The following is a 113,998-nucleotide window of genomic DNA, read 5'->3' as shown; positions in this document are numbered from 1 at the left end:
TCTCGGGGTCGACGACCCAGATGACCGCGTCGACGAGTCCGAGGATCCGGTCCACGTGCTCGCGGTGCTCACCGACCGCCGAGTCGTGGTCCGGCAGGTCGATCAGGACGAGCCCCTGCAGCGTCTTCGTGTCGGGACCCTGGAGCGGGCGCCTGCGCAGCCGCCCCGGGATGCCGAGCCGGTCGAGGAGCGCCGCAGCACCGTCGGTCCAGCTGCAGCCGATGGGCGCCGCGGTGGTCGGCCTGCGCACCCCTGCCTCCGAGATCGTCACCCCGGCAAGGGCGTTGAACAGCGTCGACTTGCCGCTGCCGGTGGCTCCCGCGACGGCGACGACGGTGTGCCGGTCGGAGAGCCTGCGCCGGGCCACCGCCTCGTCGAGCACCCGGCCCGCCTCGGCGAGGGTGGCGCTGTCGAGGCGGGTGCGGGAGAGCCCGACGAGTTCCCGCAGGGCGTCGAGCCGGGCGCGCAAATGCCCGTCGTACGCGGTCGAGGTGCCGGGGGCAGCCTGAGCCGCGGACGAGCCGGTTCCGGACCCCGTGTCCGTAGGGACGTACCCCTCGGTGGAACTGTCCGCCCCCCGCTCGGGGCCGCGGCGGGCGATGAGCCCGTCGTCCCACACGCCTTCGGAGCCGCGTCCCGCGTCCCCGGAAGTCGTCCCGGAAGCCCCCGAAGTCTCCGAAGCCCCCGGAGTCCCCGAATCCTCCGGCCCCTTTTCGGAACGCCCATCGTGCTCGGTGTGATCCGTGACGGCAGTCACCGCGGTCACCTCTCCTTCTGCAGTACGGACAGCGCGGCGATCAGGTCGGCCTGGGGTTCGGGGTTCACGTCGAGGGCGTCGAGCGGGGCGAGGCGTCGCTCCCGTTCCGCGCCGAGGACGGTGTCGAGGTAGCTGGTGAGCAGGCGCCCGCCCCGGTCCCGCAGCCGGAGCGCGCCATGGGCGCCGATCCGCTCGGCGAGCGTCTCGCCCGCCGGACGGGCGCGGCGCCCGCCGAGCAGGGCGATGGCGAGCAGGGCGGCCACCGACTCGGGGTCGGGGACAAGGTTCTTCTCCAGCCTGTCGAGCCCGCGGACCTCTTCCTCGGCGTACTCCTCAAGGACGCGCCGCCAGCGCCGCACCGCCATGCCGATGCGGTCCTCCGCGCTCTCGGGGACACGGACGCGGTCCATGAGCCCGGGGGCGGCGGCGGCAGGCTCGCGCCGCCACGCGTCGTCGATCCGCTCGTCGGCGGCGGTCACCGCGCACAGCAGCAGCGTCTCCAGGCTCTCGCCGACGGCGTCGAGGAGCTCGCCGGCACCGCAGTCCAGGGGGTAGCTGCGCCACCGCTTCAGTGCGTCCCCGGCGAGCACGGCCCCGTCCTGCAACCGCCCCCGCACGCGTGCGTGCTCGCTCTCGTACGCCTCGTCGACGGCGGAGGTGAGCCGCAGGGCGGCCGCGTACTGCGCGGCAACGGCTCCGGCGAGCTCGGGCAGCCGTACGTCGAGGGACTGGATGACGCCGCGCGCGGTCCGTGCGATCGCCTGCACACGGGCCCTGGGCTCCTGCGACCGGTGGGTGAGCCAGGCGCGCAGGGACGCGACGGCGGTGACCGGAAGGAGCCCGCCGCCGCCGGTGGACTCGGGCAGCTCGGGCACGGTGAACAGCGGCAGGTCGCCCAGTCCCGCCTTGGTGAGCAGCGCCGCGTACCGGCGCGACACCTCGGTCACCAACTGGTGCGGCACCCGGTCGAGGACGGTGACGAGCGTCGCGTCATGCTCCTTGGCGGTACGCAGCAGATGCCAGGGCACTGCGTCGGCGTACCGGGCCGCGGTCGTCACCATGACCCAGACGTCGGCCGCGGAGATCAGCTCGGCGGCGAGGATGCGGTTCTCGGAGATGAGCGAGTCGACGTCGGGCGCGTCGAGGAGCGCGAGCCCCTTGGGCAGGGTCTCCACGGTCTCGATGCGCAGCGCGCGCTCGCCGTCCGCCCCGAGCGGCGCGAGGAGATCGTCGCCGTCACCGTCCGCCTCGTCCTCCCCGTCGGCTCCGTCGGCGGGTTCCGGCCGGGGCACCCACACGCGCGTGAGGTCGGGCAGTACGCGCATCCCCGCGAACCAGTGATGGTCCTCCGGATGGCATACGAGGACGGGCGTGCGGGTGGTCGGCCGCAGCACCCCGGCCCGGCTGACCTGCCGCCCGACCAGAGAGTTCAGGAGGGTCGATTTCCCCGCCCCGGTGGACCCCCCGATCACCGCGAGCAGCGGTGCTTCGGGGGCCCGCAACCGGGGCACCAAGTAGTCGTCGAGCTGCGCGAGTAGCTCGTCGCGGTTGGCACGCGCGCGTGGCGCCCCCGCGAGGGGGAGCGGAAAGCGTGCGGCGGCGACACGCTCGCGCAGGGCGGAGAGTGCGTCGAGCAGTTGAGGCCGTACGTCCAAGGTCACCACATGCGAAGAATGCCCAATTTTGGCAGCTTTCTGAAGCATATGGATGTCTCTGCGCGCCGATCGGACACACGGGACGGAAGGGGCGACTGGGGCGCAGGCATAACGAGTGCACAACACCCGGGGCGTGAGACGCCAAAAGCGATGCAGGATTCGTACCTGCCTGCGATTATCAGGACCGCTTCACCGAACCTCCACATAGTGCCGCGGAGGCGAAGCGCCAGGGACAAGGACCCCGGAGCCCTATCCTTGTCCCCGGCAAGGTCACGGCTCGTCCCACCCGGGCTCCAGGCCACCGGCCACCACCCGGCCCCCGTAGCTCAGTGGATAGAGCAGGCGCCTTCTAAGCGCTTGGCCGCAGGTTCGAGTCCTGCCGGGGGCGCACATACATCGTGGTTGCAGTTCGAGCCGACCGATGTCGGCTACCGCTCCTCGTCCAGCACTTGGGCAGCCGCACGTGGGTCCATGAGGTTGGACCACGCCTGTTCGGCCGGGAGCAAGTCCCGCTCGGGCAGGGCGTACTCCGGATACCAGCCCTCAGCCTCGCAACCGGGGACGTTGCGCAGGATCAGCACGGTCAGGTTCGGCGGTACGGAGCCGGTGATCCGGACGGCGAGGTAGGTCTCGTGGCCGTCGTCCGCACGCACCTGGAGGCCAAGGGTGAAGGTGTCGAACTCGCGTGTGTGCTCACGGCCGTCGCGCAGCGTGGCGTGCGCCAGGTCAAGCAGAGTTGCCCGCAGGCGGCGCACGAAGCGGACACCGGCCTCGGCGCGGTACCGGACGTGGTCCTCGCGTGCAGGCAGGAGGTGAGCGGTGTGCGTCGCGGTCTTCAGCCCGTCGGAATGTTCCGCGTTGTACCGAGCGCGGACGGCGCGGCCGTCGGCCTCCAGGGCTGCGTAGAAGTCATCGCCCGAGCCGTCTTCGCGCCGACCCGCCGCGACCAACCACGGCAGGTCGGCGTCCAGCCATACCGCGCCGCGCCATCGCTGCACCTTGACCTTGAACAGCACCTGGTCGTCCACGGACCGGATGCGTTCGTGCTTGCCGTCCTCGTCCGCGAACTGCTCGGACGCCTTGGCCAGCACCGGGTGGTCGATCTCGTCCAGCGGCACCGTGACCGGCGGCACCTCAAGGCACAAATCCTCGCGTAAGCAGCGCAGCGTCGGGCGGGCCGGGCGCAGCGGGCCGGGTCCGCTCATTCCTCGATTCCCCCGACCGCGTCGATCTCCTCCGCGGTCAGCCCGGTCAGCAGCATCACATCCGATTTCAGCGAGCCATCCAGCACACTGAGCGCCTCCACCATGCCGGACCGCAGATCCTCGCGGCGCTGCTCCAGATACACCCGGACCGCCTCGGCCACCAGGTCCTTCTTCGTCAGTCCCAGGAAATGAGCGCCCTGGCTGATCAATTTGTCCGTCGCCGGGTCCACCTTCAGCGGGGACTGGCGTACCGACTTCGCCGCCGTCGTCATCGTCAACACCTCCGTAGCCATAGTACCTAAATACCTCACGGCGTGGTTTTCCGGTGACACCGCAGTCGAACGCCCTGGCCCCGGCCGACGGCAGCCTTGGCCGCAGGTTCGAGTCCTGCCGGGGGCGCTTTTGCGCGAAGGCGCCCGGACAGTTCTCGATGCCGCCGCCGGGTCAGGCCTCGGTGCCCCCCCGGTCAGCCCACGAAGGACTCGGGGCCGAAGCGGCCCCAGGCCACGAACGCGGCCAGGGCCACATAGATCAGGTCCACCGCCACCAGCTTGTTCTCGTGGCGTCGGATGCGGACTGTCGCCGCCCCGATCATCAGCAGCACCAGGCCGAGGGCGGCCAGCGGCACCAGGATCGGGGCGATGTCGAGCACCGCGGGCAGGATCAGGCCGACTGCGGCCAGGACCTCTACGGCCCCGATGGCCTTGACGCCGCCGTCGCTGAAATCTTCGACCCACCTCGCGCTGGCCCCACTGGCGGCTATCTTCTCCTTCGGCGTGATCATCTTGAAGCCGCCGCCGAGCAGGTAGGCGACGGCGAGCAGTCCGGTAACGATCCACAGGGCGAGGTTCATGGCTTTGTCCTTGCAGGGTTGTCGGGCCAGTTGTTCGCTGTTGCTCCTCTAAGACAGGGCACCCCGGCAAGCTGTGACGACAGAGGGTGTGACGTGTATCTCGCCGAGGAGGGGTTGGGGGCCGTGCCGGGATCAACGGATGTGGTGGATGGGGCCGACGCGGGTGCGGGTGGCTATCGGGCGTTGATGTTCTCCATCGCCTACGGGATGACCGGGTCGGTGGGCGACGCCGAGGACATCGTGCAGGACGCCTTCCTCGGGCTGACCCGGGCGCACCAGGCAGGTACCTCGATCACCGCCCCGAAGGCGTACTTGACCACCGCGGTGACGCGGCTCGGGATCAACTACCTGAGTTCGGCGCGGGTGCGGCGCGAGACCTACGTGGGGAACTGGCTGCCCGAGCCTGTCGTCGTGACCGCCGAGCAGCCCGGGCCTGCCGAGCACGCCGAGCTCGCCGACTCGTTGTCGATGGCGTTTCTCGTGCTTCTTGAGACCCTCTCCCCCGTGGAGCGCGCGGTGTTCATGCTGCGCGAGGTGTTCGGGTACGGCTATCCGGACGTCGCGCGGAGTACCGGCAAGTCCGAGGCGAACTGCCGGCAGATCTTCGCCCGGGCCAGGCGGCGCATCGCCGCCGGGGAGCAGGACGTCGACAGCGCGCCGTCCCCGGCGCGGCGGGCGGAGGGTGAGGAGCTCGCCCGTAGGTTCTTCGCGGCCGCCGAGGGCGGTGACCTGGACGCGCTGCTCGGCATGCTCGCGCCCGAGGTGGTGTTCCACGGGGACGGCGGCGGCAAGGCGCGGGCGACCAGGAACCCGGTGACCGAGCCGCGGCGCGTCGGACAGCTGTTCGTCGGCGGGGTCCGCCGGGTCAGGAAGCTCGGCGCCGCCCTCCGGCCGGCCCGGGTCAACGGGCGACCGGGCGCGGTGACGTACGACGCCGAAGGGCTCGTCGCCGGTGTGGTCGAACTCGATATCTCCGACGGTGTGGTCCGGGCGATCCACTCCGTGTCGAACCCCGACAAGATCGGCCATCTCGGGCCGGTGTCCAGGATCGGGCGACTGCCGGTGGAATCCCCCCTCCCCACGGACTGAGCGTCGTCAGCCGGCGGTCACCCCTTGACGTACCCGGCCAGCAGGTCCGCCAGTTCCTTCGGCCTGCTGAGCGCGACGCAGTGACCGCCGCCGATCTCGTCGGGCGTGATGCCGAGGCGCGCTCGTGCGAGGTCGCGGAAGAACTCGGGCGGGAAGAAATGGTCGTCCTTGCAGATGATGAACTTCGTGGGTACGTTCGGCCAGGCCGGGAGCGGCCAGGGCTCGTTGCCCGCCCGGGAGGATTCCTCCCGCTCCCTGCGCATGGACTCCTCGGCCAGGCCGCGCGGAACGTCGTGGTAGAAGCTCTCGAAGGGGTCCTCGATGGCCGCCAGGCCCGCCGTTTCACGGGCTTCGTTGCAGCCTGTCGTCTCCCACCAGTCGTCCGGCCGTTCGCCCGGCGCCGGGATCATTCCGGCCAGCAGGACCAGCACGCCGGCCCGGAGCCGCTCGGCCACCAGCGGCGCGGTGAAGGCTCCGTAGGAATGTCCGACGACGACCAGGGGATTCTGCCTCTCGCCGACGGCCTCGACGACCGCATCGGCGTAGTCGCCGAGCCCCGCTGACGGCTGGTCCGACGGCAGGTCCGGGGCGACGGTCTCGTGGCCCCGGGCGCGCAGCTCGGCTTCGAGGAGATGCCAGGCCCAGCCGCTGTCGCCGCCGCCGTGGATGAGTACGAAGGTTGCCATTCCCCATGTATAGCTCGGGAGTTGGGCCGTTTCGACCCGTACGTCAGGACGCCTCGCCGAACGCCGCCAGCTGGGTCTTCTGGAGCCAGCCGCGGAACAGCAGGGCCACCGGTGCGGCGGGGACTCCGCCCCTGTCTTCGGGGCCCGCCACCGACGCCAGCCAGGCCGGCATGAAGCGCAGGGTCCAGCCCGGTGCCGTCTTGCGCATGTGTGTTCCGTACTGCTTCCAGAGGCGGTCGCCCAGGGCCGGGGCCAGGCGGCCGAGGAGTTCCTCCTCCTCGTCCGTTGTGTGGCGGGCGAGGTGATCGCGTACCTCCACCGTGCGTTTCGCCACCTCCGCGGCCGCCTCGGAGTCCGTTCCCAGGCGTTCGCAGGCCTGGTGCCAGGCGTGCAGCAGGTCCGTCAGCTCCTCGTGCTCGGTGACCATCAGGGCCAGCGCCGAATCGTCCGCGCCGAGTTCGCGCAGGCGGGGCCAGAGGAACGTGTCCTCGCCCTCGTGGTGGTGCTCGATCACTTGGTAGATCTTGTCGCTGTAGTCCCGCAGGGCCGCGGCGCGCGCGGGGTCCGCCGACCGGGTCAGGCTGTCCGCCGAGCTCGCGATGCGGTCCAGGTCCCGCACCATGGCCCGGTGCGCAAGCACCATGGTCTGGTGTCCCTTGGGCAGAGAGGCGATGGGCTGGTTCCGGTTCATCATTCGAATCCTTGGGGGAAGGGGTGGACGGGGTAGAACACGAGGCGGCGAGAGCAGCGCAGTCGTGGCCATCCTGCCTTGGTATGGGGCGACTTGGGACGGAATCGGCAGATCTCGGTGGCCCGCGGCTTGGCGGCTCGCGGCTTGGTGGCCCACGGCTTGGCGGCTCGCGGCTTGGTGGTCAGCGCCGTCGCAGCTCTTCCGTCAGCGCCGTCGTCAGCCGTTCGACGTCCGCCGCCGTCCCCACCGAGATGCGCAGCTTCCCCGGCAGGCCGAACGCCGTCAGGTCCCTGACCAGGATCCGGTGTTCCGTCGCCAGGCGGGCCGCCAGGTCGGGGTGGCCGTCCGGGGTCGTCAGGAAGACGAAGTTGGTGACCGAGGGGACGTAATCCACGCCCAGGGCCTCCAGGGATGTGCAGAGCAGGTCGCGTGCCTCGCGGTTCGCCTCGCGGACCCGGTCTACGTACTCGGGGCGTGCCAGGGCGCTCAGCACCGCCCGCTGCGCCGACCGCGTGACGTTGAACGGCAGTGCCGATCCTGTTTGCTTGATGCGGGCCACCAAGTCGCTCGGGCCCATCACCACGCCCACCCGTACCGACGCCAGGCCCCATGCCTTGGAGAACGTCCGGGTCACCAGGATCCGGCGGCCCGACCGGACCGCGGCCAGGGCGATGTCGTGCTCGGGGCCCGCGAAGTCCATGTATGCCTCGTCCAGGACGAGTACCGAGCCCGTCTCCTCGGCCGTGTCGATCAGGTGGGTGATGTCGGCCCCCGAGAGGGCCGTGCCCGTCGGATTGAGCGGGTTGCAGACCCAGGCCAGGTCCACGCCGTCGCGCAGTGCGGCGGCGATCCCCTCGGCCGGCACCGACGCGTCCCGCAGGGGCACGGTGCGCGGCTCGGCGCCCACCGACCTCGCCGAGAGGAGATACCCGGGGAAGGTCGTTTCGGTGACGGCCACCGAGGACCCGGGCGAGCGCAGGAACGTCATGGAGGTGAGGAGGACCAGTTCGTCGGTGCCGTTGCCGACAGCGACGTTGTCGACGGGTACGTCGAAGTGGGCCGCCAGTGCCGCGAGCAGCTCTCGGCACTCGCTGTCGGGGTAGCAGTTGAGGTGGTTGTCCGCCTCGTTGTGCACCGCGGCTATCGCGCCCGGCGGCGGGCCGTACGGGTTCTCGTTGAGGTGCAGCCGCAGATGGTCCTCGCGGCCGATGACCTCCGTGTCGGAGAAGTAGTCCGTGGGCAGTAACTGGCTCTGGCTCATGGTGTGTTCTTTCCTTTCCCGGCCCGCGTCAGCCCAGCCGCACACGGGAGATGATCTTTAGGCGTGACATGTCCCCCGTGAGCATCGAGCGGCAGCGGAACCGCTGGATCTTTCCGCTCGGCGTCCTGGGCAGGCAGCCGCGCTCGACGAAGACGCATTCGGACAGCGCGATCCCGGATTTCTCCCTGGCCAGTTCGGCGGCGCGGTCCGCGATCAGTTCGAAGTCGTCGCTCTTGCGGGCGGGTTCGAGGAGGAGGACCAGCTCGGAGGGGCCCGCACCAGCCACGCCGGCGCCCGTACCCGCCACGTCCACCAGTGCCGAGCAGCCCTTGCGCACAGGGCCCAGCGCCTCGACCGCCGCCTCGATCTCGCTCGTATAGACATTGCGGCCGCCGACGGAGACCAGATCGTCGGCGCGGCCCACGAAGTACACCTCTCCGTCGCGGACGAAACCGTGGTCCCCGGTGCGCAGCACTCCGTCACGGAAGCGCTCGGCGGTCCGCTCCGGGTCCGCGTGGTAGCCGGTGGCCAGGCTGGGCGATGTGACCAGGAGCTGCGAGACCTCTTCGGGGTGCTCCATCGTCACGCCGACGCCGGGCAGCGGCGCCCCGTTGGAGACGAGGCGGACCGCTCCTGGGTCGTCGTCGGCGAGGTCGACGATCTTGCCCTCGATGAGGGCGGACGCGTCGAAGCCGCGTACGCGGGGTGCGTCGGCCCACCCCGTCGCGCTGACGGCGAGCGTCGCCTCCGCCATGCCGTAGGCGGGCATGAAGGCGGACGGTGAGAGGCCGGATGCGGCGAAGGTGTCGCTCACACCGGCAAGCACCTCCGCGTCCACGCGCTCCGCGCCCACCACGCAGACCCGCAGGGCGAGTTCGCGGGGCAGGGCCGAGCGCCCCTGTGCCCGGGACGCGAGGTACAGCGCCGTGGTGGTGCCCCCGGTCATGGTCGCCCCGAACTCCGCCATGTCCCGGAACCACGAGCGGGGGGCCATGCCGAAGCGCTCGGGGGTGGAGAGTACGAAGTCGTAGTCGAAGGCCCAGGAGTAGAGCATCAGGCCGAAGACGCCCATGTCGTGCGAGAGCGGCATCCAGGAGGCGATGACCTCGGCGCCCGGCCTGCCGCCCGTCATGTCGAGGATCAGGCCCAACTGGGCGGCGATGGCGCGAGGAGTGAGGGTGCAGCCTTTCGCCCCGCCGGTGCTGCCCGACGAGTACTGGATGTACGCGACGTCGTCGAGGCCCGGCGGGCTCGGGTCGATGCGGCCCGGGCCGTGCAGCGCGGACCAGCTCAGTACGGGCAGGTCGGCGCGGAGCCCTTCGGGGACGAGGGGCTCGAGCTGCGCGTCCACCAGGACCAGCGTCGGGTCGAGGCGTGCGGTGAGGGATTCGAGCATGCGGCCGTACTCGCCCAGGGTCTGGCCCCGGGACGGCAGCGGCAGTGAGGCGACGGCGCCGCCCGCGAGCCAGACGGCGAGCAATCCTCGTACGCAGTCGGCGGAGTTGGTCAGGACGGTGGCGACGCGGGTGCCGGGGCGTACGCCGGCCGCCCGCAGTGTCGCGGCCATGCCGTGCGCGTCGGCGACGACCTCGCGCCAGGTGGTGCGGGCGTAGCGGTCGCCGTCCCAGTGGTGCAGCGCGCCGTGCGTCGATCCGTGGATCAGGGAGTCCCAGAGGCGTATGTGAGTGCGTATCTCAGTGTGCGTGTTGCCCATGGCCGTGATCACTCCACATCCACGAGAGAGAGGTCGCCGGTGCCTCCCGAGCGTTCCGCAAGGGGCACGATCTTCTGTTGTCCTGCCAGGAGTTCCTGTTCGCCGACGGCGCTGCCGCTGACCCGGCTGATCCCTGCCTCCCGCATCGTCATCCGCTCGGGGTCGATGCGGATGACCTTCCAGGCCAGGCCGGTCTTCTCCAGGCCCCAGATGAAGACGGCGCTGAGGTCGGCCTCGTACCACTTCATGCCGTGCCGTGCGGAACGGGGGAAGGCGTGGTGGTTGTTGTGCCAGGCCTCACCGAAGGACGGCAGGGCGAGCCAGGCGACGTTGCGGGACTCGTCGGTCGTGGAGAAGCGGCGGCGGCCGAAGTAGTGGCCGATCGAATTGACCGCGTACGTCACGTGGTTGATGAGGAAGATGCGGACGAGTCCGCCCCAGAGCATGCCGGTCAGAAATGCCTGGAGGGAGCCGCCGGACAGGGCGAAGGAGAGCAGGCCCGCCAGGACCACGCCCGCCGCGACGACAGCGGCGAAGTGCTCGCTCAGCCAGCGCAGGGGCTTCTCGCGCACCAGGTCCGGGCAGTAGCGCATGGGGTCGGACGCGAGGTTCTCGTCGAAGAGCCAGCCGAGGTGCGCGTGCCACATGCCGGCGATCGCGCCCTTGAAGCCCGGTTCGAAGTCCAGGTGCGGGCTGTGCGGGTCGCCCTCCTTGTCGGCGACCCGGTGGTGCTTGCGGTGGTGCGATGCCCAGATGATCGGCGGGCCCTGCCCGGCGAGGACTCCGGCCGTGGCAAGGGCGACCCGGATCGGCCCGCGCGTCTCGAACGCGCGGTGGGTGAGCAGCCGGTGGTAGCCGACGGATATCCCCAGGCCCGAGATGGCGTACATGACCACGAGGACCACCAGGTCGGTCCAGGCGAAGACGCTGTTCCACAGCAGGACCATGGCGGCGGGCAGCGCGATCAGCGGAATGACGGATGCCGCGAGCACGAACCAACGGTGTTCTTTGCCGTTCATTTCTCCTCTTCCCTTCTTCCCGCGGCGACACTTCCCGCGGCGACGGCCCGGTTGAGCCGGTCCATCCGGGTGGCGAGCGTCATCCGCCCTTCGAGACGGAAGGCAGGAGGCTGCCGCCCGTCGATGTCGCTGAAGCCGTACTCGGCGGCGAGGTCACCGGTGGAGACGACCTGCCCGGAGCGCTCCAACACCTTTGGATCGGCGGCCAGTTCGACGACCGCTCGGCCCACGTACTCGGGCGAGTGGACCACCGCCGCGGGCCCGGATCCGAGTGCCTCCCAGGCGGCCTCGACGCGCTCGGTGCGGACGAAGCCGGGGTGCAGGGAGAGCGCCGCGACGGCGTGCTTGCGCAGGTCGGCGGCGAAGGCCCGGCTGAGCCTGTCGGACGCCGACTTGAAGACGTCGTACGCCGCCTGGCCCAGGTAGATGTCACCGTCGGTGAATCCGATGCCGACGATCAGTCCCGCACGCTGCGGCAGCATCAGTCCGGCCAGGACCCGCGTGACGTCGTACTGGGCGCGCAGGGAGCCGTCGCACAGGTCGTAGCGCCACATGGGCTGGTCCCAGAACGGGGCGTCGAAGCGGACCTCGCCGGACCGTTCGTAGCCGCCCCAGGCGTTGTTCACAAGGAGGTCGAGGCGGCCGTGGCGCTCCCGGATCAGGTCCGCGAGTGCCTGGTTGTCCGACGGCGACGTGTGGTCGCAGCGCACGGCGATGCCGGTGCCCGAGCGGGCGGTGACCTCGTCGGCGGTGTCGTCGACGGTGCCGGGCAGGTCTTCGGTGCGGCCTTCGGAGCGGGTGCTGCGGCCGGTGACGTAGACCGTCGCGCCCGCGCTGCCCAGGGCGAGCGCGATGCCGCGGCCCACTCCCCTGCTTGCGCCGGTGACCACCGCGATCTTCCCGTCGAGCCGGGGCGGCTTCCAGTCCTGGTTCACGTCCTGGTTCACGCTGCTGTCCTTTCGGGACTACGGGACTACGGGACTACGGGACTAACCGAGGTGGGTGGATGCGTACTCGAGCGTCCGCCGGTACGCGTCGGTGTCGGCGACGGGGGCGAGGCCGTGGCGTTCGCTCAGCTCGGGCAGCGAAGTCGGCAGCACGCCGCCGCTGCACCGCGTCGTCTCGCTGACGTCGCGCAGGACCGTCAGGTACGACCGGGCAAGCGGCGGCAGTTCGCGCAGCCGGTCCGGGTCGATGCCGTCCGGGTCGACGACCGGCGGCGGGGTCAGGGCCCGTCCGAGGTTCGCGGCGTGCTTGGCGCACACCTCGAGCGCCGCCGTCATGTCCATGGCCCGATCGCCGTACGTGACCCAGAACTCGCCCTGGTCATCCCCTAGTTGGACGGCTCCGAGCACCGCCTTGGCGAGCAGGTCCTGCGGTACGACGTCGATGCGGTTGCCTTCGTGGACGGGGATGAAGGGCGCGCGCCCGCGGCAGATCCAGTCCGACATCAGCTGCACGATCTGGCCGCGCGACGTCCAGCCGGTCAGCGAGTCGCCGATGAGGTTCGTGGGGCGGAACACGGTGTGCGGGAGACCGCTGTCGCGCAGGAGTTGTTCCGCGCGCAGCTTGGAGCGGACATAGTTCGCCGTTACGTTGTCTGCGCCGAGCCGGTGCGGGGCGTTCACCGCGAGTGCCGCGACGAACGCCGTGCTCATGAAGTGGACGGTCGCCCCGGCGCGCAGGGCGAAGTCGGCCACCTGCCGGGTGCCTTCGACGTTGACCGGCAGATAGCGGTCGGCCGGCAGGCCCCATTCGGTGAGCCCCGCCGAGTGGATGACGGTGTCCACCTCGCGGGCCAGCGCCGCGTGGCTCTCCTCGTCGAGGCCGAAGCGGTCCCGGGAGAGGTCGCCGTGCACCACGGCGTCGCCTCCTTCGGGCACCCCGGCGGACGCGTCCCGGCAGAGGGCGATGATCCGGACGTCGCCGCTCCGCGCCTCGCGCAGAACGGCCTGGCCCACCACCCCGGAGGCTCCGGTCAGCAGGACGGTTCGGCGCACGCTCATGCTCTCGACTCCTTCCACTGCAAAAGGCGGGTGGTGGCGCGGGCGCCCGCGTAGAGCAGCGGCTCGGGCGGGTAGGTGCGCTGCCCGCGCCGTGCGTCGTCCACGTACAGGAGCCGGGTCCAGTCGGTGTCCTTGCCGAGCACCAGGTCCCGCAGGACCTTGCCGCCGGTGTGCGTTGCGGCGATGCCGTTGCCACAGAAGCCGTATCCGTAAAGGATGTTGCCGCCGGGCAGCGAGCCGAAGTGCGGGGCGTAGTCGCGGGTCATGTCGATGACGCCGCCATAGGCGTAGCGGAACGCGACGTCGTGCCACATCGGGAAGAACCGGTGGAACTCGCGGAGCAGTTCGCGGTAGACGCGCGGCTCGTACATACGGTGCTCGCTCATGTCGCGGCCGTAGAAGTAGAGCGGGGTGCCGCCCGCCCACAGCAGCCGGTTGTCGGCGGTGAACCGGGCGCAGGTGAGCATGGTCTTCGCCTCGACCAGGCCCTCGCGTCCCGCCCAGTCGATACGGCCCAGCTGCGCGTCGGTGAGGGGATCGCTCACCATCGCGTAACTCCACACGGGCACGGTCCTGCCGCGGAACTGCCGGAAGGTGAACTGCCGTGCGTTGGCGGCGACCACCACCTTGTCCGCGGTGATCCTGCCGCCCGGGGTGACGACGGTGGGGCGGACACCGGGCTCGACCCGCAGGGCCGGGGTGCCGTCGTGGATCGTGATGCCCCGCTCCTTGGCCACGCGTGCCAGACCGCGGGCCAGCTTGAAGGGGTTGACCTGGGCGCCACCGGTCCGCAGGGCGCCCAGGATCGCGGGTGAGCCGATGAACTCCCGCGCCTGGGCCGCGGTCAGGATCTCGGGTTGTGCGCGCCCCGCGATCTCGGCGGCCAACTCCCGGTCCTCGCACAGTCGTTTGAGCTGGCCGGGGTCGGTGGCGACCATCAGGTAGTCGTTGGCCTCGTACTCGGCGTCGATCTTGTTGCGCCGGGTGAAGCGGCCGATCTCCAGGATCGACCTGCCGACGGCCTGGGACGCCTCCAGGGTGCGCCGGGTGCCGAACTCCTTGACCAGGGCCCGGATGTCCTTGCCGACGGTCGGCGTGACGAAGCCGTCCGCACGGCCCGACGCCCCGTGGCCTGAGTGCTCGGCCTCGACGATACGGATGTCGAGCGCGGGCTCGGCCTCCTGGAGGAAGAGCGCGGTCCACAGGCCCGTGTAACCGCCGCCGATGATGCAGACGTCGCATTCGGCGTCCTGCCGCAATGGCGGTTCGGGCGTGACGTGTTCGGTCTCGTGCCAGTAGACGACGTGTTTCGGGGAGCTGGGCAGCTGTGTCGGAGGGGCGCTCATCTAACGCCCCTTTTCGAGAATGATCCGTGCGAGGCCCAGGTGGCGATTGCGGAAGTGCCTGACGCTCGCGCCCAGATACCGCTCGTAGTTCGCGACGTTCTCCTCGCCCGCGCTCCGCACGGCCTGTTCCCGGTTCTCGGTGAGCCGACGCAGCCATTCCGCGCACGTACGGCTGTAGTGGTCCGGGTCGTTGCGCAGGGAGACGACGTCGAAGAGTTTCTCGCCGGCCTCGATCACCTCGGAGAGCGCCGGTATCTCGGACTCCGGGAAAATCGTCTCGATGATGAACATCAGCTCACGCACGGTGGCCTTGTCCATCACGGTGTTGTTGCCCTTGATGTTGGTCTGCAGCGCGATCCGGCCCCGGGGCGGCAGCCAGGCATAGCAGCGTTCGAAGAATTCGCGGTACGCCGCGATGCGGGCGGCACGGGAAAGCCCGGTCTTCGCGAAGTGCTCGAACGCGCCGATGGAGATGATCGCGTCGTAGCCGCCGTCCGGCTGGTGGTCCAGCCAGTTCTCCACCCGCAGCTCGGTGTTGGGCAGTCCGGCCGCGCGGATCAGATCGGCCTGGCTGTCGCTGAGGGTGAGACCCACGGCATGCTCCACGCCGTAGATCTGCACAAGACGCTTCAGCAGGCTTCCCCAGCCGCAGCCCACGTCGAGCACGCGGCGTGCGCCGACGGCACGCGCCCCTTCGATGAGGTGGTCGAGCTTGCGGGCCTGGGCGCCTTCCAGGGTCTCGCGCACGCCGCCTGACCCATCGGTGTCGGCGTCCTCCCACAGCGCACAGGTGTACGTGAGGGAGTCGTCGAGCCACAGACCGTAGAAGTCGTTCGAGATGTCGTAGTGATGCCTGATGGCCTCGGCGGTGGCCCCTGGATTCATGGCGATCAGGCCCCGGCGCGGGCGGCCCTGGCAGCCGTGACGAGTTCCACGAGGTCCCCGACGGTCTTCACATTGGCGGCGTCGGCGGAGTCGAGTTCGATGCCCGCGTCGTCCTCGATCGTGTAGACGATGTCGGCGATCTGCAGGCTCGAGAGACCCACGGAGTCGAAGACCGTGTCCGCGTCGAGCGTCACCGCCGCGGCCTTGCTTCCCAGCTTCTTCTCGATGAGCCGGCACACCGTGTCAACTGTGATCACGGGAATTCCCCTTCTCTGGTGGGCTTCCTGGGCCTCGTGACTGAGACACCTCCTCATCCAAGGCACCGGCCGTGCGGAGCGCATGACAGCCCGCCTGGCACATTCCTGCCACGGCTCCCGGCAGGCCCTCTGGCAGAGACATGTCTCTGGCCCGCCCGCTCCGTACGCCCTTCAAATAGCGCCATGGCGGCATTACTTAAGGAGGGGCGACCATGAACGGCACTTACCGCGTGGTCGACTTCATCGTGGACTTCCTGGTCCATCACGAAGTCCGGCACGTCTTCGGGGTCGATGGCGCCAACATCGAGGATCTGTACGACGCGATCAACGACTCGGGTACCGCAGTGCGGGGCGTGGTCGCCAAGCACGAGTTCTCCGCGGCGACCATGGCCGACGGCTACCACCGCTCATCGCAGCGGATCGCCGCGGTCGCCACCACGTCCGGCGCGGGCGCCATGAACCTGGTGCCCGGCCTTGCCGAGCTGAGGGCGTCGTACGTACCGGCTCTCGTGCTCGTCGGGCAGCCGCCGGCCGCGCTCGACGGGCACGGGTCGTTCCAGGAGACCAGCGGCCGGGCCTCGACGATCGACGCGGTACGTCTCTTCTCCGAGCTCGGCGTCTTCTGTGCCCGGGTCGACGACCCGCGGGCCATCACCGAGCTGCTGCCCCGCGCCCTGGCGGCGGCGACCGACGCCGCGGCCCCCGGGCCCGCGGTACTGCTGCTCCCCAAGGATGTGCAGCAGGCCGCGCTGTCCCGTGCGGATCTTTCGGCACCGGCCGCCGCGACGCACGGGCGGTCGGCGGCCTCCGGCACTGAACTCACGCGGGCCGCCGAGGTGTTGCGTTCGGCGGCCGAGCGGGACGGGGTCGTGATCGTCGCGGGTGAGGGCGTGGCCCGTGCCGACGCCCGGGACGGCCTGGCGCGGCTCGCCGAGGTGCTGGGCGCGCCGGTCGCGGTGGCCCCGGACGCCAGGGACGTGTTCGACGAGACCGGCCCGCTGAGCCTGGGGGTGGTCGGACCGCTGGGCCGCCCCGAGGTCAGGGAGCGGGTGGAGCGGGCATCGGCGGTCGTCCTGGCCGGCACCCGGCTGCCGCAGATGGCGGGGGGCGGCCTTCGGGACCATCTGAAGAGCGTCCCGGTGATCGTCATCGACGGCCGCGAGCCGTTCCTGCACGAGAGCGGCGAGCTGCTCCGGCTCACTGGGCCGCTGAGCGCCGAACTGGCCGCGCTCACCGCACTGTTGGAGGCTGCCGGCTCGACACCGCCACCGCTCACCGGGGTGGGCCGCGCCCCCGCACCATCCCCCAGTGACGGCCCCCTGACCATGCAGGACGTCTCACTGACCGTCGCCTCCGTGCTGCCCGAAGGCGCCACCGTGGTGTCCGACGCGGGCAACACCGGAACCTCCGTCCTGAACACCATCGGCACCCCTGCCGGCGGCCGGTACATCCTGGCGCTCGGCATGGGAGGCATGGGGCACAGCTTCGGTGCCGGGATCGGGGCGGCGTTCGCCACCGGGCGGCGCAGCTACGTCCTGGCCGGTGACGGGGCGTTCCTGATGCACGGCATGGAGGTCCACACGGCGGTCGAGCACGATCTGCCCGTCACCTTCGTGATCTACAACAACAACGCCCACGGCGCCTGCTATGTGCGCGAACTCCTCTTCTACTCCGGCGAGTACACGTACAACGCCTTCCGTCCCGCGTGGATCGCCGAGGGCATCGCCGCGATGTTCCCCGGCCTCGACGCGGTGAGCGCGGGCACCACACAAGAGCTGCGCGCGGCACTGCTGCGCGCCCGTGACACCGGGTCGCCGTCGCTGATCTGCGTCGACGTCCCGCTCTCCGAAATACCTCAGTACCAGCCCTTCCAGGACCGCATCCGGGCCCGCGCGAAGGAACTCAACCCCAACGAGAACCCCAACGAAGGAGTCGCATCATGACCACGTCCGCCTATGTCCCGCCGCCCGCCATCCCGCCGGCCATCGCGGACGTCCCCGGCCTGCTGCGCTGGGAGACGAACTCCCGCGAGGAGGCCTTCGCGCTCGCCGAGGAGATCACCAAGGAGTCGTACACGTACGACGAGGTGTACGGCGACTACTGCACGGTGCACCAGTACATCGACGCCCCGCCCCGCGCCGTCTACGACTACCTCACCGATGTGCGCAGCCTCAACGAATACACGTACAGCACACGGGACTTCGCCCCCACGGACACCCCCGGCCTCTACGTCGGCCGGGACACCCTCCTGGACGACGAGACCAAGATCTATCTGCGGATCGACGGCGACCCCAAGGCGCTCACCGTCGACATGCGCGCCGCCTGGGACCAGGGCCAGGAGCTGTGGATGAACTATCTGCACCGCATCGTTCCCGCGGAGCCCGTCCTCGGGAAGTCCGGCACGGTCCTGATCTGGACCAACTGCCGTCACCCGTACTACGACAAGAACCCGAACCCGGAGCTTGCCTCCACCCCGGAGCGCCCCTGGGTGGGCGACCTGTGGGGGCTCTTCTACGCCGGGCACAAGCTGGAGGCGGACAACCTGAAGAAGATTCTGGAGCACCGATACGGGGGTTCCGCGTGAGGACGGTCAGCCTGCTCGACCTCGCCTCCTATCTGCCCGGAGAGCCGGTGGATGCGGACTACTTCCTGGAGGTCCAGGACGGTACGTCGCACCAGTGGGGCCACCCGATGTTCAAGGCCCCGCGCCACCGGCACCACGTCTCGCGGGACGAGACGCCCGCGGACATGATCGAGAAGGCGGGGCGCACCCTGCTCGACCGCATCGGACCCGACGAAGCCCGCGGCATCGACGTAGTGATCACGAATGTGCTGCTTCCCGAGGTGTTCTTCAGCGGCGCGGGCGCGGAGGTCGCCCACCGGCTCGGGATCAAGGCCGACTGGGTGATCGACGCGCACAACGGAGGCTGCGCGTCGTTCGTCCACATGCTGCGCATCGCCCGGGCCCTGATCGGGTCCGGGCAGGCACGCTCGGCGCTGCTGTGCAATGTGCAGAACTGTGCGGGCACCATCATGACCCAGCCCGACGTGCGCAGGCTCCCGGAGTCGGTGGTGCCGGGCGACGGCTGCGCCGTGGCCTATGTGGCCGCGTCCGACGAGTCGCCGATCCTCGGCGTCGAGACCCTCAACAACGGGCAGTACACCGCCGATTGCACGCTGACGCTCGACGACGGGCGCAAGTACTGGGAGCCGGGTACGAGCCAGGTGCACACCGGGTTCACCCCCGGCCGGATCGCCGACATCCTGGAGCGCGGCAACCGCCTCGTCCCCGAGGCGGTCGGCAAGGTCTGCGACAGCCTCGGGCTCAAGACCTCCGAGCTGGATCTGCTGATCACCAATCAGCCGAACCGGGTGTTCCTCAAGCAGTGGCAGGAGCGGCTCTCCATCGACGCGGAGCGGCACCTGGACACCTTCGACCGGTTCGGCAACCTCTTCGGTGCCGCCGTGCCGATCACGCTCGACCACGCGGTCCGTGAGGGCCGCGTCAAGGACGGCAGCCTGCTGATCCTTGCGGGCTTCGCGCACGCCGGCGACTTCGCGGGTGCGGCGGCAGTCAGGTGGCGCGCCAAGGCCGCGTCGTTGAACTAGCCGTCCCGTCACCAAAGCCCTCCGCCCCGGCTCTATGAGCCGGGGCGGAGGGCTTTGGTGCGGTCGACGGGTCAATCCCACTCGACGGGCAGCTGCAGCGGGCCGTGGAACGAGGCGTTGGGCGGGTACGTGAAGGTGGTACCCGGGGCCAGCCGGAGACCTGGGAGGCGCCGGGTCAGCTCCTCCAGGATGATCCGCATCTCCAGGCGAGCAAGCGGTGCGCCGAGGCACGCGTGGCTGCCGATGCCGAAGCTCAAGTGCCGCTTGGCATTGGGGCGGTGGATGTCGAAGCGCTCCGGGTCCGGGAAGACGTCCGCGTCGTGGTTGCCGGATCCGATCATGAGCAGGACCGGGCTCTGTGCGGGGATGTCGACGCCGCCGAGCGTGACGGCGGTGTTCGTGCGCCGGCGCCAGCACAGGACCGAGGTCGAGTGGCGCAGGGACTCCTCGACCGCGTTGGGCACGGCCGACGGGTCGGCGCACAGCGCGGCCCACGCGTCCCGCTGTGTCAGCAGGCACTTGAGGGCGTTGGCGGTGGCGTTGGTGGTGGTCTCGTGCGCGGCGACGAGACCGCTCATCATCATGTTCTGCAGCTGGTTGTCGCTGATGACGTCGGGGTGTTCGCGCTGCATCTCGATGGCGTGCGGGATCCATCCCGTGCCCTTCTCGCGCCGCAGCAGGTCCACGAGTTCACCGGCGAGGGTCCACCAGCGGCCCACCTGGTCGGCGATCTCCATCTGGTGCTCGCCGGTCGGGCGGCCCCAGGTGAACAGGCCCATCTTCACGGCATAGCCGCGGGCCTGTGCCACGTACTCGTCGGGGACACCGGCGACCAGCAGGCCGACGACCGCGGGGACCTCCCACACCAGGTCCTGGATCAGATCAGCGCGCCCGCGGTCGGCGAACGCGTCGATGTATCCGGTGACCAGGGCCCGGATCCGGCCTTCGAGCGGCTCGATCTCGGGGGCGGCGAGGGGCGGGGCGAGCAGCTTCCTTCGTGGCAGGTGCCGGGGCGGGTCCTCGTTGACGAGGACGGGCCCCGGGGCGAAGCCGTAGCCGTTCAGGAGTTCGCGGGCCTCGGTGCCGAGCGGGGTGATCGGGTCGAGCGCGTTGGCCGCGGAGAAGCGGCGGCTGTCGTGCAGCGCCGCCTTGATGTCGTGATAACGGGTCACCACCCACATGTCCAACAGCGGGGAGTGGAAGACGGGTTGGTGGCGGCGGGCCTCGGCGAGCGCGGCCGGCGGGTCCTGCTGGTAGGCGTCGCCGAACGGGTCGAACCGCTCGGCGACGCCCGCCCCCGTCCCTCCTGCCATGCCCGTAACAGGGCAGCGGCCGCCGCTCACAGGACCACGGGCAGCGCCGTGCGGCCCGCCCGGCGTGCGGGCACGGTCGCGGCGACCGGGTCACGCTCGATCGGCGAGTAGTCGTAGCGGTCCAGCGGATCACGCTTGACGTCCACAATGCGGGAGTTGGCCTCCCGGATACGTCCGCGTACGTCGTCGCTGACCAGGTGGAGCGCGATGCTGTCGACGAACGGGGCCCCGCGGTCGGTCGCCCGGATCACCCGGCCGTCGAGCTCCAGGAGTCCGCGGTCGATGAAGGGGGCGAGGTCGGCCCGGAAGCGTTCGAGGGGGTCGGCGCCGAAGCGCGCGGCGTAGGCGTCGCGATCCACGCCGCCGGAGCGCAGCGAGAACATCAGGGTGCGGCGCATCCGCTCCTCCTCCGGCAGCCGCGAACCGCGCCAGACGGGCAGCTTCCCGCTCTCGACGGACGCCATGTAGCCGTCGAGCGAGCAGTCGTTGTAGTACTGCACCTGGTCGACATATCCGAAGCCCGAAACACCGAAGGGCAGCAGGTTGATGTCCTCGATGGAGTCGTACTTGTCCTCCTGCTGCTGGGAATGCGTGTCGGCCCGCGCGTAGTAGAAGAGGGGCCCGCGCCGGAATCCGAGACGCTTCATGATCGCCTCGGTCGCGAAGTGCATGAGGAGCCGCCCGCGGGCGTCGGGGAAGATCTCGGGGTTCTTGCGGTAGTGCGCGGAAATGGGGTCGGCCTGCTTGAACATGAGGGGGAAGATGTTGAACTTCTCCACGCCGCATTCCACCAACGACCGTATGGAGGAGTACCAGTTCTCCATCGTCTGGTAGGGAAGGCCGAAGATCAGGTCCACGGACACGTTCGTCGCGTCGCGGTCGTCCAGCATCTTCAACAGGCGCTGGACGTCGGCCGCGGTGTGGCCGCGGTTGAGCTTGGCGAGGATGCGGTCGTCCATCGACTGGACGCCGAAGACCCAGCGGTTCACGCCGGCGGCCGCGAGGGCGTCGAGGCGCTCCTCGTAGTCGGGGGCGTCGATGACCGAAGGGTGCAGCTCATAGGTGATCTCGGCGTCCGGCGCGATGTCGATCGTCTCGTGGAGTGCGCCGAAGACCCGGCGGATCTGGTCCGCGGAGAGGTAGGAGGGCGTGCCGCCGCCGAAGTACACGGTGCGCGCGGTCGGGCGCCCGATGTGCCCGCGGGCGATCTCCATCTCCTTGACGAGGGCCTGCAGATAGCGCTCGACGCGGGTCTGCTGCGGCAGGATCTCCTTCGCGAAGTGGCAGAAGGTGCAGCGCTGTTCGCAGAACGGGATGTGGAGGTAGACGCTGCAGTTCCGGCCGACCCCGGAGAGGAAGTCCTCGCCGCGTATTTCTTCCATCGCCTTGAGCGGAGGGTACGTTCCGATGAGGTAGTAGTTCTCGACGGGCTGGAGAATTCCGGCGGCGGAGAGATCGGCCAGATCCAGTTCCCGCAGGGCCGCCTCCGCTTCCGCGGCCACCTCTTGGAATTCCGGGAAGGGTATGTTTTCGTGCATGCCCGCGTGGCTCCTTTCGGGTGTACGCGCAGAACAGATTGCGCGCGAACGAGGACTTCTGGAAATCTGCCAGCCGGCCGTTGCGGGGGATATAGCAGCCGGTCTGGCAATTGCCTGTCAGTCGCCGGACGAGCCCGGACACGTGCGGCCCACACGCAGGGGGATGCTCAGCCCGCGAGCAGCTCCGCCGAGAGATGCACCGTCACCGGGCCCACGGCGCCGACGGGCCTGGCCAGTGCCGCCAGGCATCCCCGGGGCGCCGCCACGTCCCGCACGACCCAGTACGTCCGCTCCTCCGGGGCCCGGTGGGCCACCACCGCGAGTTCACGGTCCGGGCGTACGTCCACGCGCGCGAGGTCGGTCCCCAGGCCGAGGCCCCAGGACTTGACCACGGCCTCCTTGCGCACCCAGCAGCGCATCAGGGCCTCCTGGCGTGCCTCGCTGTCCTCTCCGTACGAGGCCACATGCGCCTGTTCCGCCTCGGTGAGGCAGCGGCGGAACACGGCTTCGGCCTCATGGCCCTGGCGGCGTTCGATGTCGACTCCGACCGGGTCGCCCTTGGAGAGGGCGAGCATCCACCACTCCTCGCAGCGCGACATGCTCACCTCCCAGTCGGCGTCGGGCCGCCGCACGTAGGGCGGGCCGTGCTGGTCGCTGCCGCAGCCGGGGCAGCGCCGGGTCCCCCAGCCGACGTCGCCGGGCTCGACCCCGAGGCTGGCGCCGACGATCCGCCGGAACGCGGCGTGCGCGCCCGCGTACCAGGCGCGGCGGCACGCATCGGTGAAGCGTTCCATGCGGCGCCGCTCGCCCGGGTCGAGCAGCGCGAGGTCGCCGGGGGCCGCTTCGTCGCCTGTCCTGCCGATCCAGATGTGCGCGCCCGAAGGTCCGGGACCAGCCACGACGGCACCGCCTAAGGAGGGCATGGCGGCCTACCCCATGGCTCGCGCGACGTGGACCCGGGATGTGCAGTCGAGTTTCTGCATCACCACGCGCAGGTGGTTGATCACCGTCCACTCCGATATCTGGAGCCTGCGCGCTATTTGACGGTTGGTCAGTCCCTCCGCGACGAGGAGGGCGATCTGGTGCTGCCGGGCGGTGAGACCGGCCGGTGCGGCTGCCGGTGCGGGCCCGGCGTCCGGCCGTTCCGACGGGTCACCGCACTCGGGCCGCGGCGCGAACAGGCCGGCGATCAGGGCGTCCCGCAGCGATATCTGGTGGGCGCTCAGGCGGAGTTGGTGCAGCTCGGCCGCGTCAAGGGCCTCGCGAAGGCGGCCGCCGACAGCATCCAGGGCGGCCTCGTCGTCCGGGACGAGACCATGGCGCCTGCGCAGGTCCTGCGCGTCGGCGAGCACCCGGGCGACGGCATGGCGCTCCTCCGCGGTGGCAACGCCCGCCACGGTGGCCACCGTCTCCAGGACCTCGGCCACCTCGCCGGGGCCGCCCGCGCCGAGCAGCAGCCGCATCGCGTCGCGGCTCGCCTCGTACGCCTGTGGCGCTCGGCCGATGACGCGGCGGACCCGGGCGAGGGCGGTGAGCAGCGAGGCCTGGACGACGCTCACGGATTCGGGGACCGCCCAGGGCGACGACACCGCTTCCGGCACCGTGCGCAGGTCTTCCAGGGCGGTGAGGATGGGCGCTTCGGCGTCCGGGTCGCCCTGTGCGGCACGGAGCAGGGACTGGGTGCGGCGGGCCGTCGCGGCGCCGTACAGGTCACCCGTGGCGTCGAGCTCCTGGAGAGCGGAGTCGATGAGCGCCACCGCCGCGGTCGACTCGCCGCGTCGGCGCAGGAGTTCACCGGTGAGGCTCTTCACCCGCGCCCGGATTCCGGGGAGTCCGGCGGCGGCAGAGCCGGCCCGCCGGAGCACCGCGTCGGCGCGCCCCATGTCGCCGCGGCCGAGCGCCCAGCGGGCGACGGACAGGAGCGCCTCGGTGACCAGGAAGGGGTCGTCGTCCGCGGCCCACGACTGTCCTGCGCACTCCTCGATGTCGTCGGCGGCGTCCGGCGCGAGCCCGTGCACGAGCAGCGGCTCCTCCAGGTGCACAAGCAGGCCGAGTACGCGGGTGTGATCGCCGCGCGAGCGGAGCCGGGCTACGGCCGCGCGCAGGTCGGGAAGGCGCTCGCCGGCCTCCGCCACCAGCTGGGCCCTGCCCTCGCCGGCCCGCAGCCGGGCGGCCGTCGTCGCGGCGAAGTCGAGGCAGCTGCGGATCAGTCCGTCGTACGCCTGCTCGTACTCCCCCGCGTCCCGCGCCAGTTCGGCGCGGTAGTGGGCCCGCGCGATGTGCGGCAGCCGGAACCTGGGGGTGCCGTCGTCGCCGACGACGCTCATCAACAGGCTTTTGTGGACGAGCGATTCGACGCCGCTGACGGCTTCCTGCGGGCCGAGTCCGCCCGCGCACCGCACGGCGGCCATGTCGAAGACGCTCTCGAAGACGGAGAGGCCGCACAGCAGCCTGCGGTCCTCGGCGGTCAGCGTCTCCTCGGCCCAGGACAGGGCGCTCTCGACGCTGCGGTGCCGGGCGGGCGCGTCCCGCAGCCGGTGGGTCCCGCTGTGCCGGCCGCGGCGAAGCCCGTCGAGTATGGCGTCGGGGCTCTGTGTGCCGACGGCCTCTGCGGCGATGGCGATGGACAGCGGGATCCCGTCGAGCTCCGCGCAGATCTCGGCGACGGTGCGCCGGCCGTGGGCGCCGGTGAGACCGGCGAGGTAGTAGGGGCGTACGAGGTCGCTGAAGAGCTGCACGGCCGGGGAGCCCGCTCCGGTGGGCAGGGGCGCCACCGGGACGATCCGCTCGGCCCGGATGTCGAGGGACATCCGGCTGGTGACCAGGACCTTCAGGCGGGGGCAGGTGCGCAGCAGCGAGGAGATGCCGAGGGCGATGTGCTCGGCGACGCGGTCGCAGTTGTCCAGGACGAGCAGCAGGTCGCGGTCCCCGATGCCGTCGTGGCCCGGCTCGGTGCCCGCGGCGGCCCACACGCTCGCCTCGTCACGGGCGTCGGCGAGGTCGATGACCACGGTCGCTTCGGCGGGGCGCGCGGCGGCGTTCAGCGCCGCGTGCGCGAGGTGGCTCTTGCCGACGCCGACGGGCCCTGTCAGGGTGACGAGCCGCTCCTCCGGGTCGGCCAGAAGCCGGGCAAGGAGGGCCAGTTCACCCTCCCTGCCGCGGAGCCGCCCGTAGCAGGCGGGGCGCGCCGCTCCGGGCGGCGGCGCCGATGGTTCTGCCGATGTCGCGCCGGGCAGGGCGACGGCCTCTTCCACTCGTGCTGTCATCTCTTTCCCCCATGTCTTTCGGCGCTCGTACGCGCCGCAACGAAGCCAGGCGTCAGGCTGCCCCAGCGCGCTGCAATACCGCTGCACTCCCCTCTGAGCCCGGCCGCAGTCCGCCTTGACCGGGGTGTCGCACAGTGCCGTACGGGCGCGCGAGGACGCCCGTACGGCACTGTGGTCGGCTGTCCTGCTCACACCCGCGACGGCTCCTCGGGCACGCGCGGCGTGACAGGCCGGGGCTCGGCCGCGGTCTCGTCCGCCTCCATGCGGTCGAGCCGCAGCGCGTGGTGCAGCTTCCGCAGCGGGCCCGGGGCCCACCAGTTGGCCTTGCCGAGCAGCGCCATCAGCGCGGGCACCAGGAGCGCCCGGACGATGGTGGCGTCCGCGAGGACGGCGAAGGCGGTGCCGAGGCCGAGTTCCTGGACGAAGACGAGCCGGGTGAAGGCGAGCGCTCCGACCGCGACGCAGAACAGGAGCGCGGCCGAGGTGACGGTGCGGCCGGTGAGGGCCAGGCCTTCGGCGATCGCCGTGCGGTCGTCGGCTCCCTTGGCGCGGACCTCCTTGATCCGGCCGAGCAGGAAGACGTTGTAGTCCGTGGAGAGCCCGAAGGCCAGCGCGAAGACGAGGACGGGAGTGGTGGTCTCGATCCCGCTGTGCGCCGCGTAGCCCAGGTTGCCGTCCTGGAAGACCCACACCAGGAAGCCGAGGGCGGCCGCGGTGGACAGGGTGTTCAGGAGCAGGGCCTTGAACGGCAGGATCAGCGAGCCGGTGAAGGCGAAGAGCAGCAGCAGGGTCACGATCGCGAGCACACCGATCGCCAGCGGCAGCCGGTCGCGGATCCCGTCCTTCTGGGAGAGGAAGTCCGCGGTGACGCCGGTGAAGCGGGCGTGTGCGGGCGCGTCCAACTGCCGTACGCGGTCCGCGGTGTCCTTGGCGGCGGTGTCCATGGGCGCTCCGCCGAGCACCGCGTCGATCTCCCAGTGGGCGCTGTCGAGCCGGACGGGTTCGGCGACGGCCTTGACGCCCTCGACGTCCTTGAGCCGGCCCACGTACCCCTCCAGGGCGGCGCCGCCCTCGGCGGTGTCGAGCACGATGCGCATCGGGGCGGTGGTGGGCTTCTCGAAGTCCTTCTCCAGGCTCTCCGCGACCTTGCCCGCGCTGATGCTGGTGGGCAGTGTCGACGCGTCGGCTCCGGTGAAGCGGATGCCGAGGATCGGCGAGGCGATCACAAGGAGGACGGCGACGGCCCCGACGGCGACCACGACGGGCCTGCGCATCACTCCGTCGGCGATCTTGCGCCAACGGCGCACGGCGGAGTCGCCGGCCGCGGCGTCGCGCTGCCAGCGGCGCGGGGCGAGCGCGTTGATGCGGTGGCCGAGCAGGGCGAGCAGCACCGGCAGGCCGAGCAGCGCGAAGACGACGGCGGAGATCGCGGTGATCACGCCCGCGTAGCCCATGGAGCGTACGTACGGCTGCGGGAACACCAGGAGCGCGGCCAGCGCGGCGGCGACGGTGAGCCCGCTGAACAGCACGGTCCGGCCCGCGGTCGCCATGGTGCGGCGCAGGGCGACGGCGCCTTCCGGGTGGGCGTCCAGCTCGTCCCGGTAGCGGGAGACAATCAGCAGACCGAAGTCGACTGCCAGGCCCAGGGCGAGGGCGAAGGCCAGGTTGAGGGCGCCGGTCGACACGTCGTCGAAGAACATGACGCTCCGCAGTCCCGCCATGGTGAACAGCAGCGTGAAGACGGCACCGACGACCGGCACAAGCGCGGCGACGCCGCCGCGGAAGATGAAGAACAGCAGGACGAGGATGACCGGCAGGGCGAGCCCCTCGGCCAGCGAGAGGTCCTTGGTGGTCACCTCGCCGACCTGGACCATGCTGATCGTGGAGCCGCCGAGGTCGGCCCGGCCGCGCAGCGCCGGATCGGCCGCGATGGCGTCCTGGAGGTCCTTCTCCGCGGTCTTCGACTCGGCCTCCGTCATGGGGCGCAGGGCGCCCACGAGCACGGTCGACCGGGAGTCCTTGGAGATCAGCGCGGGGTCGCCCGCGCTCTTGTAGTCGACGACCTGCTTGACCTCGGGGCGGTCGTCGAGCAGTTCGACCGCCGCGGCGACCGCGCGAGGCCGCTCCCCCTCGGGGGCGATCCGGCCGTCCGTCCGCACCACGAGGGCATAGCCCTGCTGCGGATCGATCCCGGTGGCCTTCTCGATCACTTCGCGGGCGGCGGCGTGCTGCCCGGTGGGGTCGTCGTAGTCGGAGAGGCCGTTGGTCAGCTTGCTCTGGACGGTGCCGCCGAGCACCGCCGCGAGTACGGCGGCGAGTACGGCCAGGAGAAGGCCGACCCGGCGCCGGGCATGGAGAACGGAGCCGAGAGCGGAGAACATGGATCGTCACCTTCCGTCGGAGCAAGGAGTGTCGTCGTCCCCGCTTGAGCCGCACTACGGCGGCGGTCGAGTCGCGGCGCGCGCGAGGGCGGAGGCCGGGGCGGGGGGACGCCCGGCCTCCGCCGGTCCAGGGGGTAGCGGCAAGGCTCCGTTCGCGGGTCTCGCGGGTCGTCAGGTCAGCTGACGTATCGCGGTGGCGTGGTCGTAGTAGATCGTCTCGTCGAGCAGGACGTCGCCGTCGAAGTGGAAGAAGACCGCCACGGGCAGCGACATCCGCTTGCCCTTGTTGGGGATGCCGCGCCAGTCGGCGACCTGGGTGCCGTTGATCTGGGCCTCCATGACGATCGCGTCGGCCGTGTGGGAGACCGAGAAGACGTCGTGGTCCAGGTCGGGGAACGAGGTGCGCATGTCGGCGAAGTAGCCCTTGATCGCCTCTTCGCCGACGAGGGGCGCCTCCTCGAAGGGGATGATCTTGTAGACGCCGCCCCGCGGGAACGTGGCGAGGACGCCGTCGATGTCCCAGGCCACCTCGGCGATGGTGTGCTCGATCACGACGGCCTCGCGCTTCTTGCGCAGGTCCTCGTCGGGCAACGGGCGGGACGTGCCGGGCAGTTCGAATCCGCCGTGCTGGTCGTTGCTCATGCCACTGTCCTCCAGATCCGGCCGGCGATCCGGCCTGCGCAAGGACGGTAGGGAGCACGCCTCGCGCCCAACTCAAGGGCGGACACACTTCCGGTCAAGGGGGTTATGGGACAGATGGCGGTCCAGCGCGCCCCTTGCGCCCGTCCGTCGCGGCCCGAGCCCAGCTCGATGTCCCTCTGTTCGACTGACGGGTGCCGCACGCGTGTACGGCGACCGTCAGTCGAGAGGTTCTGTCCATGGAGTTCCGCATCATCGGACCGATAGAGCTGTGGGCCGACGGCGTACGCATCGACATCGGTCCCCCGCGCCAACGCGGCGTCCTGGGCGCCCTGTTGATCGAACCCGAACGCCCGGTGTCGCTGGAGTCCCTGGTCAACAGGGTCTGGGGGGACGCTCCGCCGACGGGCGTACGCAATGTCGTGCACACCTACATCACCCGCCTCCGCAGGGCCCTGGCGCAGCAGCAGGGCAGCCGATCCGAGCCGGTCCGGCTGATCCGGCTGCCCGGCGGCTATCGCGTGGAGACCGACCCCGGGCAGGTGGACCTGGTGCGGTTCCGCAGGCTGCTCGCCGAGGCGCGCCATCCGACGCTCAGCGCGTCGCGCCGCAGCGCGCTGCTCCGGCAGGCGCTCGCCGCCTGGCACGGCGACCCGCTGTCCGATCTGCACAGCGAGTGGGCCACCGGCGTACGGCAGAACCTCCGCCAGCTCCACCACGAGGCACTGGCCCAACTCGCCGACACCGAGATGTACTTGGGCCGCCCCGCGGGGGTCCTGCCGGACCTGCGCACGGCGCTGCTCGCCGACCCGCTTGCGGAACAGCTCGGCGAGCGGCTGATGCGCGCGCTGCACCTGGACGGCCGCAGCGTGGGAGCCCTGGAGTACTACCAGGAGCTGCGCCGGCTGATCGCCGAAGAGCTGGGCGCCGATCCCTCCCAGCGCGTCCAGGATCTGTACGAGGCGATCCTGCGGGGCGAGCCGGTGAAGGCGCCGCGGACGGCGGGGGGACAGCCGCTGCTCGCCGTGTCCGAGGACAGGGGCGGCACGACCCCCCGGATGCTGCCCATGGACATCCCCGACTTCACCGGCCGCAGACGCGAACTCGCCCTCGCCCAACGCCTGTTGAGCGCCGACTCCGCTCCGCTGCCGCACTCCCTCCTCATCGTCGGCGGTGGCGGTACGGGCAAGACCACACTGGCCGTGCATGTGGCGCACCGCCTCTCGGCGGCCTTCCCCGGCGGGCAGCTCTTCGCCGGGCTGCGGGGCAGCGGCCTGCATCCCGCCGACCCGTTCGCCGTGCTCGGGCGGCTGCTGCGGGCACTCGGCCTGGAGCGCGAGCGGATTCCGGACGACCTGGACGAGCGGGTCGAGCTCTACCGCTCCCGTCTCGCCGGGCGGCGCGCCCTGGTCATCCTGGACGACGCGGCCGACGACGCACAGGCCCAGCCGCTGCTGCCCGGCGCACCGGACTGTGCGGTCCTCGTGACCAGCAGACAGCGGCTCGGCCAGCCGCTGGGAGCCACGGTGGTGCCGCTGCGGGAGCTGTCCATGGCGGAGGGTGGACAGCTCCTCGAGAAAATCATCGGGGCCGAACGGACCGGGGCCGAGCCGGAGTACGCCAAGGAACTGGTCCGGCTCTGCGGCAGGCTGCCGCTGGCGATCCGGGCCGCCGCCGCCCGCCTCACGTCCCGCCCGCACTGGACCCTTGCCGGGTTCGTGGAACGGATGCGAGACGAGTCACGGCGCCTCGACGAGCTGGCCCACGGCTCGCTCGACGTGCGGGCCAGCCTCACCACGTCGTACAACTCGCTGCCCAGCGACACCCGTGAAGTGCTGCGGAGCCTGGCCGAGCTTCCGGTGGCGGAGTTCGACGCGTCGGTGGCCTGCCCGGTCCTCGGCAGGGACTTCGCCGTGGTGGAGGAGGCCTGCGAGCAGCTGGTCGAGGCGAACCTGCTGCATGTCGCCGAGGGCGGCTTGGCGGGGGTCCGCACCAGGTACCGGCTGCAGGACCTGCAACGGATCTATGCCCTGAGCTTGCGGGCCGACCCTGCTGCGCACTAGGGCGCCCCTTCGGGGCGCTCACCAGGCAGTCCAGCGTTCCTCAAGAACGGTTCCAGCTTTCCGACCACTCGGGTGTCCGAGAGTCGACGTCGAGAGAAGAACCGACGGAGAGGGACCACGATGGCTCCATCACCTGCGCGCCAGGACGTGCTGCCCGACCTGGCGGAATTGGCCGCGGAGACGGCGGTCGATGTTCCGCCGGTGGCCGCGACCATGGCCTCGCTCACGGAGGAACTGCACGCCCGCCGTGCCGCCGCCCACTTCGGCAGCGACCCGGACGCGGAACGGCGGCACCTGGCCAAGGGCAAGCTCCTCGCCCGGCAGCGCATCGAACAGCTCCTGGACCCGGGGACCTTCACCGAACTGGGAGTCTTCGCGGAGCACCGCGCGTCCGGCTTCGGCATGGAGGACTCGCACCCGGCAGGCGACGGCGTGGTCACCGGCTGGGGCGAGATCGAGGGCCGCAAGGTCTTCGTCTTCGCCCATGACGCCCGGGTCCGCGGCGGCGCGCTCGGCGCGGCCTTCGCCGGCAAGATCCACCAGCTCCTCGACTTCGCGGACTCCGTGGGCGCCCCGGTCGTCGGCCTCAACGACGGCGGCGGCGCGCGCATCCAGGAGGGCATCGACGCCCTCGCGGGATTCGGCAGGCTCTTCGCCCGCAACGTCCGCTCCTCCGGCGTCGTCCCGCAGATCAGCGTGATCCTCGGCTCCTGCGCGGGCGGCGCGGTCTACTCGCCGGCGCTGACCGACTTCACGTTCATGGTCGAGGGCATGGCCAACATGTTCATCACCGGGCCCGACGTGGTGCAGGCGGTGACCGGCGAGAAGGTGAGCCACGAGGAGCTCGGCGGCAGCCGGACGCACGGCGGGCGCACCGGTGTGGCCAGCTTCGTCTCCCCCGACGAGGAGACCTGCTTCGAGTCGGTACGGGAACTCCTCTCGTACCTCCCCGCGAACAACCATGAACTGCCGCCGTCCACCGAGCCGTTCGACGACCCCGACCGCAGCTGCGAGGAGCTCCTCAAGCTGGTCCCGGTGGACGACCGCACGCCCTACGACATCCGCTCGGTGATCGGCGAGATCGTGGACGACGGCGACTTCCTGGAGATCCAGGAGAGCTGGGCGCCCAACATCGTCTGCGCCCTTGCCCGCCTCGACGGCAACCCCGTCGGCATCGTCGGCAATCAGCCCGCGGTCCTGGCCGGGGTGCTCGACATCGACTCGTCCGAGAAGGCCGCCCGCTTCGTCCGCACCTGCGACGCGTTCGGCATCCCCCTGGTCACCCTGGTGGACGTGCCGGGGTTCATGCCGGGCACCGAGCAGGAGCACAACGCGATCATCCGGCGCGGCGCCAAGCTCCTCTACGCGTACTGCGAGGCGACGGTGCCGCGGGTGCAGATCATCATGCGCAAGGCGTTCGGCGGGGCGTACATCGTGATGGACTCCAAGTCGATCGGCGCGGACCTGTCCTTCGCCTGGCCCTCCAACCAGACCGCCGTGATGGGCGCCGACGGCGCCGCCAACATCATCTTCCGCAAGCAGCTCAAGGCGTCGCCGGAGCCTCAGGCGCTGCGCGAGACGCTGGTCGCCGACTACACCAACCAGCTCCTGAACCCCTATGTCGCGGCCCGGCGCGGCCATGTCGACGACGTCATCGACCCCGCCGACACCCGCCGCGTGCTCATCAAGTCCCTGGAGATGCTGCGTTCCAAGCGGCCCGTCCAGCCCGTACGCAAACACGGGAACGAGCCGCTGTGAGCGCCCCGACGACCGGGTTCTCGGTGGTGCGCGGCACCCCGACGCCCGAGGAACTCGCCGCCGTCCTCACCGTGCTCGCCGCGGTCCGGCGCGCCCAGTGCTCCGCCCAGGAGTCCGACCCCGCACCGCGCCGCCCGGACGGCGGCCGCTGGTCGGGCCGCACGCCCTGGCACCGTCCGGCGTCCGCGTCCGTGATGGCGTACGCGGCCGGCTGGGAGTCCGCGTCCCGTCCCGCACCTCCGAACGGACCGAACGGATCGAACGGAAAGGACCGCCGATGACCGGCGAGAGCAGCCGGAACGCGCTGACCGGATGCCTGGGCATGTTCCCCGGCCAGGGCTCCCAGCGTCCGGGAATGGCGCAGTACCTCCTGGATGAGTACCCGGTGGCCCGGGATCTCTTCGACCGGGCCGACGACGTCCTGGGGATCCCGCTCTCCCGTATCTGCACGGACGGCGACCGCTCCCAGCTCGCCGCCACCGAGGTCGCACAGCCCGCGATCACCGCGACCAGCCTCGCCGTGTGGCAGATCCTGCGCGACGCCGGCTACCAGCCGGGAGCGGTCGCCGGGCACAGCCTCGGCGAGTATCCGGCGCTTGTCGCGGCCGGTGTGCTCAGCTACGAATCCGCCCTCGTCCTGGTGCAGTTGCGCGGGCAGCTGATGGCCGAGGCGGCCGCCCAGGTGCCCGGCGCGATGGCCGCGGTCATGGGCATCCCCGCCGACGACGTCGGCGCGGCCTGCCAGGCGGCATCGGTCGTCGGGGTCGTCGAGGTCGCCAACTGGAACGAGCCGCTGCAGACGGTCCTCTCGGGCGAGACCGACGCCGTGGACGAGGCGGGACGGGTCGCGCTCGCGGCCGGCGCGGAGCGCGTGGTGCGGCTCGATGTCAGCGCGCCCTTCCACTGCTCCCTGATGAGCGACGTACAGGAGGAGTTCACCGCGGAACTCGCGCTGCACGCCTTCGCCGATCCGCGGCTTCCGCTGATCAGTTCCGTCACCGGTGACTACGTACACAGCGGCGAGCAGGCGCGCGAGCTCCTTTCGCTGCAGATCACCCGGCCCGTGCGGTGGGTCGAGGTGCTGCGGCGCGCCGCGGAGCACCCCGTGACCGCGTTCACCGAGATCGGTCCGGGCCGGGTCCTCAGCGGGCTCGCCCGGCGCACCCTCACCGAGGCCTCCACCCGCTCCACCGGAGACCCCCGGCGGCTGACAGCCCTGCACTCCGCTCTGCAGCCGGCCTGACCCCCACAGAAAAAGCCACACCGCGAAATCCACACCGAGAAATCCACACCTGAAATCCGAGAGCACACGACAAAGGGAAGGCACCACACATGCCGTACAACGGACAGGATCTGAGCATCATCGTGCGCGATGCCGTCGCCGAAGCGCTGGGCCTCGACGTCGAGGAGGTCGTCCCGGAAGCCACTCTGCTTGGCGACCTCGACGCCGAATCGATAGACCTGCTCGACATCCTCTTCCGCATCGAGCGCGCGTCCGACGTCAAGATCAAGGTCGCGGACATCTCCGAGCTGCTCCAGGGCGGCATCCCCGACGAGGAGTTCGCCGACGAGGACGACATCATCAACGAGACCGGCCTGGCCCAGCTGAAGCGGTCCCTGCCGCAGATCGACGTCGAGGAGCTGCGGGGGAAGCTCACCGCCGACGAGGTGCTCACCCTTTTCACCGTGGGCAACCTGACGGATCTGGTGAGCGAGCGTGCCTCCCTCGCCGTCTCCGCTGCCTGAGCAGCGGGCGGGGCGGTCCATGGGCCGCCCCGCCCTGCCGAGGGTCCGGATCGGTACGGACCTTGCCGAGGTGGAGCGCGTCGAGGAACTGATGCTCTCCCAACCCGGCCTCAAAGAAACCGTGTTCACCGCCCGGGAGCTGGCGTACTGCCACCGCCGACGGCGGGCCGGCGAGCATCTGGCGGCCCGCTGGGCCGCCAAGGAAGCCGTGCTCAAGTCGCTCGGCACCGGGATGGGTCCACGGATGGAGTGGACCGACATCGAGATCCTCAACGAGCGCGGCGGACGGCCGCGAGTGCGCCTCTACGGCGAGGTGGATGCCGTGGCACAGCAGCTCGGCCTCCACCACATCGAGGTCTCGCTCACCCACAACGCCGGGCTCGCCGTCGCACACGCCGTCCTGGTGTGCCACGCGGAACCAACGGACCAGGCGGACCAGCCAGACCAGGCAGACCAGGCAGAAGGGGAAGAGGAGAGATGACGTTTGAGGGCCGGACCGCCCTGGTCACCGGGGGCTCCCGGGGCATCGGACGGTCCATCGCGATCCGGCTTGCCGCCGAGGGGGCCGCCGTCGCGGTCAACTACCGCGCCCGGGAGGCGGAGGCGGCCGAGGTGGTCGACGAGATCACGGCCGCTGGAGGGCGCGCCGTCGCCGTCCAGGCGGACGTCTCGGACCCCAAGGAGGCCGAGCAGCTCGTCGCCCGGACGCTGGAGGAACTCGGCGGGCTGCACGTCCTGATCAACAACGCGGGTGTGGCGGGCGACGGTCTCGTCTACGACCAGGACCCCGACGCCTGGTGGCGGGTGCTCAACGTCAATGTGGGCAGCGTCTACCACTGCACCCGGGCGGTGGCCGGGCACTTCATGGCCCAGCGCGACGGCAGCATCGTCAGCCTGTCGTCCATCGCCGGGGTGCGGGGCTGGATGGGCCAGTCCGCGTACGCCGCGTCCAAGGGCGCGGTCAACTCCTTCACCCGGGCCGCGTCCGTGGAGTTCGCCCGCTTCGGCGTACGCGTCAACGCGGTGCTCGCCGGGTTCGCGCCCACCGAACTGCTCGGCGGGCTGCTCGACAAGGACAACGGGCGCGGCATCAAGCGGCAGGTGCCGCTGCGCGATCTGGCCACCGTGGAGCAGATATCCGCCGCGGTCGCCTTCCTGGCCGGCGAGGAGTCCTCGTACATCACCGGCGAGCTGCTCCACGTAGACGGCGGCTGGTCGGCCCAGCTCGGCCTCGGCCGGGCGTGAGCGCGGGCCCAGGCGCCGACCCCTGACTAGGAGAGCGACGATGCGATTCCATTTGATCGACCGGATCAGCGAATGGGAGCCGGATGTCCGGCTGACCGGCCGCAAGGTCACCTCGCCCGACGAGACGTACTGGAAGCAGACGCCTGACGGCCCTGTGATGCCGGGCAATCTCGTCCTTGAAGCGCTGGCGCAGGCCGGCACCTGGCTGTTCCTGCTCAGCTCCGGCTACCGCAAGCGGGCCGCCCTTGCGACCGTGACCGAGGCCACCTGGCACGGCGACGCCGTGCCGGGCGACGCGCTCGACCTGGAGGTACGGATCCGGTCGACGTCCGACACCGCGGCCGTGCTCGACGGCACCGTGCGGGTCGAAGGGCGCACCGTCCTCGAGGTCGAAGGGCTGATGTGCGCGCTGATCGACGCCGACCGGCTCGAGGACCCGGCGGACACCGAGCGCATGGGCCGCCAGCTCCTCGGATCGGAGGCCCTGCGGTGAAGCGCGTGGTGATCACCGGTGTCGGTGCGGTCACTCCGCTCGGCAACGACGCCCCCACCACCTGGGAGGGTCTTGCGACCGGGCGCAGCGGCGTCGGCGAGCTGACCACCTTCGACGCCACCGGCTTCCCGGTGCGCATCGCGGGCCAGGTCAAAGACTTCCGGCTGAAGGACCGCGTCCCGCGGAAGGTGGGACTGCGGCATCTGTCCCGGCCGGGCGAGTTCGGTCTCGCGGCCGCGTACGAGGCGCTTGCCGACGCGGGCCTGGAGAAGGGGAGTTACGACGGCGGCGACGTCGGCGTGGCGATGGGCGCCAGCGTGGGCCGTCCCGATCTGCAGTGGATGCTGGACATCGGCGAGCTGCGCCGCACCACAGGACGCGACGACGCGTTCATCCCCTACGCGCCCGGCGACACCCTGGCGTACAACCAGAACATCCCGGCGGCCGCGATGGCCCGCCTGATGGACGCGACCGGCCCCATGTACGGCATCAGCACGGCGTGTTCGGGCTCCGCCCACGCGATCGGCGAGGCGTTCCGTGCCGTGCAGGAGGGCGACGCCATGCTGATGCTCGCGGGCGGCTACGACTCGCTGACGACCTGGATGGACGTCCTCGGCTTCAGCCTGCTCGGCGCGCTCACCCGGGAGTTCAACGACGACCCGCAGCGGGCCAGCCGGCCCTTCGACGCCGACCGTTCGGGCTTTGTGCTCGGCGAGGGCGCCGTGGTGTTCGCCCTGGAGGAGCTTGAGGCCGCCCGCGAGCGCGGGGCGACGATCCTCGCGGAGGTGCTCGGGTACGGATCGACGCTCAACGCCTGGCGTGTGACGGACTCCCCGCCGGACGGCACCGGTGCCATCCAGGCGATGGAGGCGGCGATCAGCGACGCGTCGATTCCTCCGGAGTCGGTCGACTACGTCGTCGCCCACGGCACGAGCACCGAAGGCAACGACCAGTCGGAGACGGTGGCCCTGAAGAAGGTGTTCGGCGACCACGCCGAGCGGCTGATGATCAGTTCGCCCAAGTCGATGGCGGGCCATCTCACCTCCGCGGGCGCGGCGTTGAGCCTGCTCGCCGCGGTCGGCGCGATCCGCAACTCGCTGGTGCCGCCGACGCTCAACCTGGACACGCCGGACCGCCGGCTCGGCCTCGACTACGTACCGAACACCGCCCGCAGCGCCGATGTGTCGCACGCCGTGATCAACGCCTTCGCCTTCGGGGGCACCAACGTCGCCCTGGTCGTGGGGAGTTACGAGGAGCAGCCGTCATGACGCCGACCACCGCGGCCCCGGCCGCCCCCGCCCTTGACCGGTACGCTCCGGCGCCGCCCGCCCATCTCCTCGACATCGACGCGGTGACGGGCGTGCACGCGGCGGCGACCCGGAACATCCCGGGCACCCTGCCGTTCTTCGCCACGCACTTCCCGCGTCAGCCCATCCTGCCGGGCGTGATGCTCCTCGGCACCGCCGAGGAGGTCGCCGCCCTCGCCTGCCCGCCCACCGCCGGCGGCTGGCGGCTGCGGTCGGCCGTGCGGGCGCGCTGGAAGCATCCGGTGCTCCCCGGCGACCAGGTGCGCGTCCGGGCCGAGGTCACGGGCGCGGACGACGACGCCCTGCAGTTCAAGGTCGCCATCACCGTCAAGGATCAACTCGTCGCCGACATAGGGAAGTTGATCCTCGTCCCGCGCGCGCCGTTCACGGCCGCAGTCCATCCGGAGGAGGACCGATGACCGGCACCGAACGCCAGGTCGTGGTGAGCGGCATCGGGCTGCTCACGGCGCTGGGCGAGGGCCCGGACGCCAACTGGAAGGCGCTGGTGGAGGGCCGCTCCGGGGTGGGGCCGATCAGCGCGTACGACCCATCGCCGCTGCAGACCCGCATCGGCGCGGAGATCGCCGACTTCGACGTCTCGCGCTTCGCGACCCGCCGACAGCAGCGCACCCTGAACCGGGGCGACGCACTGGCCCTCGCGGCGGCGCGGCTCGCCCTCGCCGATGCCGGCGTGGACACATCGGACGGTGAACTCGGCGGCACGACCGGCCTGTTCCTCGGCAGCAACAAGGAGATCGGGCGCCTCGAAGACCTCATCGGCGCGCTGCGCTCCGTACGCCGCGAGGACGGCACCGGGGACATGCGCAAGCTCGGCGAGCACGGGGACACCGTCATGGCGCCCCTCTTCTTCGTCGAGGGCCTTCAGCCGGGCGCCGTCTTCCACATCTCGCAGACCTTCGGCATCCGCGGCGCCAACGCCTTCTTCGCCGGTACGGCCGACTCGGGCGCCGTCGCCATCGGAGCGGCGATGCGCGCGATCCGGCGCGGGGACGCCCGGATGGCCGTCGCGGGCGGATACGAGGACGCCACCAGCTGGTGGCAGATGTCGAAGCTGGACCGGGTCGGCGTCCTGACCACCCGCAACGACCTCGGCGACACGGCATTCCGCCCCTACGACCGCAGCCGCAGCGGTGCCGTGCTCGGCGAGGGCGCGGCGCTCCTCGTCCTGGAGGAGAAGGAGTCCGCGCTGCGCCGCGGCGCCCGCATCTACGCCGAGGTGAGCGGCTTCGGCTCAGGGCACGAGGCCGGCACCCCGCCGACCCCGCACCCCGAGGGCCGCGGCCTGGCCCGCGCGGTGCGGCGCGCCCTCGACGACGCCCGCATCAACCCGTCCGAGCTCGGCTATGTGGCATCGCACGGCTCGGCAACGCGCAGCGGGGACGTCAGCGAGACCGCCGCGCTGCACACCGCTCTCGGCGATGCGGCGCGTTCCGTACCGATCAGCACCGTGAAGCCCCAGACAGGCCATCTGATCGGCGGTGCGGGGGCGTTGAACGCCACCGTCGCCGCCCTGTCCCTGCACCATGGCGCCGTCCCCGCGACGGTGAACCTCACCGACCTCGACCCCGCGTGCGACCTGGACTTCGTCCACGGCAGCGCCCGCGACCTGGCACCCGCCCATGCGCTGGCGCTCGCCCGTGGCCTTGAGGGCCAGGCAGTGGCGCTCGCCTTCACACAGCCCGGCCGGTGAGCCGGTGATCCCCGGGCCCGACCCTCGCACTGCCCCAGCACCTCGGAAAGGACAGATACATGAATGACGTTCCTGAAGACGTCGTTCCCGTGATGGTCGTCGGTGTAGGTGCCATCACGTCGCAGGGCGGCACCGCGCAGGCGCTGTGGGAGGGCGTACGCGCCGGACATGTCGCGATCGGGCCCGTGCGCGCACTGCCCATGGACGGCTACCAGACCCGGATCGGCGGTGAGGTGACCGACGCCCCCGAACCCGCCCACCGCTACACACCCGAGTCCGCCGACAGCAAGGACCGTGAGCCCTCGATCGACTTCGCCCTGGTCGCGGCCGCCGAGGCGATGGCCGCATCCGGCCTCGTGGTCGGCAGGGACGTCCCCGCCGAGCGCTGGGGCGTCGCGTACGGCACCTGCAACGGCGGCTGGCGCAGCGCCGAACTGATCCTGCGCGACGAGGAGTCGGGGCGGACTCCCGACTGGCACCGCTACACCCTCGTACCGCCGCAGGCCGCGGCGGAGACGCTGAGCGCGGCGCACGGGCTTCGCGGCCCTGTGCTCTCGGTGAACACCGCCTGCGCGTCCAGCGCGCACGCACTCGGGCACGCCCTGGAGATCCTGCGGGCAGGCCGTGCGGACGCGATGCTGGTGGGCGGCAGCGACGCGTTCACGGAGACGGCGTTCGCCGGGTTCAGCAGCCTGGAGTCGCTGTCGCCCGAACCTGCGGCGCCCTACTCCAAGGACCGCTCAGGGCTCTCGCTCGGCGAGGGCAGCGGAATGTTCGTCCTGGTGACCGACGAGGTGGCGCGCCGCGCCGGTGTCCCGGTCATCGCCGAGGTGCTCGGCTATGGACTCTCGGCGGACGGCTACCACGTGACGGCTCCGCATCCCGAGGGCGCCGGCGCGGCCCGTGCCATCCGGCAGGCGCTCACCACGTCCGCCCTGGCGCCGGACGACGTGAGGTACATCAACGGGCACGGCACCGGCACCCCGAAGAACGACTCGGCCGAGAGCAACGCGGTCCGCGCCGCCCTGGGCGAGGCCGCCGAGAAGACCGCGCTGAGCAGTACGAAGTCGATGGTCGGCCATCTCCTGGGCGCCGCGGGCGCGGTGGAGGGCATCGTCACGATCATGGCGCTGCGGGACCAGATCGCCCCGCCCACCGCCTCGTTCGGCGAGGTCGACCCGCAGTGCGGGCTCGACGCCGTGCCGGACAGCGGACGGGTGATGGCCCTGGACGCGGCCCTGTCCAACAACTTCGCCTTCGCGGGCGCCAATGCGTCGGTCGCCTTCCGGCGTCCTGGCGCCACGGCAGGCACTCCGGTCCTTCCGCTCGCCGACGACGTGGTGGTCACCGGCTTCAGCGCCCTCTCTGCGGCGGGCGAAGGGGTCGAGGCCCTCTGGGAGGCGTTCCGTGCGGGGGCCCGCCCGGGCGCCGTCGAGGACGGACTGCGGGTGGCGCGCGCCGAGTTCGACCGGTCGGCGGCCGGCACGCCCAAGCAGCGGCGCCGGATGGACCGGCTCTCGCAACTGGCCGTGGCCGCCTGCCGGGCGGCACTTGAGGACGCGGGTCTGAGCGGCGAGGAGGAGCTCGACGCGACGGGAGTGGTCCTCGGCACCGGCGTCGGCCCGGTGGCGAGCAACGAGGACTTCACCGTGCCAGTGCTCACCGAAGGCCCCAAGGTCGCCAACCCCGGGATCTTCCCCAACACGGTCTACAACAGCGCGGCGGGGCAGGTGTCGATGGCCCTGGGCACCAGGGGGCCGACGTCCACCCTGACCTCGGCGCACGCCGCGGGCGCCGCGGCGCTCGGCGTCGCGTTCGACCTGCTGCGCAGCGGCCGTGCGGAGCGGATCGTGGTTCCGGCGGTGGAGGTGCTCTCGCCGCGCACCCTTGACGCCTACCGCCGCATCCCGCTGTTCGGCCCGGCGGCCGGGCGCCGCTACACCCTCGCGGAGGGCGGCTTCGCGCTCGTCCTGGAGCGTGGGCGTTCGGCGCGTGAGCGCGGTGCCCGGATCCACGCGACACTCTCCGGTCACGCCACCGCGTCCGACAGCCTCGGCATCGGCCGCTGGGACCCGTCAGGTGACGGTGTGGAGCGGGCCATGCGCGGCGCCCTGGAGTCCGCCGGTGTCGCCCCCGCCGCGCTGTCCGCGGTGTGGGCCAACGCCGCGGGAATCGGCTCGGCCGACCGGCCCGAACTCAGCGCCATCGACCGGGTGTCGGAGGGCTCCGGGCTCCGGGTCGAGACGCCGAAGCGGCAGCTGGGCGAGCCCGTGGGAGCGGGCGCCCATCTGTCGGCGGTGCTCGCCCTGAGCGGGTGGCGCGACGCCCCGGCGGACGGGCCCGTACTGATCAACAGCTCCTCCCTCGGAGGCACGCACACCTCCCTCGTCCTCACTCCCGCCCCGACCGCTTCCGCCCCGACCCTGGATTCGGAGTCCGCACGATGAGCGACACCCACCTCGTCAAGATCCTCTCCACCGGGGCGTACCTGCCCGGTGATCCGCTGGACAACGCCGCCCTGGAGAAGCTGGGCGGGCCGCTGCCCGACGACGTACTCGCGGGCATCCAGGTCAAGACGCGGCACTGGATGGTCGATCCGGCCACCGGCGAGCATCTGACCACCACGAGCCGGATGGCGGAGAGCGCCGCCCGGCAGGCCCTGGACCGGGCCGGTCTTGAGCCCGGCGATGTCGACCTGCTTGTCGTCTCGACGGCGAGCCCGGAGCATCTGCTGCCGAACGTGGCGACCACGGTGCAGCACTACCTGGGGCTCGAACGCTGCGCGGCCATCGAGGTACGTGCGGGCTGCGCGGGGGCGGTGCAGGCCCTGGACATCGCCCGCAGGCAGCTCGCCGACGGCACCGCGCGCACGGCCCTGGTGATCGGCAGCGAGTCGATCTCGCCGCTGCTCGCGCCCATCTATCTGGGCAAGAACCCGCAGAGCGTACGGATGCGCGACCGGCTCACGCTGTACACGTTCGGCGACGGCGCGGGCGCGGTACTCCTTCGCGCCGAGCCGGCCGGTGAAGCGGCGGGCGCCCAGGGCGAGTTCGCCTTCGTCAACGACTGCATGGGCGGTCTGCGCAAGCCCGGCATGCAGATCATCGGTGGCGGTACGGACGTCGCGCAGGCCGAACAGCAGCGCCGCAAGCGGCTGTTGGAGATGAAGATCGACGTGCCCGGCACATCGACCTTCGGCCCGAAGGTCTTCGTCACGGCCATCCACGACCTGCTGCGGCGCTCCGGCTTGTCGCTCGACGAGGTGGACGCACTCGTCCTGCCGGAGGGCAACGCGGAGTACTTCTCCAGCGAGTTCGAGGAAGCCGGACTCTCGGCCGCGGACTACGAGACGCTGCAGGGCAGGATCGTGGAGAACCTCACCGAGGTGGGCGCGACCGGCTCCGCGGCCGTGCCGCTCTCGCTGGACGCGGGCTGGGTGTCGGGCCGGATCCAGCCCGGGCAGCGCCTGTTCCTGCTCGGCATCGAGGCGAGCCGCTACGTCTACACGGGGCTCTCGGTGACCTGGCACGCACAGACTCCGCGGGCGGCCTGACGTTGCCCGCGGTCACCGGGGAGCGTCCCCCGCGCCCCGTCGTCTCAGACGTGGGGGACGCTCCTGGCCACGAAACTGTCCACGAGGGCGGCGAGGCGCTCGTCCGCGAGGCCGGGCCGCAGCCGCTCGCCCCAGGTGAGGCTGGCAAGGCCGTGGCAGGCGCACCACAGGACCTCGGTCTGCAGCTCGGCGTCGCCGTCCCCCACCAGGGGCCGGACCGCCGACATGATCTCCGCGAAGGCGTCGATCATCTGCTGCGGAGTCTCTTCCTGGGCGAACTCGAGACCTACGGAGAGCGTGAACATCGCCTGGTAGAGCATCGGGTTGGCGGCCGCGAAGTCCAGATAGGCGCGGGCGGCGCGACGCAGGGCCTCCTCGGGGTCCTCGACCGCGAGACGGGCTTCGCGCAGTCCTGCGGCGAGTTCGCCGAAGCCGTCGAGGGCCACCGCGTGAACGATCGCGTCCTTGTTCTTGAAGTGCTGGTAGAGGACCGGCTGGCTGTATTCGATGTGATCGGCCAGACGCCGGGTGGTCACCGCGTCCCACCCCTCGGCCTCGGCGAGTTCCCGAGCCGTGGTCAGGATCAGCTGCCGGCGTTCCGCCTGTTCACGCAGTCGACGCTCTCTGGGAGTCATGCGATCGACGTTAGCATATATAGCGTCGATAGATTAGTTATCAATGCTAGAGTCCAAGCCACCGATCCACGCCAGACGCTCTGGAGGCGCAGCAATGGAACAGCGGACACTCGGCAAGACCGGCCTGCGGGTCCCCGCCCAAGGCCTCGGCTGCATGGGCATGACCTTCGGATACGGCACTTCGGACGAGGCGGAGGCGGTCAGGACCGTCTACCGGGCGCTCGACCTCGGCGTGAACCTCCTCGACACCGCGGACATGTACGGCCCGCACACCAATGAGCAGCTGCTCGGCCGCGCCCTTGAGGGACGCCGCGACGAGGTGGTGCTCTCCTCCAAGGTCGGCAACGAGATCGACGTACTGGGCCAGTTGACCGGTCGGCTCAACGGCCGCCCGGAGTACATCCGCAAGGCCGTCGACGCCAGCCTCAGCCGGCTGGGCACCGACCGCCTCGACCTCTACTACCTGCACCGGGTCGATCCCGAAGTGCCGGTCGAGGAGAGCTTCGGCGCACTCGGCGAGCTGGTCGAGGCAGGCAAGGTACGCCACTTGGGGATCTCCGAGGCCTCCGCCGACACCATCCGGCGTGCGCACGCGGTGCACCCGTTGACCGCGGTCCAGACCGAGTACTCGCTCTTCACTCGCGACGTCGAGGTCAACGGCGTCCTTGCCGCGTGCAGGGAGCTCGGCATCGGCTTCGTCGCCTACAGCCCGCTCGGCCGCGGCTTCCTGACCGGCGCGATCCGCAGCGCCGGTGACCTGCCGTCCGGGCCTGACTTCCGGCGGATCGCCCCGCGGTTCGAGGAGGACAACCTGCGCGCGAACCTGACCGTCGTCGACGCGCTCGCCGAGGTGGCGGCCGCCGAGGACACCTCGGTCACCCGCCTCGCCCTGGCCTGGGTGCTCCACCAGGGCAAGGACGTCGTCCCCATCCCCGGCACCCGGCGCGTGAAGAACCTCCAGGAGAACGTCGCCGCGGCCTCCGTGCGGCTTTCCGACGACGCCCTGAAGCGGATCGACGCCATCGCCCCGTACGGCATCACGGCCGGCGAACGCTACCCGGCGCCCGCCATGGCACAGCTCAACGGCTGACACACCCAGGCTGCCCCACCCACCGGACTTCGGACCTCAGACGTCAGACTTCGGACCTCTAGGAGCGGAACGTGTCCTCACCCCATATACGCCGGGTCCTCATCGCCGGCGGCGGCATCGGCGGCATCGCGGCCGCCGTGGCTCTGCAACAGAGGGGCATCGAATCCCTTGTCTTCGAGCGGGCACCCCAACTGCGGGACGGCGGCGCGGGACTGCACCTCTGGACCAACGGCATGCTCGCCCTCGACCACATGGGTCTCGCCGACCGGGTGCGCGAGATCGCGCCGGCCCAGGAGACCTGCCACTTCGCCACCTCCAGCGGGCGGCTCATCGGCGACTGGCCCGTCGGCCGGTTCACCACCCGCTACGGCCAGCCCACCGTGGCCATCGGGCGGTCCGATCTGCACGCCGTCCTGCGCGACTGCCTCGAAACGCCCGTCAGGACCGGTGCCGAGGTCAGCGGCTACACCGAGCACGAGGACGGGGTCACCGTCCGGTTCGCCGACGGAACCGAGGAGACCGGCGATCTGCTGATCGGCGCCGACGGCGTGCACTCCGCCGTCCGGCGCGGACTGCTCGGCCCCGAACCTCCCGACTACACCGGCTACATCGCCTGGCGCGGCCATGGCCGCGTCGACCCCGCCGTCGTCGCACCGGGCACCTTCCGCGCCCTGTTCGGCCCCGGCACCCGCTTCACGTACTACGACATCGCACCCGGCGTCGTGCACTGGATGAGCGTCGCCAACGGGCCCGCGGGCGGCCGCGATCAGGGCACCCCCGAGCAGACACTCGCCATGCTCCGCGACCGGCACCGCGGCTGGACGGGACCCGTCGACGAGGTGCTCGCGGCCACCGACCCCGAGTCGGTGATCCGCAGCGACGTGGTGGACCGCAGCCCCGACCCCGTGTGGGGCCGCGGCCGGGTCACGCTGCTCGGCGACGCCGCGCACGCCATCAGCTTCAACATCGGGCAGGGCGCCTGCCAGGCCATCGAGGACGCCCTCGTCCTCGCGCAGCGGCTCGCCGCGGTGGACTGCGCGTCCGCCGGTGAACTCCAGGCCGCGCTGCGGGCGTACGAGAGCGAGCGGCAGCAGCGCACCGCGCCGATGCAGAAGCTCGCCCGGCGCATCGGACGCATGGGCGCCATGGAGAACCGGATGGGCGTCTGGGCCCGCGACCGGCTCCTTCGGTACGCGTGGCCGCAGGCCTTCCGCGCGGCCGAGCGGGACCACGTCGCGTACGGGACCCGGTGGGCCGCGTCCGTCAGCGCCTGACCGGATTCAACAGAACGGAACGTCCGAAGAGCACCAGAACAACACCGGAGCACCACGAGAGGAGCGGGACCATCGTGCCCACCCAACTGACCGCGCCCGCACAACCGTCCGCAGAGCCGGAGACCCTCCCGTCCGTCGCCCACAACAGGGCCGTCATCCGGCGGGTCTTCGAGGAGTTCGTCAACCGGGGCGACTTCTCCGTCGTGGACGAGGTCTACCGCGAGGACATGATCGACCACGAGCCGATGCCCGGCGCTCCCGAGGGCCGGATCGGCGTGAAGTACACCATCGCCGGACTCCGCGAGGCCTTCCCCGATCTCGAGGTCACCATCGAGGACATGAGCGCGGAGGGCGACTTCGTCGTCATCCACAACACCTGGCGCGGCACGCATCTGGGGACGCTGCTCGGCCTGGAGGCGACCGGCCGCGCCATCGAGTCACGGGGCATCGTGATCTGGCGGTTCCAGGACGGTCTGATCGCCGAGCGCTGGGCGCACGGAGTGGCCTCCAACATGCTCGCCGAACTGGGCATGAAGATGCCGGGCGCCCGCAAGAAGGGGCGTCAGCGGCAGGGCGCGGAGCCGGTCGTGCGCACCGTACCGATCAGGAACGGCAAGCCGTGGGCCTGGCACCGGCTGACCGCGGAGCTCCAGGGGCCGCGGCTGCGGGAGTACGAGGCATCGCGGCACCGCCTCGGCATCAGCCACGAGACGTTCCGGCTCGACCCGCGCCCCGACCGGGACCACGTCATCGTCACCTTCGAGACGGCCGACGCGGACCGCACCGCCAAGCGCTGGGCGTCCTCCGAGGATCCGTTCGACCTGTGGCTGCGCGACCAGGTGCTCGACATCCACGGCGAGGACCCCTGGGCGGCACCGGGCTCGGCACCGGGCTCATCGCCCGGGCTGACCTGGACGGCTCCCCCGCCGGCGGCTCCGAGGAGCACCTCGTAGGTCCTGTCGAAGTACCGAGAACTTGAGGGAGCGGCCGCCACCCCGGCATGTGTCAGCTCGTCCGCGAGCGTGAGCCGGGGGTCGGAGAGCATCGGGTGGGGCAGGTGCAGGCGGTCCACGAGCGCCTGTTGGTAGTCGGCCCGGTCCGAGGACAGGGCGAGCACACGGTCGACGCCTTCCGCCCGCAGTGCGTCGAGGTGGTCGCGGTAGCCGTTGGCCGCCCGGCCGGGGCTGAGCAGCCCGCAGTCCTCGTAGTGGCGCAGCGCCTTGATCGTCAGGTGAGGTCACGTCGCGCCCCTTGATGCCGGGATGCCCTCCGGGCAAGCCGGGTTCGAGCATCATTCGAGTCCCTTTCGGCACGATGCAGAAGTCATCGCCCAAAGAGAGGGCTCCACAGATGCAGCGGCGGACTCCCACGGAGGAACTACTCGACCTCGCGGCGGACGTGCTCGCCGACGACCGTCACGCGATTCGGACCGCGGCCAAGGGCGCGCCGTTCATCTCGCTGGGCGGCGGTCTGTCCGAGGCCGTGCGGCTGCTCGCGACGGCCGACGACCAGTTCGGCATGCTGGTGGACCTGGCCGGGCTGCTCGGTCCCGCACCCCTGGAGGAAGTGCTCTCCCTCGCGGTGCCGGCGCCCGCGCCCGCCCGGCGCGGCGGTCCAGGACGCTCCGTGCGCGAGCCGCTGCCCGAGCAGGGCGCGCTCCTCGCCACCGAGGAATTCACGGGCAGCGGGACCGTGTACCAGATGTCCAGCGCGGAGCTGACAGGGCCGCTCGACCGGTCGGCGCTGCGCACCGCGCTGCGGGCGCTTGTCGCCCGGCACGAGGGGCTGCGTACGGTCTTCTCGTGGTCCCCCAAGGGGCCGGTGCGCCGCGTACCGGTGCACGGCGAGGCGCAGTTGGTGGTGCGGGACGCGGATATCCCCGCGCCGGGCCAGGACGCGGTCGAGTCCGTGCACGCCGCGATCCGTGCGACCGCCGGCCTGCTCGGCGGCAACGCGGACCGGCCGCCCGCCGTGTTCACGCTCACCCGGTACTCCGACGAGCACCACGTCCTGACCTTCGTGCACCATCTGGCGGTGGCGGACACCTGGTCGGTCGGTCTGATCTGGCGGGAGCTGTTCGAGGACTACGAACGGGCGGCGGACGGGAAGCCGGTTCCGCAGAGCCCCGCGCCGAGCCCGGACGCCGCGCTGGAACGCGCCGGCGAACTGGCCGCGTCCGGTGTCGTGCACTCCTTGACGTCCCGCCGCCTTGCCCAGCTGGCGGACTTCCCGACCACGGTCGAGCTGCCGGGCACCGGCGGCAGACCCCCTACCTTCGACTTCGTGGGCGACCAACTCCTGTTCTCCGTACCGCCGGAGGTCCGCGACCGCTGCGACCTCGTCGTACGTCGTGCAGGCGTCAGCCGCACCGCAGTGCTGCTCGGCGCGTGGGCCCTGACCGTCGGCCGCCTCGCGGGAACCGACCGGCTCCTGATCGGCACCCGGATCCCCCGGCGCCCGACGAGCGGCCTGATGCGCACGGTGGCTCCCTGCACTCCCACGGTGCCCGTGCGCTGTGAACTCCAGGGCACGGTCGACTACTTCCTGCGGGGCATCGCCTGCGCGTTCAGCGAGGGGATCGAGTTCGCCGACGTACCGCTGAAGTCGCTCTCGCGGGGCCTGGGCGTGCCACCCGACCGCAGCCGCACACCTCTCGTGCAGATCGGCTTCTCCTCGCAGGAGGACCTGCTACCCGCCCTGACGGACGTCGCCGGGCTCGGGGTGCGGCTGAGTTCGGGCCACTTCGGCGGCGCGTCGGCCGACGCCGAACTGACGGTGTCACGCTGGGGAGTTGACCCCCTCCTCGCCCTCTCGTACGCCACATCCGTGCTCGCCGAGGATGAAGCCGCCGCCCTGGCGGAAGCCGTCTCCGAGACGCTGCGGCAGCTGGTGACCCAGCCGGAGGACGCCCCTCTGGACCGCGTGACCGTACCCGAACCGGTCCAGCACGCCGGCTGACCACCCCCCAGACCGACGCCCGCTCCGGCCTTCCCCCGACGGAGCGGGCGTCGCCCTACCTGCCGCCGCCAATCACGGGCAACGCGCGACTGACGCGGCGGCGTCGACCTGCCCGCCCGTGCGGAGCCGTCGTCGAGAAGCCCGCTCTCGTCAATCGCGAGCGGCGCCCGCCAAGGCTTCGAGCCGGGGCACCAGGCTCTGTGCGCGGGCGAGTTCGGAGATCGACCGGCTCAGCCGGGACGCGGCGGGCAGGGCTCGGCCGCCGTGTACCAGTTCCGCGATGTGGAAGCGCAGGCGCAGGCCGCTGGTCTGGCGGTCCGGTTCGGCTGCGTACAGGCAGCGGCCGATGCCCGACTCTTCGAGGAGTGCACCTGCCCGGCGCTCCTCGGGGTAGCCCGAGTTGAGGGACAGCTGCGGCACGCCGTGCAGGGCGGCCGCGTACACCGCGCCCGCGTCACCCTGGTGTACGACGGCCGCGCAGCCGGGCAGCAGCCGGGACCAGGGCTGGTCGTGGCCGTAGCGGATCAGGACGTCCAGATCGAGGGCGCTCGCCCCCTCCACCGAGCGGTGGAAGAGATCCGACTGGCGGCCTCCGTAGCCGCCGGGTTCCGGGCTGCCGCCGACGATCAGGACCCGGGGGCGTGAGGACCGCGCCGCCGGCCAGAGCGGGTCGTCGCCGGCCGGTTCGTACGCCTCGCAGCACACGGACCAGGCGCCCGGCACGCCGTCGGCGCGCAGGGAAGGAGGGCAGGGGTCCACCCACACGTCGGGGGTCAGGTCCGTTCCGGGCGGCGGATACGCGGGCCGGTAGGGGAGGTAGGGGAGGTAGCAGACCATCGGAACGGCGGACATGGCCCCGGCGTCCATGCCGCCGAGGCCTGTCGGTTCGCCGACCAGGAGGTCGGGCCGCCAGAGCGTGGCCGTCGCGGTGGGGTCTCCCAGTACGGGGACGAGCCCCGCACGGGCCACCGCGTCACAGCTCTGCGCCCGGCACCACACGCGTACCCGATGCCCGCTGTGCACCAGCGCTCGGGCCAGCGGCAGCATGTGCAGCAGACCGGACGGCGAACGGCCTGCTACGAACAGGACACGCACCACTCCTCCTTCCAGGTCCTTCCAGGTCCTTCCAGGCGCAATCTCCGCCCGGCCCCCTTGTGCTCGTTCCCCCTCGTGCGGCCTACCCGGCGAACAGGTCGAGCACCCGGCCGGTGTCGCCGTCGGTCTGCAGGCTGGGGTCGCCCGAGAGCACCGCGCTCTGCAGCCGCTTGAGCCGGTCCGACGGTTCGATGCCCAGTTCCGAGACCAGGTTCGTGCGCAGGGTCTGGTAGACGTCAAGCGCGGAGGACGGGCGTCCCGCGCGGTAGAAGGCCACCATCGACTGGGCGTGCAGCCCTTCGTTCAGGGGCTGTCGTGCGGTGAGCGCGGTCAGCTCGGTCAGCAGCTCGGTGTGCCGGCCGAGACGGAGCTCGACGTCGATCCGCCGCTCGAGCAGACCCAGGCGGCTCTCCTCGAGACGCATCATCTCGATGGAGAGGAGAGGACCGGTGCGTACGTCCACCAGTGCAGGACCCCGCCACAGGGCGAGCGCCTGGCCGAACTTCCGGGACGCCACCAGGTCGTCGCGCCGCTCCGCGGCCTGCTGACCCTCCGCCATCAGCAGGTCGTACTGGTGCAGATCGATGCTGCCCGGCTCGGCCTGGAGCAGATAGCCGCCGTGCCGGGTGAGCAGCATGTCCTTCGAACCGCCGGGGGACGAACCCGCGAGCGCGGTCTCCATGCAGCGCCTGAGCTGCAGGATGTAGGTCTGCAGGGTGGTGAGCGCACTGCGCGGTGGCTCCGCTGTCCAGATCTCCTCCATGAGCGCGGAGACCGGGAGGACCTGATTGCTGTAAAGAGCAAGCAGCGCGAGGATCTGCCGCGGCTTGCTGGCGGTCGGGAGCATCGAGACACCGTTCAGCTCCGCCTCGAACGACCCCAGGACACGAATCTCCATTCGAACCCTCCAGTCTTTCTGTAGGTATCGGAGCGTCTCACTCGAGTCCCGGCTTGAAACAGTGCTCAAGTACCGTCCCGGATGTGGGTTCTTATGGGGGCTGACCATGACGAATTCACACCCGCCGACACGCACGACGGCTCGTGGGCCCAGGCAGCGGTGCCTGGACCCACGAGCCGTCGGAGCGATCAATTCCGGTCAGCCGGCGTAGGTGGAAAGACCGGCGGCGACGTCCTCGGGGGAGGGCATGGCGGCGATCTCGTCGGCGACGCGGCGCGCCGCCTGCCGGTAGGAGTCGTCGGACAGCAGGGCCTTCACCTTCAACGTGACGGCCTCCGCGGCGAGTTCACCGTGACCGAGGACCTCGCCCGCACCGAGCGCGCGGACCGCCTCGGCGTTGGTGGGCTGGTCGGAGCCCTGCGGCAGGAACAGCTGGGGCAGCCCGGCGGCCAGCGCCGCGAGCATGCTGCCGCTGCCGCCGTGCTGGACGACGACCGAGGCGTGGCGCAGCACTTCGGCCTGCGACACCCACGGCACGGCGACCGTGTGGGCGGGCAGCTCGCCGAGCTCCTCGACACCGACCGTCGGGCCCGTCGCCACCAGGACGCGTACGTCGAGGGGTGCGAGGCCCTCGATCGCGGTGCGCAGCACGGCGGCAGAACCGAGGGCCGTGCCGAGGCTGAGGTAGACCAGCGGGCGGTCGCTGCCGGCCAGGTCGGCGGGCAGCTCGCCCGGCTCGTCGAAGGGCACCGGGCGCTGCGCGATACGGGGGTAGCCCGAGGTGAGGAAGGCGGGGTCCTGCAGCGATGGCGGGCAGACGTCGACGTACGGGTGGCCGAGCAGCCGCACCTGGTCGTCGGCGACCAGGACGCCCAACTCGGCGGCGGTGACGCGCAGTTCCTCCTGGATCAGCGCCTCCTCACCCACCGAGACAAGGCGCCCCACGCCGTGCGACAGGGCCGGGATCCCGGCGAGCCTGGCCGCGAACCCGGCGCCCGGGTTCATCACTTCGTGGATGACGAGGTCGGGCCGGAAGCTCTCGAAGACGGCGACGAGGTCCGCGGCGATGGAGCGGGGCAGGACCGAGCCGAACGCCTTCACGCCCAGGGCGGTGAGCACCTCGGGGGGCAGCTCGCTCGGGTGTACGTCGCCGCCCTGCGACTCAAGGAAGGCTTGACCGCCGGCTGCTTCGATGAACGCGTCGGGGACGGAGCGACCTGCCGTCACCGGCTCCAGGCCCACGGCGCTCAGGATCGGATGGAACTGCTCGCCCGTGGCGAACCGGACCTCGTGTCCGGCCGACCGCGCGGCCAGTGCCAGGGGAAGGAGGGGGTGCACGTGACCGAAGTTGCCGACGCTGGCGAAGAGGATTCTCATACCGGTCGACCATAGGGCTATCGCCGACCCAATGTCTAGTACTGCTAGAAAATCTAGTATCGATAAGCATGGTCGCTAGCATGGCAGTCAGCGGCCACGGCGGCCGGACGGACCGATCACTTGGAGTGAATACGGCATGGGAACCGTGGAACTGGCGCGCCTTCAGTTCGCGTTAACGGTCGGCGTGCACTACCTGCTCGTCGCGCTGACGCTCGGGCTCGTGGTCATGGTCGCGATCAGCCACACCCGCTGGGTGCGCACCGGCGACCCGGCACTGAAACAGGCGACCAAGTACTGGGGCACGCTCTACGTCATCAACTACGCCGTCGGCATCGCCGCGGGCATCGCCATGGAGTACCAGCTCAGCGCCAACTGGTCCGGGCTCGAGAACATGGCGGCCAGCGTCTTCGGCGCCCCGCTCGCCGTGGAGACCGTGGTCGCCTTCTTCGTCGAGTCGACCTTCCTCGCCCTGTGGATCTTCGGCTGGCAGCGGCTTCCCGCCAAGGCCCATCTGGCCTGCATCTGGATCGTCGCGGCGGCCGCCTACATGTCGGCGATCTGGGCGCTCCTCGCCAACGGCTTCATGCAGCACCCGGTCGCGTACGAGATGCGGGGCGGCGAGCTCCATCTGGACGACCCGCTGGCCCTGTTCACCAACGCCAACGCCTGGATCGCCGTACTGCACGTCATCGGCGGAGCCATCGGTGTCGGCGGTTTCTTCATGCTCGGCGTCTCGGTGCTGCTTCGCCGCCGCGGCCGGGCCTCCGACGCATTCCTGCGGCACTCGATGCGCATGGGCGCGCACGCCGCGCTCTGGGGAACGGTCCTGGTCGGCGGCAGCGGTGCGCTCCAGCTGGAGCGCGTCACGGTGGAACAGCCCATCAAGCAGGCCCTCGTCGACGGCAAGGACGCCGAACTCGCCGACTTCCAGCAGGCCTTGGTGAAGCGCTTCGGCGACGGCGTCGAGCTGCCGTCCGGGCCGCTGGTCCAGATCAGCGCCTTCTCGATGATCATCATCGGGATCATCCTGCTGGTCGTCGCCATCTGGACGCTGATCTCCCTGCGCGGCGACCGGATGCTGACCAGGCCGGGCCTGCAGCGGACCCTGGTGTTCGTGATGGCGCTGCCCTTCGTCGCGAACATCGCGGGCTGGGTGCTGCGTGAGTACGGCAGGCAGCCGTTCGTCATCGACGACATCCTCACCACCCAGCAGGCCCTGACCCCGTCGCTGACGACGACCCAGCTGACCGTCTCCCTGGTGGTGCTCGGCCTGCTTGTCACCGTGCTGCTGGCCCTCGACTGGTGGCTGCTCGGCAAGACAGCCATGCGCGGCCCGCAGCAGGCCGACCTCTGGGAGCAGGCGCCGGAAGAGGCCGGGCACGACGACGGCGGGTCCGGCGGCGACAGCGGGTCCGACGACGAGAAGCGCGACGGCGTACTGATCTAGTGTCCGGACCCGGACCCGGACATCTCTTCACCCAGACAAGGAGCACCCTGGCCATGAGTTACCCGACCCTGTGGACGATCGGGTTCATCGCCCTGTTCACCGGCTATCTGATGCTCGCCGGCGCCAATTACGGAGTGGGGTCGACGCTCCTGGTCACCGCCCGCACCGACCGGGAGCGCAGGACGGTGCTCGGCGGGCTCGGCCCCTTCTTACTCGGCAACGAGGCCTGGCTGCTGGTCTCCGTCGGCATCCTGGTGGGCACGTTACCCGGCCTCAAGACTCAACTCCTGGTCGGCGCCGCCCCGTTCGCGCTGACCGCGCTGAGCGGCGCGCTGGCCCTCACCAGCGCCGTCATGCTGCGCAGCAGGCACCCCGACCTGGCGGTGCGACGCCGCTGGGACCTGGCGATCTGCGTCGCGGGCAGCGCGGCGGCCTTCGGCTGGGGAGGGTTCCTGACCGCGGTCGCGGGCGGACTCGACATCGACGGCGATGGCCATGTGACGGGCAGCGGCGCCTCGTTGACCCTGGTGTCCCAGCTCGGCGGGCTCGCGGCGGTCGCCTTGTTCGCCGCGCACGGCGCGGCCTTCACCGCCGCCCGCACCACCGGCGAGAGCGCGGCCCGCGCGGCGCGGATCACCGGGCCACTGGGGGCCGCCGGCGGAGCGCTGGCTCTGGTCACCGTCCTCGCGGGCCTTGCGGCCGGGCACTTCGACGGCGACGCACTGCGCAGGCCCTGGATCGCCGTGCTCCTGATCGCCGCCGCCGGGGTGGCCCTGTTCGCCGCCTACCGCCGGATGTCCGGGGGCAGCCCGTGGCAGTCGTTCGCGGCCACCGCCACGGCCGTGGGTCTCCTTCCGGTGGCGGTGTTCGCCGCCAAGTACCCCTATCTGGTGACCCCTTCGGACTCCGGGACAGCGGCCACCGCGGTCCAGGACCTCGCCGCGGACACCACGTCCCTCGCCCTGATCACCTGGACCGCCGGTCCGGTACTCCTCCTTGTGATCGCCGTACAGATCCGAATGTGGTGGCTGTTCCGCACCACCGAGGACCGGGCGGCCGCGCCCGCATTCCACTGAGGCGGGGGGGCGGTCGCGTGAAAGGCGGTACGCAGGGGGGACGGGGCGGCGGGCGCGGTGGCGGGCCGCTTGACCCGGAGTTGCTCCGTGTACACCCCGGCATCAAGCGGTATCTGGCCGTGTGCACGCTCTCCGCGGTCCTTGCCACGCTCCTGACCGTCGCTCAGGCGCTGCTCCTGGCCCAGCTGCTCGCGGACCTCTTCGCCGTCGGCGCCCGCCGGGCGCTCGCCTCGTTCCCGCTGCCACTGGCCGCCTGCGTGGTCGTCGGCCGGTGCGCGCTCGCCTGGTGGGACCGCTGGTATCCGGCGACGGTGGCCGCCGAGGTGAAGCGAACCCTGCGCGCCGGCCTCACCGAGGCCGCGGGCCGCGGCCGGATCCGCGGCACCGGGCCGCCCACGGCCGACGTGGTGGCCCTGCTGACCCGCGGCGGCGACGCGCTCGACGGCTATGTCGCCAGCACGGTTTCCGTGCTGCCGCACGCCCTGGTGGTGCCGCCCGCCATCGTGGGCACCCTGCTGTTCCTTGACGTGCCGTCCGGGCTCACCGTCCTCGCCACCCTGCCCTTCGTGCCGCTGCTCCTCGCCCTGGTCGGTATGCACACCAAGGCGCGTACGGAACGGCAGTGGGCCCTGCTGATCCGGCTCGGCGGGCACTTCCTGCAGGCGGTCTCCGGTCTCGCCACCCTGCGCGTCTTCGGACGGCAGGACGACGCGGCCCGCCGGATCCGCTCGGTCTCCGCCGAGCACCGGGTGGTCACCATGGCGACCCTGCGCCAGGCGTTCCTGTCCTCGTTCGTCCTGGAGACGATGACCACCCTGGCGGTGGCGCTGATCGCGGTGCCGGTCGGATTCCGGCTCCTGTCCGGGAGCATGGAGCTTTCGGCAGGGCTCGCGATCCTCCTCCTCACCCCGGAGGCGTACCGGCCGCTGCGCACGCTCTCCACCCGCTTCCACGCGAGCCAGGACGGCAAGTCCGTGCTCGCGCAGGCCCGCCGGATCCGGGAGGCATCACCTGCCCCCGCCGAGCCGTCGTCCCCGCGCCACCCCGGCGCACCCGACCCGGTCGGCGTTCCGATCGTCCTCGACCGGCTGACGGTGGGATTCTCCGCCGCGACCCCGGCGCTCACCGGGCTCTCCCTGGTGCTCGAACCGGGGCGCTGCCACGCGCTGACCGGGCCGAGCGGCGCGGGCAAGACGACGCTGCTCCGCACCCTCGCCGGGCTGCTCCCGCCGCTCGGCGGTCAGATCCGGGTCGGGGGAACGCCCCTGTCCCCCGTGCCGGGCGACGCGTGGACGGCGCACCTCGGGGTGGTGCCGCAGCGCCCGCACCTCTTCGCCGCATCGCTCGCCGACAACGTACGGCTGGGGCGCCCCGACGCGACCGACGCCGAGGTGGAGCGGGCGCTGGAGGAGGCCGGCGCGACCGCTTTCGTCCACGCGCTCCCGGACGGAACGGCGACCAGGCTCGGTGACGGTGGACTCCAGCTCTCCGCGGGCGAACGCCAACGCGTGGCGCTGGCCCGGGCGTTGCTGCGCCGCCCGGCGCTGCTGCTGCTCGACGAACCGACGGCACGCCTGGACGGCGAGACGGAACACCAGATCCTCGCCGCCCTGCGCGCCCTGCCGGGCACGACGTCGCTGGTGGTCACCCACCGCCCCCGCGTCATGGAGTACGCCGACACCGTGATCCGCGTAGGAGACGACCCGCCTGGACAGCGGACCGACGGACCGACCGCCCGCCTCCACGGTGCGGCAGAACACCAGACCCTCACCGCCACCACGGAAGGACGGTTCGTACGGTGACAGCCTCCGCTCCCGGGCACCGCCTGGCGGGGCCCCTGCTGCGGCTCTCCCTCGCCGCCGTCGCCACCGCGCTGTGCGAGGCCGCCGCGGTCGCGCTGACCGCCACCGCCGCCTGGCTCATCTGCCGTGCGTCGGAACAACCCCCGCTCGCCACCCTCTCGTTGGCGGTGGTCGCGGTGCGCGCGCTCGCCATCGCCCGGGGCGCGCTGCGCTACACCGAGCGGCTCGCCGGGCATGACGCCGCCCTGCGGATCATGGACAGGGTGCGCGGCCGCTTCTTCGACGTCCTGGAGCCGCTGGCCCCCGCCGGTCTTCCCGCGTTCCGCAGGGGCGATCTGCTGACCCGGCTGATCGCGGACGTGGATGCGGTGCAGGACGCCACGGTACGGGTGGTGCTACCGGCGCTCGCCGCGCTCGTGGTCGGCGGCGGCGTCACCGCATGGGCGTCGGTCCAGCTTCCCGAGGCCGGACTCGCCCTGGGCGGCGGCCTGTTCGTGGGTGTGCTGGTGCTTCCCTTCCTCACGGCCCTGGCCCTCGACCGGGTGCGGACCCGGCTCGTGGCCGCCCGCGCGGAACTCGCCGTGCGCGGCGTGGACGCCATCGAGGGGCGGGAGGACCTCGCGGCGTGCGGGGCGGCTGCGGCCGCCGCTGCCGAGCGGCGGGAACAGGACGCCGCCCGCGACGTCGCCCGCCTCGAACGCTCCGCGGCACGCCGCGGGGCCACGGTCACCGCGGCGGGGCTGCTGACCCAGCTGGCGACCACGGCCGCGGTCGCGGTGCTCGCGGCGCGGGCCCAGGCCGAAGGACGCCTCGGTCCCGTCGCCGCCGCCGTCCTCACCCTGGCCACGCTCACGGCGCTTGAGACGGCCGTGCCCGTACAGGCGGCCGCCGAGAAGTTCGGCGAACTCGGCAGTGCGCTGAGGCGGTTGAAGGCGGTTCTGCGGGCCAGGCCGGCCGTGCCCGAGCCGGACGATCCGCTGCCGGTGCCGGGCGGCCCCGTCACGCTGGAATTCACCGGCGTCACCGTGGTCCACCCGGGCGCGGGCAGGCCCGCCCTGAGCGACTTCGAGCTCTCGCTGCCCGCAGGGCACCGGGTCGCGCTGGTCGGGCCGAGCGGTTCGGGCAAGAGCACGGCGCTCGCCGTCGCGCTGGGCTTCGTCCCGGCGTCGGCCGGACACGTACGCCTCAACGGGGTCCCGGTGGAGCGGATCCCCGGTCGCGAACTGCGGCCGCGCTTCATCTCCGGACTTACCCAGGACCATTACGTCTTCACCGGCACCGTCCGCGCGCATCTGCTGCTCGGCAGCCCGGACGCGGACGAGGCGCGGCTGTGGGACGCCCTTGAGCGGGCGGGCGCGGCAGCGTGGGTCCGGGCGCTGCCCGCCGGGCTCGACACCGAAGTACGGGACGACGCCGCCCAGTTGGCGGGCGGCCAGCGCCAGCGCCTCGCCCTGGCCGCCGCGTTGCTCGCCGACCCGGCCGTGCTGGTCCTCGACGAGCCCACGGAGTCGCTCGACCCCGCGGCCGCAGGCGCCGTCCTCACCGACGCCCTTGCCGCGACCGCTGACCGCTCGCTGCTCCTGGTGAGCCACCGCATCCTGGGCCTCGAGGAAGCGGACGAGATCGTGGTGCTCCGCGACGGCCGGATCACCCAACGCGGCACCCACCACGAGCTGCTCCAGCGGCCGGGCTACTACCGTGAGCAGTACGCGGCCGAGTGCGCCGCCGCCCAGAACGGGCCCCACACGACGGACCTCACCGAGGCCTCTGCGTCGGCAGGTTGAGCGCGTACCCCGGAAACGGCCATGGGCCACGGCCGACCCCACCCGAGTCGGTGAGGCCGGCCGTGGCACAGGGGCGGCGGACGAGGTGTCAGCCGTCCGCCAGGATCGCGTCGCCCTGTGTCTTCGTCGCCGGGCCCCCGGCCGCCGCCTGCGCGGTGGGCTGTGGTGCGGTGGCGGTGCCCTTCGGGGTGAACAGCATGGCCACCGCGGCCAGGGCGAGTGACGCCGATGCCACCCACAGGGCGGGCACGAGGCCGTCCACGAAGTGCCGGCGGGAGGCGTAGCCGCCATTGGCGCTGAACACCGAGGCGAGGAGCGCCACGCCCAGGGCCGCGCCCACCTCGCGGGTCGCCGCCGTGGCGCCGGAGGCTATGCCGTGTTCCTCGGTCCGGACTGAACTCATGGTGAGGTTCATCAGTGGGGCGTAGAAGCAGGCCATCCCGGCGCCGCAGAGCATGAACGCGGGGAGTTGGGCTGCGAAGGCCGTGTCCGGTTCGAGGAGCAAGGCGAACCAGGCCAGGCCGATCGTCATCAGGATCAGGCCGAGCACGACCACCGGCCTGCCGCCCGTGCGGTCGGAGACGATGCCCGCGAAGGGCGCCACCAGGACCGGCATGGCGGTCCAGGCGAGCATCCGCACGCCCGCCTCCAGCGGCCCGAAGCCCTGCACGTTCTGCATGAACTGGGTGACCAGGAAGATCGTGCCGAACATGCCGACGGCCATCAGGATGCCGCCCGCGTTGATCGCGCTGAACGCACGGTTGCGGAACATGCCCATCGGCAGCATCGGTTCGCGCGAGCGCAGTTCCCAGACGGTGAAGGCGACAAGGACCGCCGCGCCGCCTACGAGACCGCCGAGCACCAGCGGTGACGTCCAGCCGGACGAGTTGCCCTCGACCAGGCCGAGGACGATGCCGAACAGGGCGACGCTCACCAGGACCGTGCCCGTCACGTCGAGCCGCGCCGTCGGGCCCCTGCTCTCGGCGAGCTTGCGCAGCGCGAACGGGGCGAGGATCAGGCCGACCGGCACATTGACCCAGAAGATCCATTGCCAGGAGAGGTGCTCGACGATGAGGCCGCCCGCCAATGGCCCGCCGGCGATGGAGAGTCCGTTGATCGCGCCGTAGATGCCGAGCATGGCGCCACGCTTGGCGGCAGGAACGGCGGCCGTCAGGAGCGTGAGGGAAAGGGGCATGATCAGTGCGGCGCCCGCGCCCTGGACGGCGCGGGCGGCGACGAGTTCGCTGATGCCGGGCGCGACGGCCGCGGCGGCCGACGCCCCGGTGAAGAGCAGCAGCCCCACGACGAAGATCTTGCGCCGCCCGAACCGGTCACCGACGGCGGCACCCAGCATCATCAGGACGGCGAAGGAGAGCGTGTAGGCGTTGACCGTCCACTCCAGGTCCTGGAGGCTGCCGCCCAACTCCTCCCGGATGGTGGGCAGGGCGGTGACGATCACCAGGTTGTCGAGTCCGGCCATGAAGGAGGCGACGCCGGTGACAAGAACGGCCCACCCGACTGTCCCCTTTGTTCCCTTCTCGGCGGAACGGTCCTCGGGCGGTGCGTTGTCGTCGGGTGTCATCCTGGCTTCCTTTCAGATGCGTTCGCGGAGGTGGCCGAGCGGGTCGCGGCTTCCGCACCGCGTCCGTAGAGGCCCAGGCAGTACTCGTACGTCGGGAGGATGTCCTTGGCCGCCGCTTCCTCCGCGGTCGGAGCGGCCAGGTCGGTCCCGGACATCACGGGGTCCCCGGTGACGCCCCAGGGCAGGGCGAGCGCCGGGTCGAGCGCGTGGACGGTGTAGACGGCGTCGGCGACGTACGGCTTCGAGCAGTGGTAGTTCATGACCGTGCCTTCCTCCAGGGCGAGGAAGGAGTGGCCGAGCCCTTCGGAGATGAACAGGCTCGTGGCCGAGTTCTGCTCGAGGTGGAACACCTGGTGCCGGCCGAACGTCGGTGAGCCGACGCGGAGATCGACCACGATGTCGATCGCCGAGCCCCGTGCGCAGCTGACGAGCTTCGCCTGGCTCATCGGGCCGACGACGCCGTGGATGCCGCGCAGCACCCCCTTGTGCGACACCGACAGGTTGCTCTGCTCGATGACGAACGGCCTGCCGATCGCCTCCTCCAGGTAGTCCTTGCGGAACGACTCGTGGAAGACACCCCTGTTGTCGGGGAACGCCTTGGGCGTCACCACGTACACGTCGGGAAGGTCCTGTTCGCGGATTTCCAAGCTTCGGGTGGCCATGCGCGCACGCTAGGGAAGGCCGCTCGAGCCCGCCTCGACCCGGGAGCGATCGGCATGGGGCACTGTCGGGGCCGTTGTGAACCCGAGAAGGAGCGAGCCGGTGACTTTGACCTCCGTTGCCCCAGGCGGCAACGTAACGGGCGTCGAAGGACGCTTCGCGCACTCGGCCCGGACCACCGACAGCCCGGTGACGCCGAACGCGGCGTTCCGGGAGTGGTTCGCGGGCCAGCGCCGCACCAACCGCTACGAGGTGAACCGCATCCCCTTCCGGGAGTTGGTCGGCTGGGAGTTCCAGGAGCGGACCGGGAATCTGGTCCACCACAGCGGGCGGTTCTTCGCGGTGGAGGGCCTGCGGGTCCGCACCGGCTGGGACGGCCACGAGTCCGAGTGGTCCCAGCCCATCCTCAACCAGCCGGAAGTCGGCGTACTCGGCCTCGTCGTCAAGGAGTTCGACGGCATCCTGCACTTCCTGATGCAGGCAAAGATGGAGCCGGGAAACCTGGACACGGTGCAGCTCTCGCCGACCGTGCAGGCCACCCGGAGCAACTACACGGGCGTGCACCGGGGTTCGCGGGTGCGGTACATCGACTACTTCACCCCGCCGCGCCGCAGCATCGTGCTCTTCGACTCCCTGCAGTCCGAACAGGGCTCCTGGTTCCTGCGCAAGCGCAACCGGAACATGGTGGTCGAGGCGATCGGCGACGTTCCCGCGCACGACGACTTCCGGTGGCTGACCCTCGGGCAGATCAACCGGCTGCTCCTGGAAGACAACGTGATCAACATGGATGCGCGGACCGTGCTTTCCGCCATCCCCTACCTCGGCGGACCCGACCGCGCGCAGCTCACCATGGACGGGATCCTGGGCAGGCTGACCGAGATCAAGGCGCGCCGCGACCTGGTGCAGCGCTCCATACCGCTGAACGACGTGACGCAGTGGCACCGCGACGAGCACACCATCCGGCACGAGTCGGGACGGCACTTCACCGTGATCGCCGCCGAGGTGAGCGCCGTGGGGCGCGAAGTGACCGCCTGGACACAGCCGTTGATCGCCCCGGCCGAGCAGGGGGTCTCCGCCTTCCTGCTGCGCGAGATCGACGGCGTACCCCATGTCCTGGCCCATGCGAGGAGCGAGGCGGGCGTCCTCGACGTGGCCGAGCTCGGCCCGACGGTGCAGTGCCAGCCGCAGCGGGTCCTCGGGCTTCCCGATGAGCTGCGGCCGCGCTATCTCGATCTGGTGCTCTCGGCGGACCCTGCCCGGGTGCTGTACGACACCGTGCAGTCGGAGGAGGGCGGCCGCTTCCACCACGCGGACAACCGCTATCTCATCGTCAAGGCACCCGACGGCTTCCCCGTCGACGTGCCCGACGACTACCTCTGGCTGACGGTCCGGCAGCTCGGCGCGCTGTTGCGCCACAGCAACTACGTGAACATCGAGGCGCGAACGCTGCTCACCGGGCTGCGCGGCATCTGGGCGGCGGACGGTACGTACGACAGTGGGGAGGTCTGAGATGTCCGTCGTCAAGTCGACGCACTACGACACGGATCGCGTCCTGCGCATCGGCGTCCTCGGCTGCGCGGGCATCGCGGAACGCCGGATGCTGCCCTCGCTCGCGGCCCAGCCGCTGGTGCGGGTCACGGCGGTGGCCAGCCGCAGGGAGGACCGGGCGCGGTCCTTCGCGCAGCGGTTCGGCGGGGTTCCCGTCTTCGACGGTGCGGACGCGGCACAGGACCCGGCCGCCGCACAGGACCCGGCCGCCGCGCCGGCCGCCTACCAACGCCTGCTCGAACGCGACGACGTCGACGCGGTCTACATCCCGCTGCCGCCCGCCCTGCACAGCGAGTGGACGCTGCGGGCCCTGCGCGCGGGCAAGCACGTGCTGTGCGAGAAGCCCTTCGCACAGACCCTGGAGCAGGCGCGGCAGGCCGTGGCCGTGGCGCGGGAGCGCGGTCTGGTGGTGATGGAGAGCTTCATGTTCCTGCACCACTCCCAGCACACGAGCGTACGCAAGCTGGTTGCCGACGGCCGGATCGGCGAACTCCGCCTGTTCGAGAGCGAGTTCGGGATCCCGGCAACCCCGGACGCCACCGCTCCCCGGGGCGTGCGGCACGCCAGCACGCTGCCGGAGGTGGCGGTGTACCCGATCCGTGCCGCGCAGTTCTTCCTCGGCTCGCGGCTGAGCGTGCTCGGCGCCATCCGGCGGGCGTCGTGCGACGGCGAGCCGGACTCGTCGGGCGCCGCACTCCTCGCCTCGTCCTCCGGCGTGCCTGCGGAGCTCGCCTACGGCCTGGAGCACGGCTACCGCAGCGGCTACACGCTCTGGGGCAGCGAGGGTTCGCTCCGCCTCGACCGGGCGTTCAGCACTCCGGACGACCACGTCCCGGTGGCCCGCGTCGAACGCGGCGGCACCGTGACGGATGTGCCGCTCGCCCCCGACCGCCAGTTCACCAACATCGCCGGCGTCTTCGCCCGCACGGTTCTGGACGGCCAGGACCCGACCCCGCACGCGGACGACATCCTGCACCACGCAGAACTCCTCGCCGAGCTCGACGCTGCGGCGGCGGGCCGCTGATCGCCGGTGGGGGGGCGCGGGCCTGGGCGGGCGGCATCGGCGGGCGTCGCCGACGCCACGGCAGTCCGCGCGGTCGGCCCCTTGCTCACGGGGCGGCTCCTCGCTCAGCACAACGCCCAGGAAGGCACCCGCGCCCACGGGCACCGACAGGCCGGTGGGCGTCCGTCGGCGGGCGGCCTCAGCGCCCCGCCGGGCCGCGCGCCACACCGCCGTGAGGTCGGCCCCATGCTCACGGGGCGGCCGACCTCATGGTTCGCGGCCCAGTGTCCTGGACCTCACGATCGTCCGCGGCGGCCCACCCCCGAGCCGCCGCGGATCCCGGTGCCCGCAAACACCGGGAGGCCCCGGACCTCCGTCCGGCGAAGCCATCACGCTTCGTCGGCCGGAGGTCCGGGGCCATAGCCATTGTCGGAAACCAAGAACGCTTCGTATGTCATTGGTGCTTCGTACGCCGCAAACGCTCCGTACCCTCAGCCGATCTCCACCACGATCTTGCCCCGTGCGTGTCCCGCCTGGCTCAGCTCATGGGCCAGGGCCGCCTTCTCCAGGGGGAACACCTCCGCGATCGGTACCGTCAGGGCGCCGCTCTCCACCAGTTCCGTCAGCGCGGCGAAGTCCGCGGCGTCGGGGCGGGCGAAGACGTAGGAGCCGCCGCGTGCGACGACCGTGTGGTCGACCACCGATACCAGGCGTCCGCCGTCCTTCAGCAGGCCCTTGGACGTGCGCAGCGCCTGCTTGCCCACCGGGTCGATGATCACGTCGACGCCGTCCGGGGCCAGCGCGCGGACCCGCTCGTCAAGGCCCTTGCCGTACACCACCGGATCGGCGCCGAGCTCCCGCAGGAACGCGTGGTTCGGCTCGGACGCCGTGCCGATCACCCGCGCGCCGAGCGCCTTGGCGATCTGCACCGCGAGCGAGCCCACGCCGCCGGCCGCCGCGTGCACGAGCACCGTCTCGCCGTGTGCGGTGTGAGCTGCCCGCACCAGCGACTGGTATGCGGCGAGCCCGGCCAGCGGCAGGCCCGCGGCCTGCGCCCAGGAGAGTCCCGCCGGCTTGCGGGCGAGGCAGCGCACCGGCGCCGCGACCAGCTCGGCGAAGGTGCCACGGGAGAGCATGTCCTCGCGTACGTAGCCGATGACCTCGTCGCCGGGTGCGTACTCCGTGACCGCGACGCCCGCCTGCTCGACGACCCCGGCCATGTCCCAGCCGGGGACGACCGGGAAGACCGGGTCGAGCAGGGTGCCGAGATAGCCCTCCCTGGCCTTCCAGTCCACCGGGTTGACCGCGGCGGCCTTCACCCGCACCAGGACGGAGTCGGGGCCGAGTCTCGGGTCGGGCAGCTCCCCGTACTCCAGGACGTCGGCCCCGCCGAAGGTTCGGTACGAGACCGCTTTCACTGGGCCATCGCCGCCATGTCCACGCCGAGCTGCCGGAAGATGTCACCCATGTCGAGCTGGTCCCAGTGCTCGGCGAGCAGGCCGTCCTGCACCCGCCAGATGTCGATGGACTGGAAGGAGACGGGCTTGCCGGTCGCCGGTATGCCGAGGAACTCGCCCTGATGGGTGCCCGAGTAGATGATGCGGGCGGCCACCCGGTCGCCCTCCGCGACCTGGTCCTGGACGTCGGCCGTCATGTCGGGGAAGCCGGTGAACACCGCGGCCCAGAAAGCCCGGTTGGGCTCAATGCCGTCGTCGACCACCGGGTTGTGATCGATGTGGTCGGGGTGGGTGTGCTGCTCCATGGTGCTCACGTCATGGGTGTTGATCATGTCCACGAAGTGCTGCAGGAGTTCATTGTGGTGCTGCGACAAGTTCTTCGACAGGTTCTGCGACATCCAGGGCCTCTCTCTCGCGAAAGCCGGATGCGCGGCAGCGGACGCGCCGCGCCCGACCGAAGATGGCAGCGTCCGGTAGAGCCGCGATGGAGAACGGGCCTCGCCCCGGCGCGGCCCGTCCAGGCCCCCACCGGCGCTTGAGCCCAAGACCCTAGCGTCCGGGCCATGAAGGCTCTCGTACTCTCCGGCGGGGCCGGCACCCGCCTGCGGCCCATCACCCACACCTACGCCAAGCAACTCGTCCCCGTCGCCAACAAACCCGTGCTGTTCTACGGGTTGGAGGCGATCGCGGAGGCGGGCATCACCGAGGTCGGCATCATCGTCGGCGACACCGCCGCCGAGATCGAGGAGGCCGTCGGCGACGGCTCCAAGTTCGGCCTCGACATCACCTACCTCCCCCAGTCGGCACCGCTGGGCCTTGCTCATGCCGTCCTGATCGCGCGGGAGTTCCTCGGCGACGAGGACTTCGTGATGTATCTCGGCGACAACTTCATCGTCGGCGGCATCGCGGACCTGGTCGGTTCGTTCCGCGAAAGCCGGCCCGACGCACAGATCCTGCTCACCAAGGTCTCCGATCCGACCGCCTTCGGCGTCGCCGAACTCGACGCCTCCGGCAAGGTGGTGGGTCTGGAGGAGAAGCCCGCGCAGCCGCGCAGCGATCTGGCGCTCGTGGGGGTCTATCTCTTCACTTCCGCCATCCACGAAGCCGTACGCTCCATCAAGCCGTCCTGGCGCGGCGAGCTGGAGATCACCCATGCCATCCAGTGGCTCATCGACAACCGCGGCGGTGTCCGCTCGACGACGATCTCCGGTTACTGGAAGGACACCGGGAACGTCGTCGACATGCTGGAGGTCAACCGCTCCGTACTTGAGGCCGCCGACGGCGGCATCGACGGTTCGGTGGACGAGGCCTCCGAGATCGTGGGCAAGGTCAGGGTCGAGGCGGGCGCGAAGATCGTCGGCTCGCGGATCGTGGGTCCTGCCGTGATCGGCGCCGGATCGGTGATCACCGACTCGTACATCGGCCCTTCCACCTCCATCGCGGAGAGCTGCCGGATCACCGACAGTGAGATCGAGTTCTCCATCATGCTCAGCGGTTCGTCGGTCGACGGCGTCCGCCGCATCGAGAGCTCTCTCATCGGCCGAAGCGTGGAGGTCACCCCCGCGTCGCGGGTTCCCGCGGCCCACCGGCTCGTACTCGGCGACCACAGCAAGGTGCAGATCGCGTCATGACCCCACCACAGACACCGCAGACACCGCAGACGCCCCAGACGCCCCAGACGCCCGAGACACCGGCCAAGAGCCCCACGAAGATCCTGGTCACCGGCGGCGCCGGCTTCATCGGCTCGCACTACGTCCGCACCCTGCTCGGCCCCGAAGGACCGGGCGGCGTGCACATCACCGTCCTCGACAAGCTCACCTACGCGGGCAATCCCGCCAACCTCGACCCGGTGCGCGAGCACCCCGGATTCTTCTTCGTCCAGGGCGACATCTGCGACGCCGAACTGGTGGACACGCTGGTCGCAGGGCACGACCAGATCGTGCACTTCGCCGCGGAGTCGCACGTCGACCGCTCGATCCTGGGCGCGACCGAGTTCGTACGGACGAACGTCGCGGGGACACAGACGCTGCTCGACGCGGCGCTGCGCCACCACGGCGGGGACGAGGGCGTGTTCGTCCACGTCTCGACCGACGAGGTGTACGGGTCGATCGAGTACGGCTCCTGGCCCGAGTCCCATCCGCTGGCGCCCAACTCCCCCTACTCCGCGTCCAAGGCGTCCAGCGACCTGCTCGCCCTCTCCTACCACCACACCCACGTCCTCGACGTCCGCGTGACGCGCTGCTCCAACAACTACGGGCACCACCACTTCCCGGAGAAGCTCATCCCGCTGTTCATCACCCGGCTGATGCAGGGACAGGACGTACCGCTGTACGGCGACGGGCTCAACGTCCGGGACTGGCTGCACATCGACGACCACGTCCAGGGCATCGATCTGGTCCGCACCCAGGGCCGTGCCGGCAACGTCTACAACATCGGCGGCGGCACCGAGCTGACCAACAAGGAGCTGGTCTCCCTGCTCCTTGAAGCATGCGGGGCGGGCTGGGATTCGGTGACGTACGTCGAGGACCGCAAGGGCCACGACCGGCGCTACTCCGTCGACTGCACCAAGATCTCGGAGGAGTTGGGCTACCGGCCCCGCAAGGACTTCAGCACCGGGCTCGCCGAGACGGTCGCGTGGTACCGCGAGAACCGCGACTGGTGGGAACCGCTCCAGCAGCGGGCGGCCCTGTGAGCGGCGGCTGGGTGGTGACCGGAGCGGGCGGGATGCTGGGCCAGGACGTCGTGGCCCGGCTCTCGGCCGCCGGGGAGAAGACGACCGCCCTGGACCGCCGCGCCCTCGACATCCGCGACGGCGGGGCCGTACGGGACGCGATCGCCGGGCTCGAGCCGTCGGTCGTGGTGAACTGCGCGGCCTGGACCGCCGTCGACGACGCGGAGGCCCAGGAGGCCGAAGCGCTGCGGCTCAACGGCGACGGGCCCCGCCAACTGGCCCTGGCGTGCCGGGAGTCGGGCTCTCGGCTGCTCCATGTCTCCACGGACTACGTCTTCGCCGGGGACGCCTCTTCCCCGTACGCGGAGGACGCGGCGCCCGCGCCCCGCACGGCGTACGGCAGGACGAAGCTGGCGGGCGAGCGGGCGGTGCTCGACGTCCTGCCCGCGGCCGGTCACGTGGTGCGCACGGCCTGGCTCTACGGCGTCGGCGGGCCGAGTTTCGTGGCGACCATGATCCGTCTGGAGCGGGAGCGGGACACCCTGGACGTCGTCAACGACCAGCGTGGCCAGCCGACTTGGACCGTGGATCTCGCGGACCGGCTCGTACGCCTGGGCAGGGCGGCCGTCGACGGATCGGCGCCGCCCGGCATCTACCACGGCACGAGCGGCGGGGACTGCACCTGGTTCGAGCTGGCCAGGGAGACCTTCCGGCTCCTCGGCGCGGATCCGGAGCGGGTACGTCCGACCACCAGCGCCGCGTACGTACGCCCCGCCCCCAGGCCCGCCTACAGCGTCCTCGGCCACGAGCGCTGGGCCGGGGCCGGGATCGAGCCGATCCAGGACTGGCGCGCCGCGCTCGCCGGGGCATTTCCCGCATTGCGCGCGGCCGTTGCCTCAGGACCATGAAAAGCTCACCCGCGACAAGTGACTCGGCCACTGCCCTATCCCCCGTGGCGGAACAAATATAGGGAGCGCACAGAGGAATCCACTCCGTAGCGCTGAAGAAGGGCAATCAAGCCATGGACAAGATCATCGCATCGGCTGCTCACGTTCCCGCCACGACTCCGAGTGCCGTCCTGCCGAACCTCGTCGTGGAGCGGCTCGACGCCGACGGGGGCTCTTCGGACACCTCGTTCACCTTCACGAACGCGGCTTTCACCTTCACCAATGCGGCGTTCACGTTCACCAACTCCTCCCAGCAGCACACCGTGGGAGCTCAGCGCACAGCCGGTCTTTCCCGGGCATGACGGTGGCCGGGGGGCACGAGAGAACCACGACGATCACGGACACGACCGTGCGGGTGGAGTTCAAGAGCCATCTCCACCCCGCGGTCGTCCCCGGTGAAGCGGCCTACTTGGTGTCTCACCTCGGGATCACGGCACTGCACGGTCCCCACGCCGAGATCCTTGTCCCGCTTCTCGACGGCACCAGGACACCGGACGCCATCGCCCGTGCGGCCCACCCGGCGCTGACCGGCGACGAGGTCTCCCAGGCACTGCGGCTGCTCACCGATGCGGGCCTGCTGCGTTTCAGGCCGTCGGACCGCCGCACCAGCACCTCCGAGCGGGTCAGCGAGGCGTACTGGGACCTCGCGGGCCTCGACGGAGCCCGTGCCGCCGACGAGGTGGCGCGGGCGACCGTGCGGATCAGCGCGCTGGACGCGACGGCGCTGCGGCCCGTGCGGCAGGCGTGCTTGGACACGGGCCTGCACGTCACGGAGGTGGAGAGCGCCGCCGACTTCACCATCGTCCTGGTGGACGACTACCTCGATCCGGCGCTGCGCGAGGTGGACGCCCTCCACCGTGCCGCGCGGCGCCCCTGGATGCCGGCCCGGCTGCGCGGTCCTGAACCCTGGATCGGCCCGATCTTCCGCCCGGCGGAAGGACCTTGCTGGTCCTGTGTGGCCACGAGACTGCGCGGCCACCGCACGACGGAGCTGCCGCTCCAGCGCGCCCTCGGCCTGGACCGTCCGCTCTCCAGGCCGGACGCCTCGCTGGCCGCGGGGCGGGCGCTCGCCGCGCATACGGCCGTACTGGAGACGGTCAAGTGGCTCGCCGGGGCGCGGCGTCCCGAGCAGAGCTCCATCCTGGCGCTCGACACCCTGACGTTCCAGAGCACTTGGCACCCGACGACGCGGCAGCCCCAGTGCGCCGTGTGCGGAAACCCGCGGATGGTCGGCGAGCGGGGCTGGTCCCCTTTCGTGCCGCAGAGCCGCCCCAAGGCGGCCGACGGCACCGGCGGCGGCCATCGGGCGCTCACCGCACGGCAGATGCTGGAGCGGCACGGCGGTCTGATCGGTCCGGTCACCGGAATCGTCAAGGAGGTCAGGCGCGCGGAGGGCACCCCCGCGTTCGCCGAGGCGTACGTGTCGGGCCAGAACCTCGCCATGGAGTCGGGGAGCCTCGCCCAGATGCGGGCCGGGCTTCGTTCGCTCAGCGGCGGCAAGGGTCTTACCGCGACCGAGGCCAAGGTGAGCGCCCTGTGCGAGGCGGTCGAGCGGTACAGCGGGACCCGGCGGGGTGACGAGCCGGTGGTGCGCGACAGCTACCGCTCGCTCGGCCCTCAGGCGCTGCACCCCAACGCCTGCCAGCTGTACCACGACCGGCAGTTCGCGGACCGCGACCGCTGGAACGCGGAGTGCTCGCCGTTCAGTTACGTACCGGAGCGGTTCGACGAGACGTGTCCGGTGGGCTGGACACCGGTGTGGTCCCTCGCATCGGGAACCCACCGGCTGCTGCCGACGAGCATGCTCTACTTCTCCCCGGACCAGCTCCCCGCCCATGAGCCCACCGCCGACTCCAACGGCAACGCCGCCGGATCCAGCACCGAGGACGCCTTGCTCCAGGGCTTCCTCGAACTGGTGGAGCGGGACGCGGTGGCCCTGTGGTGGTACAACCGCACCCGTCAGCCCGCCGTCGACCTGGACTCCTTCGACGAGCCGTACATCGAGCGGCTCCGCGCGGGATATCGCAGGATCGGCCGCGAGATCTGGGCGCTCGACCTGACCACGGATCTCGGCATCCCGGCGATCGTTGCCCTCTCGCGGCGCACCGACGGGCCGACCGAGGACATCGTCTTCGGCTTCGGGGCCCACTTCGACCCGGGCGTCGCGCTGCGCAGGGCGCTCACGGAGATGGGCCAGCTGCTGCCATCGGTCCACGGGGCGCATGCGGGGCCCGGCGTGTACGGGACCGACCATCCCGGAGCGGTGGCGTGGTGGCGCACCGCGACGGTCGGGAACCAGGCCTATCTGCGGGGTGCCGACGACATCACGCCGTGCACGCCACGCTCCTGGGTCTACACCCACCGCACGGATCTGCGCGACGACCTCACCGCCGTCACCGAACTCCTCACCGGGCGCGGACTCGACCTCCTGGTGCTCGACCAGACCCAGCCGGACATCGGACTCCCGGTGGTCAAGGTGCTGGTCCCGGGCCTTCGGCACTTCTGGGCGCGCTATGCGCCGGGACGGCTCTTCGATGTCCCCGTCTCGCTGGGAAGGCTCGCGGAACCGACGCCGTACGACGAACTCAACCCCGTCCCGCTCTTCGTCTGATTGCCTCCCCGAATTACATCTCCCTTTCAAGTACCGGCCAGGACCTGACAGTTACGGCATCGGAATTGAATGTGCCTATCACCTCGCCTGCTTAGGATGAGCGGCTCAGGGCCACTCCCCCCAGGTTGCTTAGGAGCACTGCGAGGATGCGCGAGACCCGTCCCGACCAGTCCGATCCGCCAAAGATACGAATCAACAGTGGTCCTGCCCCGCAACTGGCACGGACCATCTTGCTGGCGACGCTGACGTGTTACTTGATCATCACGGTGATCAACCTCTTGAGTGCGAACCCGACACCGGCCACCCTGGTGACGGGACTGATCACCATCTCGGCGGCGTTCGCGCTGCAGTTGACCCACTCCAGGCGAGGGGCGGACCGCGCTCCCTTACGGCGCAGGATGCTGACGCTCGGCGCACAGTCCGTCGTCACCTATCTGCCCCTCGTCTACTTCGGGGTCGCCTGGGGCGGCATGGCGGGATTCTTTGCAGGATCGCTTCTCCTCCTGCTGCCCACCCGGGTGGCCTGGCCGCTCTTCGCGGCGACAGGACTGAGCCTGCTCATCCCCGGAATCCTCAATGATCTCTCGGTCATCGACATCGTCTACATGTGCCAGAGCACGCTGCTCTCCGGGCTCGTGGTGTACGGCCTCTCCCGGCTCTCGGCGATCGTGGAGGAGGTGCACGCCGCCCGCGCCGAGATCGCCAGAATGGCCGTGGTCAACGAACGACTGCGCCTCTCCCAGGACTTGCACGACCTGCTCGGCTACAGCCTCTCCGCCATCGTGCTCAAGAGCGAGCTGATCCACCGTCTCCTCGGCGTCCAGCACGAGCGTACGGAGCAGGAGGTGACGGAGGTCCTTTCCATCTCCCGGCAGGCGCTCGCCGATGTCCGCAGGGTGGCCAGCGGATACCGGGAGATGTCGCTGCTCACGGAGGTGTCGTCCGCGCAGTCGGTGCTCGTCTCGGCGGAGGTGGACTGCACCGTCGACATCGCGCCCGCCCTCAAGGACGTCAACGCGCTGGCCGGAACGGTCCTCGCGACCGTCCTGCGGGAGGCGGTCACCAATCTGCTGCGGCACAGCAAGGCCGGCCGGTGCGCCATCAGCGCCTCGATCGACGGCGGAACGGCCCGGCTGACGATCGTCAACGACGGCCTGGTGCGCGACCACCGCCCGCCGGCCCCCCACAGCGGCAACGGCCTGGGCAACCTGGAGCAGCGGCTGTGCGCGATCGGCGGAACGCTGACCATCGACCGGCCGCCGGGCGATCCGGACGACGGGGCTTCCACGGGCCTGTTCCGCCTGATCGCCGAAGCTCCGGTCAACGCAGTCACCGTTACGGCGGTGACCGCGGAGCCGCAGCTGAAGGAAATGGCGAACCCCGAACCGTAACTGACCAACTACGCGAGTGGAGTTGGCTGATATTGTCACCCCGGATTCTCTGGCAGTGCCTGCACAGATCGACATCATGGGGGGACTGTGCTCCGCGTACTTTTGGCCGAGGACATGCACATGGTGAGAGGCGCGCTGGTGGCCTTACTGAGTCTCGAGAGGGATCTGGATGTCGTGGCGAGCGTGGAACGCGGGGACGAAATCCTGCCCGCGGCGCTCGCGGAGAAGCCGGACGTGGCGATCATCGACATCGATCTTCCGGGGCTCGACGGGCTGAGCGCGGCGTCCCTGCTGCACGAGCGGCTGCCCGACTGCAAGACCCTGATCCTCACCAGCCTGGACCGCCCCGGCACGCTCAGGCGCGCGATGGCCGCCCAGGTCTCCGGGTATCTCCTGAAGGACGCCCCGCCGCAGAAGCTCGCGCAGGCGGTACGGAAAGTCGCCGGCGGCCAGCGTGTGATCGACTCCGAGCTTGCCCTTGCCGCCTGGGGAGGCGCGGACAGTCCGCTGACGGCCCGCGAGACCGAGGTGCTCCAACTGGCCGCGGGGGGCTACGAGGTCGTCGAGATAGCGACGCAGCTGCGGCTCTCGGTCGGCACCGTACGGAACTATCTGACGACGGTCGTGACCAAGCTCAACGCACGCAACCGGGTCGACGCCATCCGTATCGCCCGTGAGGCGGGCTGGCTGCTGTGAGCGGGACGGAGCGCGGCCGTCAGTCCGTGGGATCCCCGTCCGGGACGACCATCCCCGCGACCGCGAGATAGTCCAGGATGGCGTCCGTGACCTCGGCGGGCAGCGGCAGCGCGTCGCTCACCACGGCGGGCGTGACCGGCCAGCCGAGCAGCCCCACCACCCAGATCGGCTCGGGCCGGTGGATGAGCACATGGTGCGGCGACGACGCGGTCTGCAGCCTGACCGAGGACTCGCCGAAGGCCATGGAGAGGCCGACGGCCGTGCGCAGCGCTCGGCCGTCCCGCCGCCCCGCGAGGACCAGTTGGGCACCCTCCGCGACCGGGACCACCGACAGGAGTGGCCCTCTCAGGTCGTCGACCCCGAGGGTGCGGACGATCAGATGGGAGAGCCGCTCGAAGACCGGCAGGAGGACCTCATAGGGGTCCGGGTCCTCAGGACCCGTCGGCGCGGGCCACGCGTTGTCGAGCACGACGGGACCGAGTTCCATCCGGCTGAGCACGTTGCGGACCAGCGGTGTCGGATCGCCGATCCACTCGGTGCCGGAGTTCCACTTGAGGGACAGGTGCTCGGCGCCGTCACCGGCCGCGACTTCCACGTCCTCCCGGAGCGACCACAGCTGGATGAGCTGACCGGCGAACGGCTCCGCCGACTCCGGAGACTGCGCCATGGAACCTCCTCGTGCCATTGGAAGCCACCCTGGGCGAACGGCCGTCGCTACGGCAGTCCTGGAATCACGTCGGGCATATGAATCGCTCATACCCGGGGGCGTGAGCGCCGACGGGCACCGAAGCTCAGCGGTTCACATAGCCGTCCGCGGTGGCCTCGCTGCGGTCGGGGGTCACAGCGGGGCCGCCCTTGGCGACCGTCACGTCCTTCTTCTTCTCGGACAGCATCACGTAGATCGCCACCGAGAGAAGCGCGCAGATCACGGCGCTCGCCCACAGGACCGCCTGCCAGGCGCCCGTGAAGCCTTCGCTCACGAAGTCGAAGAAGCTGGGCTGCACCTTCTCCGGCAGCTTCTCCAACGGCCCGGCGAGATCACCCGAGTTGACGCTGTTGGCAAGCTCGGCGGGATCGCCCTTGTACGCGGGGAACTTGTCGAGGCCGTCGTTCAGCCAGTTCTGTACGAGGTTGACGAGCGCGGAGCCCACCGCGGCGATGACCACGGCCTCGCTGCCCAGGCGCAGGGTGTTGAGGAACCCGGCCGCCGTGCCGGTGGCCTCGGGGGCGACCACCGTGAGGACCGCGCCGTCGACCAGGCCGAAGTTCAGGCCGAGGCCGATGCCCAGCAGGATCAGCGGGCCCGCGAGCGCCCCGAGGCCGATGCCGGGCTCCAGGACGACGGCGAGCCAGGCGACGCCCAGGGTCAGGCAGGCCAGGCTCAGCGCGAAGACCGTACGCGGCGACCAGCCCCACTTGACCAGACGTCCCGCGAGCAGCGGCGTGGACAGGATGCGCAGCGTCAGCGGCAGCAGGATCACGAAGGCGAACGTGACCACGACGGGGATCAGGCAGAGCGCCATAAACTTGGCGTTGCGCAGCAGCGACAAATCGAAACATCGGGTGCGGCTGGCGCTTCTCCACCAGGACGAAGACCGCCATAAGGAGCACCGCGCCCGCCAGGCAGCCGAGCACTCCCGGGCTCGCCCAGCCCCACTGCGGGCCCTCGACCATGCCGAGCATGAGCAGGAAGAGGCTGCCGACGAAGGTGGCCGTGCCCGGCCAGTCGACCTTGGCGGCGGACTCGCTGCGGGACTCCTGCATGAACGGCACCGCGAAGAGCACGAGCAGCATGAGGAGCGCGTGCGCGCCGTAGAAGGAGCGCCAGCCGAGGGTGTCCGCGAGGACGCCCGCCACCATGGCGCCGAGCGCGAGGCCCGCGCCCGTCGCGATGCCGACGGCGGCGAACACCCGGGTGCGGGCGGCGCCGTCGAAGCTGGTGGCGAGGATGGAGCTGCCGCTCGTCAGCAGCCCCGCGGCGCCCACACCGGCCACGGCGCGCGCCAGGTCGAGTACGTAGATGTCGCTGACCACCGCGCTGACCAGCGAGGCCACCGTGAACAGCACCGCACCGACGGCGAACACTCGGCGCCGCCCGAGCAGGTCGGCCAGCGCGCCGCACGCCAGCATGAAGCTCGCGAAGGTCAAGTTGTAGGCGTGCACCACCCATTGCAGGGCATCAAGGGACGCGTCCGTGTCCAGGCCGATGTGTGGCAGGGCCACGCCCGACCCGGTGACCGAAGTCGGCAGGATCAGCAGGGTCAACAGGACCGCGATCAATGTGACTTGGGGGTTCGATCCCGGGGTTCGCCCACCTGAACGGGAAGACAACTCTTGCGCTCCTTAGTGCGAGTGCGAGTGCGCGTGCGTTACGCGATGGATTCCGCGCGCACCTTGAGTGCCGCGTTCATGAGCAGGAGCGGGTGTCGGTCACGCGGGGATGGAGTTGGCGACGCCGCCGTCGACGAGGAGGTCGACTCCGTTGACGTACGACGCGTCGTGCGACGCGAGGAAGGCGACAGCGGACGCGACCTCCTCCGGGGTGCCGATGCGCTTAAGGACCACGTCCTGGCGGCTCGCCTCGCGGGCCTCGTCGGTCGGCACCGACTCACGGAACATGTCGGTGTCGATGTAGCCGGGGCTGATGGCGTTGACCCGGATGCCGCGGTCGGAGAGGTCGCTGGCGAGGGTCTTGGTGAGGTTGGCCGCGGCCGCCTTGCTCGCGGCGTACAGGGAGCCGATGACCAGGCCCTTGTGGTGGGTCCACGAGGCGTTGATCACGATCGAGCTGCCGTCCTTGAGCAGCGGGAGCGCGTGCTTGACGGTGAAGAAGACGCCCTTGAAGTTGGCGTCCACCACGCCGTCGAAGTCCTCCTCGGTGAACTCCTCGATCCGCTTGAAGACGCCGACACCGGCGTTGGCGAACACCACGTCCAGGTGGCCGAAGCGCTCCCGCACCTCTCCCATCAGCCGGTCGAGGTCGGCCGGCTTGGAGACGTCGGCGGGCACCGCGATCAGCCGGTCGCACGCGTCGAGGCGCTCGGCGGCGCGCTTGAGGCGGTCCTCGCTGCGGCCGGTGATCACGACCTTGGCGCCCTCGTCGAGCAGGCGCCGCGCGGTCGCCAGACCCATTCCGGTCGCGCCGCCGGTGATCAGGGCGACCTTGCCGTCGAAACGGGCACCGTAGGACGTGCTCTGCATGATGAAATCCCCAGCCTTCGTGCTCACGCATGGCATCCTCGCCGCTATTGGCGAGACATGAGTAGAGCCCACTTATGGTGGTGTTACGACCACCACCCACACCACAGCCGTCCGCGCGGTTCAGGCCCGGCCGAGGACGCCGCCGAACGCCCCTACTTCTACCGCCTGGTGGGCTCAGTCACCGTAAAGCGCCTCGATCTCACCCACGTACGCCGTCGCCACCGCGTGCCGTTTGATCTTCAGGGAGGGCGTGAGCAGCCCGTTGTCCTCGGTGAACTCGCCCTCGACGATGACGAATTTACGGATGGACTCCGCCCGTGAGACCGCCGAGTTGGCGTAATCCACGGCCTTCTGGACCTCGGCGATCACCTTCGGGTCCCGGCAGAGTTCGGCGAGCGGGATGTCCTTGGGGCGTTTGCGCACGGAGAGCCAGTGCTCGACGGCCTCCGGGTCCAGGGTGATGACCGCGGCGACGTACGAACGGTTGTCGCCGACGACGATGCACTGGCCGACCGGCGCCCGGCTGCGCAGCCGGTCCTCCAGGATCGCCGGGGAGACGTTCTTGCCGCCGGAGGTGACGATGAGGTCCTTCTTGCGCCCGGTGATCGTGAGGTAGCCGTCGTCGTCGAGCGCCCCGAGGTCACCGGTCGCGAACCACTCGTCCCGCAGCACGGCGTCCGTGGCGGCCGGGTTGTTCCAGTACGAGCCGAAGACGATGCCGCCCTTGATGAGCACCTCCCCGTCGTCCGCGATGCGTATCGCGGTGCCGGGCACCGGCAGGCCCACCGTGCCGGGGCGGGGCTTCAGCGGCGGGGTGATGGTCGCGGCGGCGGTGGTCTCCGTCAGGCCGTACCCCTCGTAGATGACGATTCCTGCGGCGTAGAAGAAGAGGTTGAGACGCCGGTCGAGGGGTGAGCCGCCGCTGATCGCGTAGCGCAGCCTGCCGCCGACCTCCTTGCGTACGCGCCGGTAGACGAGCAGCTCGTACAGCGCCCAGCCCAGGTAGAGCCCGATCGAGGGTCCGGGCCCGCGCTTGTCCAGGAACTTGTTCAGATACGCATCCCCGAACCGCACCGCGATCCCCTCGGCCCGGTCGAAGGACGCGGCGCGCCCGATCTTCTCGGCGGTCGCGCGCCCCGTGTCGTGGATCTTCTCGAAGAGATACGGGACGCCGACGACGAAAGTCGGCCTGAAGGACCGAAGTTCGGGGCGGAGCTCGTCCGGTTTGATGCTCGGGCAGTGGCCGAGTTCGATGCGGGCGAGCATGCAGGCGATCTGGATGGTGCGGCCCAGGATGTGGGCGAGCGGCAGGAAGAGGAGCGTCGATGCGACCTGGCCGGTGATCTCCTTGAAGACGGGGTGAAGCAGGTCGACGGTGTTCGCGGCCTCGGCGTGCAGATTGCCGTGGGTGAGGACGCAGCCCTTGGGCTTGCCGGTGGTGCCCGAGGTGTAGCAGATGGTGGCGATGGAGTCCGGGGTGAGGGCGGCCCGCCGCTTGACCACCTCCTCATCGGACAACTCCCGCCCGCCTTGGACGAGTTGAGACACAGCCCCATCATCGATCGACAGGACACGCGGCGGTTCGGCGAGGCCCGCGACCGCCGCCTCGGCCGTCGCCACGTTCTCCGGGGTCTCAGCGATGAGGAACCCCGCACCCGAGTCCCGCACGATCCACTCGATCTGCTCGGCCGCCGATGTCGCGTACACGGGTATGCTCTGCCCGCCCGCCGCCCAGATCGCGAAGTCGAGGACGGCCCACTCGTACCGGGTACGGGACATCAGCGCGACGCGGCCGCCCGGTTCGAGCCCCGCGGCGATCAACCCCTTGGCCACGGCGGTGACTTCGCGCGCAAAGGCCGCGGCGCTGACCGGTCGCCACTGGTCGCCCTGCTTGCGGCGCAGGACGACGGCGTCGGGCGCCTCGGTGGCGTTGGTGAAGGGGATGTCGGCGGTACTGCCCGCGGTGGCCGTGGCCGCGAGCGGGGCGACGCTCGCCTCGCGCACGACTCCGTACTCGTCCCTGACAATCTCGACGGTGGTGCGCTCCGCCAGCTCGCTGTGGCGTTGTGCCCGTTTCAGATCCTTGCGTACGCCCATGACGGCTCCCGGCTCCGGCTACCAGCTGACGTGCAGAGGTGATGCGGTGCATGCGTACTTACTGGGAGGTCAACTTACTCAAGCGTAGGGAAAGTTCAATGGCGCGGACAGCGAGAACTCGCCGGGCGGCGCGCGACGGGCGACAAAGGCCGGGCGGCGATGACACCGGAGGCAACACCCCGGCCACACGACGACGACACCAGAAGCACGGACAGCCGCGGCCGGCAGTGCAACCCGTGCGCGGGCGACACCGGCCTCGCGACCGCCGACACTCGCAGGGGCGCACAGCAGCGTGGCACAGGGCGACACCGGGCAGCCGCGAGGCCGACGGCACGCGGGCTGCGCCCCGGAGGCCGAGGCGGATGCGCAGCTGCCCTCACCGAGGCGACGGCACGCGGGCTGCGCCCGGAAAGGCCGAGGCGGGCGCGCAGCCGCCCTCACTCCCTCTCCGGCACCCAGACCTCCCCCTCCAGAACCCGCCCCATCCCGACCCACACCATGTTCATCAGCCGCAGTGTGACCCCCTCCGGGGACTGGTCCGGGTGGCTGCCCATCCAGTCGGTCAGCGAGTCCGCCGCGCCGACCAGCGCGTGGGCCACGAAATCCGCGTCCTCGTCGGAGAGTCGGGCCGCCGGTGAGCCGCCGCCGCTCTCCGTGATGCCGTCCCAGACCAGGCCCGCGACCTGCGCCATCACCGCGCGGCGGGCGTCGGCGACGGCGGCCGCGATCGTCTCGCTCAGCTCCGACGCCTGGCGGTGCAGCACGACCCAGCTGTCGCGGTGCTCGGCGACAAAGGCGAAGAACGCCGAAAGGCCCGCGTGCAGGCGCAGTTCGGGCGCCGCGCCCCCGGCCCGCGCGGCCCCCTGGAAGGCGGCGACGAGCCGGTCGGCCTCACGGCTCAGGCAGGCGAGGAAGAGGCCTTCCTTGGAGTCGAGGTAGAGATACACCATCGGCTTGGAGATTCCGGCGAGTTCGGCGATCTCGTCCACGGACGCGGCGTGATAGCCACGCTTGGCGAAGACCTGCACCGCCACATCGATGATCTGCTGCTCGCGCTCCTTGCGCGGCACGCGCCGCCGACGCCCCTCGGAATCCCTGTTCACCGTCACCCTTGCCAGCCTCTCAGGTCGGGCTTATCTTACCCAACAGTAAGTTTACTAGAGAGTAAGGAGATTGCCATGGCGGACAGCGGTACCGGCGGCATCAGCGGCGCGGACGGAATCGCCGGCCTGGACTTCGCGAGCGTCACCCCCGAGGAGTTCGCGAAGATCGTGAAGGGCCTGTCCGGCAAGGAAATCACCGAGATCGCCCAGGACGGCGAGCTGCGCGCCCGCGTCCTCGCGGAGGTCTTCGCGCGCATGGAACGGCAGTTCAAGCCGGACGCGGCGGGCTCGCTCAAGGCGCTGATCCGCTGGAAGATCACAGGCGTCGAAGAGGTGGTCCACGAAACGGAGATCGCGAACGGCACCTGCACCGTCCGCGAGGGCCGCTCGGACGCCGAGCCGCGCGTCACGCTCATCATGTCCGACGCCGAGTTCCTCAAGCTGGTCTCCGGCAACGCGAGCCCCGTGACGATGTTCATGATGCGCAAGGTCAAGATCGCCGGCGATGTGGCGCTCGCCGCCGGCCTGACCCGCTACTTCGACATCCCGAAGGCGTGAGGTGACCCTGCGATGCCCTTCTCCTTCGAACTGACCGAAGAGCAGCGGGACTTGCGCGACTGGGTACACGGCTTCGCGGCCGGGGTCGTGCGTCCGGCGGCCGCCGAGTGGGACGAGCGCGAGGAGACGCCCTGGCCCGTCATCCAGGAGGCCGCGAAGATCGGCCTCTACGGCTTCGAGTCCCTGGCCGACCTCTTCGGCGACCCCTCGGGCCTCTCCCTCCAGATCGCCAACGAGGAGCTCTTCTGGGGCGACGCGGGCATCGGCATGGCCCTCTTCGGCACGTCCCTCGCCGTGGCCGGGATCTTCTCGGCAGGCACGCCGGACCAACTGGCGGAGTGGGTGCCGCAGTGCTTCGGCGACGAGGACGACCCCAAGGTCGCGGCGTTCTGCGTATCCGAGCCCGAAGCGGGCTCGGACGTCTCGGCGATGCGGACGCGCGCCACGTACGACGCGGCGCGCGACGAGTGGACCCTGAGCGGCCAGAAGGCGTGGATCACCAACGGCGGCATAGCGAATGTGCACGTCGTGGTCGCGTCCGTCGACCCCGCCCTCGGGTCGCGCGGGCAGGCGGCGTTCATCGTGCCGCCGGGCACGCGGGGGCTCGAAGGCGCCCGGAAGATCAAGAAGCTGGGGCTGCGCGCCTCGCACACGGCGGACGTCTTCCTGGACGACGTACGCGTACCGGGTCACTGTCTCCTCGGCGGCAAGGAGCGTCTGGACGCGCGGCTCGCGCGGGTCCGCGAGGGCGGCGCCAAGGGGCGGGGCCAGGCGGCGATGGCGACGTTCGAGGTGAGCAGGCCGACGGTGGGCGCGCAGGCGCTCGGCATCGCACGGGCGGCGTACGAGTACGCGCTGGAGTACGCGGGTTCGCGGGTCGCCTTCGGCCGGCCGATCATCGAGAACCAGTCGATCGCCTTCGCCCTCGCCGATCTGCGGACCGAGATCGAGGCGGTGCGGCTGCTGATCTGGCAGGCGGCCTGGATGGCCCGCAACGACAAGCAGTTCGACGCGGGCCAGGGCTCGATGTCGAAACTGCGGGCCGGCGAGCTGGCCGTCGCGGCGACCGAGAAGGCGGTGCAGGTGCTTGGCGGTGCCGGGTACAGCAGGGAGCATCCGGTGGAGCGGATGTACCGGGACGCGAAGATCTACACGATCTTCGAGGGGACGAGTGAGATCCAGCGGCTCGTGATCGCCAGGGCCATCTCGGGGCGGCAGATTCGCTGAACCAGACTAATTCCGGCTTGTCCGGCGTTTGATGACGAACTCGGCGAAGCCGGTGATCGACCGTAAGACCATGACGCCGACGCACTCCTACGCACGTGAGCCGGACGCCGCCCTCGGGCTGCTCAACAGCAACCGTGGCGGCCCCCTCACCGCCCCGCGACCCTACGTACGCGTGGCCCTCTGTCTGCTCCCCGCCCTGCTCATCACGGTCGCCGGGTTCCGGCGGCGCTGGATGTCCGACGACGGGCACATCTATGTCCGCACGGCCCGTCAGATCCTGGCGGGCAACGGACCCGTCTTCAACGCGGGCGAACGCGCCGAGTCCGCCACCGGCACCCTCTGGCAGTGGCTCCTCGCACTCGCGGGCCTGCCCGGCATCGACATCGCGACGGCGGCGATGTACGGCGGGCTGCTGCTCACCGCCGCCGGATTCGCGTTCGCCTCGCTCGGCGCGGTGCAGCTGTACTCGACGGACCGCACGGTCCTCCCCCTCGGCTGCCTGGTGCTCCTCGCCCTGCCGCCCGTCTGGGACTTCGCCACCTCGGGCCTGGAGACCGGCCTTGCCACCTGCTGGATCGCGGGGGCCTGGCTGCTGCTCGTCGCGCGGCACTGGTCGCTCGTCACCAGCGTGGTCATCGGTCTGGGCCCGCTCGTCAGGCCGGACCTGGCGCTGGTCTCCGCGGTGTTCCTCGGCGCGCAGTGGCTGATGGCGCGCCCTTCGCGGTGGGCGGCGCTCGGCGCGCTCGGGGCTGCGATGGCGCTGCCGGTCGCGTACGAGATCTTCCGGGTCGGCTACTACGGGCAGTTGATGCCGCTGCCGGGCGTGACCAAGGAGGCCTCAGAGAGCATGTGGGCACGCGGATTGTTCTACTTCACGGACTTCGCCGGGCCCTATCTGCTGTGGATGCCCGCCGTGCTGATCCTGGTGGCGGTCCTCCCGTCGGGCCGCAGCCGGACCGTCATGCCGCCGCTGATCCCCGCGCTGGCGCCCGTCGTCGCCGGGCTGCTCTGCTGGGCCTACGTCATCAAGGTGGGCGGCGACTTCATGCACGGCCGGATGTTCCTGCCGGGCCTGCTGCTCATGCTCCTGCCCGTCTTCCTGGTGCCCCTCACGCGCGCGTGGGCGATCGCGACGCTCGGGGTCGGCCTGTGGGCGCTGCTCTGCGCGAACTGGCTGCGCGTTCCGTACGAGGGTCTGATCGGGCCCGGGGGTATCGCGGACGAGCGCGGAGTGTACGTACGCCAGAACGCGGCCCCGCACCCCCTCCACCACAGGTTCGCGGGCTACGGGGCCAACGCCGACTACGCCCGTCTCGTCCGCGACGCCACCCGCGACGGCACGCCCACGCTGCTCCTCGCCAGGACCCCCGTCGCCGCCAACTCCCCCGCCGTCACCGGCGTCTACAGCACCCTCGGCTTCAGCGGCACGGTCGTCCCGCTGGACGGGGCCGCGCTCGACCCGATCGGGCTCGCCTATCCCCTGGCGGCCCACGCGGAGCGGATCCCCGGCCGGGTGGGCCACGACAAGCGCCTTCCCGACACGTGGATCTTCGCCGACCGAGGCCACGGCGCCCTCCCCGACGGCCTCGACCCGGCGGGCGTCGCCGCCGCCCGCCGTGCCCTTGACTGCGGTCAGCTCGCCGAGCTGCGGGAGGCGACGAGGGACCCGATGACACCCGGCAGGTTCTGGCGCAACGTCACCGGATCCTGGGAACGTACGACGTTCCGCTTCCCGAACGATCCGGTCCGGGCGGAGAGGGAGCTCTGCCGGGGCTGATTCACGTCCGTCCCGTGCGACCCCTCGAACACCAACTGCCTTTCCCTGCACGGGTCTTGAATGTTGGGTGATCGCGTCCGATGCTGGCGGTTCTTGTTGTCTTACGTTCGGAGTTGCAGCATGAGCGACGCACATCTTCCGAGCCGCCGGTCCTTCCTCGTCACCGGCACCGCGCTCGTGGGCTGGGCGGCCTTCGTCGCGCAGAAGCAGGCCTTCGCGGCGGAGGCGAAGGGGCCGAAGACCCCTGAGTGGAATGCCGATCCGCGCGTCTTCCAGGTCAACAGAGAACCGGCAAGGACCAGACTCGTCCCGTACGCCTCCACGGCCGACGCCCTGCGCGGCGAGCTCACCGAATCGCCGTACTACCGCTCCCTCAACGGGACGTGGCGCTTCCACTGGTCGAAGAACCCCGAGCGGCGGCCGACCGGCTTCGAGGCCGACGACTACGACGTGAGCGGCTGGGACCACATACCCGTGCCCTCCAACTGGGAGATCGAGGGCTACCCGGAGCCGATCTACCTCAACATCAGATATCCGTGGGAGGGCTACGAGAAGCCCGACTTCCCGGACGTACCCAAGGACTTCAACCCCGTCGGCTCCTACCGCCGCACCTTCACCGTCCCCGACGACTGGTCCGGGCGCCGCACCCTGATCTCCTTCCAGGGGGTGAAGTCGGCCTTTTTCGTCTGGGTCAACGGCAAGAAGGTCGGCTACAGCGAGGACAGCTACACCCCGGCCGAGTTCGACATCAGCCCCTTCCTCCGCCCCGGGACCAACTCGCTCTCGGTGGAGGTCTACCGCTGGTCCGACGGCAGCTGGCTGGAGGACCAGGACATGATCGACCTGTCCGGGATCTTCCGGGACGTGTATCTGTACGCGATCACACCCGTCCATGTGCACGACATCTTCGTACGGACCGATCTCGACTCGGCGTTCCGCGACGCGACGCTGTCCGTCACCACCGTCGTACACGACAGGACCGGCAAGGCTCCCCAGGGCGAACACCGCATCACGGCACGGCTGTACGACTCCGACGGCCGCCCCGTGCCGGACGCGAAGCTGACCGGTGAGCCCGTCTTCGACGAGCCGCTCACCTTGAAGGCCGACGTGAAGGCGCCCGCCCTCTGGTCCGCCGAGGACCCGAACCTCTACACCCTCGTCGTCACCCTCACCGACGGCAAGGGCCGCACGACCGACATCCAGCGCACCCGGGTCGGGTTCCGCCAGGTCGACTTCGGACCCGGCAAGTGGACGGTCAACGGCAAGCACGTCATGTTCCACGGCACCAACCGGCACGAGTCGACCCCCGAGCACGGGCAGGCCGTACCGGAGTCGGTCATGGTCGAGGACGTCCTGCTGATGAAGCGGCACAACATCAACGCCGTCCGCACCTCGCACTACCCCAACCACCCGCGCTGGCTGGAACTGTGCGACGAGTACGGCCTGTACGCCATCGACGAGACGAACCTGGAGACGCACGGGGTGCGCGACCGGCTGCCCGGCTCGCTGCCCGAGTGGACCGACGCCTGCGTGGACCGGCTCCGCTCGATGGTCGAACGCGACAAGAACCACGCCTGCGTGGTGGCCTGGTCACTGGGCAACGAGGCAGGCGAGGGCGGCAACTTCAAGACCATGGCGGGCTGGGTGCGCGCCCGCGACAACTCCCGTCCCGTGCACTACGAGGGCATGAACTCCGTCGCCGACGTGCACAGCGAGATGTACACGAAACCGGCCGACGTCGAGAAGTACGGCACGTCCGGCAACCCCAAGCCGTACATGCTCTGCGAGTACACGCACGCCATGGGCAACAGCAACGGCAACCTCCCCGAGTACTGGGAGATCTTCGAGAAGTACCCGAACCTGCACGGCGGCTTCGTCTGGGACTGGGTCGACCAGAACATCCGCCGCCCCATCCCCGGCGACTCCAAGCACACCTATCTCTCGTACGGCGGCGACTGGGTCCCCGGCTATCCGACGGACGGCAACTTCAGCTGCAACGGCCTGGTCGCATCCACCCGTTCGCCGCACCCGGGCCTCTTGGAGATCAAGAAGGTCTACCAGCCGCTGTCCGTCACGGCCGACGACCTCGCGGCGGGCACCGTCAAGGTCCGCAACAAGCACCGCTTCAGCGGCCTGGACGCCTACGAGCTGCGCTGGAGCGTGACGCGGGACGGCGAGGAGATCCAGCACGGCACACTCCGCGCGCCCGATGTGGCGCCGGGCGCCACCGGCACCGTACGCATCCCGTACAAGAAGCCGGGCGAGCTCGAACCCGGCGCCGAGTACTGGCTCGACGTGACCTTCGCCCTGCGCGACAAGACCCGCTGGGCCGCCGCGGGTCACACGGTCGCCGCCGAGCAGCTCCCCCTGGACTGGCGGTCCCCCGCGCCCGCCGACCCGGCGCCCGGCACGCTGCCCGCCCTCGAACTGACCGAGAGCGAGAGCGAGGTAAAGGTCACGGGACGCGAGGTCGAGGTGATCCTGTCGAAGTCGGCCGGCACCCTCACCTCGTACAAGATCAAGGGGAAGCTGCTGCTCGCGGGCGGCCCCGCGCCCAACTTCTGGCGCGGGCCCACCGACAACGACATCGGCCGCAAGTACCACGAGCAGGCGGCCACTTGGCGGGACGCGGGCGCGAAGGCTTCCGTCAAGGAGGTGAAGGCGGCGCAGCCCTCGCCGGGCGAGGTCAGCATCGAAGTGACCGCGACGCTGCCGACCGCCCCGCTGCCGTCCGCCTGGCACACCGTGTTCACCGTGCGCGGCGACGGCGAGGTGCGGGTCAGGCACACCCTGAAGGCGGCGGCCGGGCTGCCCGATCTGCCCATGGTGGGCGCCCTGTTGACCGTCCCCGCCGGGTTCGAGCGGCTCGACTGGTACGGCCGCGGTCCGCACGAGAACTACCAGGACCGCAAGTCGGCGGCGTTCGTGGGCCGTTACCGCTCCACGGTCGACGAGCAGGTCGCGCCGTACGTCCGGCCGCAGCAGACGGGCAACATGACGGACGTACGACGCCTGACGCTCGCCGACCGGTCGGGCGACGGCCTGACCGTGCTCGCCGACCCGGCGGAGGGTGAGGACCTTTTGGAGACCAGCGCGCTGCACCACTCACCCGCCGACCTGGACGGGCCGCGGCACCCGCACGAGGTGAAGCGGCGCGACGAGACGGTCCTCGGGGTCAACCACCGGCAGATGGGGGTCGGCGGCAACGACTCCTGGGGCGCACCGCCGCTGGAGGAGTACCTGCTGCACTCGGGCCGCACGTACACGTACGCGTACCGGCTGCGAGCACTCAGCCAGGCTTGATCTCACCCTCGCCCTCGCCTCCGCCGTCCTCGCCGCCGTATCCGCCGGTCAGGCGGTCCGCCTGGCGGACGGCGGCCGTGAGGTCGCGCAGGGACTTGTCGTCATCCGAGGTCAACTCCTCGGCGCGCCGAGCCAGTTCGGCCAGCGATGGTGCGCCGGGGAGGGGCTGCCACGTGGGAGAACCCGTGGAGGTGGACATCGGCGGCTCGGTCTGCCTGGAGGTCCCTTGCCGCAGCGCGTCCGCGAAGTACGCGGCGACCGCCGCGGTGCGCAGTCCGCCGTTCGCCTCCCACAGCCGGCCGTCCAGGTCCCCGGACTCGATCTGATTCGACTCCTCGTGCGGGGCACGGCTGTCGGGGTCGAGCCAGCGGACGTTGGCGGTCGCCACGTGCCCGCTCGCACCGGGCTTCATCTGTACGGCATACAGCGCGGTCACGGTGTGTCCGGGCCCGATCTCGCCGCCGTCCACGCTGTCGTCGCGGAAGTCGTCGTCGGCGACCTCGCGGTTCTCGTACCCGATGAGCCGGAACCGCTGGACGGTCTGCGGGTCGAAGGCGACCTGCGCCTTCGCATCGCGGGCGCGCAGCTCGATATTGGCCGGCAACTGCTCGCAGAAGACCTTCCGGGCTTCTTCCGTGTCCGATACGTAGGTGGTGTGGCCGTCGCCCTTGTCGGCTAGGCGCTCCATGAGCGCGTCCCCGTAGTCACTGCCCACACCGACCCCGAAGAGGGTGATGCCGTGTTCCTTGCGGGCGTCGGAGATCCGCTCCAGGATGCCGTCGGCGCTGGTCTCACCAGTGTTGGCGAGGGCATCGGAGAGGAGCACGACGCGGTTGGTGGCGCCTTCGCGGCGGCTCTTGACCGCCGTGTCGTAACCGGTGGTGATGCCTGCTTCGAGGTTCGTGGACTGAGTGGGCTCCATCTGGTCGATGGCCGAGTGCACCCGGCCGCGGTGGTCCCCGAGGCGGGTCATGGGCAGGACGGTCTCGGCGCTGTCGCTGAAGGTGACGAGCGAGATGGAGTCGTCGTCGCGGAGCTGGTCGGTCATGATGCCGAGCGACTCCTTGACGAGGTCGAGGCGGCCGGGCTCGGCCATGGATCCCGACACGTCGATCACGAAGGTGAGGGCGGCGGGCGGCCGTTCGCCCTGCGACTCCCCGGCGCCGGTCGCGAGCCCCACCCGCATCATCGACCACCCGTCGGCGTCGGTGCGGGCCCCGTCCACGTTCACGGAGAACCCGTCGCCCTCGGGGCGGGGGTAGTCCTGCCGGAAGCTGTTCACGAACTCTTCGGGGCGGACCGTCGACGGGTCCGGGAGCCTGCCCTCGGCGAGGGTGCGGCGGGCGAAGCCGTAGGAGGCGGTGTCCACGTCGAGGGCGAAGGTGGAGAGATAGTCCGGGGGCGGCGCGAAGTCCCGCTCCTCACCTTCCTCCTGCCGCTTGTCGCCGTCCGGCGCGGAGGGCATGGCGGGCGCGGGCATCGGCCCCGCGTCGGTGCCGCCGCCCCTGCGGCTCTTGTCTGCGTTGTCGGATGCGCGTTCGCCCCCGGCGCCCCCGCTGCACCCGGCTAGCAGCAGCCCCCCGGCCACGGTGGCGGCGAGCAGCGCCTGCCGTATCTTCCAGGTCCGCATGGTGATCCCCCTAGCTTCTTTCCGGCACTCGTGACTGTGACGCCGGGGCGGACCGCGGGGATCGACCGGGGATGTTGCGGAAGTGTCTCGATGTGGCTACGGCGGGCTGGCGCCGTGGCGCTGCGCGGGCCGGGGGCGGGCCCGCAGGTGGCTGCCCCCGGCGTCTGATTGGTCGCCGCCTGCGCGCGCGTGCCCGCAGGTGCAGGCCCGGCGCGGCTGGTGCCGTGGCGCGGCTCGAACCGCGCGCGTCCCCGCAGGTGCCGGCCCCGGCGTCTGACCGTCGCCGCCTCGTCCCCACCCACCCGCCCCCTCCTGGCCCGTGGTCGACCTCGGCGGCCGGGCGGGATGGGCGAACCATGGGCCGGTGGCGGTGGGGTGACCGCCTGCGATGCAGAGTTGCCGAGCCAAGGGCTTTGCTGGACCTGCGACTTCGATTGGCACCGCCTCCTCCCCACCCACCCGCCCCCTCCCGGCCCGCGGTCGACCCCGGCGGCCGGGCAGGATGGGCGAACCATGGGCCGGTGGCGGTGGGGTGACCGCCTGCGATGCAGAGTTGCCGAGCCAAGGGCTTTGCTGGACCTGGGTTTTGATGGGCGCCGGGGCCGCCCGGTTGCCCGGAGTGTGGCGGTTCCGGTCTGGGAGTCAAGGGCGCCCTTCGGGCGTCGGCTGCGCCGATTCCGCTTCGCTCCACCCTTGACACCCACCCCTCCACCGCGAGAAGCGTGATGACCGGGCGGCCACGAAGCGGGGCTCACGGGGACGGCATGGCGGGGCGTCCGGTTTTACGGCCGGGTGCGGACTGGTTCGTTTCAGCGTGCCGTGAGGTGGAAGGGGCGCGGCCGGTCCGGGAATGGGTCCCGGTTTCGTCAAGCGTCTGCCGACCGGATTTTCCGGGGTGGCCGTCACGGGAAAGGGTGGGAGGGCCGAGGCGGTCTGAAGCCTGGTGAGCGGCTGATTGCGGGAAAGTCCCACGACATGCCGCACACAGGCGCTGATGGGCGGGATCTTGTTGCATTCCGCCTCCTCGACGCCCGAGATGCCGCTTTGCCCTGACGGGAGGGAGAGGGATGGGTGTGCAGGGAGGGCCCTGACGCCACACCCTTCCGGGCCGCCTCTTCGGCCTCAGCACGGGCGGCAGCGACACCACCCCGGAAACAGTCGGCGATCCGGTCGGCCATTACCTGCCCGACCGGCACGGATGCCGAAGCGCCCGGGGGTCCGGGACCTACTTCGGTAAAGGGCGCATCGCGCAACGCATGCGCCCCCCTTCTGCCAGGACACAACTTCGCCGAACCCTGCCTCCAAGCGACCCGTTGCGTTCACGCCACGGAGAGTTCGCACCACACATATTTGCCGGTGTCGCCCGTGCTCGTGAGCGGATGCCAGCCCCAGCCGTCGGCACAGATGCGGACGAGGGCAAGGCCGCGGCCCTGTTCAGCGTCCGGGGCAGTATGCGGCGGGGGCACCGGTGGCGTCGGATCGGCATCCCAGACGCCGATGCGGAGGAGCCGGCCCGACCAGCGCAGGCGGAGGGCGGCGGGGCCCTTGGTGTGACACAGGGCGTTGCCGACCAGCTCGGTGGCGAGGAGTTCGGCGGCCTCGGAGAGGTGGGGCAGGCCGTGTGCGGCGAGGATGAGGCGGAGGGTGCGGCGGCAGATGGTGACGGCGCGGGGGTCGTGGGGGATGTAGAGGGTGTATTCCCATGGTTCGACAGCAGGATCGGGAGCGGGATCTTCCGGTGTTTTCGGCATGGCGGAACTCCGGTTGAGGGGAGGGGGGTTGGTGCGCTGCGCGGGCGGGCGGTGGCAATGCCGCGGCCGTCGTGGCAGGACGGAGTGGTGCGCTTCCGGGTGCCCGGTTGTTTCGCAGCGTGTGCGTTACATCACTGACAGTAGGAGGTTCAGTTGAACCTCGTCAAGCGGGACTGGGATACTCAGAGACCTCAACTCGCGGGAAAGCAGAGGTACATGTCGGCACGTAGCGTCATCACGGCACGCCAGGAACGGCTCGGCGCCGAGCTGCGCAGGCTGCGGGAACGGGCAGGACTGACCGGGCGGGAGGCTGCTCGGGGCATGGGATTCGCCGAGACCCGGATCTCCGCCGTGGAAGGCGCGCGGGTGGGAGTGAGCGCAGAACGCGTCCGCTACCTGGCGAGTCAGTACGCGTGCGATAACAGCGCCCTCATCGACGCGCTCGCGGCCATGGCGGACGAGCGGGGACGCGGATGGTGGGAGGAGTACCGCGGACTGGTGCCGTCCGGCTATCTGGATCTCGCCGAACTGGAGGATCGCGCCGCGTACTTGAGCACGTTCCAGACTGTGCACGTACCGGGTCTGCTACAGACCGAGGAGCAGCTCAACGCCGTCTTCAGCACCTCGGTGCCGAGACTGTCGGACGACGAGATCGAGCGGCGCGTACAGTTCCGGCTGCACCGCCAGAGGATCCTGGAAGCAGATCGCACAGTGCCCTACCGGGCATTGGTGCATGAAGCAGCACTCAGGATCAAGGCGGCCGACAGCAAGGCCGCGCGGCGGCAGCTCTTGCACATCCTGGAGCGGTCCGAGCTCCCACAGGTGACCGTGCGCGTCATCCCATTCGAGGTGGACGGATTCGCCGGAGTCGTCCACCCGCTCCTGTACGCGGGTGGCCCCGTCCCGCAGCTGGACACAGTGCTCGTGGAGGGCCAACACGGCGGAGCGTTCCTGGATGCCGAAGCGCAGTTGGCCCGCTACCGGCAGGCCCTCCACCAGGTGGAGCAGGCCGCGCTGGGAGTCATAGAGTCACGGGAGTTCATCCACCGACTCGCGCAGAGCATGTGAAAGGTCCGGACATGGCAAAGGGCACCGAGTGGCAGAAGTCCTCATACTCCGGCGGTGGAGACGCCCCCGACTGCGTGGAACTCACGGCAACCGCAGGAACCATCCACCTCCGCGAAAGCGAAACCCCCGGCACCGAACTGTCCGCCTCCCCTGGACAACTCGCCTCGTTCATACGCGCCGTGAAGTCACGGACGGGCAACCTGGCCGGGAGCCGGGGCCTCAGCTGACCGCGCCCTTACGCGCGAGCCCGACGGTGTCCAGTCAGTCCTCAAGCGCCGGGCGGACAGGCCTCTGGACATGAGAACTCCGGCATCGCACGATTCGGGGAACACGTCACCAGCGCTACCGACAGGAACGTCGGACGCTCGAGGTAGAAGCCCTGGGAGACGTCCCCGCCCCATCCCAGCGTCGCAGCGGCCGAGTCGACCAGGATGGACAGCCGCGTCGTGTCGCGGTCGCGGTCTGCGGCGAATCTGGGGGCGTACTCGACGAGCCGTTCGCCGAGCCATTCCGCAGACCGCTTGGGGTGCTCCCAGGTGCCCCGGATCAGCCTCCGGGGCTTGATCAGCCAGTACGCCGTCTCCAGCGGCGGGAGGTCCACCACAGGGAATTCCGCCATCACCTCTCGATGCCGCTGGATAATCTCCAGGCTGCTACCGGCTGGTGGCGGGTCAGGGTGCGGTGGCCGCCGTAGGGCTTCGTCGTCGAAGCGTTCCTTTGAACCGATCCACAGATATCCGTGGTGGTGCAACTCAGCTTCCAGTCTCGGTAGTTGAGCCAGCCGGCCCCCGGAGCGGGGACCGGCTGATAAGAGGCGGGACTCAGGCCGAGAGACCGAAGCAGCCGGGGTCGATACCGGCCGCGTCCAGCTCCGCCGTCGTGAACCGCAGCGGCGTCATATCGGGCCGCTTGCTGTCGCCCATGGCCCAGGCATCGGGGCCGATCCGGGTCAGGGTTACGCACCCCTCGGTACAAGGGCCGCCGCACGCCTTGGAGAACTCAGCGCCGCTGATGTCGAGTGCGTACAGGTCGGTTCCGGGCATGGTGCAACCTTCCGTAGAGGGATCAGATGGAGACGGCAGACTCAGGTCCGGCCGGGGCCGCCCTTCGGGACCACAGCCACATCAGGGCCCAGCGCCGTGGCGCTGCCCCTCAGCAACTCGTGGCGGATGGAGCGGATATCGGCCAAGGCATCCGCGAGGTTGTCGCGCAGCAGCTCAGCCTCAGAGGGCAACAGGGTCATTTCCGTGTCTGCCACGTGCCGACCGTCCTTCGACAGCCACACCGGGACCCTGACGTTCCCCTTGTCGTCCCGGTAGGCAGGTCGACTGGGGATTGGGTCCATGCGCCAACCACGCGCTACTGTCTGCGGCTCTCTCGGTTTGCTCGGCATGGATTCATCGTCGGGCCGAAGCAGCAGCGGCTCTAGTTTTATTTGTGTTGTCGGGTAAATGTCTCGGACCACTCCGCCAGGAGTCTCCGAGCCTCTTCCCCGAAGACCGCGTAGCGCTCGTACGACCGGAAGTCGTCCAAGTATGCCGTCACGTCTCGGTGGTCGCGGAAGACCATGGCGCCCGTACTGGTTTCGACAGTGGCCAGGCGTCGGTCATATACCGTGAACGTGTTCAATGGCCGTTCGGGGATGTACCCGCTAAGGGGGATGATTCCTAGCCGTACAGTCGGGATGCGAGAGACTGAGGCCAACCGATCTAGCTGCATGGCCATTGCGAGGGGCGGAAGCAGCGGCCATCGAACGGCTTGTTCCGTGAGCAGGAACGTGAACGACTTCGACGAATCGTAGAGGACGCCCTGACGCTCAAGTTTCTTCGCAATGGTCTTGGACTGGTCTCCTGGTACGTCGGCGATGCTGGCGCGCACGTATTCCGAGGAGGCAAGTAGCCCGGTGACCATGGACAGCAGGAAGAACCGGAACTCTGTAGTCGCAGCTTCGAGCCCCGCCAGTTCGTTCTGCTTCTTGTCCAGTCCTCTGCGGCGCGAGTTCCAATGGTCTTGCCACTCGGTGTTGGCCGATCGAGCAAGGGCCATTATTTCGACGGTTAGAGGCCCCTCGACGCCAAGTGCCTGAAGGATCAATTCAACGTCGACGATGGTCGGCGTGAGCTTGTTTCCTTCAATGTTGCTGACCTTGGTCTGAGACATGTTGCAGCGCTTGGCGAGCCAGACCTGTGTCTTCCCGGCCCGCCTTCGTTGGCCTTTCAGGACTGCAGCCAGGTCCGACCTGGACTGACCTAGCTCCTCGGGTTCAAAGGTCAATGCCCTTCACGTACTCCTCAAAGGGCACCGACTCAGCTACCGCGATTCGCTGGTATTCAATGAACGGCGCCGCGTCTCCGTCGTGCACTTTGCGGCTGATCTGCCTACCGTCCGGGTGGTAGTTCATGAGTACCACTTCGGAGTGATCGAACATCCAGAAGTCTTGGACACCTTCCAAGGGGTTGGTGCGGTCCGTCACATCGAGAATGCGGATCCGCTCCCCCGCCAAGGAGTGGGGCGCATAGTACTGCGAGAACTCAAAGCGCAGGTAGTCGGAGAGAGGGCGAGTGACGATGTGTACACGGCCCTGTGTGCGCCCTTCTGCGGCCTGTCGGCGAAGCCGGTCTGTGTACTCGTTCTGCACCGTGTGGGGGTCGGTACGGGATCCAGCCTTGAACGCCGAAAGCTCGTCGGCTTCCTGCGGCATGAGGTACTGAGGCAGGGACTCAAGTCGCCACGCTTCCCGCCGGAAGCCCTCGAACCTGGCAGCCCACTCCTCACCAGCCAAGAGCACGGAACGCCTCCCTCAGCACGCCCTCAGGGATCTCCACCAGTGCCTCACCCTGGGGTGGCTCAAAGGCTGCGGATACGTCGCCCTGGACGACGATGGAGCCGGACGCGGTGCGGTAGACGTTGGGGCAGTCGTCCTTCCCACAAGGGCCGCCATTGCCGTTGCCTGTGAGTCGGGTCAGTTCTTCGCGCGCCATGCTGAACCCCTTTGCCGTGTCCCCTGGTTGGACCTGTTGACCACGACGGTACGAGTGGCAGGAACGGCAGTCCATGCGGGGACGTCAATATTCGCGTCTTCGCATAAAGAGGCCCCTGCCGGTCTCTCCCGGCCGGAGCTCAGCTGACCACGTCCTTCCGCGCAAACCCCCGGAACGCCAACGCGAACAGCACCACCGCGTACGTCACCGAGACCGCCGCCCCCTGAATCATCCCGCCCCTATCACGTGGTGATCCACGAGGCGGCGCTGCGTGTGCGAGTGGCCGATCGCGGTGTAGCCCGAAGGCAGTTGCTCCACATTGCGGAGCAGTCCGAGCGGCCTCAAGTCGCCGTGCGGATAGTCCCGTTCGACGTGGACGGTTTCACCGATATCGGCAATCCACTGCTGATCGCGGGAGGCCAGGTACCGCAGTTGGACACCGTCCTGCTGGACACCGCGCACGGCGGGACCTTCGTGGACGCGGAGGCACAACTCGGCCGGTACCGGAGGGTGATCAACGACGTGGAGGGGGTGGCGCTGGGAGTCGTAGAGTCGAGGGACTTCATTCACCAACTGGCGAAGTCCATTTGAAAGGTCCCGACATGACGGCGGCACCCGTGTGGCAGAAATCCTCGTTCTCCGGCAACGAGGACGCACCGAACTGCGTAGAGCTCGCCACGACCACCGGAGGCATCCTGCTCCGCGAAAGCGACGCCCCCGGCACCGAGCTGTCCGCCTCCCCCGCACAGCTCGCCGCCCTCATACGCAGCGTGAAGTCACGCGCCGAGGGCCGGACCCAGGACCTCTGAAGCCTGATCCCGGTTTCCCGTTCTGGAAACCCCACCCTCTTGCTCCTGGGCCACCGGTCCCGGAACGATCGACCTAGACATCAGGTCAACGGGAAGGGGATCGCCGTGAAGGTCACCACGCTCGCGACGACATGCGACAAGAAGGACTGCCCCACCATCTACAAGACGGACCGGGGCACGATCCTCGTGCAGGGCGAGACGCCGACCGACCATGGTCTGTCGATCCCGGACCACGAGAGCCTCGTGGAAATCCCCATCGGCCTGATCAAGAAGGCGTTCGGTGACCAGCTTGGCTAGGGGCCTGGGAGACCTGTTCGACCACTTCGAGCAGGAAGCGTTCCGGCTGGAGACGCTGGACGACTACAGCCGGTCCGGGAGTGTCGACGCCTACCGGCTGTTCCTCGACGGCCACGGCAAGCCGGCCGGCTACAACGCCGACTGGCTCGAAGACGTACGGGGGCACGTCGACGCTGGACGACGCATGTACCGCGTCCACATGCTCACGCGGCCGCTCACGCCCTATCTGCGATTCGAGTTGGGGTGGGGCTACGTCACGAACAGCACGGCCGGGGAAGAGTTCTTCATCCTTGACGTGACCGACCGGCCCAGTCCGCTGCCCGAAGGTGTCGGGGACTTCTGGCTGTTCGACTCGACAACACCGGCCCGTTTCACCTACAGCGACGGCAAGTTCCTCGGCGCCGACGTATTGCCCGACGACCGTGGCCCCGAGTACGCCGCATACCGGGACACGGCCCTCGCGCACGCCGTGCCGTTCGCTGACTGGTGGGCACAGCACAGCGAGTGAACCGATCGGAGCTCGGCACCGCGCTGCGGGTGCTGCGGGAGGCGTCCGGAAAGGAAGCCAAAGCGGTTGCCCGCGGCGCTGTCATGTCCGCCAGTAAGCTCAGCAAGATCGAGACGGGGAAGGTCAGCCCCAGCGCCGACGACGTAGATCGGGTCCTGACCGCAATAGGAGTCTCGGAAGACGTCAAGATCGAATTCATGGACGCGGCGCGCGCAGCGGCCACGGAGACCACGGCATGGCGCCTGATACAGCGTGCCGGACTCCACAAGGCACAGCGGCAGCTACAGGGTATCGAGGCCCGCATGACCCTGCTGCGGGTCTTCCAGCCGGCCCTGGTCCCCGGCCTGCTCCAGACGCCGGAGTACATGCGCGCCGTCTTGTCGCGGCACGAAGACCTGACTCAGGAGAGCGTCAGACAGACCGTGATGGCGAGACTGGAGCGCCAGGACGTGCTCCAGGATCCCGGAAAGACCCTCCGATTTGTGATCACGGAACCTGTGCTCCGGTGGCTGATCGTCCCGGCGACTGTGATGGTCGGGCAGTTGGACCGACTCGCCTCCGTCTCACGCCTGCCGCACATCGACGTGCGCGTCGTGCCCTTGGCGGGTCCGAAGCACGACATCCCCAACCACCCGTTTGTGATCCGCGACGACAGGGCCGCGACGGTCGAGACCGTGCATGCCGAAATCGTCGTGACGGACCCGAGGGACGTTGCGCTGTACGTCGCCAAGTTCGACGGCTTCGCTCAAGACGCCCTGCACGGCGACGGCATGAGAGCCCTGCTCGAAGGCATCCGGAACGACCTCTTGCCGCAACGAGAAACCCACTAGAGCCACATCGCCCCTGGTCCGACGATGAATGCATGCCGAGCGAACTGAGGAAGCCGCAGCAACCGGTAGCGCGTGGTTGGCGCTTGGAACCGATCCCGAGCCGACCGGCGTACCTGGACCCCGAGGACAACGTGCGGGTTCCGGTGTGGCTGTCGAAGAACGGTCGGCACGTGGCTGACACAGAGATGGTGCTCCGACCGTCCGAGGCAGAACTACTGCGCGATCACGTCGATGGCGCCCTGGGTGAAGCCTCCGCCCCCTCCATTCTCCACACGCTGTGCCGGGACAACGCCATGGCGTTGTGGCCTGGGGTGGTACTCGTCGTGAAAGACGGGCCCTTCTGAGTCAGCCTCCGCGCACCCGCTCCCCTACGGAAGGTGAACCATGCCCGGACCCGACTTGTACGCCCTCGACATCAGCAGCACCGTGTTCAACAAGGCCTGCGGCGGCCCCTGTACCGAGGGCTGCGTGACTCTGACCCGTATCGGACCTGACGAGTGGGCCATGGGTGACAGCAAGCGGCCCGACATGACGCCGCTGCGGTTCACGACGGCTGAGCTGGACGCCGCCGGTATCGATCCTGCCCGCTTCGGTCTCTCGGTCTGACCCCCTGCCGGCCGGTCCCCGCCGCCGAGGACCGGCCGACCCAACTCGACAGGCTGGAACACGAGTTGCATCACCACGGATACGCATGGCTGGGGGAGAGGAAACAGTTCGACCAGGAGGCCCTGCGACGGCCACCCCATCCTGACCCGCCTCCAGTCGAAGGCAACGCGGAACTGCTCAACCGCTACCGGGAGGTGCAGGCGGAGTTCCCCGTCGTAGACCTTCCACCGATGGGAACAGCCTTCTGGCTGATCAAGCCCAGCAAGCTGGTTCGGGGTACCTGGGGGCGCCCCAAGCAGGCCGCGGAATGGCTCGGGGAGCGGCTGGCCGAGCATGCGCCCCGATTTGCATCACCGCAGGACAGAGACACCACGAAACTGGCCGTGCTCGTCGCCTCAGCGGTCGAGCGGCTGTCCTGGGGCGGTGATGTGTCCCTCGGGTACTACGTGGGCCAGACGCAATTCCTCAGCCTGGCCATCGTCGCGTGTCCGAACCGGGCGGAACGCGAGCTGCCGTGCCCGGCACCCGGGAACCCGGAGGACCCGGAGACCCCGCAAGCCCCCCTCAGCTGACCACGTCCTTCCGCGCAAACCCCCGGAACGCCAACGCGAACAGCACCACCGCGTACGTCACCGAGACCGCCGCCCCCTGAATCATCCCGCCCCACTCCGGCCGCGGCTGAATCGCGTCCGCCCATGCGAACTGCCAGTGCGCGGGGAGGAAGTCGCGCCAGCTGCCCAGCGCCGTCACCGCGTCCAGGACGTTGCCGACGATCGTCAGGCCGACCGCCCCGCCGACCGCGCCCAGCGGCGCGTCCGTCTTCGTCGACAGCCAGAACGCAAGCCCGGCAGTCACCAGTTGGGACACGAAGACGTATGCCACGACGATCACGAGGCGCTGCGCCGCCGTGCCCGCCGGCAGCGTGCCCCCGGTCGGAATCTCCAGCGGGCCCCAGCCGTACGCCGCCGTACCGACCGCGAAGGCGATCAGAGGGAGCAGGATCATGGCCGCCGCGCTCAGGCCCAGCGCGACGGCCAGTTTGGACCAGAGGAGGCGGGCCCGCGGCACGGGGGCCGCCAGCAAGTAGCGCAGGGACGACCAGCTCGCCTCCGAGGCGATCGTGTCGCCGCAGAACAGTGCGACGGGGATGACGAGCAGGAAGCCCGCCGACACGAACAGACACGTCGCCGCGAAGTTCGCGCCGGACGCGGTGGCCGTGTCCATCAGCGTCACCCGGCCGTTCTCGGCCCCCGGCGACCCCGCGATGGCGAAGGCGATGAGGAGGACGAAGGGCAGCAGGGCCATCACCGCGCCCATCACCAGCGTGCGGCGCCGCTTCAGCTGGCGCACCGCCTCGACCCGCAGCGGCAGCGTCCGCCCCGGGCGGTAGCCGGGCGCGGTCTCGACGAGCCTGGGCCCGGCCGTGGGCACGGACTCTTGCTCAGTGATGGCGCTCACGCGGAGTCCCCTCCGATCAGGGTCAAGAAGGCGTCCTCAAGGCGGCGGTGCGGGCCAAGGGCGTCCACGGGCAGCTCCAGGCGCACCAGTTCGGGCAGCAGCCGGGCGGCGCTCGCGCCGTCCGTGCCGTCGAGGCGGACGAGGAGCCCGCCTTCCGCGCGGACCGCCGAAGCCACGCCGGGCAACGCGGCGACCTTGTCGACCAGGGGATCCGAGATGTCCGCGGCAAGCCCCACGAGCAGGGTGTCGCCGGAGCCGACGATCTCGGACACCGGGCCCGCCTGGACGAGACGGCCGCGGTCCATGACCACCAAGTGCGTGCAGGACTGTTCGACCTCCGCCAGGAGATGGCTGGAGACGATGACCGTGCGGCCGCCCTCGGCGTACCGGATCATCACCTCGCGCATCTCGCGGATCTGCGGCGGGTCGAGGCCGTTGGTCGGTTCGTCGAGGATCAGCAGGTCCGGCAGGCCGAGCATCGCCTGCGCGATGGCGAGCCGCTGCCGCATGCCCTGGGAGTACGTCCGCACCGCGCGGGCAAGGGCGTCGCCAAGCCCGGCGATCTCCAGCGCCTCGTCCAGGTGGGCGTCATCGGCGGGGCGTCCCGTGGCCTTCCAGTACAGCTCCAGGTTCTCCCGGCCGGAGAGGTGCGGGAGGAAGCCCGCGCCCTCCACGAAGGCGCCGACGCGGGAGAGGACCGGAGCGCCCGGCCTGATCGCCTGCCCGAAGACGCGGATCTCGCCCGCGTCGGGGCGGATCAGGCCCATCAGCATGCGGAGGGTCGTTGTTTTGCCCGCGCCGTTGGGACCGAGGAGGCCGAGCACCTGGCCCCGCTCGACGCGGATGGAGACATCACGGACCGCGTAACGGTCCGCCGACTTCGCGTACCGCTTGCTCAAGTCCGTGATCTGCAACGGGACTTCGGCAAGTTGCGGGTCCGGCGCGGGAGCCGTCGTCCGGCGCCGTGCAGTCAGCAGGAGGGCGAGCGCGATCACCACTCCCGTGATCGGGAGCCACCACACCCAGGCGGGCAGCGGCGCCGCCGCCGTCTTCACTCCGGGCGCGGTGGGGACCGACAGGTCGCTCTTGAGGGACACCGTGTACGTGGTGGGCTCCGCCGGAGAGGCGTAGCCCAGGTCCGTCGAGGAGAGGACGAGGCGGAGGCGGTGGCCCTTCTGCAGGTCGTGGTCGACGGCGGGGAGGGTCAGGTCGACGTCCTTGCCGCCCTTGGCGCCCGCGTTCTCCACCCTTACCGGCGCGACCAGTTGCGCGGGCAGCACCGGCTGCTCGTCGCCCGGACCCACGTCGTACACCTTCCCGAAGAGCACCGCGTCGTCGCTCTCGGACTTCACGTGCACCCGCACGGTCGGGGATCCGGTGAGCCGCACGTCGTCCTTCAGCGGCGCCGACTCGAACGCGGCGTACTGGCCCGGGAAGTCGAGGGAGACGCCGACGCCGAGCGAGGACAGCTGGGAGAGGCCGCCGCCCCCGACGCCCGGCAGCGCGGAGATCGCGGGCGGCGCGGCCCCCGCCGGGTTCTCGAAACTCTGCTCGCGTCCGGCAGCCGCGGGGCGGTTCTCGCTCCCTGCGGCGCCCTGCCCGAACGCGCCCCCGGGCGTCATCCCGGGCGCGCTGCCGGTCAGCGGCACCTTGCGGAGGCCGCTCTCCAAGCCCGGATACCGGTCCGCGCTCGCGCCGCGCAACGTGGCGGCGCCATCGGTGGAGTCGATGCCTCCGGTGCGCGTGACCCGGAACGCCGGTCCCGTGTCAGCGTTCTTGTCGCTCTTGTCGTCCTTCAGATAGCGGTCGAACCACGACCCGATGCGTGCGTTCACCCGCCCCGTCTCGCGGTCCCCGCCGTCGTGGCCGCCGGAGATCCAGTCGACCGACACGGGTGCGTGGTTGCCGCGGATCGCCTTGGCCATCGCGTCGGCCTGGCCCAGCGGGAACAGGGAGTCGGACTGGCCCTGCACGATCAGGGCGGGCACCTTGATGCGGTCGCCGACGGCGGACGGGCTGCGGCCCGCGAGGAGTTCGCGGGCCCGGTCGTCCGGCTTCCCGGAGACCGCGACCCGGTCGTACATCTCGCAGAGCTGCTTCTCGAACCGGTCGCAGCCGCCGCCCGTGCTGATGAAGAGACCCGCCCAGAGCTTCTTGAACACACCGTGGGGGAAAAGCGCGTCGCTGAGGTTCCAGTACGTGATCTGGGGAGCGATGGCGTCCACGCGCTTGTCGTGTCCTGCGGCAAGGAGGGAGATCGCGCCGCCGTACGAGGCGCCGGTGACGCCCACCCGCGGGTCGCCGTCCTTGTCCAGCTCCACCTCGGGGCGGTCGGCAAGCCAGTCGATGAGACGGGAGACGTCGGCGACCTCGCCCTTCGGGTCGTTCAGACCGATCCTGCCGGTGGATTCGCCGAAGCCGCGGGCGGACCAGGTGAGCACCGCGTACCCCTCGCGGGCGAGGTCCTCCGCCTGGTCGCGTACGTCCGCCTTGCTGCCCCCGAAGCCGTGGCCGATGAGGACGGCGGGGCGCTCGGCCGAGGGATCGCCCGCGGTGAAGTACGACGTGTCGATCTTCGCGCCGCCCGCGCTCTTCATCTCCATGACGCGGTCCGAGCGGTGGACGGCGGGGGCGTCGTCCGAAGCCACGGCCGTCCACGTGCCCGCGCCCACCAGCACCACGAGGGCGGCGCCGGCGGCGAGCAGTCCACGCTTGGGCAGTCGTAGATCCATGCGTCAACCGTACGGGCGAGGGCTGACATCCGAGGCAGCCGCCGGGGTGAACCCGCCTACCTACCTGGGGAGTACGCGAGAGGGCCCGCGTACCACGGTCGTGGTACGCGGGCCCTCCGCGCAAAGACCCCGCTCAGTGATTGCGCGGGAATCCCAGGTCGACGCCCGCCGGGGCATCCGACGGGTCCGGCCAGCGCGTGGTGATCACCTTGCCGCGCGTGTAGAAGTGCGTGCCGTCGTTGCCGTAGATGTGGTGGTCGCCGAAGAGGGAGTCCTTCCAGCCACCGAAGGAGTGGTAGCCCACCGGCACGGGGATCGGCACGTTCACGCCGACCATGCCCGCCTCGATCTCCAGCTGGAAGCGCCGCGCGGCGCCCCCGTCACGGGTGAAGATCGCCGTGCCGTTGCCGAACGGCGAGGCGTTCATCAGCGCCACGCCCTCCTCGTACGTGTCCACGCGGAGCACGCAGAGGACCGGGCCGAAGATCTCGTCCTTGTACGCGGCGGCCGTGACCGGCACCCGGTCAAGGAGCGAGAGGCCGATCCAGTGGCCGTCTGCGTACTCGGGGTGGCCCTCGACCGTGTAGCCCGTGCCGTCGAGGACGACCTCGCAGCCCTCCGCCTTCGCGCCCGTCACGTACGAGGCGACCTTGTCGCGGTGCGCGGCCGTGATGAGCGGGCCCATCTCGGACGTCGGGTCGTTGCCAGGACCGATCTTGATCTTCTCGGCGCGCTCCTTGATCTTCGCGACCAGCTCGTCACCGACGGAGCCGACCGCGACCACGGCCGAGATGGCCATGCAGCGCTCGCCCGCCGAGCCGTACGCCGCAGAGACGGCGGCGTCCGCGGCCGCGTCCAGGTCGGCGTCCGGCAGGACCAGCATGTGATTCTTGGCGCCGCCGAGCGCCTGCACGCGCTTGCCGTTGGCGGAGGCGGTGGTGTGGATGTATCGGGCGATCGGGGTCGAGCCGACGAAGGAGACGGCCGCGACGTCCGGGTGCTCCAGGAGCGCGTCCACGGCCACCTTGTCACCGTGCACCACATTGAAGACGCCGTCCGGGAGCCCTGCTTCCGAAAGCAGCTCCGCGATCTTCATCGACGCCGACGGGTCCTTCTCCGACGGCTTCAGTACGAAGGTGTTGCCGCACGCGATGGCCAGCGGGAACATCCACATCGGCACCATGGCCGGGAAGTTGAACGGCGTGATGCCGGCGACGACGCCGAGGGGCTGGCGGATGGACGACACGTCCACGCGCGAGGCCACCTCCGTCGACAGCTCGCCCTTCAGCTGCACGGTGATCCCGCACGCGAGGTCGACGATCTCCAGACCACGGGCGACCTCGCCGAGCGCGTCCGAGTGCACCTTGCCGTGCTCGGCGGTGATCAGCTCGGCGATCGCGTCACGGTTGGCGTCAAGGAGCGCGCGGAAGGCGAAGAGCACCGAGGTGCGCTTGGCGAGGGACGACTTGCCCCATGTCTCGTACGCGGCCTTCGCGGAGGCGACGGCGGCGTCCACCTCGTCCGCGGAGGCGAAGGCGACCTGGGTGGTGACGGCGCCGGTCGCCGGGTCGGTCACCGGACCGTACGTACCCGACGCACCCTCGACGGTCTTCCCACCGATCCAGTGATTGACGGTCTTCGTCATGATCAAGCATCCCTACTCTCAGCTGGCGTCGGCACTCGCACAGGTCTCACAGATGGCGGCGTCGGGCTGTGACGTGCCGGTCGTACTCTTCCCTGGCCTTGACCGCCGACGGTCGGGTCGCTGTCTCGGCCACGGGCACATCCCACCATGCCTGCGCGGGGGGCGGGGGCGACACTGTGTCTGCCGTTTCCGTCTCGATGTAGACACATGTGGGCCGGTCGGCCGAACGCGCCTCGGCGAGGGCATCGCGCAGGTCACCGACGGTTTTGGCGCGGATCACCCGCATCCCCAGGGAGGCCGCGTTGGCCGCGAGATCAACGGGCAGCGGGGCACTCGTGTACGTCCCGTCCGGCGCCCGGAAGCGGTAGGCGGTGCCGAAGCGCTCGCCGCCCACGGACTCGGAGAGGCCGCCGATGGACGCGTACCCGTGGTTCTGCAGGATCACGATCTTGACCGGAATGTTCTCCTGGACGGCCGTGACGATCTCGGTGGGCATCATCAGATACGTCCCGTCGCCGACCAGCGCCCAGACGTGGTGGTCCGGGGCGGCCATCGCGACACCGATCGAGGCGGGGATCTCGTATCCCATGCAGGAGTAGCCGTACTCGACGTGGTACTGGCGCGGCGACCGGGCCCGCCACAGCTTGTGCAGATCGCCGGGGAGCGACCCGGCGGCGTTGATGATCACGTCCTGCTCCGTGACCAACTCGTCGAGCAGGCCGAGGACTTGGGGCTGGGTAGGCCGTACGTCGGGTTCGTCGGCCGCGTACGCCGCGTCGACGCGCTGCTCCCAGCGCACCTTGTCGTCGGTGTACTCGGCGGCATAGGCGTCCGTGACGCGGTACCCGTCGAGCGCCCCGGTCAGGGCCTGGAGCCCGGCCCGCGCGTCGGCGATCAGGGGCGCGCCCGCCATCTTGTGGCCGTCGAAGGGCGTGATGTTGAGGTTGACGAAGCGGACGTCCGGCGCGGCGAAGAGCGTCCCGGAGGCCGTCGTGAAGTCGCTGTAGCGGGTGCCGACGCCGATCACCAGGTCGGCGGTGCAGGCCAGTTCGTCGGCGGTCGCGGTGCCGGTGTGCCCGATGCCGCCGACGTCCGCCGGGTGGTCGAAGCGCAGGGACCCCTTGCCGGCCTGGGTGGAGGCGACCGGGATCCCCGTGGCGTCGGCGAGCTCCCGCAGCGCGTCCTCGGCGGCGCTGTGGTGCACTCCGCCGCCCGCGACGATCAGCGGACGCCGGGCGTCCCGCACAAGCCGTGCGGCGGCGGCAAGCTCCTGCGGGTCGGGGGCCTGACGGCGTACGGCCCAGGTCCGCTCCTCGAAGAACTCCTCCGGCCAGTCGTACGCCTCCGCCTGCACGTCCTGCGGCAGGGCGAGCGTGACGGCGCCGGTGGCGGCCGGGTCGGTGAGCACCCGCATCGCGGCGAGCGCGGCCGGGATCAGGGCCTCGGGCCGGGCGATCCGGTCGAAGTACTTGGACACCGGCCGCAGACAGTCGTTGACCGACACGTCCCCCGCGTAAGGGACTTCGAGCTCCTGTAGCACCGGGTCGGCCGGCCGGGTCGCGAAGGTGTCGCCGGGCAGAAGGAGGACCGGGAGGTGGTTGATGGTCGCGAGTGCGGCGCCGGTGACGAGGTTGGTCGCGCCGGGTCCGATGGAGGTGGTGACGGCGTGCGTGGAGAGGCGTCCTGACTGGCGGGCGTACCCGACGGCGGCGTGCACCATGGCCTGTTCGTTGCGGCCCTGGTGGTAGGGCATGTCGTCGGCGTACTCGACGAGCGCCTGCCCGATCCCCGCCACGTTCCCGTGCCCGAAGATGCCCCAGGTGGCGCCGATGAGCCGCTGCCTGCCGCCGTCCCGCTCGGTGAACTGCCGGGACAGGAAGCGGACGAGCGCCTGCGCGGTGGTGAGCCTGACCGTATTCATCGAGGTCATCGGTACCCCTCCGTGTGATCGGGGTGGAAGCAGATCCGCCACTCCCGCTCGGGCCCCGGTCCCGCCATCACGTTCAGGTAGTACATGGCGTGCCCCGGCTGGGCGATGGAAGGACCGTGCCAGCCGTCGGGGACGAGCACGGCGTCACCGGTGCGCACCTCGGCGAGGACATCCGTACCGCCGGTCCTGGACGGGAAGACCCGCTGATACCCGAAGCCTTCGTATCCGCCCGGAGCCTCGATCTCGAAGTAATAGATCTCTTCGAGCTCGGTCTCCAGGCCGGGACGGTTCTCGTCGTGCTTGTGCGGCGGGTACGAGGACCAGTTGCCGCCCGGCGTGATCACCTCGACGGCGATGAGCCGGTCGCAGTCGAAGGCGTCGGCGGACGCGAAGTTGCGGACCTCGCGGGCGCAGTTGCCGCTGCCGCGTCGTTCGACGGAGACCTCCGGCGCGGAGCCGTAGCGGGCGGGGAGTCGACGCTCGCACTTCGCTCCTGCCAGGGCGAAGCGGCCTCCCGCGCCGGAGGCGATCTGGATCTGGGCATCACGGGGCACATAGGCGAAGTCACTGACTCCGCTGAACACGCCGTCCCTGCCCAGCAGTTCGATGATCTCGCCTTCCGCCTGCACCGTACAGCCGCCGGCCAGCGGGAGCACGATCCATTCACTCTCCCCGGTGGCGAAGGAGTGCGTGACACCGGGCGCCAGTTCGATCACCCGCAGCTCGGAATGGCTGAGTCCGGTCCGCTTGGGACCGAGGTCGAGGACGTACGGCCCCTCGACCGCGCTGCCCTTCGGTACGTACGTCATGTGGCCCTCCTACAGCAGTCCGACGGCGGTGTCGACCGCGCCCGCCACGTCCCCGTCCGCCGGGTACAGCAGCGTGCGCCCCGCGACGAGCCCCCGGACGGTGGGCAGTTGCAGGGCGCCGCGCCACTTCTCGTACGCGGCGTCACTGTCGTCACCGAGGTCGCCGCCGAGCAGCACGGCGGGCAGGGTCGAGGTCTCCATGACCCGCGCCATGTCGTCCGGATTCTCGGTGACGGGAACCTTCAGCCAGGTGTACGCCGATGTCCCGGCGAGCCCCGAGGCGATGGCGATGGACGTGGTGACGGCTTCGGCGCTCAGATCGTTGCGGGGCGGTCCGCCGTCCGCCGTGCGGCGGCAGAGGAACGGCTCCACGAAGACGGGCAGCCTGTGCGCGGCCATCGAGTCGACGGCCCGGGCGGCGGCGTCCATGGTCGCGAGCGATCCGGGGTCGTCGTAGTCGACGCGGAGCAACAGCTTCCCGGCGTCGAACCCGAGCCGTTCCAGATCCTCGGCGCGATACCCGGTGAACCGGTCGTCCAGCTCGAACGAGGCTCCGGCGAGCCCACCCCGGTTCATGGACCCCATGGCGACTTTCCCGTCCAGGGCGCCGAGCAGGAGGAGATCCTCCAGGATGTCGGCGGTGGCGAGCACGCCGTCCACGCGGGGGCGCGACAGCGCGAGACAGAGCCGCTCGAGCAGATCCCCGCGGTTGGCCATCGCGAGCGGCCGCCCCCCTACGGAGAGGGCGCCCCGCGCGGGGTGATCGGCGGCGATGATCATCAGCCGCCCGCCGTCCCGGACGAGCGGCCGCCGGGTGCGCCGGGCGGCGGCCTCGGCGATGGCTTCCGGCCGCTCGGCCCTGATGCGGGTGAGCCCGGCGATATCAGTCACCGTCGATCACCGGCTCCGCCGAGTTCGTCCTCAAGTGCCGGACGGGCTGAGATTTCCCCGGCCTCAACCGCCGCCTCGACCTCGTCGGGAAACGGCATGGCAGACGAGCACTCCAGCCGAGAGGCGACAATCGCCCCCGCCGCGTTGGCGTACCGCATGATCCGCTCCAACTCCCAGCGGGCGAGCAGCCCATGGCACAGCGCCCCGCCGAACGCGTCCCCCGCCCCCAGACCGTTCAGGACGGTCACGGGCAAGGGCGGCACCTCGGCGGCCTCCCCGGAGCGACTGACGGCGAGCACACCCTTCGGCCCCTGTTTCACCACGGCCAGCTCAACTCCCGCCGCCAGCAGGGCCCGAGCGGCGGCGTACGGCTCCCGCTCCCCCGTGGCCACCTCGACCTCGTCGAGATTGCCCACGGCGACGGTCGCGTGCCGCAGAGCTTCGGCGTAGAAGGGCCTGGCCTCCTGCGGGTCGCTCCAGAACATCGGCCGCCAGTCCAGGTCGAAGACGGTGACCTCGCGCCGCCCCCTGGCCGCGAGCGCCGCCAGCGTCGCCGAGCGGCTCGGCTCCGCGCTCAGCCCCGTACCCGTCATCCAGAACACCCGCGCGGCGGCGATCGCGCCGAGGTCGAGTTCGCTCTCGTACATCTCGAGGTCGGGTGCCTTCGGCTGCCGGTAGAAGTAGAGCGGGAAGTCGTCGGGCGGGAAGACCTCGCAGAAGGTGACCGGCGTGGGGAGTCCCGCGACCCCCGTCACCCACCGGTCGTCGACCCCGAACTCGCGCAGCGCCCGGTGCAGATACTCCCCGAAGGGGTCCTCGCCCGTACGCGTGAGGAGCGCCACCCGGCGGCCGAGGCGCGCCGCCGCCACCGCGACGTTCGACGCGGAGCCGCCGAGGAACTTCCCGAAGGTGGTGACATCGGCGAGCGGCACCCCGGCCTGCAGGGGATAGAGGTCCACCCCGATCCGCCCCATGGTGATGACGTCAAACGGATCGGCATACGGATCGGTCACCGTCACCCTGCACTCCCTCTCGGCGTCGCCCACCCCTGGCCCACCCCTAGGTCTAATCCCGCCCCACGAACCCTGTCAACACATTGTCCTTACATTCGGACGACTCCTTGACACTCTTCTCCGCCGCCCTGAAAGCTGGCTGCCATGACGACGCTGTCACGCATCCGCATCGGCTCGGCACCCGACTCGTGGGGCGTGTGGTTCCCCGAGGATCCCGGGCAGGTCCCCTGGAGCCGCTTCCTCGACGAGGTGGCGGACTCCGGATACGAGTGGATCGAGCTCGGTCCGTACGGCTATCTGCCCACCGATCCCGCCGAACTGACCGCCGAGACACAGCGGCGCGGCCTGAAGGTCTCCGCGGGGACGGTCTTCACCGGCCTGCACCACGGGCCCTCCGTCTGGGAGAAGACCTGGGAACATGTGGCCTCAATCGCCGCCCTCACGCAGGCGATGGGCGCCCAGCACCTGGTCGTCATCCCCTCCTTCTGGCGCGACGACAAGACCGGCGAGGTCCTTGAGGACCGCACGCTCACGCCGGAGCAGTGGCGCCAGCTCACGCTGCAGACCGAGCGCCTGGCGTACCGGGTGCGCGAGCGGTACGGCCTGCGGGTCGTCGTCCATCCGCACGCGGACACGCACATCGACAGCGAGGAGAACGTGACCCGTTTCCTCGACGCGACGGACGCGGACCTCGTCTCGCTCTGCCTGGACACCGGGCACTACGCCTACTGCGGCGGCGACAGCGTCAAGCTCATCGAGACGTACGGCGAGCGCATCGGCTATCTGCATCTCAAGCAGGTCGACCCGGCGGTGCTCGCCGAGGTGCGGGCGCAGGAGATGCCGTTCGGTCCCGCCGTGGCGCGCGGTGTGATGTGCGAGCCGCCGTCCGGGGTGCCCGCCCTTGAGCCGGTGCTCGAAGCGGCCCAGAAGCTGGACGTGGATCTGTTCGCCATCGTCGAGCAGGACATGTATCCGTGCCCGCCGGACAAGCCCCTGCCCATCGCCCGCCGCACCCGCTCGTTCCTGCGTTCCTGCGGCGCCTAGGGCCTGTCCGATGGGTCAGGCCGGTCTTCGCGCCGGGTGCCGGTTCAGCAGGGCCGAGCGGGCCCTGGTGCGTGCAGCTGCAAGGCGGAGGAGGGCGACAACGCGAATGGGGTCTCCCCTGCTCGAGCGGAGTCGAGAGCTTGGGGAAGTTGGCAACCGACGACAACGCGGGAGGGGGCACCTCCCTGCTCGAGCGAAGCCGAGAGCTTGGGGGAGCGCGTGCCAGGGCCCGCGACCCCGGCAGGACCCATCGGACAGGCCCTAGGGGGCGACGGGCAATGGCCTCGGGCACCCGGTACGCGCGCTGCCCGCTGGGCAGTTGGGAGCTGGCGCTCGCCGCCCCGCACCCCCGGCTGCGGCCGGGGGTCATCAGCTACCGGGGGATCCGACTCGCGCTCGGCCGACCGCGGCGCAGGCTGGAGGTGCCGGTCGGGCACTTCCCCAAGCTCTTAAGGAGCAGGGGATACCCCATCCCGACGAAGTCGGCTGGAGCGTACGGCAGTTGGAGAGCCGCTTCCGGGAGCGGATCGGCATCGGGCGGCTTACACGCCTGAGCAACGCTCAGACCCACCAAGCCAGCCAGAGCCCGGCACAGCGGGCCCGGTCCACCTCGCTTACGTTCATTACGCTCGCCAGTCACGCTTTACATCCATGCGCCTACTGTGAGCCGCACGCTTGCGCCCCCTGGATGCATCACAACCGTCACAAAGAACCTCCCCCTGTCACACATGTCCCGTATACGCGGGCCCTGCGTCACAGGCAGTCGACAGCCGCCCCCCTGCGCTCACTCCGCGTCGTTCACCGGGCACAAGGCTGAGTGATCGCCAGCGTCGTGCCGCAGCTCCCCCGACGGCTCCCCCCGAGCCGCCCCTGCGGTACCCGCAGGGAGGTGCCACTGATGACCGACCGAAGGCTCTGGTCGTACAAGGAGATCGCCGCACACATCCGGGTGCAGCCCGACACCGTGCGCTCCTACCGCAAGCACGGCCTGCTCCCCGACCCCGACCACGTGGAGAGCGGCAAGCCCTACTGGTACGCGGACACGATTCGCGCCTGGGTCGCGGCGCGGCCCGGCAACCGGGGGCGCAGGGACTGACACTCCGACCCGGCCGCACACCGTGCCCCCTCATTGAGAAGTACCCCCTAGGGGTATAGAGTGGTGAGTGTCGGGAGGCCCCCGGGAGCTCCGGGGCCCCTCCAGCACATTACGTCGCATACGCACATACGCCGCACCCTCACCGAGGAGAACGACATGAGCGCCCAGACCGAGCTCCCGCAGGCCGAGACCGAGACCGCCGCCTCCTGCTGCTCCCCTAGTGGTTCCTGCCACTCGGGCGGCGCCGCCGAGACGCCGCAGGCCGCCGTGACCACCGTGTACGAGGTGACCGGCATGACCTGCGGTCACTGCGAGGGTGCCGTCTCCAGTGAGATCTCGGAGCTCGCGGGCGTCAGCTCGGTCAAGGCGGTGGCCTCCACGGGCCAGGTGACCGTGATCTCCGACGCCCCGCTCGACGAGGCCGCGGTGCGCGCCGCGGTCGACGAGGCGGGCTACGAGCTGACCGGCGTCAAGGCCTGACCTACCGCCTGCCGGGTGCCCCGGGCCCTGTGACACCGTCGCGGGGCCCGCAGCCGCATCATCCCAGTAGTCACGTAGTCACGTAGTCACGAGAGAACCATGAACGAAGTCGAACTCGCCGTCGGCGGTATGACCTGCGCCTCCTGCTCGGCCCGCATCGAGAAGAAGCTGAACCGCATGGAGGGCGTGACCGCCTCGGTCAATCTCGCCACGGAGAAGGCGAAGGTCTCGTACGCCGAAGGGACAGACGTCGCGCAGCTGGTCGCCACGGTCGAGAAGCTCGGCTACACGGCGCAGGAGATCGTCCCCGAGCCCGCCGAACCCGAGGCCGGGGAGCATCCCACCACCGCCGACATCACCGAGCCCGACACCCTGCGCCTGCGGCTCATCGTCTCCGCGCTGCTCTCGCTGCCCGTCGTGCTGCTCGCCATGGTCCCTTCGCTGCAGTTCGACAGCTGGCAGTGGCTCTCGCTGACGCTTGCCGCGCCCGTCGTCGTCTGGGGTGGGCTCCCCTTCCACCGGGCGGCGTTCACGAATCTGCGGCACGGCGCCGCGACGATGGACACCCTGGTGTCCGTGGGCACGCTCGCCGCCTTCGGCTGGTCGCTGTGGGCGCTGTTCCTCGGGGACGCGGGCATGCCGGGCATGCGGCACCCCTTCGAGTTCACGGTTTCGCGCGCCGACGCCGCGTCGACCATCTATCTCGAAGTCGCCTCGGGCGTCATCACGTTCATCCTGCTCGGCCGCTGGCTGGAGGCCCGCTCCAAGCGGCGGGCGGGCGCGGCGCTGCGGGCGCTGCTCGAACTGGGCGCCAAGGACGCGGCCGTGCTGCGGGACGGCAGGGAGGTGCGCGTTCCGGTCGACCGGCTGGTCGTCGGCGACCGTTTCGCCGTACGCCCCGGGGAGACCGTCGCGACCGACGGCACCGTCGTCGAGGGCGCGTCCGCGGTCGACGTCTCGATGCTGACCGGCGAGTCCGTGCCGGTGGACGTGGCGGTGGGCGACGCGGTGACCGGTGCGACCACGAACGTCTCTGGGCGGCTCGTCGTCGAGGCCACCCGCGTCGGCGCCGACACCCAACTGGCCAGGATGGCGCGCCTTGTCGAGGACGCGCAGACCGGCAAGGCCCAGGTGCAGCGGCTCGCCGACCGGATCGCCGGGGTCTTCGTGCCGGTGGTCCTGGTGATCGCGGCCGGCACGCTCGGCGCCTGGCTCGGCTTCACCGGCGACGTGACCGCCGCCTTCACCGCGGCCGTCGCCGTCCTGATCATCGCCTGCCCGTGCGCGCTCGGCCTCGCGACGCCGACCGCCCTGATGGTCGGCACGGGACGCGGCGCGCAGCTCGGCATCCTCATCAAGGGCCCCGAGGTCCTGGAGTCCACGCGCCGCGTCGACACGGTCGTCCTGGACAAGACCGGCACGGTGACGACGGGACGGATGACACTGCGCGAGGTGTACGTCGCCGAGGGCACCGACGAGGAGCAACTGCTGCGGTTCGCGGGCGCCGTGGAGCACGCTTCCGAGCACCCGGTGGCACGGGCGGTGGCCGCGGGCTCGGCCGAGCGCCTTGGGATCGACATCGATGAGCTGCCGTCGGCCGACGCGTTCGAGAGCGTCGCCGGGATCGGAGTGCGGGGCGTGGTGGACGGGCGCAAGGTGCTCGTCGGCCGGGACGGCATCGTCGACGAGGCGGCGGTCCCCGACGGACTCGCCCGCGCGCGGGCCGCCGCCGAGGCCGCGGGGCACACCGCCGTTCTGGTCGCCTGGGGCGGCATGGTGCGCGGTGTCCTCGGCGTCGCCGACACCGTCAAGGACACCAGCGCCGAAGCGGTGCGCGAACTGCGCGCGCTCGGGCTGACGCCGGTGCTCCTGACGGGCGACAACAGGGCCGTCGCCGAAGCGGTCGCGCAGGCCGTCGGCATCGCTCCGGACGCCGTGTACGCCGAGGTCCTGCCCGAGGACAAGGTCGTTGTCGTACGGCGGCTGCGGGGCGAGGGCAGGGTCGTGGCGATGGTCGGTGACGGGGTCAACGACGCGGCCGCGCTCGCCACCGCCGATCTGGGCCTTGCGATGGGCACGGGCACGGACGCGGCGATCGAGGCGAGCGATCTGACGCTGGTGCGCGGGGACTTGCGCGGCGCCGCCGACGCCATCAGGCTCTCCCGCAGGACCCTCGCCACGATCAAGGGCAATCTCTTCTGGGCGTTCGGCTACAACGTGGCCGCGCTGCCGCTCGCCGCGGCCGGCCTGCTCAACCCGATGATCGCGGGCGCCGCGATGGCGTTCTCATCGGTCTTCGTGGTGAGCAACAGCCTCCGCCTGAGGGCCTTTACGTAGTCTTGAGGCCCCTTACATGGCCTCTTCACACAATGGTCGCAGTATTCTCACCCCTGAGCCCCAATCGGCATATCGGGGCTCTTGCGCCCGTTCGGGACATATGCAAGAGACGCAGATCACATTGATCCGAACGTAACCATTGAGGGGGCTCGCGAGTCTAAGAGTGCGATGCCAGAGACGTCTTGGGGGACGTCTCTAGACATCGGGGACATCTTGGGGGATGTTCCTGAAGGGGAAAACCCCGGCCGCAAGGCCGGGGGGAAGCGTTGGCCGGGGCACGTGCACCGGGGAGCTTGAGCGGCCCTCCCGGTACGTACGCGTCCCGGCAGATCGCAGCACCAGGCGCGCTGCCACAGACGCCCGGCCGGATCCCGTGGGGGGAATCCGAACCGGGAAACAGGAAAGCGCCCCGACCGTCGACCCGTGGGGGGATCGGCGGCGGGGCGCTTTTCGCTTTACGTGCGGCTCAGCGACCCTCTACCGGGACGAAGTCCCGAAGGACCTCACCGGTGTAAATCTGGCGCGGACGGCCGATGCGCGAGCCCGGCTCCTTGATCATCTCGTGCCACTGGGCGATCCAGCCCGGCAGACGACCAAGGGCGAACAGCACGGTGAACATCTCGGTCGGGAAGCCCATGGCCCGGTAGATGAGACCGGTGTAGAAGTCCACGTTCGGGTACAGCTTGCGCTCGACGAAGTAGTCGTCGGCCAGCGCGTGCTCCTCGAGCTTCAGCGCGATGTCGAGCAGCTCGTCATCCTTGCCCAGGGCCGAGAGGACGTCGTGCGCCGCAGCCTTGATGATCTTCGCCCGGGGGTCGAAGTTCTTGTAGACGCGGTGCCCGAAGCCCATGAGCTTCACGCCGTCTTCCTTGTTCTTCACCTTGCGGATGAAGGTGTCGACGTCGCCGCCGTCCTGCTTGATGCCCTCGAGCATCTCCAGGACGGACTGGTTGGCGCCACCGTGCAGCGGACCCCAGAGGGCCGAGATGCCGGCGGAGATCGAGGCGAACATGTTCGCCTGCGAGGAGCCCACCAGACGCACGGTGGAGGTCGAACAGTTCTGCTCGTGGTCCGCGTGCAGGATCAGGAGCTTGTCGAGCGCGGAGACGACGACCGGGTCGAGTTCGTAGTCCGCGGCCGGCACGGAGAACGTCATCCGCAGGAAGTTCTCGACGTAGCCGAGGTTGTTGCTCGGGTAGACGACCGGGTGGCCCACGGACTTCTTGTAGGCGTACGCCGCGATCGTCGGAAGCTTGGCGAGAAGGCGGATCGTCGAGAGGTCGCGCTGCTCCTCGTCGAACGGGTTGTGGCTGTCCTGGTAGAACGTCGACAGCGCGCTGACCACGGACGACAGCATCGCCATCGGGTGGGCGTCGCGCGGGAAGCCGTCGTAGAACCGCTTGACGTCCTCGTGCAGCAGCGTGTGCTGCGTGACCTCGTTCTTGAACGCGGAGAGCTCGTCCACCTTCGGCAGCTCGCCGTTGATCAGCAGGTACGCCACCTCGAGGAAGGTGGAGCGCTCGGCCAGCTGCTCGATCGGATAGCCGCGGTACCGGAGGATGCCCTGTTCGCCGTCGAGGTACGTGATGGCGGATTTATAGGCGGCGGTGTTGCCATAGCCGCTGTCCAGGGTCACCAGACCGGTCTGGGCGCGGAGCTTCCCGATGTCGAAGCCCTTGTCGCCGACGGTCGAATCGATCACCGGGTAGGTGTACTCGCCATCGCCGTACCGCAGTACTACAGAGTTGTCGCTCACGTCATCCCTCACCGACGTTGTGCCTCTTCTTCGAGGTGCCCTGACTGTCTCTACCATCCCCCATTTGGCCCTGGAGAGTGCACTCGGGGTCGACCATTGGGCCTAATGGCGGCACTCAGTGCCGCCAACCTGCTCATCCTGCCCCGCTCGCCCGGGTTCCGGAAGTGCTCTGTGACCTTTCCTACTCGAATGATCGATCAAAATTTCCGGAGGGGGATCCGGAGGGGCTTCGAGAGGTACTTGCCCGGCCGCCCGCGAGCCGAAAATCCAGTGCTGTACAGCGCCTGCCCGCCGAGACCGTGCGTACCGCTTGTCCCAGAGCCTTGCGCGAACCGACCAGCACTACCAACTTCTTGGCGCGCGTCACCGCCGTATAGAGCAAATTCCGTTGCAGCATCATCCATGCCCCCGTGGTCACGGGGATCACCACCGCCGGATACTCGCTGCCCTGGGAGCGGTGGATGGTGACCGCGTACGCGTGCGCCAGCTCGTCCAGCTCGTCGAACTCGTACGGGATCTGTTCCTCCTCGTCCGTCAGGACCGTGAGCCGCTGCTCGTCCGTGTCGAGCGCCGTGACCACACCGACCGTGCCGTTGAATACGCCGTTCTGCCCCTTCTCGTAGTTGTTGCGGATCTGGGTGACCTTGTCGCCGACGCGGAACACCCGGCCGCCGAACCGCTTCTCCGGTACGTCCGGTCTGCTGGGCGTGATGGCCTGCTGGAGCAGCCCGTTCAGGTTCCCCGCACCCGCCGGGCCGCGGTGCATGGGGGCGAGCACCTGGACGTCGCGGCGCGGGTCGAGGCCGAACTTCGCCGGGATGCGGTGGGCCGCGACGTCCACCGTGAGGCGCCCCGCGTCCTCGGTCTCCTCTTCGACGAAGAGAAAGAAGTCGCTGAGCCCCTGAGTGACGGGCGGCACCCCGGAGTTGATCCGGTGGGCGTTGGTGACCACTCCGGACTGCTGGGCCTGACGGAAGATGCGGGTCAGCCGGACCGCGGGCACCGGGCTCTCG

Annotated in this window: 103 protein-coding genes, 1 tRNA gene and 1 pseudogene (2 of these 105 running past the window's edge); 53 read left to right on the top strand and 52 right to left on the bottom strand. The window is 70.5% G+C overall.

The window, feature by feature from the left end; translation table 11 throughout:
* Both AB0O76_RS02125 and AB0O76_RS02120 read right to left on the bottom strand, forming a co-directional pair.
* Positions 1-757: the beginning of a YfjP family GTPase gene (locus AB0O76_RS02125; protein ID WP_365484429.1), read on the bottom strand. It extends 1,118 nt beyond the left edge of the window; the window shows 757 of its 1,875 coding nt (coding positions 1-757); its start codon is at positions 755-757; its stop codon lies off the left edge, out of view.
* 5 nt (positions 758-762) lie between these two features.
* Entirely contained in the window at positions 763-2,421 is a 1,659-nt protein-coding gene (locus AB0O76_RS02120; protein WP_365484130.1) for a dynamin family protein, read from the bottom strand.
* 306 nt (positions 2,422-2,727) lie between these two features.
* Between AB0O76_RS02120 and AB0O76_RS02115 the strand changes: the two genes are divergently transcribed.
* Positions 2,728-2,800 (top strand) — tRNA-Arg (locus AB0O76_RS02115).
* 40 nt (positions 2,801-2,840) lie between these two features.
* Here AB0O76_RS02115 and AB0O76_RS02110 read toward each other — a convergent pair.
* The 3 genes from AB0O76_RS02110 to AB0O76_RS02100 all read right to left on the bottom strand — a co-directional run bounded on the left by AB0O76_RS02110 (position 2,841) and on the right by AB0O76_RS02100 (position 4,470).
* Positions 2,841-3,617 carry a hypothetical protein gene (locus tag AB0O76_RS02110; RefSeq protein WP_365484127.1) on the bottom strand — a complete coding sequence of 259 codons (777 nt, stop codon included), beginning with the start codon at positions 3,615-3,617 and terminating at the stop codon, positions 2,841-2,843.
* The gene (locus AB0O76_RS02105; RefSeq protein ID WP_062648491.1) at positions 3,614-3,889 is read right to left on the bottom strand and encodes a hypothetical protein; all 276 of its coding nucleotides are present in this window, start codon (positions 3,887-3,889) and stop codon (positions 3,614-3,616) included. Before AB0O76_RS02105 ends, AB0O76_RS02110 begins: the two co-directional genes overlap by 4 nt.
* Positions 3,890-4,083: 194 nt before the next feature.
* Positions 4,084-4,470, bottom strand: a complete 387-nt coding sequence (locus tag AB0O76_RS02100; protein ID WP_365484124.1) for a DoxX family protein — start codon at positions 4,468-4,470, stop codon at positions 4,084-4,086.
* Positions 4,471-4,593: 123 nt separating this feature from the next.
* On the opposite strand from AB0O76_RS02100, the gene sigJ reads away from it, so the two are divergent.
* Positions 4,594-5,559 (top strand): RNA polymerase sigma factor SigJ, encoded by a 966-nt coding sequence (gene sigJ, locus AB0O76_RS02095; protein ID WP_365484121.1) that lies wholly within the window; start codon positions 4,594-4,596, stop codon positions 5,557-5,559.
* A gap of 17 nt (positions 5,560-5,576) precedes the next feature.
* Here the strand turns inward: sigJ and AB0O76_RS02090 are convergent, their stop codons facing one another.
* The 10 genes from AB0O76_RS02090 to AB0O76_RS02045 all read right to left on the bottom strand — a co-directional run bounded on the left by AB0O76_RS02090 (position 5,577) and on the right by AB0O76_RS02045 (position 15,424).
* On the bottom strand, positions 5,577-6,245 hold the full coding sequence (locus tag AB0O76_RS02090; protein ID WP_365484118.1) for an alpha/beta hydrolase: 669 nt from the start codon (positions 6,243-6,245) through the stop codon (positions 5,577-5,579).
* 43 nt (positions 6,246-6,288) lie between these two features.
* A complete protein-coding gene (locus AB0O76_RS02085) occupies positions 6,289-6,936 on the bottom strand; it encodes a hemerythrin domain-containing protein (RefSeq protein WP_365484115.1) in 648 nt (215 codons plus the stop codon).
* A gap of 181 nt (positions 6,937-7,117) precedes the next feature.
* Positions 7,118-8,197: a histidinol-phosphate transaminase gene (locus tag AB0O76_RS02080; protein WP_365484112.1), complete on the bottom strand. Its 1,080-nt coding sequence runs from the start codon at positions 8,195-8,197 to the stop codon at positions 7,118-7,120.
* 28 nt (positions 8,198-8,225) lie between these two features.
* Positions 8,226-9,911, bottom strand: a complete 1,686-nt coding sequence (locus AB0O76_RS02075) for an AMP-binding protein (RefSeq protein ID WP_365484109.1) — start codon at positions 9,909-9,911, stop codon at positions 8,226-8,228.
* 8 nt (positions 9,912-9,919) lie between these two features.
* Positions 9,920-10,930, bottom strand: coding sequence for an acyl-CoA desaturase (locus tag AB0O76_RS02070; protein ID WP_365484106.1), 1,011 nt, complete (start codon positions 10,928-10,930; stop codon positions 9,920-9,922).
* Positions 10,927-11,877 carry an SDR family NAD(P)-dependent oxidoreductase gene (locus AB0O76_RS02065; RefSeq protein WP_365484103.1) on the bottom strand — a complete coding sequence of 317 codons (951 nt, stop codon included), beginning with the start codon at positions 11,875-11,877 and terminating at the stop codon, positions 10,927-10,929. Before AB0O76_RS02065 ends, AB0O76_RS02070 begins: the two co-directional genes overlap by 4 nt.
* A 42-nt stretch (positions 11,878-11,919) precedes the next feature.
* A complete protein-coding gene (locus AB0O76_RS02060; RefSeq protein WP_365484100.1) occupies positions 11,920-12,936 on the bottom strand; it encodes an SDR family oxidoreductase in 1,017 nt (338 codons plus the stop codon).
* Positions 12,933-14,282, bottom strand: a complete 1,350-nt coding sequence (locus AB0O76_RS02055; protein ID WP_365484097.1) for an FAD-binding oxidoreductase — start codon at positions 14,280-14,282, stop codon at positions 12,933-12,935. Before AB0O76_RS02055 ends, AB0O76_RS02060 begins: the two co-directional genes overlap by 4 nt.
* Positions 14,283-15,167 (bottom strand): cyclopropane-fatty-acyl-phospholipid synthase family protein, encoded by an 885-nt coding sequence (locus AB0O76_RS02050; protein WP_365484094.1) that lies wholly within the window; start codon positions 15,165-15,167, stop codon positions 14,283-14,285.
* Positions 15,168-15,172: 5 nt separating this feature from the next.
* On the bottom strand, positions 15,173-15,424 hold the full coding sequence (locus tag AB0O76_RS02045) for a phosphopantetheine-binding protein (RefSeq protein WP_365484091.1): 252 nt from the start codon (positions 15,422-15,424) through the stop codon (positions 15,173-15,175).
* A 212-nt stretch (positions 15,425-15,636) separates the two neighbouring features.
* Between AB0O76_RS02045 and AB0O76_RS02040 the strand changes: the two genes are divergently transcribed.
* The 3 genes from AB0O76_RS02040 to AB0O76_RS02030 are packed head-to-tail and all read left to right on the top strand — an operon-like array spanning position 15,637 to position 19,033.
* Positions 15,637-17,367 (top strand): thiamine pyrophosphate-binding protein, encoded by a 1,731-nt coding sequence (locus AB0O76_RS02040; protein ID WP_365484089.1) that lies wholly within the window; start codon positions 15,637-15,639, stop codon positions 17,365-17,367.
* Positions 17,364-18,008, top strand: a complete 645-nt coding sequence (locus AB0O76_RS02035) for an SRPBCC family protein (RefSeq protein ID WP_360765591.1) — start codon at positions 17,364-17,366, stop codon at positions 18,006-18,008. Before AB0O76_RS02040 ends, AB0O76_RS02035 begins: the two co-directional genes overlap by 4 nt.
* Positions 18,005-19,033, top strand: a complete 1,029-nt coding sequence (locus AB0O76_RS02030; RefSeq protein ID WP_365484086.1) for a 3-oxoacyl-[acyl-carrier-protein] synthase III C-terminal domain-containing protein — start codon at positions 18,005-18,007, stop codon at positions 19,031-19,033. The genes AB0O76_RS02035 and AB0O76_RS02030 overlap by 4 nt, the downstream gene beginning before the upstream one ends.
* Before the next feature lie 71 nt (positions 19,034-19,104).
* Here AB0O76_RS02030 and AB0O76_RS02025 read toward each other — a convergent pair whose 3' ends face one another.
* The 6 genes from AB0O76_RS02025 to AB0O76_RS02000 form a co-directional block, all read right to left on the bottom strand.
* The gene (locus AB0O76_RS02025; RefSeq protein WP_365484083.1) at positions 19,105-20,346 is read right to left on the bottom strand and encodes a cytochrome P450; all 1,242 of its coding nucleotides are present in this window, start codon (positions 20,344-20,346) and stop codon (positions 19,105-19,107) included.
* Between the two features lie 26 nt (positions 20,347-20,372).
* The gene (locus tag AB0O76_RS02020; protein WP_365484080.1) at positions 20,373-21,884 is read right to left on the bottom strand and encodes a coproporphyrinogen-III oxidase family protein; all 1,512 of its coding nucleotides are present in this window, start codon (positions 21,882-21,884) and stop codon (positions 20,373-20,375) included.
* Positions 21,885-22,051: 167 nt separating this feature from the next.
* Positions 22,052-22,783 (bottom strand): 4'-phosphopantetheinyl transferase superfamily protein, encoded by a 732-nt coding sequence (locus AB0O76_RS02015; protein ID WP_365484078.1) that lies wholly within the window; start codon positions 22,781-22,783, stop codon positions 22,052-22,054.
* Positions 22,784-22,813: 30 nt separating this feature from the next.
* Positions 22,814-25,150, bottom strand: a complete 2,337-nt coding sequence (locus AB0O76_RS02010; RefSeq protein ID WP_365484075.1) for a LuxR C-terminal-related transcriptional regulator — start codon at positions 25,148-25,150, stop codon at positions 22,814-22,816.
* Between the two features lie 188 nt (positions 25,151-25,338).
* On the bottom strand, positions 25,339-27,531 hold the full coding sequence (locus AB0O76_RS02005) for an MMPL family transporter (protein WP_365484072.1): 2,193 nt from the start codon (positions 27,529-27,531) through the stop codon (positions 25,339-25,341).
* A gap of 171 nt (positions 27,532-27,702) precedes the next feature.
* The gene (locus AB0O76_RS02000; RefSeq protein ID WP_365484069.1) at positions 27,703-28,173 is read right to left on the bottom strand and encodes an ester cyclase; all 471 of its coding nucleotides are present in this window, start codon (positions 28,171-28,173) and stop codon (positions 27,703-27,705) included.
* A 236-nt stretch (positions 28,174-28,409) separates the two neighbouring features.
* On the opposite strand from AB0O76_RS02000, the gene AB0O76_RS01995 reads away from it, so the two are divergent.
* The 13 genes from AB0O76_RS01995 to AB0O76_RS01935 all read left to right on the top strand — a co-directional run bounded on the left by AB0O76_RS01995 (position 28,410) and on the right by AB0O76_RS01935 (position 42,046).
* The gene (locus AB0O76_RS01995) at positions 28,410-30,233 is read left to right on the top strand and encodes a BTAD domain-containing putative transcriptional regulator (protein WP_365484067.1); all 1,824 of its coding nucleotides are present in this window, start codon (positions 28,410-28,412) and stop codon (positions 30,231-30,233) included.
* 120 nt (positions 30,234-30,353) lie between these two features.
* A complete protein-coding gene (locus AB0O76_RS01990) occupies positions 30,354-31,991 on the top strand; it encodes an acyl-CoA carboxylase subunit beta (protein ID WP_365484064.1) in 1,638 nt (545 codons plus the stop codon).
* The gene (locus tag AB0O76_RS01985) at positions 31,988-32,272 is read left to right on the top strand and encodes an acyl-CoA carboxylase subunit epsilon (RefSeq protein WP_365484061.1); all 285 of its coding nucleotides are present in this window, start codon (positions 31,988-31,990) and stop codon (positions 32,270-32,272) included. The genes AB0O76_RS01990 and AB0O76_RS01985 overlap by 4 nt, the downstream gene beginning before the upstream one ends.
* A complete protein-coding gene (fabD, locus tag AB0O76_RS01980; RefSeq protein ID WP_365484058.1) occupies positions 32,269-33,234 on the top strand; it encodes an ACP S-malonyltransferase in 966 nt (321 codons plus the stop codon). Before AB0O76_RS01985 ends, fabD begins: the two co-directional genes overlap by 4 nt.
* Before the next feature lie 89 nt (positions 33,235-33,323).
* Positions 33,324-33,737 (top strand): phosphopantetheine-binding protein, encoded by a 414-nt coding sequence (locus AB0O76_RS01975; RefSeq protein WP_360765623.1) that lies wholly within the window; start codon positions 33,324-33,326, stop codon positions 33,735-33,737.
* Positions 33,738-33,756: 19 nt separating this feature from the next.
* Positions 33,757-34,218 carry a holo-ACP synthase gene (gene acpS / locus AB0O76_RS01970; protein ID WP_365484055.1) on the top strand — a complete coding sequence of 154 codons (462 nt, stop codon included), beginning with the start codon at positions 33,757-33,759 and terminating at the stop codon, positions 34,216-34,218.
* Complete coding sequence (locus tag AB0O76_RS01965; protein ID WP_365484052.1) at positions 34,215-34,982, top strand: 3-oxoacyl-ACP reductase family protein; 768 nt, start codon at positions 34,215-34,217, stop codon at positions 34,980-34,982. The genes acpS and AB0O76_RS01965 overlap by 4 nt, the downstream gene beginning before the upstream one ends.
* A 40-nt stretch (positions 34,983-35,022) precedes the next feature.
* Positions 35,023-35,475 (top strand): 3-hydroxylacyl-ACP dehydratase, encoded by a 453-nt coding sequence (locus AB0O76_RS01960; protein ID WP_365484049.1) that lies wholly within the window; start codon positions 35,023-35,025, stop codon positions 35,473-35,475.
* On the top strand, positions 35,472-36,743 hold the full coding sequence (locus AB0O76_RS01955; RefSeq protein WP_365484046.1) for a beta-ketoacyl-[acyl-carrier-protein] synthase family protein: 1,272 nt from the start codon (positions 35,472-35,474) through the stop codon (positions 36,741-36,743). Before AB0O76_RS01960 ends, AB0O76_RS01955 begins: the two co-directional genes overlap by 4 nt.
* A complete protein-coding gene (locus tag AB0O76_RS01950; protein WP_365484044.1) occupies positions 36,740-37,201 on the top strand; it encodes a hydroxymyristoyl-ACP dehydratase in 462 nt (153 codons plus the stop codon). Before AB0O76_RS01955 ends, AB0O76_RS01950 begins: the two co-directional genes overlap by 4 nt.
* Positions 37,198-38,493 (top strand): beta-ketoacyl-[acyl-carrier-protein] synthase family protein, encoded by a 1,296-nt coding sequence (locus AB0O76_RS01945; protein WP_365484041.1) that lies wholly within the window; start codon positions 37,198-37,200, stop codon positions 38,491-38,493. The genes AB0O76_RS01950 and AB0O76_RS01945 overlap by 4 nt, the downstream gene beginning before the upstream one ends.
* Positions 38,494-38,552: 59 nt before the next feature.
* Positions 38,553-40,940: a beta-ketoacyl-[acyl-carrier-protein] synthase family protein gene (locus tag AB0O76_RS01940; protein WP_365484038.1), complete on the top strand. Its 2,388-nt coding sequence runs from the start codon at positions 38,553-38,555 to the stop codon at positions 40,938-40,940.
* Positions 40,937-42,046 (top strand): 3-oxoacyl-[acyl-carrier-protein] synthase III C-terminal domain-containing protein, encoded by a 1,110-nt coding sequence (locus AB0O76_RS01935; protein WP_365484035.1) that lies wholly within the window; start codon positions 40,937-40,939, stop codon positions 42,044-42,046. Before AB0O76_RS01940 ends, AB0O76_RS01935 begins: the two co-directional genes overlap by 4 nt.
* A gap of 44 nt (positions 42,047-42,090) precedes the next feature.
* On the opposite strand, the gene AB0O76_RS01930 is transcribed toward AB0O76_RS01935, so the two are convergent.
* Complete coding sequence (locus AB0O76_RS01930; protein ID WP_365484032.1) at positions 42,091-42,681, bottom strand: TetR/AcrR family transcriptional regulator; 591 nt, start codon at positions 42,679-42,681, stop codon at positions 42,091-42,093.
* A gap of 94 nt (positions 42,682-42,775) precedes the next feature.
* On the opposite strand from AB0O76_RS01930, the gene AB0O76_RS01925 reads away from it, so the two are divergent.
* The 4 genes from AB0O76_RS01925 to AB0O76_RS01910 all read left to right on the top strand — a co-directional run bounded on the left by AB0O76_RS01925 (position 42,776) and on the right by AB0O76_RS01910 (position 48,003).
* Complete coding sequence (locus AB0O76_RS01925; protein ID WP_365484029.1) at positions 42,776-43,771, top strand: aldo/keto reductase; 996 nt, start codon at positions 42,776-42,778, stop codon at positions 43,769-43,771.
* Between the two features lie 71 nt (positions 43,772-43,842).
* Complete coding sequence (locus AB0O76_RS01920) at positions 43,843-45,045, top strand: FAD-dependent monooxygenase (protein WP_365484026.1); 1,203 nt, start codon at positions 43,843-43,845, stop codon at positions 45,043-45,045.
* 74 nt (positions 45,046-45,119) lie between these two features.
* The gene (locus tag AB0O76_RS01915) at positions 45,120-45,998 is read left to right on the top strand and encodes an ester cyclase (RefSeq protein WP_365484024.1); all 879 of its coding nucleotides are present in this window, start codon (positions 45,120-45,122) and stop codon (positions 45,996-45,998) included.
* Between the two features lie 397 nt (positions 45,999-46,395).
* On the top strand, positions 46,396-48,003 hold the full coding sequence (locus tag AB0O76_RS01910) for a condensation domain-containing protein (RefSeq protein WP_365484021.1): 1,608 nt from the start codon (positions 46,396-46,398) through the stop codon (positions 48,001-48,003).
* Between the two features lie 150 nt (positions 48,004-48,153).
* On the opposite strand, the gene AB0O76_RS01905 is transcribed toward AB0O76_RS01910, so the two are convergent.
* From AB0O76_RS01905 to AB0O76_RS01895, 3 genes are all read right to left on the bottom strand, one after another.
* Positions 48,154-49,098, bottom strand: coding sequence for a nucleotide disphospho-sugar-binding domain-containing protein (locus AB0O76_RS01905; RefSeq protein ID WP_365484018.1), 945 nt, complete (start codon positions 49,096-49,098; stop codon positions 48,154-48,156).
* Between the two features lie 82 nt (positions 49,099-49,180).
* Entirely contained in the window at positions 49,181-49,996 is an 816-nt protein-coding gene (locus tag AB0O76_RS01900) for an AfsR/SARP family transcriptional regulator (RefSeq protein ID WP_360765669.1), read from the bottom strand.
* 198 nt (positions 49,997-50,194) lie between these two features.
* Entirely contained in the window at positions 50,195-51,373 is a 1,179-nt protein-coding gene (locus AB0O76_RS01895) for a glycosyltransferase (protein ID WP_365484015.1), read from the bottom strand.
* A 136-nt stretch (positions 51,374-51,509) separates the two neighbouring features.
* Between AB0O76_RS01895 and AB0O76_RS01890 the strand changes: the two genes are divergently transcribed.
* The 4 genes from AB0O76_RS01890 to cydC all read left to right on the top strand — a co-directional run bounded on the left by AB0O76_RS01890 (position 51,510) and on the right by cydC (position 57,482).
* Positions 51,510-52,820: a cytochrome ubiquinol oxidase subunit I gene (locus AB0O76_RS01890; RefSeq protein ID WP_365484012.1), complete on the top strand. Its 1,311-nt coding sequence runs from the start codon at positions 51,510-51,512 to the stop codon at positions 52,818-52,820.
* Positions 52,821-52,873: 53 nt separating this feature from the next.
* Positions 52,874-53,896: a cytochrome d ubiquinol oxidase subunit II gene (locus AB0O76_RS01885; protein WP_365484009.1), complete on the top strand. Its 1,023-nt coding sequence runs from the start codon at positions 52,874-52,876 to the stop codon at positions 53,894-53,896.
* An 80-nt stretch (positions 53,897-53,976) separates the two neighbouring features.
* On the top strand, positions 53,977-55,698 hold the full coding sequence (gene cydD / locus AB0O76_RS01880; RefSeq protein WP_365484006.1) for a thiol reductant ABC exporter subunit CydD: 1,722 nt from the start codon (positions 53,977-53,979) through the stop codon (positions 55,696-55,698).
* Complete coding sequence (cydC, locus tag AB0O76_RS01875) at positions 55,695-57,482, top strand: thiol reductant ABC exporter subunit CydC (protein WP_365484003.1); 1,788 nt, start codon at positions 55,695-55,697, stop codon at positions 57,480-57,482. Before cydD ends, cydC begins: the two co-directional genes overlap by 4 nt.
* Positions 57,483-57,570: 88 nt before the next feature.
* On the opposite strand, the gene AB0O76_RS01870 is transcribed toward cydC, so the two are convergent.
* Both AB0O76_RS01870 and AB0O76_RS01865 read right to left on the bottom strand, forming a co-directional pair.
* Entirely contained in the window at positions 57,571-59,064 is a 1,494-nt protein-coding gene (locus AB0O76_RS01870) for a DHA2 family efflux MFS transporter permease subunit (protein WP_365484000.1), read from the bottom strand.
* Positions 59,061-59,726 (bottom strand): dTDP-4-dehydrorhamnose 3,5-epimerase family protein, encoded by a 666-nt coding sequence (locus AB0O76_RS01865; protein ID WP_365483997.1) that lies wholly within the window; start codon positions 59,724-59,726, stop codon positions 59,061-59,063. Before AB0O76_RS01865 ends, AB0O76_RS01870 begins: the two co-directional genes overlap by 4 nt.
* A 100-nt stretch (positions 59,727-59,826) precedes the next feature.
* Here AB0O76_RS01865 and AB0O76_RS01860 point away from each other — a divergent pair, with 100 nt between their 5' ends.
* Together AB0O76_RS01860 and AB0O76_RS01855 are read left to right on the top strand one after the other, a co-directional pair.
* Complete coding sequence (locus tag AB0O76_RS01860) at positions 59,827-61,233, top strand: NDP-hexose 2,3-dehydratase family protein (protein WP_365483994.1); 1,407 nt, start codon at positions 59,827-59,829, stop codon at positions 61,231-61,233.
* A 1-nt stretch (position 61,234) separates the two neighbouring features.
* Positions 61,235-62,296, top strand: coding sequence for a Gfo/Idh/MocA family oxidoreductase (locus AB0O76_RS01855; RefSeq protein ID WP_365483991.1), 1,062 nt, complete (start codon positions 61,235-61,237; stop codon positions 62,294-62,296).
* A gap of 470 nt (positions 62,297-62,766) precedes the next feature.
* On the opposite strand, the gene AB0O76_RS01850 is transcribed toward AB0O76_RS01855, so the two are convergent.
* Both AB0O76_RS01850 and AB0O76_RS01845 read right to left on the bottom strand, forming a co-directional pair.
* Positions 62,767-63,693, bottom strand: a complete 927-nt coding sequence (locus tag AB0O76_RS01850; protein WP_365483988.1) for an NADP-dependent oxidoreductase — start codon at positions 63,691-63,693, stop codon at positions 62,767-62,769.
* Positions 63,690-64,130, bottom strand: coding sequence for an ester cyclase (locus AB0O76_RS01845; RefSeq protein WP_365483985.1), 441 nt, complete (start codon positions 64,128-64,130; stop codon positions 63,690-63,692). The genes AB0O76_RS01850 and AB0O76_RS01845 overlap by 4 nt, the downstream gene beginning before the upstream one ends.
* Positions 64,131-64,295: 165 nt before the next feature.
* Here AB0O76_RS01845 and AB0O76_RS01840 point away from each other — a divergent pair, with 165 nt between their 5' ends.
* From AB0O76_RS01840 to AB0O76_RS01810, 7 genes are all read left to right on the top strand, one after another.
* Complete coding sequence (locus tag AB0O76_RS01840; RefSeq protein ID WP_365483982.1) at positions 64,296-65,363, top strand: glucose-1-phosphate thymidylyltransferase; 1,068 nt, start codon at positions 64,296-64,298, stop codon at positions 65,361-65,363.
* Positions 65,360-66,424: a dTDP-glucose 4,6-dehydratase gene (gene rfbB / locus AB0O76_RS01835; protein ID WP_365483979.1), complete on the top strand. Its 1,065-nt coding sequence runs from the start codon at positions 65,360-65,362 to the stop codon at positions 66,422-66,424. The genes AB0O76_RS01840 and rfbB overlap by 4 nt, the downstream gene beginning before the upstream one ends.
* Positions 66,421-67,311: a dTDP-4-dehydrorhamnose reductase gene (gene rfbD / locus AB0O76_RS01830; RefSeq protein ID WP_365483976.1), complete on the top strand. Its 891-nt coding sequence runs from the start codon at positions 66,421-66,423 to the stop codon at positions 67,309-67,311. The genes rfbB and rfbD overlap by 4 nt, the downstream gene beginning before the upstream one ends.
* 113 nt (positions 67,312-67,424) lie before the next feature.
* The gene (locus AB0O76_RS01825) at positions 67,425-67,652 is read left to right on the top strand and encodes a hypothetical protein (protein ID WP_365483973.1); all 228 of its coding nucleotides are present in this window, start codon (positions 67,425-67,427) and stop codon (positions 67,650-67,652) included.
* Positions 67,649-69,961, top strand: a complete 2,313-nt coding sequence (locus AB0O76_RS01820) for a TOMM precursor leader peptide-binding protein (protein WP_365483970.1) — start codon at positions 67,649-67,651, stop codon at positions 69,959-69,961. The genes AB0O76_RS01825 and AB0O76_RS01820 overlap by 4 nt, the downstream gene beginning before the upstream one ends.
* A gap of 278 nt (positions 69,962-70,239) precedes the next feature.
* Entirely contained in the window at positions 70,240-71,352 is a 1,113-nt protein-coding gene (locus tag AB0O76_RS01815) for a histidine kinase (RefSeq protein ID WP_365483967.1), read from the top strand.
* 87 nt (positions 71,353-71,439) lie between these two features.
* Positions 71,440-72,048, top strand: coding sequence for a response regulator transcription factor (locus AB0O76_RS01810; RefSeq protein ID WP_365483964.1), 609 nt, complete (start codon positions 71,440-71,442; stop codon positions 72,046-72,048).
* Between the two features lie 19 nt (positions 72,049-72,067).
* On the opposite strand, the gene AB0O76_RS01805 is transcribed toward AB0O76_RS01810, so the two are convergent.
* From AB0O76_RS01805 to AB0O76_RS01780, 6 genes and pseudogenes are all read right to left on the bottom strand, one after another.
* Positions 72,068-72,715 carry an NADH oxidase gene (locus AB0O76_RS01805; RefSeq protein WP_365483961.1) on the bottom strand — a complete coding sequence of 216 codons (648 nt, stop codon included), beginning with the start codon at positions 72,713-72,715 and terminating at the stop codon, positions 72,068-72,070.
* Between the two features lie 124 nt (positions 72,716-72,839).
* Positions 72,840-73,571 carry a hypothetical protein gene (locus AB0O76_RS01800; protein WP_365484461.1) on the bottom strand — a complete coding sequence of 244 codons (732 nt, stop codon included), beginning with the start codon at positions 73,569-73,571 and terminating at the stop codon, positions 72,840-72,842.
* 121 nt (positions 73,572-73,692) lie between these two features.
* Positions 73,693-74,271: pseudogene (locus AB0O76_RS01795) on the bottom strand (MFS transporter); the annotation flags it as partial.
* A gap of 207 nt (positions 74,272-74,478) precedes the next feature.
* Complete coding sequence (locus AB0O76_RS01790; protein ID WP_365483958.1) at positions 74,479-75,249, bottom strand: glucose 1-dehydrogenase; 771 nt, start codon at positions 75,247-75,249, stop codon at positions 74,479-74,481.
* A gap of 174 nt (positions 75,250-75,423) precedes the next feature.
* Entirely contained in the window at positions 75,424-77,346 is a 1,923-nt protein-coding gene (locus AB0O76_RS01785; protein ID WP_365483955.1) for an AMP-dependent synthetase/ligase, read from the bottom strand.
* Positions 77,347-77,783: 437 nt separating this feature from the next.
* Positions 77,784-78,455 (bottom strand): TetR/AcrR family transcriptional regulator, encoded by a 672-nt coding sequence (locus AB0O76_RS01780; protein ID WP_365483952.1) that lies wholly within the window; start codon positions 78,453-78,455, stop codon positions 77,784-77,786.
* 69 nt (positions 78,456-78,524) lie between these two features.
* Between AB0O76_RS01780 and AB0O76_RS01775 the strand changes: the two genes are divergently transcribed.
* From AB0O76_RS01775 to AB0O76_RS01760, 4 genes are all read left to right on the top strand, one after another.
* On the top strand, positions 78,525-79,007 hold the full coding sequence (locus tag AB0O76_RS01775; RefSeq protein ID WP_365483949.1) for an SCP2 sterol-binding domain-containing protein: 483 nt from the start codon (positions 78,525-78,527) through the stop codon (positions 79,005-79,007).
* A gap of 12 nt (positions 79,008-79,019) precedes the next feature.
* Positions 79,020-80,234 carry an acyl-CoA dehydrogenase family protein gene (locus AB0O76_RS01770; RefSeq protein ID WP_365483946.1) on the top strand — a complete coding sequence of 405 codons (1,215 nt, stop codon included), beginning with the start codon at positions 79,020-79,022 and terminating at the stop codon, positions 80,232-80,234.
* Positions 80,235-80,304: 70 nt separating this feature from the next.
* Entirely contained in the window at positions 80,305-82,011 is a 1,707-nt protein-coding gene (locus AB0O76_RS01765) for a hypothetical protein (RefSeq protein WP_365483943.1), read from the top strand.
* A 120-nt stretch (positions 82,012-82,131) separates the two neighbouring features.
* Positions 82,132-85,314, top strand: coding sequence for a glycoside hydrolase family 2 TIM barrel-domain containing protein (locus AB0O76_RS01760; protein ID WP_365483940.1), 3,183 nt, complete (start codon positions 82,132-82,134; stop codon positions 85,312-85,314).
* Here the strand turns inward: AB0O76_RS01760 and AB0O76_RS01755 are convergent.
* On the bottom strand, positions 85,301-86,944 hold the full coding sequence (locus AB0O76_RS01755; protein WP_365483937.1) for a von Willebrand factor type A domain-containing protein: 1,644 nt from the start codon (positions 86,942-86,944) through the stop codon (positions 85,301-85,303). The genes AB0O76_RS01760 and AB0O76_RS01755 overlap by 14 nt on opposite strands.
* Positions 86,945-88,263: 1,319 nt before the next feature.
* Positions 88,264-88,695, bottom strand: coding sequence for an ATP-binding protein (locus AB0O76_RS01750; RefSeq protein WP_365483934.1), 432 nt, complete (start codon positions 88,693-88,695; stop codon positions 88,264-88,266).
* 216 nt (positions 88,696-88,911) lie between these two features.
* Between AB0O76_RS01750 and AB0O76_RS01745 the strand changes: the two genes are divergently transcribed.
* Both AB0O76_RS01745 and AB0O76_RS01740 read left to right on the top strand, forming a co-directional pair.
* Positions 88,912-89,763: a helix-turn-helix transcriptional regulator gene (locus AB0O76_RS01745; RefSeq protein ID WP_365483931.1), complete on the top strand. Its 852-nt coding sequence runs from the start codon at positions 88,912-88,914 to the stop codon at positions 89,761-89,763.
* Between the two features lie 11 nt (positions 89,764-89,774).
* On the top strand, positions 89,775-89,990 hold the full coding sequence (locus AB0O76_RS01740) for a DUF397 domain-containing protein (protein ID WP_365483928.1): 216 nt from the start codon (positions 89,775-89,777) through the stop codon (positions 89,988-89,990).
* Between the two features lie 41 nt (positions 89,991-90,031).
* Here AB0O76_RS01740 and AB0O76_RS01735 read toward each other — a convergent pair whose 3' ends face one another.
* The 6 genes from AB0O76_RS01735 to AB0O76_RS01710 form a co-directional block, all read right to left on the bottom strand.
* Positions 90,032-90,514 (bottom strand): hypothetical protein, encoded by a 483-nt coding sequence (locus AB0O76_RS01735; protein WP_365483925.1) that lies wholly within the window; start codon positions 90,512-90,514, stop codon positions 90,032-90,034.
* A 70-nt stretch (positions 90,515-90,584) separates the two neighbouring features.
* The gene (locus AB0O76_RS01730; protein WP_365483922.1) at positions 90,585-90,806 is read right to left on the bottom strand and encodes a DUF397 domain-containing protein; all 222 of its coding nucleotides are present in this window, start codon (positions 90,804-90,806) and stop codon (positions 90,585-90,587) included.
* A gap of 41 nt (positions 90,807-90,847) precedes the next feature.
* Positions 90,848-91,021, bottom strand: a complete 174-nt coding sequence (locus tag AB0O76_RS01725) for a hypothetical protein (protein ID WP_365483919.1) — start codon at positions 91,019-91,021, stop codon at positions 90,848-90,850.
* Between the two features lie 173 nt (positions 91,022-91,194).
* Positions 91,195-92,037 carry a helix-turn-helix transcriptional regulator gene (locus AB0O76_RS01720; RefSeq protein WP_365483916.1) on the bottom strand — a complete coding sequence of 281 codons (843 nt, stop codon included), beginning with the start codon at positions 92,035-92,037 and terminating at the stop codon, positions 91,195-91,197.
* Positions 92,027-92,551, bottom strand: coding sequence for a DUF6879 family protein (locus tag AB0O76_RS01715; RefSeq protein ID WP_365483913.1), 525 nt, complete (start codon positions 92,549-92,551; stop codon positions 92,027-92,029). Before AB0O76_RS01715 ends, AB0O76_RS01720 begins: the two co-directional genes overlap by 11 nt.
* The gene (locus AB0O76_RS01710; RefSeq protein ID WP_365483910.1) at positions 92,535-92,744 is read right to left on the bottom strand and encodes a hypothetical protein; all 210 of its coding nucleotides are present in this window, start codon (positions 92,742-92,744) and stop codon (positions 92,535-92,537) included. Before AB0O76_RS01710 ends, AB0O76_RS01715 begins: the two co-directional genes overlap by 17 nt.
* A gap of 246 nt (positions 92,745-92,990) precedes the next feature.
* On the opposite strand from AB0O76_RS01710, the gene AB0O76_RS01705 reads away from it, so the two are divergent.
* From AB0O76_RS01705 to AB0O76_RS01670, 8 genes are all read left to right on the top strand, one after another.
* Positions 92,991-93,335, top strand: a complete 345-nt coding sequence (locus AB0O76_RS01705; protein ID WP_365483907.1) for a Scr1 family TA system antitoxin-like transcriptional regulator — start codon at positions 92,991-92,993, stop codon at positions 93,333-93,335.
* 11 nt (positions 93,336-93,346) lie between these two features.
* Positions 93,347-93,553, top strand: a complete 207-nt coding sequence (locus tag AB0O76_RS01700) for a DUF397 domain-containing protein (protein ID WP_365483904.1) — start codon at positions 93,347-93,349, stop codon at positions 93,551-93,553.
* Positions 93,554-93,658: 105 nt separating this feature from the next.
* The gene (locus tag AB0O76_RS01695; RefSeq protein ID WP_365483901.1) at positions 93,659-93,850 is read left to right on the top strand and encodes a hypothetical protein; all 192 of its coding nucleotides are present in this window, start codon (positions 93,659-93,661) and stop codon (positions 93,848-93,850) included.
* Positions 93,834-94,358, top strand: a complete 525-nt coding sequence (locus tag AB0O76_RS01690; RefSeq protein WP_365483898.1) for a DUF6879 family protein — start codon at positions 93,834-93,836, stop codon at positions 94,356-94,358. The genes AB0O76_RS01695 and AB0O76_RS01690 overlap by 17 nt, the downstream gene beginning before the upstream one ends.
* Positions 94,334-95,188, top strand: coding sequence for a helix-turn-helix transcriptional regulator (locus AB0O76_RS01685; RefSeq protein ID WP_365484426.1), 855 nt, complete (start codon positions 94,334-94,336; stop codon positions 95,186-95,188). The genes AB0O76_RS01690 and AB0O76_RS01685 overlap by 25 nt, the downstream gene beginning before the upstream one ends.
* Positions 95,189-95,220: 32 nt before the next feature.
* Entirely contained in the window at positions 95,221-95,532 is a 312-nt protein-coding gene (locus AB0O76_RS01680; protein ID WP_365483896.1) for a hypothetical protein, read from the top strand.
* A 40-nt stretch (positions 95,533-95,572) separates the two neighbouring features.
* The gene (locus AB0O76_RS01675) at positions 95,573-95,794 is read left to right on the top strand and encodes a DUF397 domain-containing protein (protein ID WP_365483893.1); all 222 of its coding nucleotides are present in this window, start codon (positions 95,573-95,575) and stop codon (positions 95,792-95,794) included.
* A gap of 65 nt (positions 95,795-95,859) precedes the next feature.
* Complete coding sequence (locus AB0O76_RS01670; RefSeq protein ID WP_365483890.1) at positions 95,860-96,366, top strand: hypothetical protein; 507 nt, start codon at positions 95,860-95,862, stop codon at positions 96,364-96,366.
* Here the strand turns inward: AB0O76_RS01670 and AB0O76_RS01665 are convergent.
* The 7 genes from AB0O76_RS01665 to iolC all read right to left on the bottom strand — a co-directional run bounded on the left by AB0O76_RS01665 (position 96,359) and on the right by iolC (position 106,233).
* Positions 96,359-97,252 carry an ABC transporter permease gene (locus AB0O76_RS01665; protein ID WP_365483887.1) on the bottom strand — a complete coding sequence of 298 codons (894 nt, stop codon included), beginning with the start codon at positions 97,250-97,252 and terminating at the stop codon, positions 96,359-96,361. The genes AB0O76_RS01670 and AB0O76_RS01665 overlap by 8 nt on opposite strands.
* The gene (locus AB0O76_RS01660; RefSeq protein ID WP_365483884.1) at positions 97,249-99,984 is read right to left on the bottom strand and encodes an alpha/beta fold hydrolase; all 2,736 of its coding nucleotides are present in this window, start codon (positions 99,982-99,984) and stop codon (positions 97,249-97,251) included. The genes AB0O76_RS01665 and AB0O76_RS01660 overlap by 4 nt, the downstream gene beginning before the upstream one ends.
* A gap of 133 nt (positions 99,985-100,117) precedes the next feature.
* On the bottom strand, positions 100,118-101,629 hold the full coding sequence (gene mmsA / locus AB0O76_RS01655; protein WP_365483881.1) for a CoA-acylating methylmalonate-semialdehyde dehydrogenase: 1,512 nt from the start codon (positions 101,627-101,629) through the stop codon (positions 100,118-100,120).
* Positions 101,630-101,675: 46 nt separating this feature from the next.
* On the bottom strand, positions 101,676-103,559 hold the full coding sequence (gene iolD, locus AB0O76_RS01650) for a 3D-(3,5/4)-trihydroxycyclohexane-1,2-dione acylhydrolase (decyclizing) (RefSeq protein ID WP_365483878.1): 1,884 nt from the start codon (positions 103,557-103,559) through the stop codon (positions 101,676-101,678).
* Positions 103,556-104,368 carry a 5-deoxy-glucuronate isomerase gene (gene iolB, locus AB0O76_RS01645; protein ID WP_365483875.1) on the bottom strand — a complete coding sequence of 271 codons (813 nt, stop codon included), beginning with the start codon at positions 104,366-104,368 and terminating at the stop codon, positions 103,556-103,558. Before iolB ends, iolD begins: the two co-directional genes overlap by 4 nt.
* A gap of 9 nt (positions 104,369-104,377) precedes the next feature.
* On the bottom strand, positions 104,378-105,259 hold the full coding sequence (locus tag AB0O76_RS01640; protein ID WP_365483873.1) for a deoxyribose-phosphate aldolase: 882 nt from the start codon (positions 105,257-105,259) through the stop codon (positions 104,378-104,380).
* A complete protein-coding gene (iolC, locus tag AB0O76_RS01635; protein ID WP_365484423.1) occupies positions 105,256-106,233 on the bottom strand; it encodes a 5-dehydro-2-deoxygluconokinase in 978 nt (325 codons plus the stop codon). Before iolC ends, AB0O76_RS01640 begins: the two co-directional genes overlap by 4 nt.
* Before the next feature lie 183 nt (positions 106,234-106,416).
* On the opposite strand from iolC, the gene AB0O76_RS01630 reads away from it, so the two are divergent.
* The 4 genes from AB0O76_RS01630 to AB0O76_RS01615 all read left to right on the top strand — a co-directional run bounded on the left by AB0O76_RS01630 (position 106,417) and on the right by AB0O76_RS01615 (position 111,229).
* Positions 106,417-107,316 carry a sugar phosphate isomerase/epimerase gene (locus AB0O76_RS01630; RefSeq protein WP_365483870.1) on the top strand — a complete coding sequence of 300 codons (900 nt, stop codon included), beginning with the start codon at positions 106,417-106,419 and terminating at the stop codon, positions 107,314-107,316.
* Between the two features lie 898 nt (positions 107,317-108,214).
* On the top strand, positions 108,215-108,412 hold the full coding sequence (locus tag AB0O76_RS01625) for a MarR family transcriptional regulator (RefSeq protein WP_365483867.1): 198 nt from the start codon (positions 108,215-108,217) through the stop codon (positions 108,410-108,412).
* Positions 108,413-108,568: 156 nt separating this feature from the next.
* The gene (locus AB0O76_RS01620) at positions 108,569-108,892 is read left to right on the top strand and encodes a cation transporter (protein WP_365483864.1); all 324 of its coding nucleotides are present in this window, start codon (positions 108,569-108,571) and stop codon (positions 108,890-108,892) included.
* A gap of 99 nt (positions 108,893-108,991) precedes the next feature.
* Positions 108,992-111,229 carry a heavy metal translocating P-type ATPase gene (locus AB0O76_RS01615; protein WP_365483861.1) on the top strand — a complete coding sequence of 746 codons (2,238 nt, stop codon included), beginning with the start codon at positions 108,992-108,994 and terminating at the stop codon, positions 111,227-111,229.
* A gap of 466 nt (positions 111,230-111,695) precedes the next feature.
* On the opposite strand, the gene AB0O76_RS01610 is transcribed toward AB0O76_RS01615, so the two are convergent.
* Positions 111,696-112,985, bottom strand: a complete 1,290-nt coding sequence (locus tag AB0O76_RS01610) for a citrate synthase (RefSeq protein ID WP_365483858.1) — start codon at positions 112,983-112,985, stop codon at positions 111,696-111,698.
* A 181-nt stretch (positions 112,986-113,166) separates the two neighbouring features.
* Positions 113,167-113,998, bottom strand: partial view of an ATP-dependent RecD-like DNA helicase gene (locus AB0O76_RS01605; protein ID WP_365483855.1) — the 3' end only. 1,478 nt of this gene lie beyond the right edge of the window; the window shows 832 of its 2,310 coding nt (coding positions 1,479-2,310); its start codon lies off the right edge, out of view; it ends in the stop codon at positions 113,167-113,169.

Origin of the sequence: Streptomyces sp. NPDC086554 (genome assembly GCF_040686095.1) — a bacterium.
Lineage (GTDB): Bacteria > Actinomycetota > Actinomycetes > Streptomycetales > Streptomycetaceae > Streptomyces.
The sequence above is the reverse complement of the archived record's forward strand: the minus strand, read 5'-3'. Positions and strand labels throughout refer to the sequence as shown.

Excerpts from the sequence above, each read along its gene's own strand:
- AB0O76_RS02085 (WP_365484115.1), bottom strand. The coding sequence starts at position 6,936 with ATGAACCGGAACCAGCCCATCGCCTCTCTGCCCAAGGGACACCAGACC.
- AB0O76_RS01820 (WP_365483970.1), top strand. The coding sequence starts at position 67,649 with ATGACGGTGGCCGGGGGGCACGAGAGAACCACGACGATCACGGACACG.
- AB0O76_RS01710 (WP_365483910.1), bottom strand. The coding sequence starts at position 92,744 with ATGGCGCGCGAAGAACTGACCCGACTCACAGGCAACGGCAATGGCGGC.
- AB0O76_RS01800 (WP_365484461.1), bottom strand. The coding sequence starts at position 73,571 with ATGGCGCTCTGCCTGATCCCCGTCGTGGTCACGTTCGCCTTCGTGATC.
- AB0O76_RS01900 (WP_360765669.1), bottom strand. The coding sequence starts at position 49,996 with ATGGAGATTCGTGTCCTGGGGTCGTTCGAGGCGGAGCTGAACGGTGTC.
- AB0O76_RS01865 (WP_365483997.1), bottom strand. The coding sequence starts at position 59,726 with ATGGCCACCCGAAGCTTGGAAATCCGCGAACAGGACCTTCCCGACGTG.
- AB0O76_RS01790 (WP_365483958.1), bottom strand. The coding sequence starts at position 75,249 with ATGCAGAGCACGTCCTACGGTGCCCGTTTCGACGGCAAGGTCGCCCTG.
- AB0O76_RS01930 (WP_365484032.1), bottom strand. The coding sequence starts at position 42,681 with ATGACTCCCAGAGAGCGTCGACTGCGTGAACAGGCGGAACGCCGGCAG.
- AB0O76_RS02025 (WP_365484083.1), bottom strand. The coding sequence starts at position 20,346 with ATGGCAGGAGGGACGGGGGCGGGCGTCGCCGAGCGGTTCGACCCGTTC.
- AB0O76_RS01760 (WP_365483940.1), top strand. The coding sequence starts at position 82,132 with ATGAGCGACGCACATCTTCCGAGCCGCCGGTCCTTCCTCGTCACCGGC.
- AB0O76_RS01680 (WP_365483896.1), top strand. The coding sequence starts at position 95,221 with ATGCCGAGCGAACTGAGGAAGCCGCAGCAACCGGTAGCGCGTGGTTGG.
- AB0O76_RS01750 (WP_365483934.1), bottom strand. The coding sequence starts at position 88,695 with ATGCCGAAAACACCGGAAGATCCCGCTCCCGATCCTGCTGTCGAACCA.
- AB0O76_RS02005 (WP_365484072.1), bottom strand. The coding sequence starts at position 27,531 with ATGTTCTCCGCTCTCGGCTCCGTTCTCCATGCCCGGCGCCGGGTCGGC.
- AB0O76_RS02090 (WP_365484118.1), bottom strand. The coding sequence starts at position 6,245 with ATGGCAACCTTCGTACTCATCCACGGCGGCGGCGACAGCGGCTGGGCC.
- AB0O76_RS01730 (WP_365483922.1), bottom strand. The coding sequence starts at position 90,806 with ATGCCCGGAACCGACCTGTACGCACTCGACATCAGCGGCGCTGAGTTC.
- AB0O76_RS01845 (WP_365483985.1), bottom strand. The coding sequence starts at position 64,130 with ATGTCGCAGAACCTGTCGAAGAACTTGTCGCAGCACCACAATGAACTC.
- AB0O76_RS02105 (WP_062648491.1), bottom strand. The coding sequence starts at position 3,889 with ATGACGACGGCGGCGAAGTCGGTACGCCAGTCCCCGCTGAAGGTGGAC.
- AB0O76_RS01620 (WP_365483864.1), top strand. The coding sequence starts at position 108,569 with ATGAGCGCCCAGACCGAGCTCCCGCAGGCCGAGACCGAGACCGCCGCC.
- AB0O76_RS01660 (WP_365483884.1), bottom strand. The coding sequence starts at position 99,984 with ATGGATCTACGACTGCCCAAGCGTGGACTGCTCGCCGCCGGCGCCGCC.
- AB0O76_RS02010 (WP_365484075.1), bottom strand. The coding sequence starts at position 25,150 with ATGACAGCACGAGTGGAAGAGGCCGTCGCCCTGCCCGGCGCGACATCG.
- AB0O76_RS01765 (WP_365483943.1), top strand. The coding sequence starts at position 80,305 with ATGACGCCGACGCACTCCTACGCACGTGAGCCGGACGCCGCCCTCGGG.
- iolC (WP_365484423.1), bottom strand. The coding sequence starts at position 106,233 with ATGGGGCGGATCGGGGTGGACCTCTATCCCCTGCAGGCCGGGGTGCCG.
- AB0O76_RS01940 (WP_365484038.1), top strand. The coding sequence starts at position 38,553 with ATGAATGACGTTCCTGAAGACGTCGTTCCCGTGATGGTCGTCGGTGTA.
- AB0O76_RS01840 (WP_365483982.1), top strand. The coding sequence starts at position 64,296 with ATGAAGGCTCTCGTACTCTCCGGCGGGGCCGGCACCCGCCTGCGGCCC.
- AB0O76_RS01925 (WP_365484029.1), top strand. The coding sequence starts at position 42,776 with ATGGAACAGCGGACACTCGGCAAGACCGGCCTGCGGGTCCCCGCCCAA.
- AB0O76_RS01950 (WP_365484044.1), top strand. The coding sequence starts at position 36,740 with ATGACGCCGACCACCGCGGCCCCGGCCGCCCCCGCCCTTGACCGGTAC.
- AB0O76_RS01910 (WP_365484021.1), top strand. The coding sequence starts at position 46,396 with ATGCAGCGGCGGACTCCCACGGAGGAACTACTCGACCTCGCGGCGGAC.
- AB0O76_RS01825 (WP_365483973.1), top strand. The coding sequence starts at position 67,425 with ATGGACAAGATCATCGCATCGGCTGCTCACGTTCCCGCCACGACTCCG.
- AB0O76_RS01965 (WP_365484052.1), top strand. The coding sequence starts at position 34,215 with ATGACGTTTGAGGGCCGGACCGCCCTGGTCACCGGGGGCTCCCGGGGC.
- AB0O76_RS01870 (WP_365484000.1), bottom strand. The coding sequence starts at position 59,064 with ATGACACCCGACGACAACGCACCGCCCGAGGACCGTTCCGCCGAGAAG.
- AB0O76_RS01960 (WP_365484049.1), top strand. The coding sequence starts at position 35,023 with ATGCGATTCCATTTGATCGACCGGATCAGCGAATGGGAGCCGGATGTC.
- AB0O76_RS01805 (WP_365483961.1), bottom strand. The coding sequence starts at position 72,715 with ATGGCGCAGTCTCCGGAGTCGGCGGAGCCGTTCGCCGGTCAGCTCATC.
- AB0O76_RS02050 (WP_365484094.1), bottom strand. The coding sequence starts at position 15,167 with ATGAATCCAGGGGCCACCGCCGAGGCCATCAGGCATCACTACGACATC.
- AB0O76_RS01890 (WP_365484012.1), top strand. The coding sequence starts at position 51,510 with ATGGGAACCGTGGAACTGGCGCGCCTTCAGTTCGCGTTAACGGTCGGC.
- AB0O76_RS01995 (WP_365484067.1), top strand. The coding sequence starts at position 28,410 with ATGGAGTTCCGCATCATCGGACCGATAGAGCTGTGGGCCGACGGCGTA.
- AB0O76_RS01945 (WP_365484041.1), top strand. The coding sequence starts at position 37,198 with ATGACCGGCACCGAACGCCAGGTCGTGGTGAGCGGCATCGGGCTGCTC.
- AB0O76_RS01785 (WP_365483955.1), bottom strand. The coding sequence starts at position 77,346 with ATGGGCGTACGCAAGGATCTGAAACGGGCACAACGCCACAGCGAGCTG.
- AB0O76_RS01745 (WP_365483931.1), top strand. The coding sequence starts at position 88,912 with ATGTCGGCACGTAGCGTCATCACGGCACGCCAGGAACGGCTCGGCGCC.
- iolB (WP_365483875.1), bottom strand. The coding sequence starts at position 104,368 with ATGACGTACGTACCGAAGGGCAGCGCGGTCGAGGGGCCGTACGTCCTC.
- acpS (WP_365484055.1), top strand. The coding sequence starts at position 33,757 with ATGGGCCGCCCCGCCCTGCCGAGGGTCCGGATCGGTACGGACCTTGCC.
- AB0O76_RS01755 (WP_365483937.1), bottom strand. The coding sequence starts at position 86,944 with ATGCGGACCTGGAAGATACGGCAGGCGCTGCTCGCCGCCACCGTGGCC.
- AB0O76_RS02020 (WP_365484080.1), bottom strand. The coding sequence starts at position 21,884 with ATGCACGAAAACATACCCTTCCCGGAATTCCAAGAGGTGGCCGCGGAA.
- AB0O76_RS02060 (WP_365484100.1), bottom strand. The coding sequence starts at position 12,936 with ATGAGCGTGCGCCGAACCGTCCTGCTGACCGGAGCCTCCGGGGTGGTG.
- AB0O76_RS01615 (WP_365483861.1), top strand. The coding sequence starts at position 108,992 with ATGAACGAAGTCGAACTCGCCGTCGGCGGTATGACCTGCGCCTCCTGC.
- AB0O76_RS01770 (WP_365483946.1), top strand. The coding sequence starts at position 79,020 with ATGCCCTTCTCCTTCGAACTGACCGAAGAGCAGCGGGACTTGCGCGAC.
- AB0O76_RS01625 (WP_365483867.1), top strand. The coding sequence starts at position 108,215 with ATGACCGACCGAAGGCTCTGGTCGTACAAGGAGATCGCCGCACACATC.
- AB0O76_RS02110 (WP_365484127.1), bottom strand. The coding sequence starts at position 3,617 with ATGAGCGGACCCGGCCCGCTGCGCCCGGCCCGCCCGACGCTGCGCTGC.
- fabD (WP_365484058.1), top strand. The coding sequence starts at position 32,269 with ATGACCGGCGAGAGCAGCCGGAACGCGCTGACCGGATGCCTGGGCATG.
- rfbB (WP_365483979.1), top strand. The coding sequence starts at position 65,360 with ATGACCCCACCACAGACACCGCAGACACCGCAGACGCCCCAGACGCCC.
- AB0O76_RS01700 (WP_365483904.1), top strand. The coding sequence starts at position 93,347 with ATGACGGCGGCACCCGTGTGGCAGAAATCCTCGTTCTCCGGCAACGAG.
- AB0O76_RS02055 (WP_365484097.1), bottom strand. The coding sequence starts at position 14,282 with ATGAGCGCCCCTCCGACACAGCTGCCCAGCTCCCCGAAACACGTCGTC.
- AB0O76_RS02070 (WP_365484106.1), bottom strand. The coding sequence starts at position 10,930 with ATGAACGGCAAAGAACACCGTTGGTTCGTGCTCGCGGCATCCGTCATT.
- AB0O76_RS01990 (WP_365484064.1), top strand. The coding sequence starts at position 30,354 with ATGGCTCCATCACCTGCGCGCCAGGACGTGCTGCCCGACCTGGCGGAA.
- AB0O76_RS01935 (WP_365484035.1), top strand. The coding sequence starts at position 40,937 with ATGAGCGACACCCACCTCGTCAAGATCCTCTCCACCGGGGCGTACCTG.
- AB0O76_RS02040 (WP_365484089.1), top strand. The coding sequence starts at position 15,637 with ATGAACGGCACTTACCGCGTGGTCGACTTCATCGTGGACTTCCTGGTC.
- iolD (WP_365483878.1), bottom strand. The coding sequence starts at position 103,559 with ATGACCTCGATGAATACGGTCAGGCTCACCACCGCGCAGGCGCTCGTC.
- AB0O76_RS01630 (WP_365483870.1), top strand. The coding sequence starts at position 106,417 with ATGACGACGCTGTCACGCATCCGCATCGGCTCGGCACCCGACTCGTGG.
- AB0O76_RS01775 (WP_365483949.1), top strand. The coding sequence starts at position 78,525 with ATGGCGGACAGCGGTACCGGCGGCATCAGCGGCGCGGACGGAATCGCC.
- AB0O76_RS01675 (WP_365483893.1), top strand. The coding sequence starts at position 95,573 with ATGCCCGGACCCGACTTGTACGCCCTCGACATCAGCAGCACCGTGTTC.
- AB0O76_RS01740 (WP_365483928.1), top strand. The coding sequence starts at position 89,775 with ATGGCAAAGGGCACCGAGTGGCAGAAGTCCTCATACTCCGGCGGTGGA.
- mmsA (WP_365483881.1), bottom strand. The coding sequence starts at position 101,629 with ATGACGAAGACCGTCAATCACTGGATCGGTGGGAAGACCGTCGAGGGT.
- AB0O76_RS02035 (WP_360765591.1), top strand. The coding sequence starts at position 17,364 with ATGACCACGTCCGCCTATGTCCCGCCGCCCGCCATCCCGCCGGCCATC.
- AB0O76_RS02000 (WP_365484069.1), bottom strand. The coding sequence starts at position 28,173 with ATGAGCAACGACCAGCACGGCGGATTCGAACTGCCCGGCACGTCCCGC.
- AB0O76_RS02075 (WP_365484109.1), bottom strand. The coding sequence starts at position 9,911 with ATGGGCAACACGCACACTGAGATACGCACTCACATACGCCTCTGGGAC.
- AB0O76_RS01895 (WP_365484015.1), bottom strand. The coding sequence starts at position 51,373 with ATGAGAATCCTCTTCGCCAGCGTCGGCAACTTCGGTCACGTGCACCCC.
- AB0O76_RS01855 (WP_365483991.1), top strand. The coding sequence starts at position 61,235 with ATGTCCGTCGTCAAGTCGACGCACTACGACACGGATCGCGTCCTGCGC.
- AB0O76_RS01885 (WP_365484009.1), top strand. The coding sequence starts at position 52,874 with ATGAGTTACCCGACCCTGTGGACGATCGGGTTCATCGCCCTGTTCACC.
- AB0O76_RS02100 (WP_365484124.1), bottom strand. The coding sequence starts at position 4,470 with ATGAACCTCGCCCTGTGGATCGTTACCGGACTGCTCGCCGTCGCCTAC.
- AB0O76_RS01975 (WP_360765623.1), top strand. The coding sequence starts at position 33,324 with ATGCCGTACAACGGACAGGATCTGAGCATCATCGTGCGCGATGCCGTC.
- AB0O76_RS02080 (WP_365484112.1), bottom strand. The coding sequence starts at position 8,197 with ATGAGCCAGAGCCAGTTACTGCCCACGGACTACTTCTCCGACACGGAG.